This is a genomic window from Mucilaginibacter sediminis (assembly GCF_051903035.1).
Classification (GTDB): domain Bacteria; phylum Bacteroidota; class Bacteroidia; order Sphingobacteriales; family Sphingobacteriaceae; genus Mucilaginibacter.
Genome location: NZ_CP170602.1, coordinates 4,437,781 through 4,553,123 on the forward strand (window position 1 = coordinate 4,437,781; position 115,343 = coordinate 4,553,123).

The following is a 115,343-nucleotide window of genomic DNA, read 5'->3' on the forward strand; positions in this document are numbered from 1 at the left end:
GAAGTTCATCGCGCTGCCGATAAAAAGGAAGAAGAGAAGCCTGTGCACCGCATGGAAGATAAAAAGGAGGATAAGGAAGTGCACCGGGCGACGGATAAGAAAGAGGAAGATAAAACTGTTCACCGGATGGAAGATAAAAAAGAAGATAAAGGTGTGCATCGCAAAGAAGATAAAAAAGAAGACGAAAAAATGGCGCACCGTATGGAGGATAAAAAGGAGGAGAAGGACGTGCACCGTAAAGCTGACGCTGCAAGTTCACCGGCTACCACATCAGCATCTTCTTATATTTCAAACTTAGGCGGTAAGGGCAACGAACTGCCTGCGTCGTCAAAACACTTTTTTCAAACGACAATGGGTGCCGATTTCAGCGACGTCAAGATACACACAGGTACGGAGGCAGAGCAGTCGGCAGCTGCCATAAACGCTAAAGCTTATACTGTGGATAATCATATAGTTTTTGCTGCTAACCAGTTTAATACCGAAACGCACGAAGGCAAAAAACTATTAGCACATGAACTTACACATGTTATGCAACAATCGGATGGCATAAACCGGAAAGCTACCATACCTTCAACCACATTGCCGGAAGCAGAGCTGGAAGGCGGCATAGGCAATGTTACAGGAAAAGGCACTTCTACATCAAACCAGATTGCTCATGGCGGGGATGTTAAGGTTGAGGGGCTTACCACTGCAAATTATGATCATGGTACTTTTGCCACCACCGATATTACAGCCGAACGGACTAAAGGCTGTAAACCTTGCGGCAAAGCTCCTTGTGTTTCGCTGAAAGGTACACTGGTATCTGAGTTTCATGCCGACCCTAAAGTGAAACTCCCTACAGTTCCGCCAGGGCACACCCCTTGCGAAACAGAAAAGATCCAAACCTTTATTGATACCAAGCTAACCAACCACGAACAGGAGCACGTTAACGCGTTTAATACTTATAATGGTACAGTTAATACGCCATTTACCTTTACAGGTTGCTATACAGAGGCCGAGTTGAAAAAATTTGTGCAGCCCATTCACGATAAAATTGAAAAAGACCGCGAAACTGCAGCCAATTTGCTCAGTAAAAAGCTGGATCCGTTTTTAGAGAAAATAGGCACAGAGGAATGCACCGACAGACCGGCCACCACTACGACCAAACACGCCGCACCACCGCCGCATCATTAATCAATTTATGTTAATTCTCTTAAAATCGATACCTTTATTTTGATGATCCATCAGCTAAAAAAGATTACGCCGCCGGGCCTTGAAACAGCCATAAAACTATGTCGCGACCTGGTATCAGAACGGGTACAAGCACATTTTAACAACATCCCATTTGATGTAGTAAAATGGTATGATCAGCATGGTTACCAGTTAAGCAATGATCCTTTAGCAATTATCCCTGATATTAATGACCATGAAGCCTGGGTAACTGTAATGATCACACTGATTCCGCATGTGCAGCCCAACTTTTTCGAGTCTGTTATTTTGGAGCACCTCCCCAACGGTGGCGATTTTCCGGAAATTGGCGGGGTAAAAGCCACTAATCACCGCAGCATGTTGCCAACCGGCGAAACCCTGCAGTTCATCCTGGCCGGCACCAATGTTACTCAACGGGTGCGGCTTCAGCAACTATTTAGCCAGGACCATTTTTTTCATCGCCAGGGTATAATATGGCTGGAAAATGTTAAGGAAGGCGAGCCGATGATGAGCGGCCGCATCATATTAAACCCCGAATGGGTTGACAAGATTTTATTGGGGAAGGAAAGCCCACCCAGGTTCGGTCCCGATTTTCCGGCTAAGAAAATTGAAACCGGAATCCAGTGGGATGATGTTGTGCTTCACCCACGCACCATGAACCAGATAAATGATATTCGGGTTTGGTTATTGCATCACGACAAATTCAATAGCGATGCAAATCTTAAAGTTAAAATAAAACCAGGTTACAGGGTGTTGTTTTATGGGCCGCCAGGTACCGGAAAAACCCTGACCGCCGCACTTTTGGGAAAAGAATATGATAAAGACGTTTACCGGATAGACCTCTCACAAATTGTAAGCAAATACATAGGCGAAACAGAAAAAAACCTGGAAAACGTATTCAGAAAGGCCGAGACGAAAGACTGGATATTGTTTTTTGATGAGGCCGACGCACTATTTGGCAAGCGTACCAATGTGCAGAGCGCCCACGATAAATATGCCAACCAGGAAGTAAGCTATCTTTTGCAGCGCGTAGAGGATTTTCCGGGATTAATGATCCTGGCATCAAATTTTAAAAACAATTTGGATGACGCGTTTCTGCGCAGGTTTCATAGCGTGGTGCATTTTCCTATGCCAAATGCCACCGAAAGGCAAAACCTTTGGAACAAAACTTTACCTGCCGGGTTAAAATTAGATGCATCAATAAACCTTAAAGAACTGGCCGAGCAATTTGAACTAACCGGCGCATCTATACTCAGTGCGGTTCATTACGCCACGCTGCAGAGTTATGAGCGGGAGGATGGTATTTTATTCCATACAGATTTGATAGACGGCATAAGGAAAGAGTTTTTGAAAGAAGAAAAGTCGATAGATAATTGATTTAATGGTAAGTTTTACCAATGAAACGATTTTTAAGTTTTTTGGCGGTAATCATTTTATCATTGGCCGCCATCAAGCCTTGGAATCCCGGAGTTTTGGCGTTGCAAGATGCCAGAACAGGCGCTTAGTCTGTGATTCTCGCAAATCGCTCCGTTTGTACCTCCCAAACCGGGCGGTTCCAATTTCGTGTTCAATCCGAATAAATAACAAGCTAAACAAAAAGCTGTTATTTACCCTTTAACTGCGTCATCACTCTAATCGTTTTTAAGATTACGCCAATTTCACTATTTAAATTTATGTTATTAAGATAAAGTAAATCATAACGAATACGGTTGCACATTTGGTCAACATTTTCAGCATAGCCATAATTCACCTGCCCCATTGAAGTCAAACCCGGTTTCAAGCGTAACAACTTTTTATAATTAGGAGATCTTTCTATGAGCTGCTCTATAAAAAACTGGCGTTCGGGCCTTGGCCCTACAATGGACATATCACCTTTTAGTACATTCCAAAACTGAGGTAGTTCGTCTAATCGGGACTTTCTTATTACACGCCCCCATTTAGTAATCCGCGGATCGTGATCACTTGATAATTGAGGCCCTAATAATTCAGAGTTAACATACATGCTCCGAAACTTGTAAATTTTAAATGGCTTATTATTCCTTCCAATTCTTTCCTGAGCGTAAAACACCGGTCCTTTTGACGTCAACTTCGTTATTATCATTAACAATATAAATACCGGAAATCCCGGTATCATCACAAACAATGAAAACAGAATGTCAAAACACCGTTTAAAAATAACTATTTTAAGGCTAAGTTCAACAGAATTGGACAACTGAATTACCGGAAAACTTTTGTAATTGATAATAGTTGCACTACTGTTTTCAAGTACTAAATCAGAAACAAACTTAATTTTAATAGCATTCTGGTCGCCAAAATCAACAATGCTTTTAAGCAAACTCTGGTCAAGCGCCCTGTAACATATAAACACTTCTTTTACGTCTGTTTCTATAATTTTATCGAATAACATTTGCCTCGTCATTTTACTAAGCGATTCTTCTGTTATATTACCGACGAAATTATAGCCATATTCCGGCTGCTTCTCAAAAGAGCTTTTTACCCTGCGCGCGATATCTTCATTTCCGATTATAAGAATGTGCTTGATATTAAATCCCTTTTTGCGGATATAATCTAATCCCGCAAAAATCAATGATCGTTCAACAACTATTAAGATAAAAAACAGAAGGTAAGTAAAAAGCATTTCCCAACGGCTTACTTCATAAAACTTGAAAAAGTATACCACGCCAAGTACAGCTACCGAATGGTAAATAAGGGACGACAAAATTCTGTTGATGCTATTACTAAGTACCAACGGCCGTTGGATCACGTAATTTTTGGTTAATGAGGCAATAGAAACCCAAGCCATATTAACCAAAAGTAAAAAAACAGACGAAGTTATCTCATTGGAAAAGTAGTTAAATACCAATAAATGAGCGGATTGTATGCTAATATTTAATATTATTAAATCACTGATAAATGTGATTATGGGTAGGAGTTTTGAGTAACGTATATTCATAAGGGTTAAGGATAAGGATGCGCAAATGTAATACTTTTTCACTTATAATGCACTAATTATGCAAAAATGACAACAACTACTACAAATACGACTACTAACTCATAAACGCTACAACACAACATTAATTATTTATTATTTTGAAAAAAAGTGCAACACGCTAAGTCTTCTTGCTAATGATATAGTCCAGAATCTCCTTTTTAAACCTTTCAGTTGAAAACCCGGCCGCGTGTGTAACAATTTCATTATAATTAAAAAATGATTTATTAACATCAAACCATTCAACCGCTTGTTTGATTGATTCTACCGATTGCTCGTCGAAAAATATTCCTGTTTTGTTTTCGATGACGCTTTCTAAAGCCCCGCCTTTTTTATAGGCGATAACTGGCGTGCCGCAAGCCTGTGCTTCTACCGGTAAAATGCCGAAATCCTCTTCGGCTGCAAAAACAAAAGCCTTTGCTTCTGCCAGGTACCTTTTTAACTCATGAAATGGCTGATGTCCCAATAATATAGTATTTGACTTTGCTAATTTGCTCACTTTTTTAAAATCAGGCCCATCCCCAATAACAAAGAGTTTTTTATCCGGCATTTGGGCAAAAGCCTGAACAATCAGGTCAATTTTTTTATAGGGCACAAACCTCGAGCAAGTGACGTAATAATCACTCTTCTTATAAACAGGCAAAAAATCTTCTGTTGCAACGTTAGGATGAATAACTGTGCTTTCGCGGCCGTAAATCTTCTTGATACGCTTAGCGATATAGTTTGAATTGGCTATAAAATGATCAACACGGTTGGTGCTAATAATATCCCAGGCCCGGATCCGATGAAGCAGGTATTTTGCGACAAATCCCTTTACACCTTTATTCAATCCGGATTCTTTTAAATACTGATGGTGCAAGTCCCAGGCATATCTTATCGGAGAGTGGCAATAACAAATATGCAACTGGTTTGAATTTGTTAACGCCCCCTTGGCCACGGCATGAGAAGATGAAATGACCAGGTCATAACCCGACAAATCAAATTGTTCAACCGCGAGGGGGAACAGTGGTAGGTATGACCTGTATTTTGTTTTCGCGAAAGGCAGCTTCTGAATAAATGATGTTGTTATCTTATGATTGCTAAGATTCAACGCCTTAATAGTTTCATCCCGCGCAACCAATGTAAAAATATCGGCATTCGGATAAAGTGAGGCTATTTCTTTAAAAACATTTTCTGAGCCGCCAATAACGGTAAGCCATTCATGTACTAATGCTACTTTCAAATTTTAATAATTAAAGTTTCTACTGTTTTGGCAATTTGCTTAGCCGACACTTTCCAACTAAATCTGTTACTGTTTTGCTTACCTTTTTTAATGAGACTATTACGCAAATCCCCGTCGTTAAGTAATAAGTCTATCCTTTTCGATATATCGTTTGTATCAAGAGGATCTAAGTATAAACTGGCATCGCCGCAAACTTCCCGCAAGCTGGGAATATCAGAAACAAGGGTAGGGCAGCCATATTGCATAGCCTCGATAGGAGGAAGCCCAAAGCCTTCATATAGGCTTGGATAAACAAACATTTGCGCTTGCATATATAAACCCGCTAACTGAGCGTCATCAACACGCCCCGTAAATATGACGTTTCCATTGGTTCTGAGCATTTCGTTACCCTGGTTATTAAAAATTGAATTAACATCGCCAACAATAACAAGTTTGAGATCTTTGTTAGTTGTTAATTTAAAAGCTTCTATAAGGTTCAGGATATTTTTTCTTTTATCTATCGATCCAACCGTTAAAATATACCTCCCGTAACCTGCCCCGGCGTATTTTGGAGCCGCCAGATCTGATACTCCATTATATATTACTTTTATTTTTCGAGGATCAATCCCAATGTACTTCACAATTTCCGACTTAGAGAAATCACTAACGGTGAAAACAATTTGGGCCTTTTTAGCAATTCGCGGGATTAGAAATTTATAGAAGCGTACGAAGTTTTTGCTAAACCAATCGGGATTGACTAAAAAAGCAACATCATGCAACGTTATGGCCTGATTGTTATAAAAAAGCGGAGCTACGTTACACAAGTTGATCAAAAATGGCGTCTCATTTTTTTTTAAATACCGGGGCAGGTCAATTTGCTCCCAGGCAACACCACTACGCTTACCTATTATGGCTACTTCAAGTTCTGCCGCTAACTGATGGTGAATAATATTTGACGGGGCAACAAATTTAACCGAGGGCGTCAACGCTTTTAAATGCCGGGCAATTTCGATGGCAAAACGTTGTACCCCGGTAAGTTTTTGGGTAAGAAAACGGGCGTTTACTACGATATTCATTCTTACTTCTTCAGGATAAAAATGTAAAAAAAGAGTACAATAAGTGGCGGAAAAAACATGTAAGAGAAAACGTAAAAGCCAGAAAATTGCATTCCAATTAAACTATAAAAAGTAATAGCTACAATATTTTTAGCCATGTTTCGATTTTTCATCCAGTGTTTAAGATATTTGGTAAAATATCCAATTATTAACCCGGATATCAAACTTACCATAATTACACCGGGCCAGGAAAACGACGTATATCCCCATATTGATACCGGTAGCCGTAAGCCCCCCGATGTAATGTCATTTAGATCGGTATCAGGGCTTATAACACTTAGTGCCCAAACCGATGGATTCCATTTATAATGTCCTGGCACCAATCCTCCCAAAAAAGTTTTACCATAGGTGAGTTCGGGATTGAGCAAATACATTTTTAAAAACTGCAACTGATCTGATATATCCGGAGCTCCGGAGGCGATAAGCGTCCATATGGAATCTTCAGCGTACAGATCCGTAAATTGATCTATACCAAAAATGAGCCCTATAATATAATAAGAGATACTGCCAACAATAATGGTTAGGGAATTTATAATAACAAACAGCCATGAATATATTTTACCCTTACTGGCACATACTAAACCAATAACTGTTAATAAGGCAAATGCCGTTGTGCCCCGGTTTAATGTCGATAATAATACGCATGACGCCAATATAATTAATGAAAAATTAAACAGGCTTCTTTTTAGATAAAACAATATAAACCCAAAAGCGATAGCATTAATTAAAATAAGATTAGCAACCCGGTATAAAACCGCAACTCTCATGTAAGGAGCCTGATATGGTCCTCTAAAAAACTTGGCGTTGAGTGGATCACTTGCAAAGGCGGGCACAAAGCCCATCACCAGGTAGCTTAATAACATCCCCACTATGCCAACTATCAAAAATATCTGTGTAAGCTTTATAAATCTTTTTTCGTAAAACTCATCGCTTCTGATCACAAAGCTTAAGGGCATTGTTATAAGAGGCAAAAAGTTACCAAGCAGTATGCCAACCAAATAGCAAAAAGCCCCTAAAACTGTTATTTTATAAAACAGGTCAAAAACTTCGCCGTTGTAATTTTCATTATCGCTTAACATTAACAACGGAACAAAATAAGCTACGAACACAAAACCAACATTTAACCACATGGGGATGTTGTATCTGCTTGGCCAAATTATTAGCGGTCCGATTGCTAAAATTGTTAATGAAATAAAGAGAATGAAATTACCCATTATTCATGTTGTTATTATGATAATCAGTGGCCAAAACTTTAATAACTGCTTTGGCCGTTTTATTTACAAATGCAAATCTACCTTTACAAAGCCTTTTTAATAACGCATAAATAACTCCGGGGGTAACTGTATATAAACAGCTGGGATACCATTTTTTTGTAAACTTGAGCCTATTAACTATCGAATAATAATCAGCAAAAGATTTATCTTTATTTTTGCCGCCGAAAGAAGCTCCTTCAATTGAAGTGCCTTCTTTATGATATACAATCGCGTTGGCCTGTAATGCCGGCTTAAACCCCTTTTGTTTGCTTGCCAAAATCCAATCCAACTCCTCATAGTACAAAAAATAGTCGTCATTCATCAAACCTACTTTTTTCAAAAACGAAAATGGCAAAAACATTGATGCACCAACTATATAATTATCCGGGTTCATTGTAAAATTATCATATTGTCCGTTATCAATTTCGCCTTCGCCAACATGATAGGTGCTGCCTAACCACTTGTTGTATCTGCCTGCCACCGCCTGTAATACTTCTTTTTTATAATAAAAGTTAAGCTTACTACCTAATATGGTGTCGCCTTCCCCATTTTTATAAAATCCAATCAGGTTTTCGAGGCAATCTTTTGCAATAACAGTGTCGTTGTTTAACACCCATATAAAAGAAGATTCATCAGCCTGCCTTAATATGTAGTTAAAAGCTAAATTATTAGCAGCGGCAAAACCCTTATTAGCAGCCCTGACAAATAATAAACGCTCGTTTTTTAAATAAGGCATATCGTTAAGCTGCTCTTCTTTGATATAGCTATAAGGGATAGGCTTTTTAACTAACGGATAAACTAATTCTGGAAATAAAGTCTCTATATCATCTTTGCTTTGGCCGTTAAGCCAGTTATGGATGTTATTTTCAGAAATATCATCAGGAGAATTATCTATAAGAATAACCTGAAAGTCCTGGTAAGACGATTTCAACACGCTTTCAAGACACTCGATGGTGTCCTTATATTTGGTATAATTTACTACTACAATGAAAGCTCTATTCATGTTTTAACTCTGCTTCAATCAGTATTTTTTTACAGGTGAAATACTGTAAAAAAGCCATCTTGTTTAACATTCTTTTTATTGGATGCGTTTCGTCAAAGCTATAGCCAAAAACTTTTTTATATTGCAGATTAAAGGAGTTTAGAAACTTAATTAGCGAAGTTTTAGAATAGAAATTAACCTGCGAACTTTTTGCAAGCGTTAAGCGCCCAAACTTTAAATCGTTTTTCATGAACCCTAAAACAGTTCCTAAGCTCCTGTAATTGGGCACTACAATAATTAGTTTGGTATCCTGCCGCATCAATTTTATAACATTTTGCATATACTCTAAAATATTCTCCTGGTAGGGCAATACGGTATCTAAAATAATCACGTCGGCCGCTGCAGGCATATCATTGTCAGTATAACACTTTACGGCAACTCCATTGGGCCAATTATCATTTAATGCCGATTTGAACATTGAATTGGCATATAAGGTAAAGCTGCTTTTTTTCAAAAACCTTAATTCCTGAACCGATGATAACCCATGGTGAATGATTACCGGTACCGGCGATTTTACTTTATTTATTACCTGGTCAATAAAATCAGCCTTCTGTACCGCATCATCCAGAGGTATTTTGACCGGTTTATTATTTTCTTCCAGCTGGTTATCTGAGGCTACCTTGATAACATAGTCTGCCAAAGCTTCGGTTGTTAAGTTTCTCCGTGTATGATCTAATAACAAATTGACTTGCTGGTTATATGCCTCATCAGAAAAAGAAATTTTACTTTCAATCTTTGTTTTTATATCCAGCAATACATCCTTTGGGAAATTGGTCAATGTGTTAGCAGGACAATCCTTTAAATCTTTAAAGTACGGCAGGCAGCCATTTGCTAATATTTCATAATGCCTAAGACAATCCCAGCCTTCCTTCTTAAACGTAGCTGCAAACTTGGATGTTCGATAGTCGGCGTAATATGATTCTTCTGTTTTGTAAATATACGTATTAAGTTCTCCGGGGTAGTTTATCGCCCAATCCCGGCTTTTATGAGGAACGCTATCGACAATTTTTTCGACCGGAATTGCAAAACTGATTGGGTATACGTTCTTTTGAGTGCTTACTAATTCTCTTTTAAAATAAAGCCCCTTACTTACCAATTGAGGAAGCACAGATGTTCTGTCTTCGCCATCAATAAATATAATTTTATTTGAAGGATAGTTATCAAACACCTCTTTTAAAAACAATTTACACTGTTGTACACCACCATAGATTATGTATCTATAATAATTATTTTCAATTCTACTGGCAATTTCGGTTATTGATGGTACATTTTTAACCTGAGTATTCAAAAGGCCATATAAAGAAAAGCCTTTTCCATATAAATGTTGCTGCTCATCTGGCAACAAGGTGTTGTACATATACCACATGTCATTAACAGATTCTACATCTTTACCATACTTTTCTTTTAAGCCATGGTATAAAGAATCACATAGATAATCTGGCTGACCGGCACCACTAATAAATAATATTTTCATGAAAGTTTCTTTCTGATAATGCCCGAAAGTTTATTATAAACTTTAAACGCCAGGGTTTGATAATACCAAACTTTTACTTTACCTAACTTGTCAATTTCGCCAAATAGCTCATTACATCTGTTTTTGTAATCAACCTTAAGATTGTCGCCCCAGTCAACAATTAAACTCGGTCTTTTTTCAAATTCAACACCTAATTTGTCAAATACCAGTTGCTCAAGGCTATATACAATTGCCTGGGCATTGTACGAACAAGAAATTTTATCAATGGAGTTTTTTCCCATTTCTTTGGCCAATAATGGATTTGAGCTTATTTCGTTAATGGCCTGGGCTATTGTTTCTTTTAAACGATAAGATACAAATCCTGTAACTCCGTTATCAACAACCTCAACCTGGGCGTTATCTTTAGCCGGGGTACTTATAGTTACTACCGGTACCCCCATGCTCATGGCCTCGGCCATAACCATTCCAAAACTTTCACCTATGTTACTTGCGGCCAAAAACACATCCATAGCTTTATAATAGGTTAAAAGCTGCCTCATATCTGATGTATTGTTTAAGATTACCACGCTATCGGTTATTTTTAATTTTTTTATAACCGACTTCATGTTTTTTGTGGCGCCCACAAGTAAAAATTTAGCCTCTCTGTTATATTTAAGATATTCTTTAAATGCGATAAGGGTTATTACATCAAACTTATGATCATCGGCACGACCTACTCTTCCAACCACAAAACAATCAGCAATGTTGTGCATTTGTTTAAACTTAATTACTTCTTGCCCCCCCGGTTCAATATCTTTGCCTTTCAAAAAGTCGATATCAACAGGATAAGGCAATACCTTTCGTTTATAGGCATATTGATCTGCAAAAGCTTTGTCAAGCTTCATACGTCTTACCAAAATCATTTTTGATATATACAGATCAAAATCAATTAAATCATAATAGCGGGATTTTTCAAAATGGCCAAAAACGTTGGTCTGTATAATTAACCGGGGTTTGTTTTTATTTAAAAAAGCAAAAAGTTTGTTGTCAACCTGGCCATAACCGTGCCAATGAAAAACATCAGTTTGCCGTATAAGCGTTTCAAATTTTTCAAAATCACCATTTAACACCACTACGTTTATACCCAGATCGCTAATTAGTTTTTCTCTTTCGCCACCTTTATAAAGACCTACAGCGGTAACGTCAAACCTTTCTTTGTCTAAATATTTACAATATAATTGAAGTGCATATTCTGTTCCACCCAAGCCTAACTGGTCTGCACATTCAATAATTTTTATCTTTTTTCCCATTTAACGAAATCCGTTTATACGATGAATTGAAAAATCTTTTAATTACCATGGCTTCCTCCATATTCAACACCAAAATAAGCCCCAGTTCTGTAAAAAAAATGAATGCTAAAATGACCGAAACCATTATTAAATTATCTTTTAAATACGGTTTAAGATAATCGCGTAAAAAGTAACCGCCAACCGATAGGGCTAAAAATATAAACAATACTAAAAAAGCATCAGTGAGCATCTTTTTCCGAAACTCTTTTAAACCAAAATACATCAATATAAGCCCCATAACAAGGTTAGATAGCATTGAAGAAATTGGAAAAGTATTTAACTCAAAATATTTATTAAAAAACAGGTTAAAACATATTTTTACCAAATAAGTTAAAATTACAACTTTTGAGAAAAAGTAAACCCTTTTTTGCGCTATCAGTAGTTGTGTGTAAACCACATAAAATATCACAGCAAATAACCCCAATCCATACCATCGCAATAATAAACTTGTAGGTTCAACGTACAGTTCAACAAATTTTCCTCTTACCAATATAATTTCAACAATTTCGCGTGGTACAATTATGAGCATAATTGCTATTGGAAGTATTATCAAGGCTGTAAACCGAAAGTATTTCTGAGTTTCCTGCATCAGTTCTTCGCGCGTATTTTTTACAGCATATAATGATAGCAGTGGGGTTAGCACCGTGGTTACCACAGCAATCATAAGGCCTGTTGGTAGTTCTGTAAATTTTCTTGCGTAATCAAGCATCGAGGTGCTTCCAGTTCCCTTGGTTGTTGTTAAGTTCCGCTCAATAATGGTATCGGCCTGAGAAAACAAATAATTGACGTACAACGGCAGCGCAAAAATAAAAAACGGTTTTACCAGCTGCAAACTCGGCATTACAAGCCTAAATTTGTAGTTGAATTTAAACCTAAGCTCCTTGTATAATATTGCAAGTAGCAATATGGAACTTACATAAGCCGATACAATCAATGAATAAATACCTATAGACGGCGATAGCACTATTATTAAAATGATGTTCAGCGTAAGGGAGATAAAAGAAAACAAATCGGGGATAAAATATGATTTATAGGCATTTAAAATTGAACTCCAGATATTAACAACCTCAAGCATGACCAATGAGGGAATTAAAATATTAATCATAGAAACCAGCACATTCTTTTGTGCCGGCGTAAAACCGGGAGCAAATAAATCTGCCAGATTTGGCGAGAAGCAATAAACTAAAATACTGATAATTAACGATATGATAATTATTGTAGAAATTAGCGAGTTGGTTGCGTCATTAACCTTTTGCTCTGATTCCTCTTCGCGGATATGAATATATTTGGTGATAAATGTTTCATTAACCGGGCCAAAAAAAAGTTGTATAAATACCGTTATAATTGACACACCAACCAGCCAGGCATCTCTATCGGATGAAGCACCAAAATATTTTGCCGATAAAATAATGATAACCAACGTTAACACCGCTTTAACAACTTTAAGCGCACCAAGCCCAATAGTAATAGAGATACTTGATTTTTTAAAATACTGATTTAATCTGGACGTAAATTTCAATATGTTTTTAATTAAAGCAGTTTAAGTTAGCGGTTGAATACGTAAGTAAAATTGAATTGATAAAGCAGACTATTTATTAAGCTCAAAAACTTCCACCAATTCGGTTGTACAGCCTTGCCACGATTTTTGATCTAAAATAAATCGATTTCCATTTTTTGCAATTCTCAATCTTTCGGTATCGTTTCTTAATAATTTTAATAATGCACTAATAATTTCATTTGTATTGCCGGATTTAAAAATTATTGCGGTTTCGTTATCCTTTGCATACATGAGATGGCCCTCTGCATCAGAGCAAACAACCGCGCAACCGCAATGCATAGCCTCGATACCCGGTATACCATATCCCTCCCACAGGCTGGGAGTTAAAAATATAGCGCAACTATTCATGATGTGTGCTAAATTGGAAGGCGTTTGATGATAGTGAAAATCTGCAGGTAAAGCTGCAGGCCCGGCCGATGTACCAAACAAATGAACCTTTAACTTTTGATTTTGCAGCTTTAATTGAAGCAGCGCATCCAGGCCGTACTTAGATCCTTTTCGTTCCTCTGTTGAGTACATCATACAAATACTATCCTTATCCCGCGAATCAATGGGCGATATTATTTTAAAAAGGCTCCTGTCAACGCTTATGGATATTTTATGGATTTTTTCACCAAATTCTTCTATATATTTTTTGATGTGATTTGAATAAGTAAGCTTTACTATATTTTTGAATAGATATGAATCGAGAATGTCTTGCTTGTTACCGGTCCAAAATTCGAGGTCCTGTATCAGGTTAAACTTTTGCCCTTTTGCAACATTTAATATTTGAAGGTCATGCGCCAATGACCAACCAGTAAAAAATATCGCATCAGCGTCCCTTATATCCTTGTTACTTACTTTATCTATAATGGCCGATATTATATTACTATTCAATTTAAACCATGCCGGATGTTTGAAGAAAGAAAAGTAGACCTTCCGCAATAGATTACGGGATTTCTTTAGCTTAAAAAACGATGTTTCCATACAATTGTATATGGCAACATCATGCCCTAAAATATTAAGCTGATTAGCAAACTCATACATAATTTTTGTACCTCCACCCGGTTTGCGTATAACGTGAGGTAAAATAACATTGATTTTCATGGAGCCGTTAATTCTAATCTTTTTTTTTATACGCCCTAAAAACCAAAAGCAATATTACTACAGCTACCAACGCCAGCGAAAAACCAGCCAAGAAACCAACTACCTTATTGAATTTGGTTTTCTCAAGCGGCAATACAGGGCTGTCGATCATTTGTATCAAAGGCGTTTCCTGTCTTAAAGCCATCCTTGAAAGCTCAAGATTTTTAACTATTTCTGTATATATAGCTGTACTTGCCTGTACATCAATTTGCTTTTTTTGCGAAGGTACGCGCAATACCTGCAACGCCGGGTTTGCGTTAGGAGACGCATCAATTGCCGAGGCCACGCCACCAATTGAGCCATTTAATGCCTTCCTCACACTATCGGCCTGAAACTGTAGTATGCGAATATTTTGCTCACTTTTTTTTGTTTTGGTTTGGGTATAAAACTCATTAACTTTTTCAACAAGCTTAACGTTAAACTCTTTCGCAAAAAGTTCGTCTTTGTTTGTTACATCAACCCTTATTATACTTAACTTTTTATCGGGTTTACTAACCGAAAGTGACTGTTTATTAAGCGCCTCAACAATTTTAGAGATGATACTATCTTGTTTAATCGTAAACTTACCCGGATCGCCGGAAAATGTTATGTTATCAATACCCTCATCATTTTTCCAAATTTGCCGTAAATGATTAAAACTGATGTATCTATCAATCAGCAATTGTTTTTTACCGGCAAATTCACTTTGGCTTAGTAGCGTTTTTTCTACCATCAGGCGCGACTTATATAACTCAAGAATGTTATCGTTTTGAAATATGCCGCCGCCACCGCCACCACCTATGTCAATACCTGCTATAGATGCAAGACTTGCGTATTGGCTTAATCCACCAGCCTTACTTCCATCATCTAATACAAAAGTAGATGATGCAGTATAAACAGGCTTTTTAATTATTGCGTAAGCTATTCCTAATATGCCTCCTAAAGCCCCACCTATTAGTATGATAAGTAGTTTACTTTTTAAATAATTACTAACTAAACGAAATTTATTTACAAACTCTGTTACCGATATTTCGTCAGGGCTGCTGTTACTTGTATGCGTCATGAATGAGGTTGATACTGCTTTACTACTTATTTAAACTTAAAATCCCCAAAATTATGGCTCCTAACGAAGCCAGCCCCGTAGTAAACCCTAAAATATTCTGAGCTGTATTCCCTTTGCTCTCTGATTTTTTCGGCACATAAATTTCGCTCCCCGGTTTAACAGATGGATGATTATTAAAAAACAAAAATTTCCTGGTGCCTTTTACCGTGCCGTTCGGATACACAACATATGCCCCTCTTCTTAATGCATCAGGACCGTAGCCTCCGGCGTTAGATACAAAATCATTAAATGATTTTGAGCTATCATATACTACCGCGCTTGGATAAAGTACCTGGCCATTAACACGAACAATTTGCTGTTGCTTAGGTACCCTTATAATGTCGCCATCTTCCAGTAATAAATCACTTTTCGACCCTGGTGTTTTTAAAACCGCCCCAAGGTCAATCCCTACATAGTTGTTGCGCTGTTGCGTATCGGCATTGGTTGTAGAATCTTTGTAGGCTCTTTTAAGCCTGTTGGCCTGCGCCATCCTTTCCAGGGTAAAAGCCGTGGTATCTGCTTTATTCTTATCAATGCCCAATATGGCAATGTTTTCTCTTTTTAATGATCCGCCTTCAACATCGGCCGATGCGGTAAGCCCCCCCGCTCGTGCTATCAAATCTGATATTTTTTCGTTTTTAGTTTTAATGGTATATGATCCCGGATACAATACTTCACCTTCAACTTTAACTGTCTTTTGTTTTTCGTACCCTGGCAAACTATATATTGATACTATATCAAATGGTGTTAACACAAAATTGGCTTCATTGGGTTTTAATGGGCCATCAATATTCACGCTAAAAACCTGGGCTACAGAACTGCTTTTAGATGATGGATCGGCATTAGATACCCTTCTGGCCACTTCAATTCGTTTTGTACTGGCCCCCTCGGCAAAGCCACCGGCTTTTAAAATCAAGTCCTCTACTTTCATATTTTCCGAAAAGGCAAATTTCCCAGGCTTCCTTACGCTACCATTAATGGTAACTACGTATTTATCACGTAAATCAAAAATTGATGATATGTTAATAATGTCTTCGCGTTGTAACGGAATATTTACCGTTTTATTCATCACATCTTTTACACTAAAACCTATCATTTCGGTACTATTATCGGGCTTCAGGCGCGTAATGGTGCCCCTTTCTGTAAAAGCATCTTCTTTTAAACCGGCTGCTTTCTCAATCAACTGATATAAAGTTAACCCGTTTTGTAACTCGTAATCGCCAGGCTTAAAAACCGCTCCGTTAATAACCACCCTGTTTTCAAATCTGTTAATAATTGATTCAATAGTGTATTTATCGCCCCTTAAGGGTACATAATTTTTATAATCGGCCTCTAAAACATCCGTAATCTTTCTTTGCTGATCGCTTATTTGCGATACTTTTATGCGGGCAGTATAAGCGCTATCGGTAAAGCCGCCGGCGTAGTTTATAATGTCGTCAAGACTTTCACCTGGCAAAACCTCAAACAGTGCCGGAATTTTTACCTGCCCGGCAAGCTCAACCCTTGTACGGTATGTAGGCACCCGCACAATATCCTGATCCTGTAATCCTATGTTATTTTTTTGATCGCCTTTGACCAAAAAATCATAAACATCAAGATGCCTGATGATCCGGTTATTTCTGATTATTTCTATCTGCCTTAAACTTCCGTTATCTGTTGGGCCGCCCGCCATATAAAGCGCGTTGAAAACCGTAGCAAGCGACGGTAAAGTATAGGTACCCGGCTTAGAAACCTGCCCAATAATAATCACCTTTATACTTCGGATATTTCCTAATGTTACCTGAACGCTTGTGCCGCGCCCAACAGCGTAATTGTTAGCTGCAAGCCTGCTCTTTATGGCTACTGAAGCCTGCTCAATGGTTTTACCACCAACATTTAAAATGCCCACGCCAGGTATATTGATATTGCCCTCCGGAGATACTTCAAGTTTCCAATTTACTAATGAGTTGCCGTAAACATTGATATTAAGCTGGTCATTAGGCCCAACAATATAATTTAAAGGAGTAGCAAGTTTAAGGTTGGGCTCAAATGAGCTGTTCTTGTTTTTAAAAATATCTGCACCAAAAATTTTAGGCTTAAGACTTTCAAATATGTCCTTTTGTGTTGATAACGAATCATTGCTATCTGGCTTGTAATTAAGTTGACGGCCTTGTGTGTTGGTACTGTCAGCTGCATTTGTTGACGACACGCCTGATTTGCTGCGAATGTTTTTTATTCTCGACTGTAATTTTTGGGACTGACTGGCCGACATGCCCCTGCTTTGCGCCTGCTGTATTAAATCAGCATCACTTAACCCTGCATTTTGTGCTTGCTGCAACAGTTGTATTAACTGCTGATCAGAAACATCATCAATGTTTATTGAAGATATATTTTGGAGATTGGCTTGAGCAGAAACGAATTTAATTGAACAACAAAGAATAGTGAAAGCAATCAAAAATATGCGAAAGTGAAATTTATTCATAAGTAACCATTAATGGCATTTAAAACGATATTGGGATAGGCGATATTATTTTTTTGCAAAAGTAATTTAAATTGGGATTATTAAGAACAATGATATTTTTTAATTAAAAGTCAAGTTCATTTTTAAAAACGATAAGTAACCGCGATTGTATCAATTAGTTAAAGTAATAGATAACATTAAGCCGCGCGTGTAAATTGAAGCTTTCGCCATTTTTGTATTCGTAGTTAAGGGTATAAACAGGCGTAATTTCTGCCGAAAGCAGATATTTTTTCAGTTTTACATTGCTGTAAAAGGTGCTTGAAATATCTACCCAATGCAAATTAAAAGTACCTGTACCGGCGTAAGCGCTATAATACAAATCATTATTATGCAATTGCCTTTCAAGTGTAACCCCAAAGGAATTTAGGTTTTTTAGATAGCTAACATCCAGCATAAAACTGCTGCTGCCGGGCCCTATGCCGGCGCCAATATACCTGCCATTGTTTGTATATCCATCCCGTGGGCTTTGAAGGTGTTCATACCAGGTAGGCTCATCTCTTAATAAATAAGTTGGCGACCTTTGTAACGATGTCATTTCGGCTTTTATTTGTAAATAGCTGCCTTTTTTTAAACCAAATAGTTTTCTGCCACCGAGCGTGTAGGCTGCGGAATGACTTGGCTCCTGAATAAAATCATTAAGTCCGGCGCTTCTGTCGTTCCGGGCCCATTCAAAATAAATTTCGGCCTGGTATAGGGGCAAAAGTTGCCTTATATTAAATGCGTATGCAAAATCCTGTCCGTCTCCTCTTGTCGCGTTTGTAATATCATTTGCTTTTGCCGACGACCCTGTAATTACCGGAAATATCTGTCGTACTAAACTCTTTTTGTTATAAACAGAATCTTTATCAAGGTAATCATAACTGGTAACTCCCAAATATAACCCCTTTAGCCATTTAGGTTGCCAATTAATAGTATACGCAGAAAGGTACCGGGTAACTTTAGGCTTGGGATTATACAGATTGCCGCCATAAACCAGTTTGGTTACATCATCTGGCGCAAAGCCCGATTGTTTTAAGTTTCCACCTATTATTTGCCATTCAAACGAGCCAATTATTGTTCTAACCGGTTTTACCGAATTAAATGTCCAGTGTAAAAAACCGGGGGCCGAGTTGCTCATCATGATGGAGTTTTTTATGCCGGGGCCCCACCATATGTTTTCTGTTGAAACCCCGGCTTCGACGCTTTTGTAATTTAACGTTATTTTTGATTGTCCGGGGTAAAGGTGCTTTATTGAATTATTTCCAAATCTTTCGGGCGCATCAATGCCATTTATTGTACCAAAATAAGCATTCATAAGCGCCGGCGAATTATTGATTGCCTGTACATCGGCAAAGGTTGAAAACGCTTTGTTTTGCGCGTAAACCAGTTCGGGCTTTACCTGCACTGTTAAAATGCCTGCATTTAACAAAAAGCCCCCGCTAAGCATGCTTTGATAACCTTTATTTGGATACATCGAACCGTTGTTATAACCGTACGGACGATTTACATTATATTCATTTAGCCAGTTTATTGGAAGCAACCGTATACCAGATGGCATACCCATAACATTAAATTTAGAGTACATTCTGCTTGCTATCAAGTTTCTTAGCAATGTATCGGCTATGTTTTCAAATTGATTTTCTAATGGCCGGATGGTAAACGAGGCCGAATAACCGCTTTGCCCGGAAACCTGGTTTCTCCTTGCAATATCTTCGGCATAGGCTCCCGTGGCAATACTTTGTGATAAAGCACTAACGGGGATTAACAATATAGAGAAAATTAATGGGAAAAACTTTTGCATAACATAAGATTTAGGTAATTTATATTAAGTTATTACTCGTGCGCTATAAATAACAAGCCACCATAAGCCCACGAATAATATTTATTTATTTTAACGTCGATTCAATTACTAAAAGTACACCTTTTAGTGACAATATTTAATAATTTAACACAGATTATATGTTTTTTATGCATTTTTAATAAATATTTTACAATAAACGAATATTGTGGAAATATTTCACCGAACGTTTGAGCAAAAATATAAGCTAATCGCCGGCAACCGGGTTTGGGGGCCTTATTCAACGCCGCCGAAAACGGGCAGTGCAAAAACTTAATTTCTGCCTATCTATTTTTAATTTAACATTTCCTTCATTTTTCCTATGAGTTTTTTTTACGACCTTTGTCGCCGTTAGTACTTTTAGTTATAGGCTATAACCAACATGTTAATATGAATTATACCATCAATAATTTACCCGAACGTACAGCTAAACCCCGAGATAAAGGCATTACCATGGTAATGGACAAGGGTTTAAGTTTAAGGCAGGTTGAAGATTTTATTGAGGTTGGCGGCACACATACCGATATTGTAAAACTGGGTTGGGCAACATCATATGTTACCCCCAACCTGGATGAAAAGATAAAACTATATAAACAAGCCGGTATCCCGGTATACTTTGGTGGCACCTTGTTTGAGGCCTTTATTGTACGTAACCAGTTTGATGATTACTGCCGCCTGCTGGATAAATACCAGCTTGAGCACTGCGAGGTATCAGACGGATCAATTACCATCGAGCACGATATTAAATGCGAATACATCAGCAAGCTGGCCAAACAGGTTACAGTAATATCCGAAGTAGGCTCAAAGGATGTGCAAAAGATTTTTGCTCCTTATAAATGGATTAAGCTCATGAATGCCGAAATTGAAGCCGGTTCATGGAAGGTTATCGCCGAAGCCCGCGAAAGCGGTAACGTAGGTATCTACCGCGATTCGGGCGAAGTAAGGCAGGGCCTGGTTGATGAGATACTTACCCAGATACCCGAAGGCACCATTATTTGGGAAGCCCCGCAAAAAGCTCAGCAGGTTTGGTTTATTAAGCTGATTGGTGCCAACGTAAGCCTGGGCAACATAGCCCCTGCCGATATTATCCCCCTGGAAACGTTACGCCTGGGCATCCGAAGCGATACTTTCGATCATTTTTTGAGTTTATAATTAAAGAGGATAAAATTAAGATAAAAACTCATTGAGTTGCAGCTGTCTTTATTCTGTTCTCTTGATTTTTTTCGCGGTCTGTGTGCTCCCAGGCTGCCATTTCAACGATGGTAATTGTGACTAAAACTCCGCGTTTCCTTATATTGCCCTATTGTTATTTTGGATATGGCAGTTGTCATTTCTGTGTATATCTTTAGGCTTTTATTTTAGGCGATACTAAATAAACTTATACATGAAACACTACGGGCTGATAGGCTTTCCGCTTTCGCATTCTTTTTCGAAGAAATATTTTACCGAGAAATTTAAAACCGAAGGCATTGAAGATGCTGTTTACGATGTGTATCCGCTGGAACATATTAAAGATTTGCAGGACTTGCTGGATGAACATCCTAATCTTGTGGGCTTAAATGTTACCATTCCCCATAAAGTTTCCATTATACCCTATTTGGATTGGATTGAGCATGATGCCCGCACAGCAGGCGCGGTAAACTGCATTTGTATAAGCGCCGAGAGCCCCCTGCAGGCAGCATTTACAGGCGAGGTTGGCATAACCGGGCACGATTTCCGGCTGGAAGGTTATAATACCGATTTATATGGCTTCGAAATGTCGATAAAGCCGCTCATCAACGACACCAACGATGAGGCCCTGGTTTTGGGCGATGGCGGCGCGGCAAAAGCGGTAAGGTGTGTATTGGAAAATATGGGCATCACATACAAAACCGTTACCCGCAAACCACATCCCGATCATTTACTGTTCAGCGAGCTGACGCCGCACCATATAAAACAGCATAAAATCATTATCAATACCACACCTGTAGGTACATCGCCCAATATTCACGAATGCCCGCCAATACCCTACGAGGCTATTACCGATGAGCACTTACTGTACGATTTGATTTACAACCCCGAAGAAACCCTGTTTTTAAAACAAGGCCGCGAACGTGGCGCAACCACCAAAAATGGTTACGAAATGCTGGTATTGCAGGCCGAAAAATCATGGGAGATATGGAATACTAAAGACCTGCGTGTATGAGGTATTTAACATTACTGGTTTTAGCCTTATTTGTTTTAGTTGCCTGCGGCGGCAATCATGATTACTCGCCCAAACCCCGTGGTTACTCCCGCATTGTTTTCCCCAAAAAAGAATACCAGGAATATAATGGCGGTTGCCCCTATAGCTTTACTTACCCTAAATACGCTGTTATTGAGCCAGATAAGAGCAGCAATGCAAAGCCATGTTGGGTAAACATGCAATTTCCCGATTTTCATGCAACGCTGCATTTGAGTTATCAGCCGGTAACCACCAAAAAAGAATTTAATCAGTTAACCGAAGATGCCCGCACCTTCGCTTTCAAGCACACCATAAAGGCAACATCAATTGATGAGGGCATTATTGCTTATCCGGAGCGCAAGGTATATGGCATTTACTATACTATTGATGGCAACGCGGCATCGTCGGCCCAGTTTTTCCTTACAGATAGTACAAAAAATTACCTGCGGGGAGCGCTTTACTTTAACAACGAACCACGTCTTGATTCGATACAACCAGCCTTAAGCTTCATTAAAAAAGACGTGGAGGTTTTGATCAAAAGCTTAAAGTGGAAGTAGGGGAGAGAATCAAGAGGCAAGAATCAAGAATTAACTTTTTTCGGGGTGAAACTTACGAAGTTTTTAAAACTTCGTAAGTTTAGCTTAGCCAATAAACTTCAGCTGTTAATTGTGGCCCATTTGGTTTTCCAATAACAAAGTAATCAATACCCCAGCAATTTCTCCATTATCTTGGCAAGTCTTGCTTTGGCCAAAAACTGGTCTTCCAGTGCTTTATTCATGGGGATGGCCGTATCCAGGCTTCCGCAGCGCATTACCGGGGCATCCAGACATTTAAAGCAATGTTCGGCAATGTGGGCTGCTATTTCGGCGCCGAAGCCGCTGGTGAGGGTATCCTCATGCAGCACCAGGGCCCGGCCGGTTTTCTTTACGCTTTGTTCAACGGCGTTCTTATCCCATGGCAGCAGGCTGCGCAGGTCGATGACCTCTAAGGATAATTCAGGATGTTTGGCCGCGTACTCCAGCGCCCAGTGTACGCCCAAACCAAAGGTGATGATGGTAGCTTTTTCGCCTTGTTGCACAATATTGGCTTTACCAATTTCTATCAGCACATCATTATCCGGCACCTCGCCGCTTATGCTGCGGTACAGATATTTATGCTCAAAGTAAATGACTGGGTTAGGGTCGTCAATTGCTGCCAGCAACAGGCCCTTGGCATCGGCCGGAAAAGCGGGGTAAACTACCTTCAACCCTGGCGTTTTTGTAAACCAGGCCTCGTTGCTTTGCGAGTGGAAAGGCCCGGCACCGGTGCCTGCGCCGGTTGGCATACGTACAACCATATCAACGGCCTGCGCCCAGCGGTAATGGGTTTTGGCCAGGTTATTAATAATCTGGTTAAATCCGCAGGTAACAAAATCGGCAAACTGCATTTCAACAATAGCTTTGTAGCCGTTGAGCGCTAAGCCCATACCCGCGCCAACAATGCCCGATTCGCAGATGGGGGTGTTGCGTACGCGGCCTTTACCAAATTCTTCTACAAAGCCCTGGGTTATTTTAAATGCGCCGCCATATTCGGCAATATCCTGCCCCATAACTACCAGGTTTGGATACTTGCGCATCCCCTGGCGCATGCCGTCGCTTATAGCATCTATATACCGCTTATTGGTTGCCGGGCTTGCCGGTGGTTGGCTTGCCGGGAATTGATAAGGCCGGTACATATCGGCCACTTCGGTTTCAATATCCGGCACAATATCAGCCTCGCTGTAAACCTTTTCAAATTCCGATTCAATAAGCGTGGTAAACTCTTTCCTGATAATAGGAATCCATTCAGGCAGCAGCACGCGTTCATTCAATAAATATTTCTCGAAATTAGCCAGCGGGTCTTTAGCACCCCACCACTCAAATAAGTTTTGCGGTACATATTTAGTACCCGAAGCTTCTTCGTGGCCGCGCATCCTGAAGGTCATGCATTCCAGCAAAACCGGTCTGGGGTTTGCTCCAATGCTGTTTTTTATATCCGTTATGGTATGGTACACCTCTAAAATATTGTTGCCATCAATACGGCGGCCCTCCATGCCGTAGCCTATAGCTTTATCAACCAGCTGGGTGCAATGATATTGCTCGTTTGTAGGGGTTGATAAGCCGTAACCATTGTTCTCGATAAGGAAAATAACAGGCAAATTCCAAACCGCCGCAATATTTAAAGCCTCATGAAAATCCCCTTCGCTGGTAGCTCCTTCGCCGGTATAAACCAGGGTGGTTTTATGCCGGTTAGATAATACATCAGCCAGTGCTATGCCGTCGGCTAAGGCCAACTGTGGCCCCAGGTGCGATATCATCCCAATGATCTTATATTCCTGTGTGCCGAAATGAAAAGACCTATCGCGCCCCTTGGTAAAACCCGATGGCTTGCCCTGCCATTGCGCCATTAACCGCGAAAGCGGGATATTACGCGTTGTAAAAACACCCAGGTTGCGGTGCATAGGCAAAATATACTCATCGTCGGCCATGGCCAGGGTACTGCCAACGGCAATGGCTTCCTGCCCTATGCCCGAAAACCATTTGCCAATGCGGCCCTGCCTTAACAGGATGAGCATTTTCTCCTCGACCATGCGTGGCAGCAACAGTTTTCTGTAAAAAGACAGCAACGTGTCGTTATCAAGGTTTTTACGATCAAAAATCATAAGGTAAAACTACTGAAGTTTTTAAATGGCAAGGCCTTCAACAAGGTCAAAAAATAATTTTTTCGGGTTAAACTTTGTATGTTTGGTAATTCCTAACTAAAAACGATGAAACGATTTGTATATTTAATATTGGCGGTATTGTTGATCATTGGTTTTACGGCCTACGCGCAAGATTTCTTTTTATTGCCCGGCAGTTTCTATATGAAAAAAGGCGATAACATTAACCTGCACTTGTTAAGCGGCAATGAATTTGCAAAGGAGGGGGAGTACAAATACGACGGCGCCAAGATCTCGAAATTTGTATTGTACGAAGGAAAGAAACAGACCGACCTGAGCAAATTGCCAAAAGATACGGCATCAAATATATTAAACTACAAACTGGAAAGCCCTGGTTTAGCTACCATCGAAGTCATCAAAAGTGAGAATGTAGAATCGGAAAGAAACAAGTTTTTAAAATACCTGAGCAGCGAAGGGCTTGACCAAATTGCCGAAGAGGCAAAAGCCAACAATCAGCAATACTTTGTAGAAAAAACAACCCGCTACTTAAAAACACTGGTAACTGTTGATAAACCAACCGACCGGGATTTTGAAAAGCCACTGAACGAGGAATACGAAATTGTTATTAAACAAAACCCCTACAAAGCCGATTACGGCGATGATGTTACTGCCGAGGTTCTTTTTCATGGCAAGCCGTTGAAAGACGCTGTGGTTATTTTGTACGTAAAAACAATTAACGGCAATGTTTATCCCCAGAAATTGAGCGCTGATGCAAGTGGGCTTATATTTTTTAAACTAAGCCGCGAAGGGATATACATGTTAAGCTCGGTACATATTGAAGCATCGAAAGACAAAAATGCCGATTTTGAAAGTTGGGGAACCACCTTCACTTTTGCTTTTACCAATAACGGCAGCATGCCCGATACCTACCGCGAATTTGGCTTCGGCAACAAGCATTAAAGTATAATCGATTTAAATATCCAATACCGAACTTCCAATATCGAATAATGAAGTGAAAATCTCGGTGTTGGATATTCAACATTCATTATTCGATATTATTTGCGCTTATCTTAATCACACTGGGCTTAGGCCCCATGATGCACGCCTTCGGCAATCTCTTCAATGGCTTTTCGGTTAAAGGCATCCAGGTCGGCTGGGGTGCGGCTTGTTACCAGGCCGTTGTCAACCACAACCTCTTCGTCAACCCAATCAGCACCTGCATTTATCAGGTCGGTTTTTAAAGACGGATAGGAAGTAAGGCGGCGGCCATTAATCAATCCTGTTTCAATAAGCACCTGCGGGCCATGGCAAATGGCTGCTACCGGTTTCCCTTCATCTAAAAATGCTGATGCAAAAGCTATCGCATCTTTATTTTGTCTTAACTTATCGGGGTTTAGTACGCCACCAGGCAAAACCAACGCGTCATAATCATCGGGGCTCACTTCGCTCAGTTGTTTATTTACATTAATTTCGATACCCCAGTTGGTTTTGTCCCAGGCTTTTATTTTGCCTGCTTTAGGCGATATCACATGAACAGTTGCCCCTGCTGCTTCCAGGGCTGCTTTTGGGCTTGTTAACTCAACCTGTTCAAATCCTTCTTCAGTAAGGATAGCTACCTTACAATCATTTAAACTTGCCATAACTGTATTTTTAATTATTGCTATAATAAATTAAGTGTAATATAAATACAGGCCAACGATTAGATGGTTTCAGGTATTTTAAAATAACAAAAGTGAACTTTTAAGGTACTATCTATCAGCTATATGCCCCAATGCATAATTGATAAAGTTACTCGTAAGCCCATAATCTTCCGTTCCCTTACGGCGGATAAAAAAGAAATCGCGGGTAATTTTCAGGCCTTCGATGGGTACTTCAACCAGGTCGCCTTCGGCCAACTGGCGGATGATAGAAGGGCGAGGCATAAAACCCAGGCACTGATCGGCCAGTAAGAAGTTTTTAAGCGCTTCGGTCCCACCAAGCCGGATTTTTACCGATAGGTCGGCCGGTTTAATGTGCAGTGCCGATAGTGATTTTAAAACCGCATTTAGCGTACCAGAGCCGCGCTCGCGCACGGCTAACGGCGTCTTAACAAACTGCTTTAACGTTAGCGATTTGCCGGCCAGGGGGCTTTTTGCCGAACATACCGGGATCACCTCGTCGCTCATGAAAGGATTGTAGGATACCGTTGTAAGCTTATTATCAACCTCGATGATGCCGATATCAACCTCATGATTCAGTAATGCATTCAGGATATATTCGGAGTTACGGTTCACCAATTGTACATCCACATTGGCGTACTCGCGCTGAAAACCCGATAGTATTGATGGTAAAATATATAGCGCAATGGTGGTGCTGGCCCCTAAGCGTAAATGGCCTGCAGCTTGTGACAGGTTACTGAGTACCGAGAGATCGTATTCAATTTTGCGTTCAATTTCTGTGGCTTGCTGCAGGTATTCGTTCAGTTTACTGCCCGCTTCGGTAAGCAGTATGCTGTTGCCTTTGCGCTCAAATAAGGGTACTTTATACTGATCTTCCAGGGCCTTAATATGCTTGCTTATAGCGGGCTGCGTTACAAACAGCACCTGTGCAGCTTTTGAGAAACTCAAATTGGCGGCAACTTCCATAAAAACACGGTGGGCGAAGGATATCATACTTTATTTATTATATCCTCTTTGCTGATTTTTAGTTGAGAAGAAACATCGTTTATTATAGACATAAGAGTTCCCAATTTAATAGGATTGTGATTAGGTATGGTAATACTTTTGGCCCCTTCATCCGTTGTGGCCAAAGACATCCTTATATGACTACCAACTTGACGAATAACCTTGTATCCGTATTTGGACAACAACTTTACCAAGTCGCTACCAGACACATCTCTTGGTGCTTTAGGAGACATAATTACTTATAATTAAACGGTAATTATTTCTTCTTTTACGAGGTGTAAGCGGATAATTTTGGGCAGATTGTCATCGTCAAAATGACACTGTACGGCTTCTCGAATGTTTCCTTTAAGTTCGTCCATTGTGTCGCCTTGAGTATAAATAGATTCACCTATGGCTCTGGCGTTGTAACCTCCCTCAATCGCTTCTTCTACTAAGAAAAACACTTCATTCATATTCAAATTTATTGAAAATTTATGATTAATTCTTAACTCTTTACTTTCTCGAAAAACCTTCCGGTAAATTTATAGGTGATAAACTTGCGGGTCATTTTGCCGCTGAAATCAACCAGGGGGGTATGTATTGTTTTTGTAGTATGGTCAAATGTGATGCTCGGGAAAGTATCCCAATCGGCTACCGATTGCAGGTTGTATTCATAATACAGCCGGCTTAATACTGCCGTAGGGGTTTTTACCATAGGTACGCGGCCGTTCAGCACGCCTTTTTCAATGGCATAAGCCCGAATACCCTGCCCGGCTTTACTGGCCGACATTATCGAGTTATAAACTGCCATATACATGGTTTTGTTATTGGCCGTAAACGTATAAATCTTCGGGAACCAGAAAGCTTCCTTGCCCGGTGGGTCCATTTTTAACAGCGATAGCGTTTGGCTGTTAACCTTGTATTGCAGTATGTTATCAAAATCGTACCCGCCATTGCCCCGCCGGGTATCCCAGGAATAGGTACGGAACATGCCATCTGACGAAGTTGCGATAACCATCCTCTCTTTTACCAGCGATGTGAATTTTAAATCGATAGTAAAGGGGTATTTAGCAGTATAATATTTAAGCTTAAAGGCAAAGATGCTATTCATCTTTTTTAAGGAATCAATAGCTTTCCATTCTTTTTTATGCGTGCCATAGTAATTGATGCGCTTAAAAATACGTAATAGGTCATTCTCAATGGCCTGCGGACTGCTGATAGTCTGGGCAAACGTTTGGGCCGTAATAAAACAGATGCAAAAAACAATTATCAGCTTAAATGATCTCATCGGAAACAAGTTAGTAAAAAAGCTTCAATAACGCTAAAATAATAGTTATAATTTATAACTAAACTCGGCCATATGTTTTTTACTTTTTCGAAATATTGGCCATTAAACTAATAGGTAAAGTAATTACGTGTCATATCCCTGCGTTCTGCAATTGCGGTATTCTATCATTTTCGCTGTTTCGTTGCAACTCAATTATTTCAACTAATATTTATGCTCTACCGTAACGTTGCATAATTATAAAACTGCATCGTTCCGTTACCTTGTATCTCAATTGTTTTGGTTTCGGCAACGCCCTGGGCATTTTTTAGGGTTATACTTACTTTGTTAGCCCCCTTTTGCAGCAGGACGCGGGCATAAGAAATAGATGAAGGCAGGGACTGCCAGTTACGCGTATCGGCCTTTTCAGATAACAGGCTGTATAGTTGTACGCCATACCCCAGCCCCTCTAAAACGCCGTTTGTTTTACCATCGCTTGTGGCCGCGGCACGCAAGCCATATTCGGCCATTTTTTTAACAGCAAGCCTCGCAAGCACTTTGCCCAGTTCTTTTAAAGTACGTTGCTGCAGCGTTTTAAAAGCCAGCTCATTAATATCTTCGGCTTTTTCAAAAGGTACTTGTTCATTATTGACACTGATGCTGCCGCTTAAATAATAAGGCGTTTGGGCAATATATTTTGGAAAAGCTACCCGCAAACTTTCAACTGATTTCAGGTTCACCCTGTTCCTGTCGCCGCTATAATTAAAGGGGATCTCTAAACCGGCACCGTTAACAAAAAACAACCCGCCATCGCTATGCCTTATCATGCTAAAAAACAAATCTTCCTGTGTTTTAACCGGCGCAAGGCCGTTTTCCCAAAACAAAATCAGCTCGCCGCCTTCGGTAGGTTTGCCGGGAGTGTATGGTAAACCAAATGTTTTCTCAAACTGATCGGCCTCGGTTGTAAAGCCGTTCAACATGGCGGTCCTGATCACATCCTCCTTTAATCCCATAGGCATAGGCGTACCATAATAGGCTTGATCGGGGTTTTTCAGGTAGATCTCGGCAGCGTTACGGTATGATATAAATGCATTGTTAACATCATTATTACGTTCGTAAAGCATGCCCTGGAACATCAATGCAAAGGCATCGTTTGAGTACCGGTTGTCTTTATTGTTAAATTTATCGCCCTGGTCCTGCGCCTGCAGGGTGATGCGGCGGGCCTCCACAATGGCATCTTCAATATTGTTCAGATAAAGGTAATTCAACGCCTTGTAATAGTGGATCATGAATTTTTCAAAATCCTCGCCTTTATATGTTTGCGACATCGAGTTAACCAATAAACCAACGGCCGCGTCGGCAACACCTGTTAAACCACTATCAAGTAACTGATCGGCATTGTTAAAGTACTTATTGCTTTCCTCGTATTTTCCTCTGAGATGCGTTACCCGCCCTTTCTCCATCAGGTACAGGAGTTTATTGCGCGGCTTTTGAATAAGGCCATTATTATCCAGGTCTTTTTCGGCCTGGGGGTAATTACCTGCGTAAACATTTTTGTAATAGGATGTCAGGCTTTGGTTATAAGTGGTACAACCAAATAAAAAAAGCATCACCCCTATGACAGGTGATGCGAGAAAGATACGCTTACGCAGGTTTATCATTATCAGATACAAGCAATCCTTGAGCAGGGCTTACTTAATTAATTTTTTACGTATTTGGCTATTTTTTTCTCCCCTATCCAAACCACTTCGTTTGTTTGAATATTGGTAAGCTCGAGGTTTACCTGGTAGTAAACTACTTTTTGGCGCTTGTGCGAATCAACAATAGAATTGATAGAGCCTTGCAGGATATAATCGGCACCATTCTCTAACCCAAATTGTTTCATGCTTGACACGGTTGCATTGGTTTGCTGGTCGGCTTTCTCGGCGCGCAATTCTTCACGTTTCTTGCCACCTTGTACCAGGCGTACCTTTTGTGTTTGGATAAATGAGCTTTCAATATCCTTTAAAAACGTTTCGGCATCAATATGCTCGTGGCTTTTGTTTTGCACAAAACCCACAATTACTACCGGCTTTTTGCCCTGATGATCGGCTTGATGAGTTTCGATCCAGCTTGCGCCTAAAATTTTGCCGGTTAGTTCTTCGGCCGCCATCCGGGAGTCGCTGTTATTCCAGTTGCCGCTTACATCTATAGTTTGATCGGTGCTAACACGTGTTACCTGCCTTGAGCATGATGCGGCAAAAAGTGTTGAAACTGCAAGTGCAGCAATGGTTAAAATGTTATTAAATTTCATTGATAGTAGGTTGTTAAATTATGATAATAAGTGATGCGTGGTGCTGTTTAATACCAGCCAAAACCAATTCCGATACCGGAACGGCCTCCGTGGTATCCGCCGCGCCCCCAGCGGCCCCCAAAGCCAAAGTTGATTGATGGTGAATAGTAGTTATCGTAAAGCCCCCATGACGGCGTATAATCGAAATAGCCATTCATACGTTCCTGGTGCCTCCACTCGCGGTTTTGACGGCGGCGCTCCATCTTGGCCTCATACCAGTCATAAGCTTTGTAGGTATCCTGTATGGTTGTGCCTTGTAAACTGGTAAGGCTATCTGCCGCGCGGGCATATTTGGCCTGGCTTTCTTTATATCGCGGATTTTGATCGGCAAGTAAGGCGGTTTGCTGCGCACTAACCACACCACTGTACAAACTACCGAAGACGGCAACGGCTGCTATAATTATCTTAGTTTTCATTGTGAAATAAAATAATGTAATTGAAATACAAATGACGCTATTAAACGTAATAAGTTAACGCAGATGCACAGTTAAATTATGTTAATAAACATCTTTTTACTTAATTATGAGGCAGCAGTTAACTAACAGGCAGGGTTGCCCATGTTAACGGGGAGCTTTTATATAAAAACAGGGATAATCAACCGACTATCCCTGTTATATTTTTAAGTTTTGGGTTGAGTTGATAAGCGACTAAAACCATTCACTTTATCAACCCAATCAACCATTCACTAATAATTACGCCTCAACCGGCGCGCCAATCAAATGCTTGGCCGCTAAGTATTCTGCAATCTGCACTGCGTTGGTAGCAGCGCCTTTGCGCAGGTTATCAGATACTATCCAGCAATTTAAAGTATTGTCCTGGCTTTCGTCGCGGCGTAAGCGGCCAACAAAAACTTCGTCTTTATCGTGCGCGTCAAGCGGCATTGGGTATTTCAGGTTGGCGGTATCATCAACTACTACAATACCTGGCGAATTAGCTAATAGTTCACGTACTTCGCCCAGATCAAAATCATGTAAAAACTCAATGTTCACCGACTCTGAGTGACCGCCCATAACCGGGATCCGAACGGTGGTAGCAGTTACTTTAATGCTGTCATCGCCCATGATCTTTTTGGTTTCCAGGATCATTTTCATTTCCTCTTTGGTGTAACCGTTGTCGGTAAACACATCAATTTGAGGTATTACGTTCAGGTCGATAGTGTAAGGGTAAACCTTTGGCCCATCAATCCCTTTGCGCTCGTTAAACAACTGGTCAACAGCTTTTACGCCGGTACCGGTTACCGATTGATAGGTAGATACTACTACGCGTTTAATTTTATATTTATCGTGCAGCGGCTTTAAGGCCACTACCATTTGTATGGTTGAGCAATTGGGGTTGGCAATAATTTTGTCCTCTGCGGTTAATACATCGGCATTTACTTCGGGCACAACCAGTTTTTTGGTTGGATCCATGCGCCAGGCCGATGAGTTATCAATAACTGTAGTGCCTGCGGCCGCGAAAAGCGGTGCCTGCTCCAATGAAGTACTGCCGCCGGCGCTGAAAATTGCAACGTCCGGCTTCATCTTAATCGCATCCTCAACAGAAACTACCTTAAACTGCTTACCCTTAAAAGTAATTTCTTTACCAATACTTTTTGCGGAAGCTACGGGAATTAATTCTGTAACGGGGAAGTTGCGTTCTGCCAGAACCTGCAACATTTTGGTGCCTACTAAGCCAGTAGCACCTACTACTGCGACTTTCATTGTTTAATTGTTTTTAATTGTAATGAAGCTCCTTTCGGAGGCTTCACTGCGTGTTAATTTGTTAGATAATAAATTTTGAACCCCAAATATGCACATTTTTTTAGATAATCTACCTGATTGGTAGTTAAATAGTGAATGGTGAGGGGTGAATAGTTGATTGGGTGAGCGGTTGCAGGAAAAAGGTGTTGGGAAGACGCGAAAAAAGGGAGGGAAACGTGTGATTACTTCCTTGGGGAGGACAGGGGAAGGAGAAGTAAATTAACCGCAAACTGTGTGTACCGGCACGGGGTGAAACACCCTGAAACACCCTGGTACACCCTGGTACGGGGTGGTACACAACCGGTGGTTAATATTTTTAATTCAGGCGATTGATGGCGTTAAATCATTGAATTAATCCGGCTGCCGGGAATGCGGCGGTTTCGTAATTTCAAAGCTATCTAACAGATCATCACTCGTCATATGAAAAAACAAAGCAATCAGCTATGCCACGCAAACCAACTCCTTGTAATCCTCTTTACCGGCGCCGCAGGTAGGGCATTCAAAACTTTTTAACGCGGTGAAGGGTACCCCAGGCGCAAGTCCGTTTAGTTCGTCGCCATATGCTTCGTCGTAAATAGTAAAGCAGTTTTTACACTGGTGTACTACTTTTTGATTAATTGGCTTGTTCATATCTTCCCTGCCTGCAACCGTGGCCGACTGAACAATATTGCTTTGCTGCTCATAAAACAAATCGCAAAGCGCAATCAAATGGCGGCCTAAGTCGATTTTAGCAACCCCTTGTTTATACACCACAAATTCGCGGGTGTTGTGGTTAAAATCGCGGGTGTGCACAATTTCAAACTCGTCGGGGTTGCGTTCGCGGATCATGATAGAGCCATAGATTCCAGATTTTGGCGACCGTTTAATGGCAAAGCTAAGGCGATATGTGCGCAGATCGGCTTCCTCAAATTCACGAACCAGCTGTTGTTTCAGATCAAGGCATTGACTGCACAGGTCTTCTACCTGCCAATTCAATTCATTTGAAGCATGGCGTACATTTACCCGGTATTTATTGAGCATATTGCCCCAAAGCGGCCTGTGTTTGGCCTCGATATTTTTAACAAGCAACGATTTCCATGGGCTGATATACAGCTGCCCAACCCTGGTTTGCATACACAGGTTGCAAATTTCTTTTAAAAACTCGATATCAAATAATTCATTGCGCCTGTAAATACCCAGCCAATGTTTATTGCCTTGTTTATTAAAGCCCTCATAATAGGGCAATTGAAATTCGGGGATATTTAAGGGCTGATCTATTTGCTGGATAACAAACTGGTTATTGGCAGCAACCAGTTGATACAACAAATCGGCATTAACTTCGGCCTGGTCATAAAACAGCGGCTTATTGGCAAATATTACCTGCTGCACAGCTTTGCTCATGGCCGGGATATCGTCTGAATAAACCAATACAGGCCAGCAATACAGGATATTGGTTTTAGGAAACCTGATATACAAATACCAATAGTTACTTACCGGCGACGAGATAAAATTAAAATTACCGGTAAAAAAGGGGGCAAAAGTTTGGTTGCTATCAACCAGGTTTATTTTTAACTCGGGCTGATAATCAAACAAGTCGAAAATGTCTTTGTAAACCCCTTCCTTCAACCAGTTTTCATGATTAAAAATCCCATCGGCAATATAGGAGCTGGTGATATTAGGGAACTGGTCGGTATTAATTTCATGGTCAATCCCAGCGCCCAGCATATCAAACTCCAGGTCTTCCATCTTTTCAGCAGCTACCTCAAAGTAAAGTTGCTGCCTGTTCCCAAAGCGAATTTGCCCGGCACCTGCATTTTGCGCAATGATAAGCATTTCGTAAAAATCGCCGGCAGAGGCTACCCCACCCGGCAGGTTTATTTTAATCAGTTGCTTTTTTTCCATCTGCTTATACCTTTATTAATTGCTGTTGCAAAACCTCGTCCAACAGGCGTTTTACCTCCGGCCTACATGATCCGCAGCCTGTGCCTGCCCCGGTTTGGCTGCACACATCGGCCAGTTGGGTACAGCCTGAGGCCACTTTATTGCGTATGTTATCGGCACCCACATTATTGCAGCTGCATACCAGTTTACCCAAAACAGGTTCGGCGGTTTTGCCGCTGCGCAACAGTTTGAGGCGTTTATCGCTCAATTCGGTTTTGTTGGCTATCAGTTCCTTAAATTCCTGGAATTCGCCTTTATCGCCAATCAAAATGGTACCTACCAATTTATCCTGGTGAATAATGCATTTTTTATAATAGCGCTTGGCCTTATCAATAAATACAATCTCTTCGTAATCCCTATCATCCGGGCATTCAGATAAGCCAATACTGCATAGGTCAAAACCATGAATTTTAATGATGTTCATGAACAGGCTACCTTTATAGTAGCTGCCAATATCACCATTCATGTAACCGGCAACTACAGCGGCTTGTTGCTCGGCAGCAGCGGTAATGCCATACAGCGTGCCGTTAAATTCGGCAATTTCGCCAATGGCATATATATTAGGGTCGCTGGTGAGCAGCCGCTCGTTTACAATAACTCCGCGTTTAATATCAAGGCCGCAATCTTTGGCAATTTCCAGGTTAGGGGTTGTGCCTATAGCCAATATCATAGCGTCGCAATCAATTTTGCGTCCGCTTTTAAGGCCAATACCAGTTAGTTTATTACGACCGTAAAATAGCTGCACCTCGTCGTCATAAAAAATATCGCAGCCCTGGTCGGCCATTTCCTCATGCAGCAAACGGCTACCTAACTCATCCAGCTGGCGGTTCAAAAACCTGGATGTACGCTGAATAATGGTGATCGTGATCCCCATTTCACGTAGGGAAGCAGCCATCTCCAAACCCAGTAAACCACCTCCCACAATAACCACATGCCCGTTTTTGGGTACATGCTTTTTAAAGTTATCGGCATCGTTACGGCTGCGCATGCTAAAAATACCCTGCAATGCGGGTACGTTTTTAGGGATGGCCGCCCGGCTGCCGGTGGCCAGCAGCAACACATCATAATAGGTTTTTATGCCACGGCTGTCCAGCACATATTTATTGGTGCGGTCTATTTTTTCTACGCTTACACCACGTAATAATCTTATCTTAAATTCGGGCTCCTCCTCATCGGTCATTTTTATCAGCTGCTCCCAGCTTTGCTCGCCGCTGATGTAATCGGGCAGCATTACGCGGTTATAAAAAGGATATTCTTCTTTACTGAAAATAGTAATCTCATCATCCTTATTCAACTCCCGGTATGATCGTACAAAGCCGTGCGCGCCTGCACCCGCGCCTACAACTACTATACGCTGAAAAGGCTTTTTATATTTTTGAACGCTTACCGCGCAATATTTAAAATCCGGCTCTTTCGAGATCGGATCAACTGCATCATTGGTAACGTTATTGATGCGGTGCAAATCATTATTGAGTATTTTGCCCCAGTGCATGGGCACAAAAACAACCCCTTGTTTTATCGCTGCCGAGATTTTTGCCTTCACACTCACCTCGCCCCTGCGCGATTTGATAATGGTAACATCACCATCCTGTATGTTTAACTCAACAGCATCAAGCGGATTTATCTCTATAAACGATTGCTTAATGTGCTGGTTAAGCTTGTTTACCTTACCCGTTTTGCTCATGGTATGCCAATGATCGCGAATACGGCCGGTGGTGAGTATAAATGGAAAATCCTCATCAGGTATTTCACTGGTGAGGGTATCAGGAACAGCGCTGATGCGGGCGTTTCCGCTTTCGGTATAGAATTTTTTATCGGTAAATAAGCGCGGTGTGCCTATAGTTACATTCCGTTTTTTATAAGGCCACTGTACAGATCCTTGTTGTTTGATGATCTCGTAGGTTAGCCCACTGATATCGATATTGGTTTTAGCTGTTAGTTTGGCATGCTCGGCATAAATTTCTGCGGCATTTTTAAAATCAAAGCCTTTATAGCCCATTTTTTTGGCAAAGCGGCAAATGATCTCGCTATCCGGAATGGCTTCACCAGGAGGGTTAAGCACTTTACTCAAATAGCTGATGCGCCTTTCGGAATTGGTCATGGTGCCTTCCTTTTCGGCCCAGGCGGCAGCGGGCAGTATCACATCGGCGTAAGCCAAAGTTTCGGGCTTGTTGCTTATCTCCTGTACCACTACAAATTTTGCTTTTTTCAAGGCTTCTTCGGCCAGGCGAACATTGGGCAAGCTGGTTAGCGGGTTGGTGCACATGATCCAGATGGCTTTTAAACGGCCATCATTCAGGGCTTCAAACATTTCGGTAGCGGTGAGGCCAGGTTTGGCGGCTATTTGGGTACCTCCCCAAAACTTTTGCACCTCTTCCCTGTGCAAAGGATTGGCCAGGTTACGATGCGCAGGCAACAAGTTGGCCAGGCCACCTACCTCACGGCCGCCCATAGCGTTTGGTTGCCCGGTTAATGATAACGGCCCCGAGCCTGGTTTACCAATATGGCCCGTTATTAAATTGAGGTTTATCAGGCTTAAATTTTTATTTACGCCGATAGAACTTTGGTTTAAGCCCATCGTCCACATCGAAATAAAACCTTTGGCTTCGCCGATGTATTTAGCGGCCAGGCGAATATTACTTTCACTTACCCCGCAAATCTGAGCCGATTCGGCCAGTGTGCGTTCAAATACTATTTTGCTATATTGCTCAAAACCATCTGCATGTTTGGTTACAAAATCAACGTCGATGTCTCCGTTCTCTATCAATACCCTGCCAATGGCGTGGTTAAGCGTAATATCCGTACCGGGATTTAGCTGCAGGTGCAAATCGGCAACGCTGCAGGTATCAGTAACCCGCGGATCAACCACTATAATTTTAACATTGGGGTTGGCGGTTTTGTGAGCCTCAACCCTTCGCCATAAAATGGGATGGCACCAGGCCGGGTTGGCGCCGGTAACATAAAAGCAATCGGCCAGTTCAATATCATCATAGCAAAGCGGTACGCTATCTTCTCCCAGCGCCATTTTGTATGCCACTACCGCACTGCTCATGCACAGGCGCGAATTGGTATCAATATTATTACTGCCTATAAAGCCTTTCATCAGCTTGTTCACCACGTAATACTCTTCGGTAAGGCATTGCCCCGAAGCATAAAACGCCACCGAGTCTGGCCCGTATTTATCGATGAAAGTTTTAAAAACAGCTGCTGTACGCTCCAACGCATCATCCCAGCTTACCCTTTGCATGGGCATGCTTTTGTTATAACGCATTTGCGGGTACAACAGCCTGTCTGTTTTATCATTGGCAGTGTAATGCAGGTTAAGCCCTTTACTACACAACATCCCTTTATTTACAGGATAGTCTTTATCTCCCTCTAAAGTTATGCTGCCATTTTTTTCTTTGTTAATAACAACGCCGCAACCCACCCCGCAGTAACAGCAGGTACTTTTTAATGTATTAACAGAGCGTTTATTTATCGACATCTTTTTATAGCTAAAAGCTTAAGGCCAAAGGCCGAAAGCTTTATTTGAGCCGAAAGCAAAAAGCACCAGGCTCAAAGCTTTCTTAAATCTTATTTTTATTGAACTATTTAGAGCTTTAGGCTTTCAGCCTTCCGCTTTTAGCTTACTATGCTACCGCAACAAGCGGCTCTTCAACTTCTTTTGATACTGTTTGTTTTTGAAAACGGGTGATCAATACAATTACAGATACTGCCATAACGGCTATACCGATATAGGTAAATGCCTGTACATAAGTAATGGTAGATGATTTGAATAAAAAGCCAAACAGCATACCACCCAGGTTGCCGCCTGCACCAACTATACCGCTCACCATACCTACATTTTTACTGTTAATAAACGGAACAATGCCATAAGTAGCACCATTTGACATTTTAAGGAACAGCGCGAATGAAAGCATAGAAATAATGGCAGCAGTAAGGTTGCCCGAGCTGGCAAACAGGATAAGCCCCGCTCCTTCTAATAGCAAAACACCCGCAAGCAATAAGCCCTTGCCACGCATGCCGAATTTGCCGCCAACTTTGTCTGATACGATACCGCCTAATGCACGGGCAAAAATATTCATGAACCCAAAAACACCGGCCCAAAAACCCGCCGAACTTTGCGACAAATGAAACGTATCAACAAAGTGCAAGGAGGCTACGTTGTCAAAAGTTATTTCCATACCAAAGCACATGGCGTATGATAAGGTTAAGGCCCAAACGCGCCAGTCACCCAAAATTGACCAGTCTGTTTTTGAAGAATTGGCTTTGGTATGTCCTATTTCGTCATAGTTACCATTAGGTGTATCCTTGGTAAATTTATAGTATATAAATGCCATGATCAGCATCAATGCACCCGGCACTATCATGGCGTAGCGCCATGCTTCGGCTTTGGTATAACCAGCACCAACTATGGCGGCAAATATTAACGGCATTACCATATTAGTTACACCACCACCCAGGTTACCCCAGCCACCTGTTACAGCATTGGCAGTACCCTTTATATTAGGTGCAAACATCATAGATGTATGAAACTGTGTAATTACAAACGACGAACCGATTACGCCAATAGCCAGGCGGAACAACAGGAACGAAGTATAGTCATGCGCCAGGCCCACAAAAAAAACGGGCAACGAACCAATAAGCAATAACCTTACAGCTGTTTTACGTGGCCCCCAGGTATCACAAAGTTTACCAATAATAAGGCGTGCTATAATGGTGGCCGCTACAGATGCTATGATGGTATTACCTACCTGGCCTTTGCTTAAGTGCAGTTCTGCTCGGATGGTTGGCATCAGCGGTGCCAGGCCAAACCAGCCAAAAAAGCACACAAAAAACATGAGCCAGGTGGTATGGAAGGTGCGCATCTGCACGCCCTTTAACGAAAATATATTCAGTTTGGTAAGTTGTTTTGCTGTTGTATTATTCATGCTATCGTTTTTTTGGGGGATTGGTATATTATTAATGTTCGTCATCTATAGAAAACTTATCAATCAGTAAATTCAATAAGCGGTCGTGAATTTCCATATACATAGGGTCGTGTACTATAAATTTTTTATTACGCGGCCTTGCCAATGGTACATCCACAATTTCTTTTATAGTAGCCGCAGGGCCGTTGTTCATAACTACTACCCTGTCTGCCAAAAAAATGGCCTCTTCAATATCATGCGTAACCATTACAATGGTTTTTTCGCGATGATCAAGGTTCCATAATTTTAATAGTTCAACGTGCATGGCACTTTTGGTTAAGGCGTCAAGCGCACCAAAAGGCTCATCAAGTAATAATATTTTTGGATTGATAGCAAAGGCGCGGGCTATAGCCACCCGTTGTTTCATGCCGCCCGAAAGCTGGCCGGGCAACTTATCTTTATGTTCCCAAAGGTTCACCATCCTTAAATTAGTTTCCACTAATTTAAGACGCTCTGCAGCAGGCAGTTCTTTAAGGGCTGCACCAACTGCTACTTCAATATTTTTATAAACTGTAAGCCACGGAAGCAGCGAATAATTTTGAAACACAATTCCTCTGTCGGGCCCGGGCGAGTTTACTTTTTTGCCATTGGCATACACCTCGCCGCTTGTTGGTTTAACCATGCCGCTTATGGTGCTCATCAGGGTTGATTTACCACAGCCGGAATGGCCTATCAATGCAACTATTTCGCCTTTTCTTACTGTCAAATCAATTTCTTTAACAGCGGTATATATTCCTTTGGGCGTTTTAAAACTAACTGTCACATTATTTATCTGGATACTTACCGGCGTATTGACGGCTTGTTCCAAAATAATTTCAGCAGTTGCAGTAATGTCATCCTCAAGTGGTGCAATTATTGACATGTTACTCATAAAATTAAATTTTAAATAAATGATGATTAATTTTTAAACCGCGTACGAGAATCTTTGCTGCAACCAGGTAAAACACCTATCAAGCAATGAGCCTACTACTCCTATAATGATAATAGCTACTAAAATTTTTGCTACGCTACCGCCATTAAATCCTTCTTCCCAAACAAAGTTGCCCAGGCCAATTCCTCCCGAAAGCATTTCGCCGGCAACAATTACCATCCAGGCAATACCTATTGACAGCCTTAGCCCGGTAATAATATGGGGCAGGCTAAATGGCAATAATATTTTGGTAAGATATTTCCACTTTGAAAAGCCAAAAGCCTTACTTACATTTTTGTGATCCTGCGGGATATTTGATGCACCAAACGCTGCATTGATGAGCGTTGGCCACAAACAGCATATAAAAATCATGAATATACTGGCCTTTGGCGAATCCTGGAAAATGGCCAGGCCTAAGGGAAACCACGCCAGGGGCGAAACCGGCTTTAAAATTTGCACCATCGGGTTAATAACCCGCATAGCTATTTTGCTGCTCCCCATAATTAAGCCAATGGGTATTGCAAATAAACTGCCCAAACCAAAACCAATGCTTACCCGGCTAAGCGAGCTCAGCAGTTTGGTGCCTATACCTTTCTGGTCGGCATCGTTTTGAAATGGGTGCTGTATTACCTCCTTAAAAACAGTCCAGGTAGCCGATGGGGCAGGAATCTCGTTTTTAGTGAGCTTAGCTATTAAAGCCCATATACCGCCCATGATGATCATGCCTGCCAGGAAATAGACTACCGACATGGCCGTTTTTACCGAAAATAATTGCTTCATATCATTTTAATGTTTTGGTAAAACCTGCCGGGCCAAATAAGCCCGGCAGGCTTTTTCCATGTTAATTAACTATTCAACCTATTTTTTTGAACCGGCTATATACGGTGCCGGATTTTTTGGATCAAAAACTATAGTTTCCAGGTTTGTTTTAAACGGTTTCATATCCTCCTGTACGGGTACCCCCATACTTTTGGCAACCTCGGCGTATAAATCGTCCAGGATCAACTTCTGCGCTACTGCCGAATAATCCGGAGCCGTGCTTATCATTCCAAAACGCATATACTGGGCCATAAACCAGATACCGTATGATAGTTTTGGTGTATTTACCGCGCCATTATTATAAAACAACATATAATCATCCTTGTATTTTTGTACACCCAGGTCGCAACCAATTTCTGTCGATCCCATTAACCTTGCCTCAATAACCTGTACAGGGGCATTCACATAGTTTGGTTTGCTTAATAAAAGCGCTGCTTTTTTGCGGTTGCTCATTACATCAAGCCATTTACAGGCTTCAATAAGGGCTTTCATCACATTTTTAAGGTCTTCTTTATCGTTTTCTGCAAATGCTTTGTTGGCCACCAGCGCCTTTTCGGGATGGTTTTTCCATATGTCCTGGCTGGATATTTGGGTAAACCCAATTCCCTGGGTTGCCGCTACGCCGTTCCATGGTTCGCCTACACTAAAGCCTTCCATATTATCCACCCTCATGTTGGCTACCATTTGCGGCGGTGGTATGGTAATGATACCTACCGACTTGGCATTTACCCCGCATGCTGCCAGCCAGTTGCGCAGCCATATATCATGCGTTCCGCCCGGAAACGTCATGGCAAAGGTTACTTCCTTACGGGACTTTACATCTTTAATAGCAGCCGCTACCTTTTTCAGATCGCGAAAACCAACCAGCCCGCAAAAATCTTTCGACAGGGTTATAGCCTGGCCATTATTGTTGAGGATCATGGCTATCTTCATTTCCGACCCGGCTTTCCCACCAATCCCTGTGTATACCGAAAATGGCATAGAAAAGAGGCAGTGCGCGGCATCGAGTTCGCCATTTAATATTTTATCGCGGATAACCGCCCATGATGCTTCTTTTGATAGCTGTACATCAACACCATATTTGGCAAAAAAGCCCATTTCTTTTGCAATTACCAGGGGGGCGCAATCTGTTAACGGGATAAAGCCCAGCTTAACAACTTTTTTTGGCTGTTTGGCAACAGCGCCGCTTACCACAAGTAAAGCGCACAAACACCATAATAGCATGGGTTTGTAATATTTTTGTATGTGTATATTCATTGCAGGCATTTTAAGTTTTAATGATTTAGTTATTGTTTAATAGCTACCGGTTTACTGTAAAAAAAGTCGGGGGTAAATTTTAACATCACATAAGCCCAGGTACCTGTTTTGTTAAAGGTTGCGGCAGTAACATCGTTTACGGCTTGTGCTTTGGCAAACGGCATACTGTCTGTAGCTTTCATGAGCGAGTAAGCCAATTCAATATTGGTAAACTTGTTCATGTTGTAGCTAAACTGTAAATCGGCTTCTTTACCCAGGTTTTTACTTATGGTTGTACCATCGGCCTTTTTCATATCCTTATTTAAGGAGAATGAATGCAGATCAAGACCTAAAGAAAAGGTGTTAGCGGTATATTTAAATTTAACGTAAGGGTTGTTTAAACCGCCTTTAGGCGATCCGGTGCCTGCATAAAAATAATCCATATAGCCCCAAAACTTGTGAGGCGTACCATACAATGGATCAAATGAGTTATTTTTTCCTAATGCCTGATCAGCAACAGTTGTACCGGATAATACATCATAACCTGGTGTTACACTGAAAAGATCTTTTTGATAAGTTGCTGCAACAGTATAGTGGTATGCACTCATTGTTTTACCATCCCTGTCGTTACCCGATTGACGGTAATAAGCGGCTTGTATAGCTATTTTCCCAAAACCAGAGGCATTGCCAAAAGTTGGGCTAAGCATTAACCCGTAGGTGTAGCGTTTATTTACACCATAATTATAGGTATCGGTTGCGCCATTTGGCACAAAACGCCTGCCGTAAACATATCCGGCTGTTGCGCTGCCTACAGAATCGAGGCGGTATTTACCGAAGTTATCGTTAAATACCAAAATAGACATCTTGGTTTGATCAAACTTTTTGCTGATATATAAACTGGTGAACGATTTGTAATTTTGCGTAGCTCCATTAGTACCGGCGGGGTTTGTAAATAAGGGGGTGCCCGTTTTTGAACTATTGTTTGCCGCACTTCCTGCCGCAGTTAACGGAACAATACCGGCCGGAAGCGGTACCAGCGTACCTAAACTGTTTTTAATATATGCAGGCAAATTGCCCGGTAAATAATTACTATTGGTTACGCCATTGGCATCGGTATTTTGATTATAAGCAAAACCCAGATCAACCTGCCAGCCGTGGTGCACGGCTTTTAATAATGCCATATCATGCTGGCGTGCCTGTTGTAGCCAATCGAGGTTACCAATAAGGCGCGAATCATCATAAATTAATTCCTGGCGACCTATTTTAAAGGTGAGCAAATCCAATAACTTAAACTTAACGTTAGTATCGGCTTTGTTGGCCAGCGTTAGCTCGGCCCAGCCTTCATGTAGCATCAAACGGTTACCGTCCGCTGCTGATATGGTTGAAGCATCAGCTCCCCATACCCTAATATCCTGAACACTAACGCCAAATGTTAAAAGATCCCATTTATAACCAAAGTTTAAACGGGTACGTTGCGAAATAAAATCGGCGCTTTTTGCGCCTTTTGGCACAAGGTTACCATAGCCATCACGAGCTTCTCCCCGTATACGTAATTGCCCTGCCAGGCTAAACTGGGCCTTTGCAATATTAATTTGTAAGGTGCCTGAAATTAAAATTACGGCGAATATTATGAATTTATAACGTACATTTTTATACATTTGAATTGGTTTTTTATTTGTTAAAGCGATTAAAAACTATACTGGCCCTGCCTGGGAATGCGACCTCCCGACAGGGCTTTTTTTTATATTTTTTTTATTTTCACCATAGGCGACACCTTTTTTTTAATAATTCCTGATTTAATTTAATAAATATATCGTATTTAATGAATAAATGCAAATATTTGCATCTAAAAGTTAATTTTTATGATTAAAATCATGTAATTATTAATTTTTTATCAAAATTTTAAATTTTGACAGCTTAAAAATTGACAAAATATGTTTTTGATAATTTTCAAGTCGATAAAAATTGAATAATCCGCAATTAAATTCAATGAAAATCAATATTCGTTAACCAAAACTGCTTAAATGAAGTAAATTTTAACAGATAACACGATTTTTATCACTATTTTTAATAAAAACACAACAGAAACTACGTACTAAATGAAAAAGAACATCCATTGCGACAATCAAACTTGCACTTTATGCAAAAGCTGCATAAAAGAATGGTTGCCCGCCATTGCCGCGAACAGAAAAAACTTCAAAGTCAAGAAAGGACAGGTTATTTTTAGCGAAGGCGACCCGGTTACCGGAATCTATTTTGTGTACCAGGGAAATGTGAAAGTTCACAAAAAATGGGGCTCAGATAAGGAACTCATTATCCGTTTTGCCAATAATGGAGCCATTTTTGGGCACAGAGTGTTAGGAAAACACGCAACCCATTACCCTATTTCGGCAACAGCACTTGAGAATGGCATTATATGTTATGTTGATATGGAATTTTTTGAGGCAACTTTGAAAGTAAACCCTCAATATACCTACCAACTGATGTTATTTTTTGCCGACGAATTACAGGAAGCAGAAAAAAAGATGCGCAACCTGGCACATATGCCTGTTAAAGGCCGCGTTGCCCATGCTTTGGTATCACTAAAAGATCAGTTTGGCATTAACAAAGATGGCCATATTGATATTGAACTTACCCGCCAGGACCTGGCCTCTTATGCCGGCGCAACTTATGAAACCGTTTTCAGAGTAGTGAACGAGCTAACCCAGGAAGACATTATAAGCACCAACGGCAAAAAGATTAGTATTATTAACGGCGAAAAATTGTTTGCTTTAACACAAGACACCAACCAGTAATATAAAATACCAAACAATGAATAATGAATGTGAAACACCGAAGTTTCTCCTTCATTATTCGATATTGGATATTTAGTGTTCGATATTAAAATCGGCTCGTAATTCCAGAACCTAATGCCATTTAAGGACGACGGGCACCTATTTGTACAAAAAAGGCGGCAACCCTGTTGGATCCCCGCCTGAAATAGCTTTAATTCTTTGCCTGCATCTTCTCAGGCAATACCTACAAATACTTTACCATCAGCAACCTTTACAGGATAGGTTTTAATAACCAACTCCTCTTCGCCAATGCATTCGCCGGTAAGTAGCGAGAATGCTTTTTTATGAAATGGGCAGGCAACTTTCGGCTCACAACTTTCGCCGGTACTACCTATCATTCCCCGCGAAATAGCCATCTGCTGTTTGTGCGGGCAAAGATTTTGGGTTGCATACCACTCGCCCCGGCGGCTAAAATTAAATATAGCAATCTGCTCATCGCCATGCTTTACGCACGATCCGCCATTTTCCGGTACATCATCTACATAACAGGCCAGTATCCATTTAATTTCTATCGCTGTTTCCATTATATTATATTTTATCAGCACAACACGCCCATATTAAACATGCGGCCTTCTTTTTGAATTTTGAATTTTGAATTTTGAATTTTGAAACTTACCACCCCTTGGCTTTCACCTGTTCACGCATTGGTTCAAACTGCGCGGTTGGGTCTTTCTCTTCGGGTGCATTTATAAAGTGGGCAAAACGTTTGCGCATGGCCGGATTTTCAACCACTTCTTTCCATTCACAGTGATAGGTATTTACCAGCGCCTGCATTTCTTCTTCAAGCTGTTCGGCCAGGCCAAGACTATCGTTTACAATTACATTTTTAAGATAGCTCATTCCGCCATCCAGCTTATTAAGCCAGGTTGCAGTACGGGTTAGCGGGTCGGCGGTTTTGATATAAAACATCAGGAACCTATCCAGGTATTTCACCAATGTTTCTTTATCAATATCGGTAGCTAATAACTGGGCGTGCTGCGGTTTTGAACCACCGTTGCCGCAGATATACAGGTTCCAGCCTTTTTCGGTAGCTATAATCCCAAAATCCTTTGATTGCGCTTCGGCACATTCACGTACACAACCGCTTACGCCACCTTTAAGTTTATGCGGTGCACGGATACCTTTATACCTGTCTTCAATCTCAATAGCAAAAGTTACACTATCATGCAAACCAAAGCGGCACCAGGTGCTACCCACGCAGCTTTTTACTGTACGCAGCGCTTTGCCGTATGCATGGCCGCTTTCAAAACCGGCATCTATCAGCTCTTCCCAAATTAATGGCAAATCGCTTAAGTGCGCACCAAACAAATCAATACGCTGACCACCGGTTATTTTGGTATACAATCCGTATCGTTTGGCCACCTGGCCAATTACTATCAGTTTGTCGGGCGTAATTTCTCCTCCTGGAATGCGTGGCACTACAGAATAAGTACCGCCTTTTTGAATGTTGGCCAAAAACCTGTCATTACTATCTTGTATTACTTCCTGTTTTACTATCACATCATTCCACAGGCTCGATAGTATGCTGGCAACAACCGGCTTACAAGTTTCGCAGCCATCGCCTTTACCGTAATGGTCAAGTACCAGGTCGTAATTTTTAAGCTTATTTATTTTTACCAGGTCAAACAACTCCTGGCGCGAGTAGTCAAAATGCTCGCAAATTACATTTTTAACATACTGACCATTTGCCTTCAGGGTACCGGCAATTAAATCTTTCACCAGTGGCACACAACCACCGCAACCGGTACCGGCTTTGGTGCATTTTTTCATACCATCAATACTGGCAACACCGCCATCGGTAACCGCCGAGCAGATTGCGCCCTTGGTTACGGCCTCGCATGAGCAGATAAGCGCATCGTCGGGCAGGTTCATTACGCCGGCGCCCTCATTTGCCGCCCCGCCTCTTGATCCCAGTATCAAATCTTCCGGATCGGGTGGCAATACAATTTTATTATTAACCGTTTGCAGCAGCATATTGTAAGCCTCTGCATCGCCAATTAAAATGCCACCTAACAGGTTCTTCCCATCATTAGTAATATTAATGCGTTTGTATATTCCCTTGTGGGTATCTTCAAACAAAATGGTGCGGCAATCGGGTTCGGTTATAAAGGCATCGCCAAAGCTGGCTACATCAACGCCAATTAATTTTAATTTGGTACTCATATCGTACCCGTAAAAAGACTTGTCGGCCGCGGTTAAATGAGCGGCCGCAATCTCAGCCATCTCATAACCGGGCGCAATCAAACCATAAATCATTCCCTCGTATAGGGCACATTCGCCAATGGCGTAAATATGCTCATCGCTGGTTTGCATTTTTTCGTTCACTACAATGCCGCCGCGGGTACCTACATGCAGGCCGGCCAGTTTTGCCAGCTCGTCGCGCGGGCGGATACCTGCCGATATTACCAGCATATCTACAGCAAGTTGACTATCGTCATTAAACTTTAGTGATTGAATTTTTTTTTCGCCTACAATGGCTGCTGTACTTTTATTTAAATGAATGTGCAAACCCAGCTGGCTTAGTTTCATTTGCAGCATATTACTGCCTGCCGAATCTATTTGCCTTGGCATTAGCCGAGGCGCAAATTCAATAACATGTGTTTCTGTGATACCCAGGTCAATCAACGCCTTGGCAGCCTCCAGGCCCAACAAGCCACCGCCCATAACAGCGCCCGATTTGGCATTGGCCGCGCAGGCTTTTATAAGCTCCAGATCTTCGATGGTACGATATACAAACACACCCTCTTTTTCTATCCCCGGAATATCAGGCACAAAAGCTGATGAACCGGTTGCCAAAACCAGGTAATCGTATTTTAAAGTAACTCCTTTTAATGAGTGGATTTTTTTTTCGGTACGGTTAATCTCCTGGATAGGATCGTCCAAATGCAGCGCAATACCATTGTCGGCATACCACGATAAAGTGGAGAGCGACAGATCATCGGCAGTTTTGCCATTAAAATATTCGCTCAGGTGCACCCTGTCATAAGCGTGACGGGGCTCTTCGCCAAAAACAATTATTTGGAACTGGGCTGATCTGGCTAAAAGCTTCTCGCAAAACTTATAGCCCACCATACCGTTGCCTACAACAATAATGGTTGGTTTTGACATATCGAAATTTTTTAAATGTTAAAGCAATTTTCAAACTTAAATGAATCAAATACGACCCTGATTTCATTTACATCACAATTATAACTCAAAAAAATGGCAAATAAAAATTTTTTTCAAGTTTTTTATTAAATAAATCATGTTTATTGATGTTTTAATTGTTAATTTAGTACTAATGATATAATTTATGTCATTATTTATGTTGATTGTAAATAATGATTTTAACATTTTAACAAAATCATCAAAATAAAATAGCCTAAAAACTTATTTTTTGATGCAAAATTTCAAAATATGCAAAAAACAATTGAAAATCCGGTTCTTTTTGTACTTGGAGCAGGTCCCGGAGACCCGGAATTGATAACAATGAAGGGATATAAGGTATTACAACAGGCAAATGTGGTATTATATGACAACCTGGCGAATAAAGAGCTACTGAATATCTGCCAAGATGATTGCGAAAAGGTATATGTAGGCAAACAACCCTATGGCGATTACACCCCGCAAGAAACTATTCATGAGCTGATAAAGCATTACGCTTTTACCAAAGGCAATGTGGTAAGGCTAAAAGGTGGCGATCCGTTTATATTTGGCCGCGGCTTTGAAGAAATAATTTACGCCCGGCAACATGGCATAGCTACACAGTACATACCGGGTGTTACCAGCATGCAGGCATCCGGCCTTCAGGATATTCCTTTAACCCACCGCCTGGTGAGCGAAAGCGTTTGGATGGTTACCGGAACTAAAAAAGATGGCCGTCTATCTGCCGACCTCGCCTGCGCCATGCAAAGCAATGCTACGGTAGTAATATATATGGGCATGAAAAAGCTGGCCGAAATTGCCCTTGCCTACGTTACATCGGGTAAAGGCCATACACCTGCCGCTATTATTCAGCACGCATCGTTACCCAAACAAAAATCTGCGCGGGGGAAGGTTAAAGACCTGGTTGCTATGGCAGCCGAAAACCAGCTTACCTATCCGGCTATTATAATTATAGGCGATGTGGTTAACGTTAACAATTAAACAAGTATGAAAATCAGGATAAAAGGTAACTCGCTGCGTTATCGCCTCACCAAAACCGATATAGCGAACTTTGACCGGGATGGCTACCTGGAAGAAACGACCAATTTCGGATCCCAGGTATTCAAGTATGCCCTGCAACGTACTATCTGCGAGTGTTTAACGGCAGATTTTACCAACAACACCATTACCTTATATATGCCCGCTGCTTTAGCGCTTGAATGGACCGGCACCGACCGCGTTGGCTATGAAAATAGTAGCAATGAGATGTACTTGCTTGTTGAAAAAGATTTTAAATGCCTGGATAATGTGGCCGAAGACCAAAGCGATAATTATCCAAATCCGCTGGTTGAAAACTTCACGAAGAAAGAACTATAGGCGCTCGTAAAGCAGCATTTGCAAAACACATGCAAATTTGATGTAGCTGCATAGCCGGTCGGCAGTTAAAGTTATTCACCGGGCGCACCTATGATCAATATGGAAAACCGGGCACATAATCCATATTTACTATTTCCACTGATAATCAGGATTAATTTCAACAACTTATTCAATCAATAGGTATTAATATTTACTTATAGTTATAATAAATTTTGAAAACATATTTATAAATTGCACCTTTAGATATCATTGTACCTATAAATCAGTTTGAAAAAGATTGTTGCCTTTTTATTGCTAAGTATTCACCTGCTAAATATTGGCGGGCAACTGGCATTGCATCAATACCTGGTTTATAAAACCAATAAATTTTACAACCAACAGGTAAGCAAAGGCTTATATGATGTTAAAGACCTTACCGAAATAGCCATACCTGTTGATTTGCCCAATATTCACGATTGGAAACGGTTTGAAAACATAGCCGGGCAAATACAATTTGGCAACACCAACTACAACTACGTAAAAATGAAGGTTACGCGCACGGCTATACACCTGATGTGCATTCCTAATTACGAAACGACGCGCCCGGTTGATAAAAATGTACTTAATGCAAAAGGTGTTAAAGATATCCCGGTACCACAAAAAGACCACGTGCCGTATGGCAAAACCATTATGCAGGATAACGTTAGCGTAGCCTTTGCGCACGTTGAGTTTTGCTGCCCTATAAAAAATATTCAAAAAAACATTGTACAGCCCGTACAACCACTGGTGCACTATTACCAGGATATTCCTGAGCAACCGCCTAAGGTTACCTGCTAATTTTCTTCTTGCTTAATCCGTTAAGGATACCATCAACTACTATTTAATGTTGTATTCAGGTTTTTTTTGCCTGTGCTGAGTTGTAGAATTTAGTGAAACTATGCAGGGGAAATGACACTCAAAAACAATAGACTGTCATCCTGAGGAACGAAGGATCTATTCGCGAACTTTTCTGTCGGTCATGCACAGCTGATAGATCCTTCGTTCCTCAGGATGACAGGAAAATGGGATATGTCATGTGTAACATTTCGGGTTTTTACATACACCCAAACAATAGTTAATAGTACCTAATTCGGATTGGCAAACTTGTTTGGCCGTGGCTTTGCCCTGCCCAACTTTATCAGCATATAGTATTCTTTTATTTAACTAAAAGCCGGTGTTTAAAACAATCCCGCTTTTGAGATAATATCATATCAGTCCAAAATGAAAATAAAAATAGCCGCGGCCCTAACGCTTATTGTAGCAATAGGCTTTACCATCATAGCATCCAGCCCCAAATCATCGCACCAGGAAATGATAGAGATGCTTGACCAATTGAATAAAAAAAACACCAACATGGCAAACCCATTTAACCCGGAGGTGAAAATTGCCTACTGCGATTCGTTAGTTAAAATCCCGCCGAATGACCAGGATTCCTACCTGTTGTCGGCGCAGGCATCGTTATTGCTTATGGCAGGGCAGGAAGAAAAATCTGTAAGTATTTATGAAAAAATAATAGACAGGCTGGAGTTTATGCCATCGGACAGGCTCTTGTCTGAAGTGGGTATTGCGTATATGCGCCTTGGCGAACGTAGCAATTGCATGCTTAACCATACCGGTTCGTCATGTATTTTCCCAATCAAAAATGATGGGGTACATAAAATTCAAACAGGATCAAGAAAAGCTATTCAAATTTATAAAACCATTTTAAGGGTTCATCCCGATGATATGGAATCAAGATGGCTGCTCAACATTGCCTACATGACATTGGGCGAATACCCTCAAAAGGTTCCAAAAAATGTTTTAATCCCCGGTTTGAATGCCGATAGTGTGGCCGGACAAAAGCCATTTAAAGACATTGCCAAAAGCCTTGGCCTTAATGTTAATGGCCGCGCTGGCGGGGTTGCCGTTGACGATTTTAACAACGATGGCTACCTGGATATCATCACATCGGCCTGGGACTTGAGCGACCCGATGCATTATTTTGAAAACAACAAAGATGGCACATTTACCGATCGTACCGAGTATAGCGGGCTTAAAGGAATAACCGGCGGCCTTAATATTCAGCAAACAGATTATAATAACGATGGCAATATTGATCTTTTTGTATTAAGGGGCGCCTGGCTCACCAAGGGCTATGGAAACCAACCCAGCTCATTGCTGCGTAATAATGGGGATGGTACTTTTACCGACGTAACCATACCAAGCGGCCTGTTATATTTTCATCCTACGCAGACCGCCACCTGGGCCGATTTTAATAACGACGGATGGCTGGATGTTTTTGTTGGAACCGAGACATCAACACAGGATATGGACGGCAATTCATCAACTTGTATGCTGTACATTAATAACCACGACGGTACATTTACCAATATCACCAAAGAAGCACACTGTGATATTGTATCATTTGTAAAAGGCGTTACATCTGCCGATTATGATAACGATGGCTACCCGGATATTTTTATTTCGACCATGACTGGTGCCAAATACCTGCTCAGGAACAAAGGCATTAAAGGGGGTAAGGTAGATTTTGAAGACGTGACCCAAAAAGCCGGCTTTGCCCAAAATAAAGAACGAACCTTTACAACCTGGTTTTATGATTATGACAATGATGGCTGGCAGGATGTATTGGTGAGCGATTATAACTTTAACCGTCCGCTGGCTTATTACAGCGCCGCTGCAGCTTTAGGCAAAGCCGTGCCGGATGCCGGGAACGTGTTTTTATACCACAACAACCACAATGGTACTTTTACCAATGTAACACGCGAGGTTGGTTTAGATAAGGTGGTGTACAGCATGGGGGGCAACTTTGGCGATATTGATAATGATGGCTACCTGGATATGTATTTTGGAACAGGTAATCCCGATTTTCGCTCACTGGTACCCAATAAAATGTTCAGAAATGATAGCGGGAAAAAATTTATTGACATTACTACCTCATCGCGCATGGGCAACCTGCAAAAGGGGCACGGTATTGCCTTTGCAGATTTAAGAAATACCGGTAACCAGGATATATTTGCCGAAATGGGCGGCGCCTACATTGGCGATTCGTACACCAGCTCGTTATACCTTAACCCGCGCAACAATAATAACAATTGGATAAGCTTAAAACTCGATGGCGTAAAAGCCAATAAGGCTGCAATAGGAAGCCACATTAAATTAACATTTACCGAAAATGGTGTAAAAAGAAATGTTTATAAAGATGTAAACTCCGGCGGAAGCTTTGGCTCATCCCCATTGCGCCAGGAAATTGGCATAGGGCAGGCAAAAATAATTGACGATATAGAAATAAAATGGGCTGGCAGCGGTACCGTTCAGCATTTTACAAACATAACGCCAAACCAGTTTTTGAGGATAACAGAAGGCGTGGACCAATATAAAGTAACACAATTGGCTAAATTAACTTTTATTGATAAACAGGATATGACAATGTGTATGCCTATGGCGGCAAAAACAAATTAAGCTGTAAGTTTGTTTTATAAAATGTGTTGGCAGTTTACCTGTTTTCGAATAAAACCAACTACATTTAAATAAAATAACGAACAATTTTAATCAAACCTAAAAGATGAAAAAATTACTTTTATTATGCTGCCTGTTTATTGGATTAACAACAGCAAGCTTCGCCCAAACTGCAGCCGGCAGTAAGCCGGAAGAAAAGGCGATGGAACTGCAAAAAAAGTTAAAACTTACTGATCCGCAATGCAAAAAAGTTGCTGCTATCTATACCGAATCGTCGGCAAAGTTTGACAAAATTAAAACTGAAACCAAAGGTGATAACACTAAGATGCTGGTTGCTATTGAGCCGCTGCGTACGGCAACAATAAAAAAAATCAAGGCTGTTTTAACCCCTGCACAAAAGCTAAAATATGATGAGCTGGTAAAAAGTTCAAAAGCTGCTGGCGGTACAGGCTGGAGCGACGGCTGGAGTGGAAGTAAATAATACAAAGAAGTTGTTTTAATAGGGGTATTATTAATGCTGCCCATTTTTTTGAGGCAGCATTAGCAATACCCTTTTCTTTTATTCCTCCACCAATTCCACCTCGGCCACCGGGCTAAACAAATACACCCGCTTGGTTTTTATCTCAACGCATTTAAACCGCTTGCGTAATTGCTCTTCCTTTCTGAAAATGCGGTTGCCTTTTATTTTGAATAAGGCTTTAAACGGGACTTTTTCAACCGTCAGCATCGCTTCTTTTGGTGCATCATATTTGCGCAGGGAACGGTACAAGTTCAAATCCGAACAGCTTGAAGCCGCCGGGTTATCCAGGTAACTCACAATGGCGTGTTTAACATCGGGCGGAAAAATGTCCTTTTCAAAAAAAGGCTGCATCATCCGTTTAAAATTCCCTTTCCACTCGGTACCATGTGGCCGGGCTTTTTGCTTATGCTCATTCCAGGTATGCAAATGGGCAAACTCATGCACGGTGGTAACCAAAAAAGCGTACGGGTTAAGATCATAATTAACCGAGATGCGGTGACCTTTACCTGCATAAGGCGAACGGTAATCGCCAAATTTGGTGCCGCGGTTGCGCGAAATTTTAAACTCGCATTTAAAGTAGTCAATCCAGCGGCCAATGAGCGGGGCAGCATCGGGCGGAAGATATTTTTCTAAAACTTTTACTTTATCCAATTTTTACCTCAACACAAATATAACGATTTCGAAGGATTATCATATCCGAGATAAAAGCATTAGTAAAACCGACCAATTCATCAGCGTAATCAAAGAAACAAACCAAAGATTATTTTCCTGGATATTATTAAGATAAGCCCGGGCAATGTAAGTGCGGTTTTATTTATACGCTATTGCCGCGCTGGATGGCCCTGCTAATGAAATAAGTGAGTTTGATTTAAATCCAACAATATTTGCCCACTTGTTAAAGTCGGCAAATGTGTAGTCAAATCCTGTTCCTGTTTCAATGAGCATATTCAAACTCATCATCATACCAAAAACGTTTTGCTTTCTTTCATCATCTATTATACCCTCAATAGCTACAAAGGCACCGCCCGCCGGGAGGGCGTTATAGGCTTTCCTCATTAATGATACTTTATTTTCTTCGTCCCAATCATGCAGGATATTTCCCATTACAACAACGTCGGCATTGGGTATTGGCATAGTGAAGAAATCGCCGCCAACCGCTTTTACACGATCTGATAACCCGAATTGCTGTATGGTAGCATTTGCAATAGGCTCAACCGGCGGCAAATCAAAACTTGTGCAATGCATATGGGGATTATGTTTTGCAACCATAAGTGAAAGCAACCCCGCCGAGCCGCCTACGTCAATCAGCGTTTTATATTTTGTAAAATCAAATTTTTGAGCAAAGGCCATAAAATTACCCATTTGGATACCGCTCATGGCGTTGGTAAATTCTTTTAATTTTCCGGGGTCGCTGTATATCAAACCAAAAAAATCCTCGCTCCTTTTTACTTCGTTTTGTGGCAACCCGGTAAGCAGGCCCTCGCCCAGGTTACCCCAAAACGCATATAGCCTATTGTCCATCATTTCAAGAATACCCCCAATATATGATGGCTTGTTTTTATCCAAAAACGTATCTGCTTCCAAAGTATTTGAATATATAGCCATATCCAAAATACCCTCACGCTTTAAAAAACCAAACACGGTTAAAGCGTCTAAAAAATCATAAACATTCCTGTCTGTGCATTTAAGCCCTAAATTATTTTTCACATCTTTTACCGTCATAGATGTTTTTTCGGCAAGCCGGGTAAATAATTGAAAACTTACTGCAGTTAAAAGAATTTTTGAGGCCCAAAAGCCTGTGCCAACTTTCATAATGTTTTCAAGCGACGGCTGATTAGTTTGCTGTTCCATTTTTTTCTGATTAATTATCTTTTTTTAATAATTGGTGGTGCTGTACAAAAAATTCTGCCCGGGGCCGGTAAGAATTGGGTTACCTAAAAATACGGCGAATTAATTTGATATAAGAATAAAAGTATTTGATAATCTGTCGATTACACCATAAAAAAGACAACTCTTGTATGGCCGCTTTGAGTAGCACGGCTAAACTATATGCAATTGGTTTATAATTTGCAGCTGTTAAGGTATAAACCTCCTCAAACAGCTCAAAACACGCACAGCTTCTGCATCCTAAGAAAAATCTTTTTGAACATCAACGGATTGCTTTTTTCAATTTTCGGCATGTCTCAACCTTCCATTTTCTGCCAACTATTTTTAAAATAGTTCTACATTTGCTTTTAAATACCTTAACACAATTTATAACACAGTTTATGAAACAACCTAAACTCTTATCCCTTGTATTGCTCTTCACATTGTTTATCACAAGCCTGGCACGCGCCGATGAAGGCATGTGGATACCGATGCTTATTGGTAAAAATTATGACCAAATGAAGAAGCAGGGCTTTAAACTAACCCCGGAAGATTTGTACAGCATCAACAAGGCCAGCATTAAGGATGCTATAGTTTCCCTGGGCGGCGGCTTTTGTACCGGCGAGGTTGTATCCGGCAAAGGCCTCGTATTTACCAATCACCATTGCGGTTTTGAATCTATCTCGGCAAACTCAACGCCGCAAAACAATATCCTTGATAACGGCTTTTACGCAAAAAGTTATGCCGAAGAAAAGCCGGTAGCGGGCTTATACGTAGAATTCCTGGTAAGTATTGCCGATGTTACCCCCCAGGTAATGGCTGCACTTAAAGGGGCCGACGATGCAGAAAGGGGCGAAAAGCTTGAAAAGATCAGCAACAAACTGATTGAGCAGGCAACCAAGGGTACCAAATATCGGGGCGCGGTAAGCTCGTTTTTCAAAGGCAACCAATATTTCCTTTACCTGTACAATAAATTTAGTGATGTGCGTTTGGTAGGCGCTCCGCCACAGTCGATAGGTAAATTTGGCGGCGATACCGACAACTGGGAGTGGCCCCGCCATACCGGCGATTTCTCTATATTCCGGATTTATGCAGATAAAGACGGCAACCCCGCCAGCTACGCGGCCGGCAATGTACCTTACACGCCTAAAAAATTCCTGCCCATATCGTTAAAGGGTGTAAAAAACGGCGATTTTGCTATGGTATACGGCTATCCCGGAAGTACCGACCGTTACCTGACTTCAAATGGGGTACGTTTGGCTGCCGAACAAACCAACCCGGTTATTGTGAAATTGCGCGATATCCGCCTGAAGGCCTGGAAAGAAGAAATGAACAAAAGTGTAGACACCCGGCTCAGGCTTTCGTCCGAGTACAATAAAGTATCAAACTATTGGAAATATTTTATCGGGCAAACTGAGCAACTGAAAAACCTTAACATTTATGGCCAAAAACAGCAGGAAGAAGCCGACTTTACCAAATGGGCTGCCGACAAACCGCAGTATGCCAACCTGATGAGTGATTATCAGAACCTATATGCCACTTATGAGCCCTACGCCATCCACAAAACATACATTAACGAAGGGTTACTGGCTCCGGGTTTTGTAGATGAAGCGCTTAACAACTGCTTTGGGCAATTGGCGCTTGAAAATTCAAAGCGCAGCGCTAAGGAAAAAGCAGAGATAAAGGATGAGCTAAAAAAGGTTAATGACGATTACATCAAAAGCTACAATCTTATTGCCGACAAAAAAATATTTACCCAACTCATGACCTCATGGTATACCGATATACCTAAAGACCAGCACCCGGCTTTTATAGAGGATATGGTGACCAGGATTGCTCCAGGCGATCCATCGCTGGCTTTTTCTAAGTTCGCGGATGTTTTATGGCAAACCAGCGACCTGATAGATACCGCCAAACTGAAAGAGTTTTTGCCACATCGTTCGGTAGACAAACTTCGTGAAGATCCGTTGGTGCCATTTGTGATTAACCTTAACCCAGGCGCTTACAAAAAGAGTGTTTTTGGCACTAAGCTGAGCGATTTTGACGAGCAGAAAGAAAAGCTCGACCGCATTTACCTGCAGGCTTTGCTGGAGAAAAACGAGGGCAAGCTGATGTCGCCCGATGCCAACTCTACCATGCGTATCACTTACGGCAATGTGCAGGATTATACCGCTAAGGATGGCAAGCATTTCGATATCCAGACAGATATGGATGGCGCTATGAAAAAGTACAAGGCCGGTGATGACGAATTTGACCTGCCGAAAACCTGGCTGGATGCCTACAAACAAAAGAACTTTGGCCAGTATGCCGATCATGGTACCATCCCGATCGACTTTATTACCAACAATGATATCACAGGCGGTAACTCCGGATCGCCGGTGATTAACGGTGAGGGCGAACTGATAGGCCTGGCATTTGACAGCAACTGGGAAGCCATGAGCGGCGAAATTGCTTTTAACAAAGATTATAAACGGACTATTTGTGTAGATGTGCGCTACGTACTCTGGTGTATGGATATTTTAGGGCACGCTGATAACCTCATTAGCGAATTGGAGATTCATAAAAACTGACCATTGGGATTTCACCGACAGGTGGATAAGATGTATGATTCAGCTTGTGGCTGATGTTATCGCTACACCGCCTCAACCAAAAGCCTTTAGTATAACAACTGAAGGCTTTTAACTTTATTTGAGGTCCCAATAAGAATATTTCGACATTTATATAACCACCACGACTTTAGTATTTGCTGTGCCGGCTAATACCCACCGAAGCACACGCCGCATTTTGATACAGTTGATTGCAAAACTTCAACATACATGTAGCCATTTCGAAAATATTTTCCAGGGATTAATGTTGCCTTTGCAAATTAAGCACAATGGCATAAATTTCCGGAAACTCCAAAACGGTCTGATAGCATCCTTTCATGCCCCTGCCATAATTCTATGTCTTTCCATTATCTTTGCGCACAATTCAATATTCCCATACTGTGATTAATGTTAACAATATCTCCGTTTCATTTGGCGGAACCACCTTATTCAGCGACGTAACCTTCTCCATAAACGAGAACGATAAGATTGCCCTGATGGGCAAAAACGGCGCAGGCAAATCCACCATGCTCAAAATCATTGCCGGCGCGGCCAAACCTACTTCTGGCAACGTAACAGGCCCGAAAGACGCCGTGATAGCATATTTGCCGCAGCATTTGCTCACTCACGATAATGTTACCGTTTTTGAAGAAACGATGAAAGCCTTTGAAGAGGCCAACCAGATGCAAAAAGAGCTCGACGAATTGAACGAGCAGCTCACTATCCGTACCGATTATGATAGCGATGATTACATGAAGCTGATTGAACGGGTATCGGAACTGAGCGAGAAATTTTACTCGCAGGAGGAGGTCAATTATGATGCGGAAGTAGAGAAGGTGTTAAAGGGCTTAGGTTTTGAACGTAAAGACTTTACCCGCCAAACTTCCGAGTTTTCGGGTGGTTGGCGCATGCGTATCGAGCTGGCCAAAATTCTTTTAAAGAAACCGGACCTGATCTTGCTTGATGAGCCTACAAACCATATGGATATCGACAGTATACAATGGTTGGAAGATTTCCTGATCAACTCGGCAAAGGCGGTTATGGTGATATCTCACGACCGTGCTTTTGTGGATAATGTTTCCAACCGTACCATCGAGGTAACGATGGGCAGAATATACGATTATAAGGCCAAATACAGTCATTATCTGCAGTTACGTGCCGACCGCCGCATCCATCAATTGAAGGCCTACGAGGAACAACAGCGTTTTATAGCCGATAACCAGGAATTTATAGACCGGTTCAGAGGGACTTACTCTAAAACATTGCAGGTGCAATCGCGCGTAAAGATGCTCGAAAAGCTGGAGATCATCGAGATTGATGAGGTAGATACTTCGGCCTTACGGTTGAAATTTCCACCATCGCCACGTTCTGGTCAGTATCCGGTAATGGTTGAAGAGCTTACAAAAACCTATGGCGATCATGTTGTATTCGAAAAGGCGGCTATGGTTATTGAGCGAGGCGAAAAAGTGGCCTTTGTTGGTAAAAATGGCGAAGGCAAATCGACCATGATCAAAGCCATTATGGGCGAGATTGATTTTGAAGGAACATTAAAAGTAGGCCACAATGCAAAGATCGGGTACTTTGCCCAAAACCAGGCGTCGCTGTTAGACGAAAGTTTAACCGTATTTGAAACCATCGACCAGATTCCGCTAAGTGATGGCACAATAAAGATTAAAGATTTGTTGGGAGCATTTATGTTTAGTGGCGACGATACCACAAAAAAGGTAAAAGTACTTTCGGGCGGCGAGAAAACGCGCCTGGCCATGATCAAACTGCTGCTGGAGCCTGTAAATGTACTGATACTGGATGAGCCAACTAACCACTTGGATATGAAGACCAAGGACATTATCAAGGACGCTCTGAGGGATTTTGATGGAACACTGATTTTGGTATCACATGACAGGGATTTCCTGGACGGGCTGGTAAAAAAAGTATTCGAGTTTGGTAATAAACGCGTCCGCGAACATTTTGAGGACATCAAGGGATTTTTAGCTTACAAGAAAATGGATAGCTTAAAACAAATAGAACAAAGCTAAATGAATAACGGAGAAGATTAGGCATTTTTAGTTAAAACCGCTCCCCTTTTTGCCACTTTAACAGTAAAACAAAAGCCCGCGACCGTTCAACTTGCGGGCTTTTAAAGAATCTTAATAGTCCTTAAACTACAAAATCCAAACTCTTTTATGAATGAGTTATTTTTTGTGGCTGTGTTTATGAAAATAAAAATGGCATGATGATAACACCTGCCATAGGCTGAATTGCGTTCATAAATTAAAAATATATTTTTATTTAGGATTAATTGAGATACCCTTGTCCTCGCGAATAAGCTGAAAAAGGTGATCTGGGCGCACGATGACATAATCTTCATTAAGTGAATTAGCCACGTTTTTAAAACTTGTTGGCGTTACACCCTGCCAGGGTTGCGCCTGTATAATCATGAAACGCGGCGAGGTTTTGTCCCAACCGGCGGCAGCCCGGGCTATATGATCTTTCATTGCCTGTTCATTTGTGCAGTAGTTACAGGTAAGTGCCATTCCTGGTAGGCTGTCGTTATAAATAGTAAGCCCGCCTCCTGTGTTCTGGGCAGTTACGCCAAGCAACGATTTTGCCTGGCTGGCATAGGCATTCCCGACATTAGGATTAATACCACCTGTAATCGTATTCCAAATGGTGATTACCCTTAAACCGGCACGGGCGTTATAATCCTCCGTTTTAGCAACAAACTGCTTTAGCAAGTTTTCATCTGTCCAGGTATTAGGGTAAGTATAACCATAGCCCGAAGGGCCCGAAATCAGGTTATCATTGCTGGTGGAAGTTTGCCAATAATAATTAAGAGCCCCAGGCATTGCATCCAGCATAGCAGGCGACACCGTCCATCCCATTGGAACAGCGCCCCGGTCTGGATTATTCCAAAGTTTGCGCATCAAATGCTCTGTAAATTGTAAATTGTCTCCATCACTCAATATAAATGCTACATATATCTTGTTTTTGAGCGTCGGTTTGGGAGGGATTGGTTTTATTTTTACATTTCTGGAAGTACCGCTATGTACCGTTAGGTTAGCACACCAATCACTTGCAACGGTTGAAATACCATACTTCGAGGCCCTTTGCACCCCTGGTCCTTCCTGTGGCCACCAGCCCATAAAGATAGCCCCGGGAGACATTGAGGATAGAAATTTGTTTAGCAATTCACTTTCGCCGGCTACCTCAGGATCGAGCCATATTACGGCAGCGCCCAAGGCCGCCGCATATTCGCGAAGGGCGGCTTTATGCGCATTAGGGTTTAGTCCGATTAACAAACGGTGATCCATATTTGGCCAATAAGTATCATATAGCGATTGATAAACTTCCAGCTTACTGCTGAATTTGCCCTGCAAATCAAGTAACACCGGCAAATTATAAGGAGCGGCAGTTAATTTGGCCAGCAACAACGGCGAGGCAATCAGCGCGCCTTTGCTTTTTGCGAGTACCGTGGCCAGGTTAATTGTATGTTCCTGCGCGGGATCATAAACAATCACACCTGAAATTTCGCTCCGGTATTTAGCAATCAAATCCCATTTGTCTGCAGGTTCAGACCAGCTTAAACCCAGGGACTGTAGCCAGGTATACGGCCCTTCGGCGAAAGCATCACCCTCATAGGAGAATATTCGTGGTTTTGCCCTGTTTACGATGCCCTTTAACGAAGCAAACAGGTACATTTCTGCTGAAGAGTAAGGAGAATTTTCACGAAGCGTAATAAAATCCTGAACCTTTGCAGGCGCCGGGAAAGACGGAAGCAGCTGATTAGCCGGCCATTTGACCTGGCCTATGGATGGCGTACTAAACAAATAAAACAACAGAAAGCATACTACTTTAATTCTAAGCATTTTGATCGGTCTTTTCATGTGTTAAATATCGTATTAACGTTAATCATTCCTGCCGAAATTAAAACATATTGAAGGCATTTACAACCACCCTCATTTACGCAAAAAGCCCGGTAATTATGGTTAATTACCGGGCTCTAAGTGGTCCCGACGAGAATCGAACTCATATCTAGAGTTTAGGAAACTCCTATTCTATCCGTTGAACTACGGGACCTGCTGTGGCTGATAAAAGGCACATCCTTTAATCAGCTTGCAAAGGTGCAAATTATACCTGAAAAATCACATGCCTAAGCAGCAAATTTTTATCGGGTTAAAAAAACAACTATCTGCACATCCAAAATCTACCTGATCACTGCCCCGGTATGAAAATCCTCCACCGGTGCAACAAAGCTTAGTTTACCTTCGCTGTTTTCGGCCATCAGGATCATCCCCTGCGATACGATGCCTTTTATTTCACGCGGCTCTAAATTTACCAGGATGCTCACTTTTTGGCCTATGATGGCTTCCGGCTCGTAATATTCGGCTATGCCGGATACCACTGTCCGTTGGTCGATGCCTGTATCTATGGTTAGTTTGAGCAGTTTTTTGGTTTTGGCCACTTTTTCGGCAGCCAGGATAGTCCCCGTGCGGATGTCCATTGCCGCGAAGCTTTCAAAACTAACATTCTCTTTCGCGGGCTGCACGTTTATAGTTTTTTCCGGCGCGGCGGCTTCTTTTTTATCTTGTAACTTTTTTAGTTGGTAGTCAATCGCGTCGTCCTCAATTTTATTAAACAATAACGCGGCCGGGTTTAGCTGATGGCCGTTATCAAAAGTGATCTCCTGATCGTAAGTAATAACCTGGTTGGGCAGGTTTAACATACCTATGATCTTTTTTGCTGTTGCCGGCAAAAATGGCTGCGCGGCAGTAGCCAAATGACCAATAATGAGCAAACAGTTGTGCAAGGCTTCCTTTGCACCTTCCGGATCGGTTTTAATAGCTTTCCATGGTTCCTTTTCGGTAAGGTAGCGGTTACCCAGGCGGGCAATATCCATTACAGCCTGCAAGGCCTGGCGATAACGGTAAGCTTCCAGGTTTTTTTCTATCTCGTCATAACAAATACCAATCTCGGTATTCAGGTACTCATCCTGTAATTCGAGTTTATCAGACGCGCTTATAACTTTACCATCGTAAAATTTGTGCATCAGTATCATTACCCGGTTTACAAAATTACCCAGTATAGCCACCAATTCGTTATTGATGCGGGCCTGGTAATCTTTCCAGGTAAACTCGCTGTCGCTGGTTTCAGGCAAAATCGAGGTTAATACATAGCGCAGCTCATCCTGCCTGCCCGGAAATTCCTGCAGGTATTCATGCAGCCAAACGGCGTGATTGCGCGAGGTTGATAGTTTGTCGCCCTCTAAGTTTAAAAACTCGTTGGCGGGTACATTTTGCGGTAAAATGTACTCGCCATGAGCGTGCAGTATGGATGGGAAAATAATACAGTGAAACACAATATTATCTTTACCAATAAAATGCAGCAAACAGGCATTATCCTGCTCATCGGCTTGCTTTTTCCAGTATAATTTCCAGTCTTTATTATTATCAATGGCCCATTGTTTGGTGGCAGAGATATAGCCTATCGGCGCATCCATCCATACATATAGCTTTTTGCCCTTAGCTTCTTCCAGTGGCACATCAATACCCCAGTCCAAGTCGCGGGTCATAGAGCGTGGTTGCAGTCCCGATTTTAGCCACGATTTACATTGGCCAAATACGTTGGTTTTCCAATCGCCTTCTTTGGTATCTATCCATTGCTCCAGCCAGGGCTGATATTTATCCAAAGGCAGATACCAATGTTTGGTTGGTTTCAATATAGGCGTTTTGCCGCTTAGGGTTGATACCGGGTTTATCAGGTCGGTTGGGTTTAATGACGTGCCACAACGCTCGCACTGATCGCCGTAGGCATTTTCATTGTGGCAGTTTGGGCAGGTGCCGGTAATGTACCTGTCTGCTAAAAATTGCTGGTAATCCTCGTCATAATATTGCTCGCTGAATTTTTCGATAAACTCGTCCTTTTCGTAAAGGTTCAGAAAAAATTCCTGCGATAAATCATGATGTATAGGCGACGACGTACGGTGGTAAATATCAAATGCTATTCCAAATTCTTCAAAACTTTCTTTTATCTGGGTATGGTATTTATCAATAATAGCCTGGGGCGTAGTACCCTCCTTTTTCGCCTTGATGGTTATGGCGGCGCCATGTTCGTCAGATCCGCAAACGTATAACACATCCTTTTTTTTGAGCCTCAGGTGCCTTACAAAAATATCGGCCGGCAGGTAAGCACCCGCCAGGTGGCCAATGTGTAAAGGACCATTGGCGTAAGGCAATGCAGAAGTAACCGTATATCTTTTATATTTGTTGAGTTGTGACATGAATAAGCGACGTTATAAATAATTTGCAAAGATAGGTTTTTAGTCGGGAAAGTCAGAAAGACGGGGAAGTCAGAAAGTCCGAAAGTCAGGAAAGTCCGAAAGATAGAAAGCCTTTATTACATAAACATGAGTGAATCACTAACTAATTCTGAACATGCGAACCTGCCGACTTCGGATCTTTCAAACTCACCGACTTCCGGGCTTCCCGACTTCCCAACTTTCCAACTTCCTCCTTACTTAAAAAAAGGTGATAAAATTGCCATTGTATGCCCGGCAAAAAAACTGCCCAATCCAATGACAGACGCGGTTACCCTGTTACAATCATGGGGATTGGAAGTTATATTGGGTGAAACCGTAACAGCATCCTACCATCAATTTGCCGGCGATGATGAATTGCGAGCGAAAGACCTGCAACGTTTTATTGACGATAACAGCATTAAAGCCATCATAGCAGCGCGGGGCGGCTATGGCACCGTCCGAATGATTGACAAGGTTGATTTTAGCCGGTTTGCCCAACACCCTAAATGGATAATCGGTTTTAGCGATATTACCGTATTACACACCCACCTTTTTGCCAATTACCACGCACAAACCATTCATGGGCAAATGCCGGTAAATATCCCGGATGCATCGGCACGATCGTTAGATACGCTGAGAAAATCTTTATTTGGCGAACCATTGACTTACGAATTTACATCGCATACCGCCAATCGCACCGGCGATAGCAGCGGCCTGCTTGTCGGTGGCAATCTGTCGTTACTTGTTGCGGTATCGGGCTCGGTATCTGATATTGATTACACAGGAAAAGTGTTATTCATTGAAGATGTAGGCGAATATCTTTACAGCATCGACCGCATGCTGCGCTGCCTTGACAGGGCGGGCAAACTCAAAAGCCTGGCCGGCCTGGTGGTTGGCGGGTTTACCGATGTAAAAGATAACGAGATTCCCTTTGGCCAAACCGTACCCGAAATTATTATGGATATTGTACAGCGCTACAATTATCCTGTTTGTTTTGATTTCCCGGCAGGACATATACCCGATAACTGCAGCCTTATATTTGGCCGCAACGTAACCCTAAGTGTAGGGAAGCAATACAGCCATTTGAAATTTGTTTAACACCCGCGGATCATAAATTAAGACATCGGGCAATCAAAACTAAAACACCATTTTAATCATTAGTACATGGCATTATTTAGCAATTTAGGCAATTACAAAAACTTCGGACTTTTAATTATCCGCGTGGGTTTGGGCGTTATGTTTATTTACCACGGCTACCCTAAGCTGATGGGAGGCCCTAAGGAATGGACCGAGCTTGGCGGATCAATGAAATATATTGGCATTCACTTTTTACCCATGGTGTGGGGCTTACTGGCAGCCGTTACCGAACTGCTGGGCGGGTTCCTGCTTATTATCGGGCTTGCATTCCGCCCGGTATGTATTTTATTGTTTATCAACCTGGTTATAGCTGCGCTAATGCATTTGCGCACCGGCGGCGGCCTGGGCGATGCGGCTCATGCTATTGAAGATGCCATAGTATTTGCCGGCTTAATATTTATAGGCCCGGGTAAATATAGTGTGGATAAAAAGTAGCCCCGAATTAGCAAGCAGGCCGCAAACAACGTCGTGCTTACTAATTTACTGATTCAGATAGTTGCCGAGGGCCACTAAGAATGCTTCGTCAATATTGTCGTCTTTGTGCTCAGTAAAAAATGCTTTTACTTTATCCGCATCTGTTGCAAAAACTTGCTTAATGGCTTTATTTTTTAAGCTTATTTTTTGTGGTGCTGGTGTTTTAGCATCAACTACATAATAAGCAGGTTCATCAACATACTCATCATATTTGTTGCCGCTTGATGATATACCATCGTTCTTATAATCGGCTTTTATAAACCTGGTTTTGGTAAGCTTATATATTTTATACTTGCTCCCGGTTGCCAATACTTCGCAATAGTGCGTGGCATCAATTGCAGGCACGTATTCAAAAGCCATAGCCTTATCTTCCTTATTGTAAACCACAAAGTTTTTCACATGTTCTTTATCAACGGCAATGGCGGTTTGTTTATCCTGGCTCAGTAGTAATGCGCCCCCTATTTTATCATAATTAAATGTATAATTTTCGCTGTTAACTGTATTTCCTTTGTTGTCGGTAACGTAACCTTTAACCCAGGTGTCAAATAAATACCTGCTGCCCTTGGTACCTTCATTGTTAACCAGGTTATAGGCCATCCCTGTACCAGACATTATCCCCGTAGATGAAATGCTGTTTGTGCCTGTCTGCGCTTTTAAAACGTCGCATGTTATCATGAACAACACGAGCGCTGCTATATGTTTTATTTTCATTTTAAACCGGTAAAATTTTCATTTAAATTACAATAAAAAAGACCATTAGGTTTTATGCTAACGGTCTTTTTAAAAATATATTCTTTCCCAATTTGCTAATTCAATGAATCGGCAAGGTTGCTCAGGAAGGTATCGTTAATATCATCATCAGCATGATCGCTGAAATACGCTTTTACTTTATCCGCATCGGCAGCGAAAACCTGTTTGATAGCTTTTGCTTTTAGAGATATTTTTTGCAAAGCCGAAGTTTTAACGTTAAGTACGTAATAAGTTGGCTCATCAACGTATTCATCGTAACGGTTACCTGTTGAAGTCATACCATTAGTTTGAAAATTCGCTTTAACAAATGTTGTTTTTGTATATTTATATACTTTGTATTTGCCGCCATTAGACAAAAGCTGGCTATAATGAGTTGGGTCTATGCTGGTAACAAGTTCATAGGTTTGAGGTTGGTCCAGTTTATCATAAATAGTAAAACTCTTAATCTGGTCACGATCCACATCAACAGCGGCGCGTTTGTCCTGGGTTAACAGTAACGATCCGTTTATCTTGTCGTAATTGTAGCTAAAATTATCGTTTTTAATGGAAGCCCCATTCTTATCAACAACATATCCTTTAGCCCAGCCATCACCAACTAAGTAACGGCTGCCTTTGGTATCTTCTTTTGTGCTAACGTTAAATAGGTTACCGCCGCTTCTCGACGCAGATACGTTAAAAAAAGAATATCCCTGTGTACTATTTAAAGGGGCGTCACTTGTTTTCGTCTTAGCAGGATCATCTAATGATAGCGCCTTCAGCGATGATTTACCAGGTTTCAAAACCACAACCAGGTTATCTTTGGCACTAACTTTTTCATCTTTATAACCTTTGGCAATAACCAAAAGGGCTGTATTGCTTTTTAAAGGCAGGCTAAAAAAGCCAAGTGAATCTGTATAAGTAGCTGTTTTAGTATCTGCCTCCTCCTGGATCAAAGCCGAACGTACAGCCTCGCCCTTTTCGTTTTTTACTGTACCGGATGCGGTTACAATTTGTGCCTTCGCAAAATAGGCGGCCCCAATGCACAAAACCGAGGTTAAAACATATTTTTTCATATTAAATATTTAATCCTTAAAGCTAAGAATAAACACATTCAAAATCAACCCTTTAATTATAATTTCTACACAAAAAAAGGACCACCATTAAGGTGGTCCTAAATAAATAAAACTTTATGCTTATTTATTTTGTGTAAGTATCAATTATAAATCGAGGGAAACTTGCACCCGTTGTATGGCCTACTTTAAATACCTTCGCATCAGCATTTGTTGCAGGTGGGGTTAATATAAAGTGAGGCGCAACAGAAGTTGTTAAACCCTCGTCGGTATATATTGCTACATTCGCTGCATTAAATTTAATTGTCCAGTTTGTATAGCTTATTACCGACCCGCTAACAGTGCGGGTAAATGTTACATCGTACATTGCTTCTCCATTTACATACCCTGTTTTCATCGCAAATTCTGTCGCTGATACCGGCAAAATAGCTCCACTGGTTGTACTGTTGGTATTCGGACTTCCTACACCTATCCCATCATTCCATCTGCTGTAGTTCCAGGTATAGGCTCCTGCAAAATCATTACCTATAAAGTGATAATATTTAACATTATAGTTGGCACTCAATGTAACGCCGCTTGCGCTCTTGATTACAATAGGCAACATATAACTTTTTGACGGATCGAGGTTGCTTTTAACAAAGGTAACAGTAAATGTCGCCAACCTTGTTCCAGCCTTAATAGTAGCCGTCGTCACCGGCAAGCTGTATGAATTAGCAGGGATAGCCTGGTATACATTTGCGTTATCATAGGCATTGTATGCAGCTATTAAGGAATTATCCACTGCAATAACTACATTAACATCAGACGTTGGCGCATATTGCCCTGTTATATTAATCTGGAAGGTCTTTGTAATTTTACCGTTAGCATCAGGGTCGTCAGTAACCGCATCGCTGCTAAAATACGCTTTACCGGCATGCACAAGTTCTGCAAACGCTCCGATATTTGAAAAATCCACGTTTGGCTTATCTTTTAAGCAAGACGTAAGCGAGACGGTAAGGACTCCTAATAGTATGATTAATTTTTTCATTTCTTTATATTTTTAATTATTTCATCATTATAAGCAGGAAGCTTATTTCATCCAGAATATTTTAGATGTGAATAAGTCTGTACCTTTACCACCCGCCGGCACATTGGCACCATTCAAAGTAGTTTCATTGACCGGATAAGGCAAACGATATGGAATGTGCGTTACTGATACGCCCGGATATGCTGAAACTGGGAGACTAAGTGGATATCCTGTTCTTCTCCAATCGCTATATGACTCCAAAGCATCAATAGAGTTCATTGCAGCCCATTTTTGAGTTACAATAAGCTCAATTTTGTTTGTTGCTGTAGCATAATTGGTCCTTATGTCAGCCTGAGCGGTATACGTTGTTGCGGCGGCAGATGTTAAACCCAAGAATTTAAAATCAGCTTCAACTGCAGTAAAATAAGCCGCCGATGCATTTCCAGCAATAAATCCACGTTCTGTAGCCTCTGCTATTAAAAACGCTGTTTCAAAATATGGAAGTAATAAAGCTGGTTGCGCAGGGCCTTTTTGAGCACCGGCTGCTGTAAAACCAGTCCCTAAAATCCCAGAAATCACTGTATTAGATTCACCGTTGCCATTATTGCTGCCGTATGCCCTACCTTTTACTTTGGTGATATCGCTTATTGGAGAAGTATATTTTACAGCTTCTTGTCCAGATGGCGCGTAAATATAATTTACACGTGGATCATTGTGGTCTTGATAAAATTTAACTGCATAGCTGTTGGCTCGATAATAAACAGTGTTCAATCCATTTAAACCAGTGTTGTTAGCAACGATATCATAATAAAATGGGTTCAATTCACCATTAGTATTTGCTGAGTAACCCGGAGTAACAGCAGCATCAACCGTCAAATAATCAGCAGCGGTAGTAGTGCCCAAGGCCGCCTTTACTGCAGCAGATGAGGCGGCAGGGGTTGTACCAAGGCCATTTTCTGTTTCGCGCATTAAAAGTTTCAGCTTCATTGTTTTAGCAAACTTTTTCCAGTTGTCCATGTTTCCCTGGAAAAGAACATCAAAATTACTGGCCGGAACTAAAGCACCGCTTGGCGCGCCGTCAATGATCGCTGCAGCCGAATCGCATTTTGCAACAAGGCTTTTGTAAATTGTAGCAGGATCATCATACTTATATGAGAATGTAGAATTTGCACTTAGTGCTGCACTGTATGGTACACTATTATACAAATCCACCAATCGCTGGTACATAAAAACCTGCATTATAGTGGCAATTGCCTTATAATTTGCAAGGTTTGGAGCGGCATTTGCCGTTTTAAGCAACAAGTTATAGTTTGCCAGGTTAAGATAAACCGCGTCAAAGTTACCTGTATAATCACTGCTTGTTATTTGGTACAATACATAAGTTGTACTTGGTGTAAAGCCACCACTCTGAGTCCAGTAACCCATCCAGTTGTTTAATACGTCACCAGTACCACCCTGCACAATAGCAGCCGTTGTTACTAATGACGATTTTAATGAATATTGAGGCGGCACCGAGGTGGGGCTATTAGGATTGTCTTTATTGACATCAAAAGTACCCTTCTGACACCCTACAATCGCCGTTAACATCACAGCCGAGAAAAGTAAACCGAGGTTAACTCTCCTCTTAAATATTGTTTTCGTTTTCATTTTTTCTATCAATTTCTTTGTTAAAAAGTTACAGCTAATGTTCCGCTGAAGAATCTTGTCGGAGGAGACTGGTTCAAAGTGGTTCTACCAACCGCGTTGCTGGTATCATCGTTGAATTCAGGATCGGTAAATTTGTTGGTTGACGGACGGAACATTAACAGGTTACGACCAGATACTGCAATGTTAACGTTTTTAACAAATTTAACATCTCTCAACCATGCTTTTGGTAAGTTGTAGTTAAAGGAAACTTCACGTAATTTCCAGGCGGCTGCGCTGATTACGTAGTTGGCGTCAACGCCTCTCCAGGTAGTTGGGAAAAAGTTAAAGTTACCATCTTGGGTAAGAATATTGGTGTTATCAACATAATTTCCGTTTGCGTCTTTGTAAACAGAGTTCGGGAACACAAAGCGCTGACGACCTGTAAGTGTGGTAGTTACGCCATTACCAGCGTGGTCAAGCGTATTTCCAATAGCATTAAATATTTTGTAACCACTTCTGTAATCAATAGTAACATTCATAGTAATTCCCTTGAAGGTTAATGAAGACGTGAAGCCTAAAAGATCGGTTGGGTTAACATTGCCCAGTGAGGTAGTTGCTGAAGCCCTGGTTGGCAAACCAGTGTTGGCATCAACTATAACTTTGCCTGTAGCCGGGTCCCTGTTCCAGTCATAACCTTTGATCTGGGCATAAGGCAATCCTACAACACCATAAGTGTTGCCGCCGATTATCACCTCATTTACACCAGATACGATGCTAATTACTTTACTTTTTTGTTTAGTGTAGTTAACACCTAAACTCCATTTAACGGCAGTTGAGTTAACTACTGTACCGTGTAAATCTAACTCTAAACCTTTGTTTTCAGAGTTTGCGGCATTTAATAATGCCGATGTAGAACCTGAAGCACGGGAAATCTGAGCAAATACGATACCGTCCTTGGTGGTTGATTTGTAAGCAGATGCGGTTAAGGTCAGCCTGTCCTTCAGGAAGCCTAAATCCAAACCAACTTCGTCTTCAGTAACTTTTTCAGGTTTAATGTCAGGGTTGGCAATAGTAGTATTAAGGTAATAGCCAGGGATGCCGCCACCCGAAACAATAGTAGGGGTAGTTAGGTAAGCACCGTAAGCCATGTAAGGAGAACCGCCGGCCAATGCCGAAGCGTTACCTGTTAATGAATGCGCGTAACGAACTTTAACAAAGTTAAGGTAATCATTATCGGCTATACCTTTAAATATCTCGCTCAATACAACAGTACCATCAATATCGTAGTATGGAATGTATTTATTCTTATCAGACAGTCTCGAGTCTAAGTCGGTACGATATGATCCATGTAAGAAAGCGTAGCTCTTATAACCCAAAGTGGCAGTACCAAAGTACCCTATTTTACGGGCAAGGTATTGAACCTGGCCAATTGTGCTGGTTGAAATACCTGTAAAGTTTGATACGGCGTATGGTAAAAAGTTAATTGAAGTTTGACCGATATTGGTTGTATTAATTCTGTTTTCAAGATATGCTACACCAAGGGTACCGTCTATCTTAAAATCATAAGGAAGTTTTACATTAAAGTTAGCCAGGAAATCTGAGCTATATAGTAAAACGCCTGAGTTACCTGTTCCGTAAGATGGTAACACATCGTTGGCAGAATATTTGTGACCGGCACCATCATCCAATACTTTATCGGTACCGCCATTATTATTTGGATAAATCATAACAGCGTTTGTTTTGCTAAAATCACTGTAAGTTCTGCCGGCATCTTTGTTTTCGTAACGGGTTAACGAATTATCTATCGAGGTACGGTATGATAAGCTTAAAAACTTTGTCAACTTTAGATTAGCCTGTAAGTTAGCTTGGATATGGTTTTCTGTATTTAAAAACCTAGTTTGCTTAATAATCTGGCCCGGGCTAATGTAATAATCGTTGTAATAAGCATCAACACCTCCATATTTACTGTTAGGGTCTTTCAAATCTACAACGGGAATATTAACCGGCGATTCGATCAAGTCGTTGTAAACATCACCTGTACTAGTCCTGTTTGTGGTTTTATAAGTGTATGCCGCCGAATAAGTAACTGAAAAATTACCATACTTTTTGTCACCTCCTATACGGAACACATCCCTGCGACCTTCATCTTTGGGCATGGTAGATTTCGTTTTGATATCCTGACCAGACATATAGAAACTACCTGTTTCATCACCAGAGTTGAAGTTAAAGTTGTGCTGGGTAGTAATACCTGTATCAAAAAAATCCTTCTTTTGGTTTTTAACAGCAGCATAAGGTACCATTTCAGATGTGCCATCAGGCAACGGACGGCCAATTGGCACTAACTGACCATTGAATTCCGGGCCATAGCTCTGGTTTTCATAAGGGTAGTAAGTATAAGTTCCGTCTGGATTCACAAATTTTGTAAAATCAAATACTTCACCCTCACCACCGTTTGCACCAAAACGGGTTTGGTATTCCGGAATGTAAGCAACTTTCTCAATCTGATAAGTTGAAGACACTGTTAATGCAGACGTACCCTTAGTACCGTGTTTAGTAGTGATTACAATAACACCATTTGACGCATCAGAACCGTAAACCGCAGATGCACTTGATCCTTTCAATACAGTTGTTTCGGCAATATCCTCTGGATTCAGCGTGCTGATATCGCTATAGAAGATAGATCCGTCAACAACGTAAAGCGGCTGGTTGTTACCAAGCAAAGACCTGTTACCACGTAAGGTTACGCGTGTAGGAGCAAACAAACCATTGTTAGTACTTGTAACCTGCAAACCCGATACTTTACCGGTTAAGCCATTGGTTACGCTAATCGGTTTTGCCTGCGTAATGTCCTTGCCAGATACTTTAGATGTAGAGTAACCTACCGAAATAGCCTGTCTCTGGATACCCAATGCGGTTACAACAACCTCGTTCAACTGACTATTTGAGCTTAGCAGCACAACATCAAATGAGCTTTTTGAGCCTACTGCAACCTCTTGGGCAGCGTATCCAATAAAAGAGAAGGATAACACCGCGCCCGGAGATACGCTTAGAGAGAATTTACCGGCAGCGTTGGTTTGCGTACCGCTTGAAGTCCCCTTGATTTTCACTGATACTCCCGGAATGGGTAAGCCATCGTCTTTGGCCGTAACCGTACCAGTAACTGTACGGTTTTGTGCGTGCACCTGTGTTAGGCATAACAACAGAAAGCACAAACTTGCTAGTAGAAGTTTTTTCATTTTGTTAATAATAAGATCAGTTAATAGTTAATTAATGTTAAAAGTAATGTTACATTATCAAAAAGTCAAGTAAAATCTTTAAAAAGATGACTTTTTTTTAAAAAAAGCATCTTTAATAATAAATATTAATAATTTTAGTACTATGTATTGCATAATACAATCTTAAACATATATCTTTGTATTATGATCGTCGAAAACACACAAACCCAAATGAGGAAGGGCATACTGGAGTACTGCATCCTATCCATCATAGCCAAGGGCGAAACATATGCTTCAGACATAATTGCTGAGCTAAAGAAAGCCCAACTGCTTGTAGTTGAGGGTACTCTGTACCCGCTATTAACCCGTTTAAAGAACAATGGACTGCTCACTTACAACTGGGTCGAGTCGATTTCAGGACCGCCCCGAAAGTATTATGTACTGTCAGACGAGGGCCGGAATGTGCTGGAACAGCTGGATAAAACCTGGCAGGAATTGGTTTATGCTGTGCAAACGGCCATTGGAGACAGAAAATAAAAAAACCTGAAATTATTACCCATCATGAACAAAACTATCATCATCAACATAAATGGCATCGTTTTTCACATCGAAGAGGATGCTTATGACGTACTTAAACTTTACATGACAGATGTAAAACGTCATTTTTCAACCTCGGCCGATAGCCTGGAGATAACAACCGACATCGAAAACCGCATTGCCGAAATGTTTAACGAAATTTTAGCAAGCCAAAGCAAGCAAGTCATTGTTGAGCAGGACGTAAAGCTTGTAATTGAGCAAATGGGCTCGGTTGAGGACTTTGAATCGGCCGAAAACGATGCAAAAGCGCCCGGAAACACCTCCTATGCCTATAACACCGAACGTCGCCGGCTTTTTCGCGATCCGGATGATCACCTGGTGAGCGGTGTTGCCGCAGGCATTGCCAATTATTTTGATATCCCGGCCGTTTGGATCAGGCTGGCCTTTGTAATTTTCCTTTGTGTGGCAGGCAGCGGCTTCTTCTTGTATGTTATATTGTGGATGGTGATCCCGAAAGCCGTTAGCCGTGCCGACAGGATGGCTATGAAAGGCGAGAAACAAGACCTGAAAGGTTTTAAAAAGAGCTTCGAAGAAGAACTGAGTTCGGTTAAAGAAAACCTGCACAACTTTCAGCACGAGGCCAGGCCATTTGTTTACAAAACCCGCGATTTCATCGGCGATTTTTTTGACCACCTTGGCGTGTTTTTACGGGGTGCCGGCAGCTTGCTTGGTAAAATAATAGCCGGTGGTATATTATTGGGCTGTTTTGGCCTTGCTATTGCACTTATTGTGGTTGTTATTATGTTTTTAGCGTTCGGCAAAACAGATATCTACCATATATTTCCGTTCAATATAGTTAACCATAATACCAATCTTGTATTTATAGCAGGCGGCTTTTTATTGCTGGCTATCCCTTTAACCGCAATTATATTACTCATTATCGGCTTTCTGTTCCGTAACGCATCATTCAACCGCTCGGTTGGCACCACTTTATTATGTGTATGGCTGGCCGCGCTTGGCGCGGTAGTATATTACGGTGTAAGGGCATCTGTTGATTTTAGGGAAGGCGCAAGGCTAAACACCACCATTAACATTAAAGCCCCGGCAAACAACACCTATTACCTGCAGCTTAACGATGCCAAATACCTGAGCAACGAGGATAGCACCCGCCTGCGCATAAAAGAGCGTTTTAACGGCATGGTTATTTTAGATGACGACTTTAATGGCAACGAAGAGATGGACGGCCCGAACCGCGTAAGCATCGACATTGAAAAAAGCGATGTAGCACAACCTGTTTTGGTTGAATCATTCACCGCCCGCGGCCGCGATTATGAGGATGCGCTTACCAATACAAAAAATATTACCTACCGCTTTATCCAAAAAGACTCGGTGTTGAAATTTGATCGTCACCTGGAAAGGACCGCCGGTACGCTGTGGCGCGGGCAGGAGCTGCACCTTACCTTAAAGGTACCCTTGAACTCCAAGCTGGTTATTGATACCAGGCTGGATGTTAACATCGGTTTTAATCCTTATGATTGCCAGCAAAGCAACAAACCGATTAATCCGCTTGGCGCAAAATTTATCATGAAAGAAAACGGCATCGAATGCGATATCCCGCCGGTACCGCAGGCCACTATCGACAGCCTGAGAAGGCAGGAGGTAGCCGATAGTCTTAAAAATGCAAATCAGCAATAAAACCACATCGTTGTATAGCGTAAAATGCGATCAGTTGTAAAATATATAAGCCTGCTATTATTTAGCGGGCTTATTATTGCTTTTTATTGCGTTACATTTACCCCAAGCCCGCCACCTGCCGTTAAACCAAATCCATTTGTTACTGCGCCAACCCAACCCGGTAGCAGCCAGCCAATAGGCCAGGCCATTATCATAAATATTGCTAAAAATTTATTCCCTGCGTTAAAAAGTTTAATTTCTCTGTAACCAAAGTACCCTATTGTGCATCTTAATACAAAAAGACACAAAAATTACAGATCAGGTCCCGGCGAAGGCACTTGCCCCTTGGCCAGCCTTAAACTGACATACACTATGAATAAAAAGCTTATATCAAATAACTACTAAACACACTTAAGGCCACCGCCAAAACAGCTAAAAACTTATTTACAAATTTTAAAAGGAGCTATTTTCCTTAACGGCATTGTATTGCCCAAACTTTTTAACAACACAATAATGAAAACTAAAATCAACCATATATTATACACACTCCTGCTTGTAGTTATCAGCTGGAGCGCGTCCTTTGCCCAAACCGGCAATACGGGTGCCGCCAAAGTATCAGGCTCGCTGGTAAATGACCAGGGCAAACCGCTTGACTACGCCAGCGTAAGCATCATAAAAGCAACCGACTCCACCATAGTTAAAGGCGCTTTAAGTAACGATAATGGCGTTTACTCCTTTGATAAAATACCCGCGGGTAAATACCTGGTAAAAGCCACCGTTGTAGGTTATGTTAAAGCGGTGAGCAAACCTTTTACCGTTACCGAAGGCTCAACTAAGGTTGAAGTGCCCGTTTTAAACATGCAGCCCGGCAATACCACTTTAAAAACGGTTACCGTTACCGCCGCCAAACCGCTTGTTGAACGCAAAATTGACCGCACCGTAATGAATGTAGAAGGCAGCGTACTCGCCGCCGGCAACACCGCTATGGAAATACTGGCACGGGCCCCCGGCGTAACCGTTGATAAAGACGATAACATCAGCCTTAAAGGCAAACAGGGTGTAACCGTAATGATTAATGATAAGCTTACCTACCTTACCGCCGCGCAACTGGCTACCCTGTTACGCTCAACGGATGGCAATACCATTAAATCTATCGAAATTATTACCAACCCATCGGCCAAATATGATGCCGCGGGTAACTCGGGTATCATCAACATTAAATTAAAAAAGAATGCCCAGTCGGGTACCAATGGCAGTATTACGGCCGGCGTGGCCAAAGGCAGGTATTGGAGAGATAACAGCAGCCTTAACCTTAACCATAAGGATGGCAACCTGAATGTGTTTGGCACTTTTAGCCGCGGCGACAGCAAACGCGCGCACGACTTACTGCTCGACCGCGTGGTGAGCAACGCCCAGGGGGTTACCAACTATTTTAACCAGCAGTCATTTATGCCCGATGCCAATCATTATAATAATTACCGCATTGGCGCCGACTACGACCTTACCCCCAAACATACCATTGGCTTTGTGGTAAGCGGCTATTCAAATACCGAAAACAACCACAACAGCACATCTACCATAATAGGCACCAAATATGGCGCTGCCGATTCATCGCTGCGCACCAATTCAATTTTTGAGCAGGCCTACAAAAACATAGCCGTTAACCTTAACGACAGGCTTAAAATTGACACCAGCGGCCAGGAACTAAGCTTCGACCTTGATTACTCTAAATTTAACAACAGCAACAACGCGCAATACACTACCGATTATTTTTTAGCCGATGGCAGCCCGCAGCGCCCGTCGCAGTTATTGCGTAACCAAAGCCCGTCAACCATTACCATATATACTGCCAAGGTTGATTATACCAAACCGCTTACCAAAACCATAAAACTGGAAGCCGGCGCCAAATACAGTAACGTTAAAACCGATAACGATTTAAGGGCCCAGATTGACAGCAGCGGCGTATATATTAACGATAAAGGCCGCAGCAACCACTTTATTTACGACGAGAAAATTGAAGCCGGCTACCTTAACCTGAACAAGCAGTTCAAAAAAACATCTATACAGGTGGGCCTGCGTGCCGAGCATACCCAATCAAACGGCAACCTTATTGGCAGCACGCCGGTAAACCGCAGCTACCTTAACTTTTTCCCAAGCGCGTTTATTAACCACACCATCAATGATAAAAACGAGGTAAGCCTGTCGTACAGCCGCCGTATTGATAGGCCTGGTTATGATGCGCTTAACCCCTTCATTTTTTATCTCGATCCGTATACCTTTCAAAAAGGTAATGCCTTCCTTAACCCGCAGTATACCCAAAACTTCGAGTTTAACTACACCTATAATAAAACCATTAATGTTAGCCTGGGCTACAGCCGCACCACCGATGCCATTACCGAGCTGATTTTAACCGAAGGCGAAAAAACATTTCAAACCAATAAAAACCTGCAAACGCAAACAGGCTACAATGCCAACATCAACACCCCCTTCACCATTACCAAATGGTGGGAAGGCAATATCAACGTAACAGCCTTTTACCTCGGCTTTAAATCCGATTCGCTTGCAGGCTTCAACTTTAACAATGGCCAGTGGGCGTACCAGGCACGTACAACCCAAACCTTTAAGTTTGCCGGCGCCCGGTTAGAGGTTATGGGCGATTACCAATCCAGGTTAACCTACGGTATTTATAAAATAAGGCCCCGTTACTCGGTCGATCTTGGCCTCAGCAAATCCTTCTATAATAAAAAGCTGAATGTCAAAGTGGCTTGCGACGATGTATTTAACATCCGCCGCAATAACCTAAGCAGCAACGAGCTTGGCAACAACTTCGATATCAGGCAACGAAACGACTCGAGGGTAGGCCGGCTTACCCTTACCTACAACTTTGGCAACAACTCCATCAAAGTACGCCAGCACCGCAGCGGCGCCGACGATGAAAAAGGCAGGGTGAAAGGCAATAATTAAGTGGGCGGTTTGCAGTGGGCAGTGGGCAGTGGGTAGTGGGCAAATCCAAATAAAAAAGGTTCGGTTGAATTAGGCAACCGAACCTTTTTTATGAAGCGCCGCGCCGTTGTTGGGGGTTATAACACAGGTGTCCGGAAGAAATAAATTGAGGGAATGCGCCATTCCTTTCACGGAGGAAGGGGCCGTGCTGTTAAGTTAAGAAAAACAGGAGGACAAATAATATCGAACACCGAATTTCGAATGTCCAACGCCGAAGATTCTCCTTCATTATTCGATATCGGGCATTCGGTATTCCGTATTAAATCAATCTTAATTCCTTATGAATAGCATTGGCAGGAGGCAGAAGCAACGGATTCCGGTTCCGCCGGCATACAACTCCCCCACCATCCACCAATAAACTAATGAACCAGTAAATCAACAAGCCTACTCCTAACCCACCATCCCACCAATGAACTAATGAACCAGTGAACCAATGAACTAATGACCGATTCCCTTTTTTGACTTTTGAATTTTAACTTTTGAATTTAAAATGTCGTTGCCTGCGGCCCGTGCTGTACGTTCATACGCACACATGGCATTAGGCGCGAGGCCGGTATCCACTGCCATCACTAACGTGGGTTGCGGGATAGATTTTTGATTTATGCTGCAAATGAGCGTTGCGATTTGCATGAAGGCCACAAGGGAGACCCTTGCGGCAGCGGCGGAAGCGGACTTTGCCATGGCCGCCCTATGCTTCACCACAAGTTTCATTTATAACGAATTAAAAATATCTCAGGTACTTACTATCATTTAACTTCACTTGGAACGATGTTGGAAAATTATCTTTTTCCCGCCCATTATTGTAAACGTTAATATACGTATCAGGGTTAAAATTTTCTATTTCAATAACATCATTACCTGCAAGCCTCTCTAAAGAAAAAACAAATTCGTCTTTTGAATAATCGGGTAAATAAGATATTTCCTGAAAGCCTTCATTTTGATTGGTGCATAAGTTTTCCAAAATTTTCACATCCAACTTATCCAACGGTTCCAATTTTTCTAATATCAAATTATTTGAAGTCCCAATTGCAAAGTCGATGGTACCACCTATAAATCTTAGGTGGAAAATTATTGGTTGACTTCTATAAGGATACTCTTTTATAACTTCAAAATAGGTATGCCTAACTACGGCTTTACTGATATCTTTTAATGTTAATGCATGATTTGTATCAGTGCTGCCACCCTTAATATCGATATATATTTTAGATTGTTGTAAGTAAACGTTACCAGCAATTTGTAATGACACATTTAAATCTTCGGCAATCTCCCTTCTATATGATATACCCTCTATAACTTCATCTTCATATATAATCTTTAGGAGGTACCCATCGTTTTTATCATCATCAATTCGTTTAATCATTTCAAGGATTTCAACTTCCTTATTTTTACGATCATCTTTATAAGGAACTTTTACATACAGGTAAACACCTTTATAGGATAATTCATAGTCTTTACCTAATTCTGTTTGTAGTTTTTCAACAAGTATTTTTAGTTGGGTTGCGGTTGGCATATCAATATTATTTAATCAAAGTTACTTTAACCAAATATATATTTTCAACATTCATACTATTTATTAGAAACGATTAGTGAACATGATGGATAAACTACCCACCAGCTACGCAGAGACAAACAATGAAACTGCCATCAACATATTGCACTTTTTAGCGAAAGTATTGAGCAATACATTTTGCGCGATGGCCGACTTTTGCTTTGTGAAAGGTTTCGGATATAAGTCACAAGTTACCTAACCTGCAGGCAATCACAGGAGACTTGCACTAAGAACGGCAACGATTTAATTCTTTGCCAAACCACCGTTAATACAAATATAGAACTATTTGATAAACAAAATTTTATCAGTACATTCATCAGCCTAATAATGAAGGGCCTAAACCCAAACATGATAGAAATAGCAAAGCCCTTTTTAAGATGGGCTGGTGGAAAATCGTGGCTTATTAAATATTTAGCCGAAGTCAAGAGATCCAGTTTTAACAACTACCACGAACCTTTTCTCGGTGGAGGATCTACATATTTTTATTTATCGCCGCAATGTCATTCTTTTCTTTCAGATTTAAATGGTGAATTAATCGAGACATACCAAACAATAAAAACCGACGTCGATGGCGTTATCGAAAAATTAAAGTCGTTTAAAAATGAAGAAAAATACTATTATAAAATAAGGGAAACTATTTATGATGACCAATTAGATCGTGCGGCACAATTTATATACCTCAATCAAACATCTTATAATGGAATCTATCGTGTTAATTTAAAAGGGAAATATAACGTTCCATATGGATTTCGGGAAAAAGATTATTTCTTAAATAGCAACGGGTTACGAATAGCGAGTTTGGCTCTATCCAACACGACGATTTTCCGGGACGACTTTCATTCAATTTTAACAAATGTAAAACCTGGAGATTTGGTATTTCTTGATCCACCCTACACTGTATCTCACAACAATAATGGATTTATTAAATATAACGAAAAAATATTTTCTCTTGATGACCAATATAGATTAAGTAGCATGATTGATGAAATTAAAAATATGGGGGCTTTCTATATTTTAACTAATGCAGATCACGCAACCATAAATGAAATATTTGAAAAAGGAGACAAAAAAACGGAGTTATCCAGAGGAAATTCCATAGGTGGAAGGAAAGCTACACGGGGACAAACAACGGAATTATTTTTTACAAACATTAAGTTATGACAGAACAGATACGGGATTCAATTTTTAGTAATATTATATCTGACGAAGAGGAAATACAGAAATTGCTGAGAACTAAAAAACTCGACTTTTATAAGGAAAGTTTTAACAACGGCTCTTCCGCTCTTCAAGAAAAACTCGAAGATGGTTGGGAGGTTGACGCCATACTAAAATCAAAAACAAAAATTTCAAAACCCAAAACCAATGAAACGTTATTTAAAGATAAGGTCTGGGCTCTTTTTGCCCAATTAGATTTTAAAACTTTGAATAGAGAGAGTTTTGATTTTCCCTATGATAAAAAGGATTTGTCATTAGTACATAGGATTGATGTGTTTGCCAAAGATGAAGAAACAGTACTTATTATTGATTGTCGATCTTCTTTAAAGAATACACAATGCACTTTTACGAAAGAACTGGAAGATTTAAAATATAAAAAAGCGGGTATTATTAATTCCATTCTTGCCCTGTATCCCCATACAAAGCCAAAATTCAAATATATTTTAGCCACACGAAATATTGGGATTTCTACGGATGATGAGGCCATTTTGGCTAAAATAGATGCAGCCCACTTTTCAGAAGAAGTAATTGATTACTACTACTCCCTTCATTCCCAATTAGGGATTGCGGCAAGATACCAACTTTTAGGTTCATTGTTCTCTGGACAAGAAATTCCAGATTTAGAAAATAGGATCCCTGCGATAGAAGGCAAGATGGGGGGGCATATTTATTATTCATTTTCAATTGAACCGGAAAAACTGTTAAAAATTGGATATGTTTTACATAGAAATAAGGCCAACGAAAATATGATGCCCACCTATCAAAGGCTAATAAAAAAAACTCGACTAAAAGAAATACACAAATTTATCGAAGATGAAGGAGGGTATTTCCCAAATTCTGTGATAATAAATATTGTCCTTGATAAAAACAAAGAACTAGTTTTTGAAAGGAGTAGTAATCAAGTATTGGAGGCAATATCAAGGATAGGCATACTTCATCTTCCCAAAAAATATCGAGCAGCGTATATAATAGATGGCCAACATCGTCTATATGGCTATTCAAACTCACGATATAAAAATACAAATACAATACCAGTTGTTGCTTTGGTGAACTTAGAACGCTCTGAACAGGTAAGATTATTCATGCAAATTAATGAAAATCAAAAACCGGTATCTAAAGATTTAAGAAATACTCTAGACGCAGATCTACTGTGGGATTCTGAAAGTTACATAGATCAAATCAGGGCGCTAAAATCAAGAATAGCCATAAAATTAGGTGAGGATCGAAATTCACCGTTCTTTAATAAAATATCTATTGGCGAAGATAAAAAGGCCATTTCAACCCAACAGATTGGAATAGCATTATCAAAGAGTGACTTTTTAGGAAAAGTAAAAGCTAAAGAAGTTGAAAAGACAGGTACTTTTTACACAGGAAACCTTAACAGGGCCTATCATAATATTTCGGATTTTTTAATAACCTGTTTTGGTTACTTAAAAGATGAACTCGAAGAGTTATGGAGTCAAGAAGGAAACATAATAGTAATAAATAAAGGTTTTTATGGCTTGACTATGCTTCTAAATGATTGCATCAATCATTTGTTAAATCATGATATTATTGATAAGAATACATCTGTTAAAGAAATATTTGAAGAGACTAGGATTTATTTAAATACAATAGTTCAATTTTATAAAAGAATTGATGAGATAAAAATAAATGAACTAAAATCTGCATACGGGACGCCTGGCGATGCCAAATATTGGAGAACACTGCAAATCGCCTTAAGGGAAGATTTTCCTGAAATACATTTTGAAGGCCTAAATGAGTACATAAAGAAGGAGGAAAAAGAAAACAATGAAGCTGCATTTAAATATATCAGAGAAATAGAAAATACTTATCTAAAAGGAGTTGTACAACAAAAATTAGAGGAAGAGTTTGGCAAAAATTGGTTCAAAAAAGGCGTTCCAGAAAAGACCTATTCTGAAGCTATAGCCTTAGCTGCGAAAAAAAATCGTGAAATAGACGATGAAGAAGATGAAAAAGAACCTTGGGATCAATTACATTTAATTGATTATAGAGAGATCATTTTAAAAAACTGGCAAAAACTATTCGAGCACACGTTTACTAAACCAGGTGAGGAAAAAATATCGGGTGGGAAAGAGGCGAAAACAAAATGGATAGTCGAGTTAAATAGAATTAGGAACGAAAATTCTCATACATATTACGTAACGGGTGACGAACTTTCTTATATAGAGGAGATTTATGATTGGCTTATGAAAACGCCATTTTCAAAAGCATAACTGCCGCAGGCGCACATGTGTCGCATGTGCGCCTGCGGCCGCAAGGGTCTCCCTTGTGGCCTATCACGATGTCTATATGTCAGTATGTCTTCTTTCAGTTCGGCATTAGGTAATTGGAAAACAACACACGCGACACGTGTGCACTAGCAGACGGTTGACTTAATTCTTTTTAGTTAGTACAAAATATAAATCGACAGTATTGTTGATATTGGCTAAAATAATATGAGTAAGTAAAAACGCATCAATCCCAAAAAATATTTTCCCAAGCTTAGTACTCGATTCAAAAAAGAAAGGATATAATAAGTTAAACAGTAACAATATACTTTCTATAAGAATAATGTAAACCATTTTGATCAATAACATCTTGTATATGCTAACCCTTTCGTCGTATAAAATATAATCGGTCGGTGTGGATTTAATTTCATCAATGTTAGGATTAGATGCAGTAATTAATAATGTAAACATCGCCACTGTAAAACCAACTAATAAACTCAAAACACTTGTAGAATTATTAATAAATTGTTCTATGAGCTTGATTAAGCTGTCGGGGTTAGGTAGCCAAAATACTCCAAAACAAATCAATGCCGCTATTGCCAAATTTAGCAATAACGCTTTGGTATTGGTTGTTCTAAAATATTCTATAAAAACTAATAACCACATAGCTATTTCAAATCCTTTGTAAATGCTTTTAAAGCTGATAAAATTTCAGTGCTTTCTACCTCTCCGGTTGTGACGTTTACTGAAACGTTTACACTGTCAAGCTTTTCCATAAATGAAGTATCTAACGCAACCTCTGTTCCATTACTGTCTTTGCCCTCTATCCTTACTTTTGAAACGCTGGTTTTAATACTGTCCGTAAAAGAGTTATAAAAATCAATGGCCGTTTCAGAAATATCGTTTCCTTTATCGGCTTTAACAGTAAGTTCCAAATCTCGTTGCAGATTGCTCGTCCTGTTTGAGAACGCCAAACAACTACTCCCCAAAAGTTTTTTGTCAAAATATATTTTTGCTAGTTTAATTCTTTTCATCGATTTGATTTCTGCTAAGAAATCCGGCCTTCCCATTTTGAAAAATTTAACGGTGAAGTTTTTTGGCAATTGCTTCGATGTAAGGTATTTTTTAGTAAAAACGCTGAAATATTCGACGATTTGATTAGACGACACACCATTCCCATTTATTTCGACAACTAAGAATACTTCATCTACTATTATTTTTATAGCGAAATGTGTTTTTTCAATATCACCTTCAGATAGCCTTTTTGGACTAGGTCTTTCGTCTCCTGTAGTTCGATCTAAAAGATTTGGCCTAAACGTATGTCTCGCACTTTTAAAGAACCCAGTTATAACTGTACCGTTGGCAACTTTCTCAGTTTTTGCAGTTTGTAAAAGACAAAATTTGTCGTCTTTCATTTCGAACTGTTTTTCTTTTTTGCCAAGCGTTAAAACATACTTGACTATTTCTGCCATTTCAAAATATGGGCTTTCATCGCCAGAGCCCCATTTCCTTTTTATAATTGTGTTAAATGCGATTTTTCGAGTTTTTGTGATTGACATAGGTTTAGAATTTGGTTAAGCAAGGTATAAAAATAAACACCAATAAAATCATTAGTTGACTAATTTTTGAATGCCCGGTTTGTTTTCCTCGTTACGGCAATGCCCATCCACAGGGGTACGCGTCTCGTGGCTGTTGCACAACCAAGGGCATAAATTACAAGGCTTGAAATCTTGCCGATCAACCATCTGAGATTTAAATATTCAACAATTGATAGAAACAAGTTTGCCAGTATTCAAATCTCAGCATGTCAAACGACTACAAAACGTATATTTTTTTCGCGGCTAAGTTGTGCAACGGCCACGACGTGCGTGTACCAGCAAAGGGCACCAAATAGGATGTCAAAAAATAGAATTGTCACCGCCTTCCAACCAAGCTTGGCCAGAGGTTACAATTCTTATTTGTGCCGGTAGCCTTACAACGTTAAAAAGGAATTACAGCTTAACAAAAAGTGCAGGTAAATTGCTGTTCGAGATGATCCGAATAAGGGTTAAAAGAACTTCCTCAAAAATTTGGATCTTATTTATAATACTATCCCATATTAATCGGTCAAATATTTATTTGCCAAGTATTGTTTATACACCCATGCTTTAAATAACTCATCGAAATTCTGTAATTTAGTGGTGTATTTGTTTACTATGTTTTCGTAATCGGTAACTGGATCAATCACAATGTTCATATACGAATAGGAAGATGCTTCCTTAAAAAATGGAACAAGGGTTCCCATTTGCTGTAAGTAAAGCATCAGGTAACGACTGTAAGCGTAATTCAGGCTTTGATTAGACCAGTGTTTTTCATCTGTTTTGTTAAATGTTTGCCAATTTTTTGAAAGAAGCTCATTCAATCTCATTGTTTTAAATTGAACACTCAAATGATGGTAGGCCAGAAATTGAAGCCGCCAGCTATTGGATCCCGAAATAGTACTGTCAGATTTAATTTCTGATACTTCATAAAGGGAAGCCATCCCTTCTTCCAACCAAGGCGGTAAACTCCGAAATGAATTGTGGGATAAGATGTGGAATAACTCATGACAAGTACTACCCATTAAAGGCTTCCCGGCAACATAAGCAATAGATGCAATACAATTATCTTCAAAGCTTGAGTAACCCAGACTATACGAGGGCGAACGGAACCCGTGTACCTTGGAAGAGAATTTGTTTAGTTCTTTTGCGTCGGCCGCCAGAAATATCTGAATATAATTGTGAGAAGCCTGCATTCCGTACTGATTAATATAAAACTTATAGTACGTATTTAGTTTCGCTACGATACTGTTAAACTCATCTTTAGATATATGCAGCCCAATTGTTGTAATAACAAAGCTACCGGATATGTTTAACTCATAATTTTTAAATTTAAACGAATCATACAATCTACTATAAAAAAGCTTCGCACTGTCCGTTTTGTTTGTATCTACCATTAAGCATCGGGCACCTAGTTCAGCATAAGTTATAGGATGTATTATTTTCACGGTGTCTCCGGCTTTCGCCAAACTAAATTGATGTGTAGTTCTACCCAGCTTTCCGGAGATTCCTGGAAGTTTGACACTTGCACTCGGCGTCGCAGCAGTAATATTATGCAGATTTTCAATTGTTTGTCCGTCGCAACTCGATTTCATTTGATTAATCAGTAGTTCGTCATTCCCAGACAAACGATAGGCATGAATTATGTAATCATATGCCTCGTTAGAAGAGGTTGACTTACCCAACAAACAAAGGCTGCTAATTTTCATCAGATCTAAATTGAGCGTCGGTAAATGATGTTTGAGGTATATATCAATTTCATCAACAACCATCTGATAATGCCCTGCTTTAAAATTAGTATCTATTCTTGAAATTGTCTGGCAATTTACATTCGCAAGGGTTGTGGAAAAAACAACGAAAACGAGTATTAATTTCTTCATGGTATATTCGGTTAAAAACCAGGTGGCCGTTTAACTTCCGGATTCGGGTGTTGGTTTAAAGTACCCTTTCCTATTTGTTCCTTGAATTTTGTTAGTATTACGGTATCGTGAACAATGACCGATGTATTTACATCACTATTAAGATAAATATTGCCATCCGTTTTTTCTATGTTTTGATGAGTTATAATTGAAGTTACGATAAGTATTGTACCCAAAGCAGCCATAATAAGCCCTGGCGAATTCGATTTTATACTGACCTGTGCTTGGCTAACAGTGGCCGTGCCAGAGGTTGGATTTTTATCGCTTAGCTTGCCCAAAATAAACGTACATCCGACGACGCACAATATCATTCCAGTGATAAAACCTAGATACTTTATCCAGGTGCGGCTCATTAAAAGAACCTCTAAATTTTGCTGCCTAGCTTGCACCGTATAGGCCTCAAAAGTTGCCTGAATCATCATTTTTTTATCCGCAGAAGTAATTGCATTGTTCGTCATTTTGCCCAATGTGTAGACATCCGTTATCTTGCTCAAATCTGCTGAAATTGGCTTCTGGATTTTTTCTGTAACTGCATTAAATTGCAAATACGAGGCGACGAGATAAAAAACAGTTAATAAAACAATGGCAATCTGCATAAATGGTAGCAGCGATTTTTGCCATTTTTGAATATTTGACATTGTAGTGATTTATAGGTTAAAGGCAACATATAAATATATAAAAACAAATTGATTATAAAAACAACGCGACTATTTACACCCCTCCCCCTTAGCGCAAGTGTTGTGCGGCTGCGTGTGGGAGGATCACTTGTGACTTCCTTTAAACAAATACAGATCAAAGCACAGGTGAGCCAACGCTCAAACCTTTACTCAACACCTGTGCTAAAACGTATTAGCATCTTCCGCCTTTACTCATTTTAATGTTCGCGCTAAACCGTTTCAGCATTTATACCAAAGGTGCCGTACTTGGGTTTGTTTCCCCGCGTTCGCGTTAGGGATGGCAGCGGATACAGGCCCATGAGCGTAATGCCTGCAGGCGTATGAGCGCACAGCCCGGCCCGCAGGGAACGCCCATTTAGTATCAAGTAGTAAGTAGCAAGATTTTTTTGGCTTATGCGGGGCTTTTAGTATCAGGTAGTAAGTATCGGGTAGCAAGACTTTTTTTGGCTGATCTGCGCGGAGGTGAGGGGTAAATTCTAAACGCTAACTCCGAAATCCGAAAATAAAAAAATCTGAAATCGAACATCCGAATTCCGAAATCGCATTTGAGTTTAAAGCGCGTTAAATTGCTAATAATTATAGCTAACTTTAAAACGACTAACAAAATATGGTTTTGAATATGGGTGAATTTTCGCAATCAAATGATATTATTTTTTATAGCACCCCCGCAGGCAATATAAAAGTTGAAGTGATTTTTAACGCCGAAACATTTTGGCTTACGCAAAAGCGTATGGCCGAACTTTTTGGGGTAGAAGTACCGGCAATAAGTAAGCATTTGAAAAACATTTTTGAAAGCAATGAACTCGTGGAGGCTTCAGTTGTTTCCAAAATGGAAACAACTGCCAGTGATGGTAAAAATTATTCTACGGCATTTTATAACCTCGACGCTATAATAGCGGTTGGGTACCGGGTAAACAGTTTTGAAGCCACGCAATTCAGGATCTGGGCTACCAAAACCCTGCGCGAATATATCATCAAAGGCTTTGTGCTTGACGATGAACGCTTAAAACAAGGTAAACCCCTGGGTAAAGATTATTTTGATGAGTTACTGGACAGGATTAGGGAGATACGTGCCAGTGAAAGGCGCTTTTACCTGAAAATAACCGACATATATGAACAATGCAGTATAGACTATAACAAAGACGCCGACATAACCCAGAAGTTTTTTAAAACGGTGCAAAACTATGTCCCCTCGGGGTCTCTTTGAAAAAGGACCCTGAGGGCGCGTGCCTGGCGATGAGCTATTTGGATACAACAGGCACCGTCCCCTCAGGTTCCTCGTTGAGAGAACCCGAGGGGACAAAAAATCTGCACATCCGAAATCCGCACATCTGAAATCCGCACATCTGCACATCTGAAATCTGCACATCTGCACATCTAATCCCTCGCCCATCCTATCATTTTATTAACCGTGGCGAGGCCGAGTTTGAGGCGGGCGGCTATCTGGCGCTGACTTAGGCCCTGGGCGTGAAGCTGGGCCACCTGGTTGGCGTTACGGTCGCGCAGTTGCTGGGTGCTGGTAAGCAGGTGGTCGAGCTCGTGGCAGGTGCCCTCGAAGTTGAATTGCAGGAAACTGTCGCGCCGCACCAGTTTGCATTGAACCACGTTTTCGGCGCCGTAGGTTTCCTGGGTGCTGCGCTGTTTTATTTGTTTAAGGTATCGGTAGCCGGTCCACTTATTGCTTTCGCCGATGGCAAAGGCGCTGTCGGCAAAGTTGATGAGCATTTTGCTGCCCTGCAAATCGTTGCGGCTAATGGGCATGGCGGGGTTGCGCTTGGGGGTATGGGCCAGCACCAGGATGCTGAGGCCGTGGCGGGTTTTGAGGTATTTAAGCTGTTTCATGAGGGGCAGGGCCTCGTTGGCGCGTTCGGTACCCTTGCGCATGCAGGTAATGTTATCGATAATCAGCACGGTGGCGCCGGTGGTTTTAATGCCGCGGGTGAGGGCCTCGATCACATCATCATTAAAGCGGGTGGTGGGGCTGTAGTGTTTGTATAGCTGGTTGTATTCGCCGCGCATAAAATTGTCGCTGAAGCGGAAGGTGCCGCGCTCGTCGGTATAGCGTTGTTCAAACTGTTTGCCGGCCAGTTCAAAATCGATGTACAGCACCGGGGCGGGCTCGGCATTCATCTCGAACCCGGGGATGGCCTTGCCCGCGGCAATGCTTTGGCCCAGCTGCACCGCCAGGATGCTTTTGCCCATATTGGTATCGGCAAACAGGATGCACAGCTCGCCCTGCAGCCAAAACCGGCCGAACAGCATTTGCGGCGTTTCGGCCTCCTGCTCCATAGCCATCCACTGGTTGGCCTTATAAATGTGGAAGAGCGCGTTGGGGTTATACGGGTCGGCCTCCACGTGGTCGAAGGCCAGCTGATCGGCCGAGGGGCCTTTCGGGGTTTTGTTTTTTTCGGTGAATTGTAGGCTAAGCATGGTGGTTGGGGATTGAGGGTTGGGAGGTTCGGGTTACGGGGGGGAGTTGGGGTGTAGTTGGCAGATGGTAACGGAAGGCGCGATGCTATAAACCCCACCAATCATCTACAAACACCGCAACCCGCCCCCCGAACCCGACCCTCACAAATTTACCACGCCCCACCAACAAAAATGGTGACACAACTTTGTCAGTAACCTAACAATACCAGCGCCCCAAACTTTTGCCCCCTTTTTTTCTGATAACCCATGATGGACTTTCCCACTCAGCACCTGCCAAAAACAGCCCACACCCAAACCCCGGTACCCGAAGGGTGCATATTGGCAGCATCAAGGGTGACCGATAGTGGCCTCATGGTGGCAGATAAGGAGCTGACAAGGTGCCGGCAGGGATACCCTATTCCGCTGTGCTATTCTGAAGATTAATGGATTATAACATGGCTATGCCTGCGAACGGAGGCGTTGATCAGCCTGTGAATTGCATGTTCTATGATTGCCCAAACACTTAACCTACTGATTGCAAACAATATAAGTGTTCGCCCCCGAACACCCGAACGGTATAGTATCTAACCGAACACCAATGACTAATGAACCAGTGAACCAATGGAACGCAAAAAAGCCCTTGACTGTTTCCAGCAAGGGCTTGATTTAAGATTTGGCACCGACCTACTCTCCCACGTTTTACCGCAGTACCATCGGCTCTGGCGGGCTTGACTTCTCTGTTCGGAATGGGAAGAGGTAGACACCGCCGATATAGGCACCTGAATATTTTTAATGTCGAGGTGAAAGCTTAAAGGTGAAGGGTGAAAGGTTTTTAATACCTTTTGCCTTTATCCTTTGGCCTTTCTGCCTTAACAATGACATATTATTGAAAGAAGTAATTAATCAGAGAAAACAACAATATTAGTCTGTTCATGGTTGATAGTTCATGGTTCATCGTACATATTACTATGAACTATGATCCATTTGCCATCAACCACTATTATTACCTGCTATGAGAAAGCTTCGGGCAATTAGTATCACTCGGCTATGATGTCACCACCTTTATACCTATGACCTATCAACGTAGTAGTCTGCTACGACCCTCAATGGAAGTCTCATCTTGTGGCTAGTTTCGCACTTAGATGCTTTCAGCGCTTATCTATTCCCAACGTAGCTACTCTGCAATACAGCTGGCGCCATAACAGATTCACCAGAGGTTAGTCCAACCCGGTCCTCTCGTACTAAGGTCAGCCCCACTCAAACTTCCAACGCCCACAACAGATAGGGACCGAACTGTCTCGCGACGTTCTGAACCCAGCTCGCGTGCCACTTTAATGAGCGAACAGCTCAACCCTTGGGACCTTCTCCAGCCCCAGGATGTGACGAGCCGACATCGAGGTGCCAAACCTCCCCGTCGATATGAGCTCTTGGGGGAGATCAGCCTGTTATCCCCAGCGTACCTTTTATCCTTTGAGCGATGGCCCTTCCATGCAGAACCACCGGATCACTATATCCGTCTTTCGACCCTGCTCGGCTTGTCTGCCTCACAGTCAAGCAAGCTTATGCTATTGCACTCCACGTACGGTTACCAAGCGTACTGAGCTTACCTTTGAAAGCCTCCGTTACCTTTTTGGAGGCGACCACCCCAGTCAAACTACCCGCCAAACAATGTCCTCCGCTGTGCAGAGTTAGACACCAAATACAGAAAGGGTGGTATTTCAACGTTGACTAACCAACTCCTAGCGAAGCTGGATCACAGTCTCCCACCTATCCTACACATCCTGTATCCGATATCAATGTTAAGTTGTAGTGAAGGTGCATGGGGTCTTTCCGTCCCGTTGCGGGTAACCGGCGTCTTCACCGATACCACAATTTCACCGAGCTCATGGCTGAGACAGCGCCCAGATCGTTACACCATTCGTGCAGGTCGGAACTTACCCGACAAGGAATTTCGCTACCTTAGGACCGTTATAGTTACGGCCGCCGTTTACCGGGGCTTCGATTCAATGCTTCGCCTTGCGACTAACATCCCCTCTTAACCTTCCGGCACCGGGCAGGTGTCAGGCCATATACGTCATCTTTCGATTTTGCATAGCCATGTGTTTTTGTTAAACAGTCGCCTGGGCCTTTTCACTGCGGCTTCCATTGCTGAAAGCGCCCCTTCTCCCGAAGTTACAGGGCCATTTTGCCGAGTTCCTTAGCCATGATTCACTCGAGCACCTTAGGATTCTCTCCTCGACTACCTGTGTCGGTTTACGGTACGGGTTTTTATAACCTGAAGCTTAGCGGGTTTTCTTGGAAGTCTGATTACCTGAACTATTACCGCCTCCGAAGATTTGGTATACTATCAGCTTTCAGCATGGTCTGCGTACTTAACTACAGTCCATATACCTACGGCCTTTAACGAACTATTCCGTCAGTTCGCGTCAGTGTCACTACTCCGTCACCGCATCGCAGTTATAAAAAGTACTGGAATATTAACCAGTTGTCCATCGGCTACGCCCTTCGGCTTCACCTTAGGCCCCGACTAACCCTGATCCGATTAGCGTTGATCAGGAAACCTTAGTCTTTCGGTGGGCGGGTTTCTCTCCCGCCTTATCGTTACTTATGCCTACATTTGCTTTTCTATTCCCTCCACAGTCGGTTGTCCCTCCTGCTTCGCCGGATAATAGAATGCTCCCCTACCAGATGCATTGCTGCAAATCCATAGCTTCGGTATACTGCTTGATGCCCGTTTATTATCCATGCCCGATCGCTCGACTAGTGAGCTGTTACGCACTCTTTAAATGAATGGCTGCTTCCAAGCCAACATCCTAGCTGTCTGTGCAATCGGACCTCGTTAGTTCAACTTAGCAGTAATTTGGGGACCTTAGCTGATGGTCTGGGTTCTTTCCCTCTCGGCCCTGGACCTTAGCACCCAGAGCCTCACTCCAGCGTATATTAATAAGCATTCGGAGTTTATCTGGATTTGGTAGGATTTGACTCCCCCGCACCCAATTAGTAGCTCTACCTCTTATTAACTCAACCGCCAGGCTGTTCCTAAAAACATTTCGGGGAGTACGAGCTATTTCCCAGTTTGATTAGCCTTTCACCCCTACCCACAAATCATCCGGAAACTTTTCAACGTTTATCGGTTCGGTCCTCCAGTACCTGTTACGGCACCTTCAACCTGTCCATGGGTAGATCACAAGGTTTCGCGTCTACCTCCCCTGACTATACGCCCTATTCAGACTCGCTTTCGCTTCGGATCCGTGTCTTAAACACTTAACCTTGCCAGGAAAGAGTAACTCGTAGGCTCATTATGCAAAAGGCACGCCGTCACAGATTGCTCTGCTCCGACCGCTTGTAAGTACACGGTTTCAGGTTCTATTTCACTCCCCTGTTCGGGGTTCTTTTCACCTTTCCCTCACGGTACTGGTTCACTATCGGTCTCTCAGGAGTATTTAGCCTTACCGGATGGTGCCGGCAGATTCCCACAAGGCGTCTCCGACCTCGCGGTACTCAGGATACCACTATCCAATCATTCATTACCCGTACGCAGCTATCATGCTCTATGGCCGGGTTTCCCACCCCGTTCCGGTTTTGTTTGATTTTCATGTTGTGGTCCTACAACCCCAATTATGCCGTAACATAATTGGTTTGGGCTTCTTCCCTTTCGCTCGCCACTACTCAGGAAATCATTATTATTTTCTCTTCCTCTGCTTACTTAGATGTTTCAGTTCAGCAGGTTTGCGCATTTATGCAATTAGTCTTCAACTAATTAGGTTTCCCCATTCAGAAATCTACGGATCAAATCTTATTTGCAAATCCCCGTAGCTTATCGCAGCTTATCACGTCTTTCATCGCCTCTGAGAGCCAAGGCATCCCCCGTGTACCCTTTCTTACTTTCTTCTACTTATACGCCTTTTGCTCGTATAGTATGCTTTTTGATTCTTGTTGCCGTTTTTAGTATCAAGTACTTAGTATCAAGTAGCAAGACCGAAGCCTTTCTCCTTTTTTACTTTTCCGCAATATTCAAAAGCCTGCAACAGTCCTCTATACTGTTGTCTTCTCTTTTTTATTACTTCTTCCAATATGTCAAAGAACGTTTTGTCAGTTTGCAGTCTGCCGTTCTCAGTTTGCAGTTATTTTAACTGCCCACTGTAAACTGCCTTCTGCTAACTGGCATGGTGGAGAATAACGGATTCGAACCGTTGACCCCCTGCGTGCAAGGCAGGTGCTCTAGCCAGCTGAGCTAATCCCCCTTAAGATGAGTTTGCAGTTTTGAGTTTGCAGTTTGCAGCCTTTTTTTACTGCCTACTGTGAACTGTTTACTGCCCACTCGCAGCTTCGCTGCGCTTGTAGTCCCGAGCAGATTTGAACTGCTGACCCCTACATTATCAGTGTAGTGCTCTAACCAAGCTGAGCTACAGGACTATATTTCAGTTTGCAGTCTTTAGTTTGCAGTTTGCAGCTTGTACTGCTTTGTAGTTAGCTCTTGTTGCCAACTGCTAACTGCTCTTTACTGCCCACTGTGAACTGCCAACTGTGTCCCAGCTCACCTTTCGGCTTCGCTCCACATAGATGGCTTCATCTTTTGGGTTTCCTTTTTGTGTTTAATTATTGAATGACTGAATTAGTGAATTACTGATTTGTTGTTTTGTATTATATATAGCATATAACCTATCAACTTAATCTAACTCAATAAACCAATCAACCAATTTTAAGAAATAATCATGTAGGTAACTTGTTACAATAACTGATGTATCGATACTGCTCCAGAAAGGAGGTATTCCAGCCACACCTTCCGGTACGGCTACCTTGTTACGACTTAGCCCCAGTTACCGACTTTACCCTAGGACGCTCCTTGCGGTTACGCACTTCAGGCACTTCCAGCTTCCATGGCTTGACGGGCGGTGTGTACAAGGCCCGGGAACGTATTCACCGCGTCATTGCTGATACGCGATTACTAGCGAATCCAACTTCACGGGGTCGAGTTGCAGACCCCGATCCGAACTGTGAACAGCTTTTGGAGATTGGCATCCTGTTGCCAGGTAGCTGCCCTCTGTACTGCCCATTGTAGCACGTGTGTAGCCCCGGACGTAAGGGCCATGATGACTTGACGTCGTCCCCTCCTTCCTCTCTATTTGCATAGGCAGTCTGTTTAGAGTCCCCACCTTAACGTGCTGGCAACTAAACATAGGGGTTGCGCTCGTTGCGGGACTTAACCCAACACCTCACGGCACGAGCTGACGACAGCCATGCAGCACCTAGTTTCGTGTCCCGAAGGACTTGAGCGTCTCTGCTCAATTCACTAACTTTCAAGCCCGGGTAAGGTTCCTCGCGTATCATCGAATTAAACCACATGCTCCTCCGCTTGTGCGGGCCCCCGTCAATTCCTTTGAGTTTCACCCTTGCGGGCGTACTCCCCAGGTGGAATACTTAACGCTTTCGCTTAGACGCTGACCGTATATCGCCAACATCGAGTATTCATCGTTTAGGGCGTGGACTACCAGGGTATCTAATCCTGTTTGATCCCCACGCTTTCGTGCCTCAGTGTCAATCTAACCATAGTAAGCTGCCTTCGCAATTGGTGTTCTGTGACATATCTATGCATTTCACCGCTACTTGTCACATTCCGCCTACCTCTAGTTCATTCAAGCTCATCAGTATCAAAGGCACTGCGATAGTTAAGCTACCGTCTTTCACCCCTGACTTAATAAGCCACCTACGCACCCTTTAAACCCAATAAATCCGGATAACGCTTGGATCCTCCGTATTACCGCGGCTGCTGGCACGGAGTTAGCCGATCCTTATTCTTACAGTACATTCAGCTTTGGTCACGACCAAAGGTTTATTCCCGTACAAAAGCAGTTTACAACCCGTAGGGCCGTCTTCCTGCACGCGGCATGGCTGGTTCAGGCTTCCGCCCATTGACCAATATTCCTTACTGCTGCCTCCCGTAGGAGTCTGGTCCGTGTCTCAGTACCAGTGTGGGGGGTCATCCTCTCAGATCCCCTAAACATCGTAGCCTTGGTAAGCCGTTACCTTACCAACTAGCTAATGTTCCGCATGCCCATCTTGTTCCTATAAATATTTGATTATAATACGATGCCATATCATAATGTTATGCGGTCTTAATCTCTCTTTCGAGAGGCTATCCCCCTGAACAAGGTAGGTTACATACGTGTTACGCACCCGTGCGCCACTCTCAAGAAAAGCAAGCTCTTCTATCCCGTCCGACTTGCATGTATTAGGCCTGCCGCTAGCGTTCATCCTGAGCCAGGATCAAACTCTCCATTGTAAAATGTCTCGTTTGTTCACTGACCCTATTATTAATAATAGAATCTGTATAATTATGTATCTTTATACAGTATCTAACATTTGTTTGTTATCATAACTCCTCTTACTCTTTTCCGCCTTGCAGCTTCTTTTTGTTTGAGTTGTTACTCTACATGATTTTCTATTTCTTAAAAGAACTTTCCCGCTTCATCATCCGAATCCGCTATATAATCTTTACAAGTTGCCTTGTCTGATTTGTCATTTCTATTACCGGAATCGCTCCGGCTTTTTAACTTCTTTTGCTCCTCAAAGCAACCCTCCGTTTGGGTCTGCAAAGGTAGAAAACCTTTTTACTTTTCCAAAACTTATTTTTTCTTTTTTTTGGAGACCCGAAACCGATCATTTTCACTTGATCTTCCTCTTCGATTGCGGGTTGCAAAAGTGCGAATTTTAATTTGATTTAACAAGTGATAATTTCACTCTTTTTGATCTTTTTTATATTCGCTAACTCTTCAAAAAACAACGCCCTTTTTCTGGAGCGGCCACAAATGTACACAGAAAACCACTTACCAACCAAGAGAAATTTTCAAATAATTAAAACAATTCTACAAGTAACTGTAAACTAACGTTAAATAAAACCCAACAGCGCCCGAATATCTTATAAACAATAGCATATACCTAATTTGTATATTTACAAAGTATATGAATGAGCAACAGTTCCCCGATAATTTCCTGCAAACATTAAGCGCAGAAAATGGATTTGACGAAGAAAATTTTATCAAAGCACATCAAATTACTGATGCGCCTACCTCAATAAGGCTTAATCCTTTTAAGCATCCATCATTAAAAACAGATGAACAAGTAGCCTGGTGTAGCGATGGATTTTATTTAAACACCCGCCCATCCTTCACATTCGACCCACTTTTTCATGCCGGGTGCTATTATGTACAGGAGGCATCGTCGATGTTTATTGACAATATATTAAAACATATCCGCCCAAATATAAATGGCACAATAAAAGTACTTGACCTTTGCGCTGCTCCGGGTGGCAAAAGTACACTCCTTAACTCGGCCATTAATGCCGATGATTTGTTGGTTGCCAATGAAATTATTAAAACACGCGTACCTGTATTAACAGATAACCTTAGCCGTTGGGGACAGGCAAACGTAATAGTGAGCAATAACGATCCGAAAGACATTGGGCGGTTAAAAAGCTTTTTCGATATTATCCTGGTTGATGCACCATGTTCGGGCTCGGGCATGTTTCGTAAAGATCCGCAGGCAATGAACGAGTGGTCGGAGGCCAATGTGGAATTGTGCCACCAGCGACAGGAACGGATCCTGGCCGATATACTCCCTGCCTTAAAAGAAGACGGATACCTTATATATAGTACCTGCTCTTACTCGCATCAGGAAAACGAAGATATACTGGATTGGCTTTGCCTTGAATTTGATTTGGAAAGCGTACGTATACCTATATATAAGGAGTGGGGTATTGTAGAAACGCAATCGCCCGATAAAGAGGCATGGGGATACCGCTTTTATCCGGGCAAGGTTAAGGGTGAGGGGCTATTTGCATCGTGCCTTAAAAAGAGAACCAACACCGGCGAACTGGGCACCTTTAAAAACAACATGCATCAAAAAATAAGCAGTAAGGAAATTGACCAGGTGAAAGCATACGTTAACAACCCGGACGACTACTATTATTTTAAAGTGAACGAAGATTGGCTGGCGATTAACCGCGCGCATAAAGAAAGCCTGAACATATTACAAAGACATCTGTACCTTAAAAAATCCGGTGTGCGCGTGGGTAAATTAATGGGGAAAGATTTGATACCCGACCATGAGCTGGCTTTAAGTACTATTATTAATAAGGACGCGGTCTTGCAAACTGAACTTACCTCCGACCAGGCTATTCAATACCTTCGCCGAGACAACATCGACCTAAACCCTACCGAAAAGGGCTGGAGCCTGATGAACTACGAGGGACAAGCCTTAGGATGGGCTAAGCTATTGCCAAACAGGATCAATAATTATTATCCTAAAGAGATAAGAATATTGGCGAGCCCCCCAGCCCCCTGAAGGGGGAGTTTTTTATTGGCATAGCTGTACTTTTGTAATTTTTTGTTCCCCCTTCAGGGGGTTAGGGGGCTTTTAATACTGCCCTATTGATAATAGCACCAGTGTACATGCATACTCGGTTTCAATTCCTTTTTCAGTGGCCATGCGCCTGAGTTCAGAATTTTCGGTACCAGGATTAAATATAATACGTTTGGGGTGTGTATTCAAAATATAATCGTACAGTGGTGGCTGGTTTTGAGGGCCAACATACAAAGTAACCGTATCTATATCATTATGAATGGCTTCGGGCTTCTCGATAGGCACACCGGCAACCTCGCCTGTTTTTATGCCTACATTAACTATACTGTGCCCATGACCAACCAACCTGTTGGCTGCAAGATTTGCGTACCGGCCGGTATCGGGCGTTGCTCCTAATATAAGTGTCTTTTTATCAGCCATTGATTATCCTGTTTAATAAAGCAATTTGGCCGGAGTGGTAAATATGATGCTGAATAAGTCCGTTAATCAATTCTTCATAGCTCACACCTGTTCCCATCTCGCGGTTCCGTTCGTCTTTTATCGGCTCATCCCATTGTTCCTGCGGGAAGTTCTGGATAACGCCAATCAAATTTACGTTCACCAGCTTTAAATCATCAACATAGTTTTGCCATTTTTGTTCGTCAGGCGCACCGGTTTCGGGCCAGTCGCCACTGGTGGGTATGCCAGCCGTAAGCCCATTCATCCTATCCATTACTTCTTCTGTCCAGGCTATCATGTGTAAAACAATTTCGGCTATGTTATGGACAGATCCAGGCGGCTTTTCGTAGGCGGTCTCGAAGCCGATGCTTTCTACTATATCATAAACAGGCGAACCATACCAGGCATCGCCAGATAGTATCTTTTGTAATTCGGCACTCAGTTTTTCAGAAATTGTCATACTAATATTTTTAAAGCGGCCAGCGCGCAGTTAACACCATCAATAGCAGCAGAAATAATGCCACCCGCATAACCGGCCCCCTCGCCACACGGAAATAATCCTTTAACCTGGGGGTGCTGCAAAGTTTCTTTATCCCTGGGAATTTTTACCGGCGATGACGTGCGCGACTCTACCCCCACCAAAATCGCCTCGTTGGTATAATAGCCCTTCATCTTCCTGCCAAAAGCTGGCAACGCTTTTTGCAGACGTTTGTGAATCCAACCGGGTAACACCTCCTTCAGTTCGGTACTCTTTGTGCCCGGCAGGTAGGAGTTTACGGGCAGATCATTTGACAAACGACCTTCCACAAAATCGACCATACGCTGACCCGGTGCAACCAGGCTGCCGCCGCCAGCTTTAAAGGCGGCGCGTTCCACCTCGTGCTGAAAGTTGAGCATTTTGAATGGATCGGTGTCATTGCCGGCCACATCTTCCATATTAATCTGTACTACTGTACCTGAATTGGCAAATGGGTTATTCCGTTTTGAAGGGCTCCAGCCGTTTACCACAATTTCATTTTCGGCGGTTGCACAGGGCGCTATAATACCGCCGGGACACATACAAAACGAAAATACGCCCCTATCCTCTACCTGCTCAACCAAATTATAATAGGATGGCGGCAAATCCGGACCACGGTTTTCGCAATGGTACTGGGCGCGGTCAATTATTTCCTGCGGATGCTCTATGCGTACACCTAAAGCAAATGGCTTGGCCTCTATCAGTATATTTTGATGATGCAGCATTTCAAACACATCCCTTGCCGAGTGGCCCGTTGCCAGGATTACGGCATCAGCGGTCATTTTTTCGCCGCTGGCCAGTTTTACGCCTTTTATCTTGCCAAACTCAACCAGTAAGGCTGTCACTTTGCTATCAAACAAAAACTCGCCGCCTGCATTTAATATCGTTTCGCGCATGGCGGTAATAATCTGGGGGAGCTTGTTGGTACCAATATGCGGGCGGGCATCTATTAATATATCTTCATCTGCCCCATGGGCAACAAACATTTTCAGCACCTGGTTTACATCGCCGCGCTTGGTAGATCGGGTGTACAGCTTACCATCTGAGTAGGTACCGGCCCCACCCTCGCCAAAGCAATAATTTGATTCGGGGTTAACCAGGCCCTGTTTGTTAATATTGGCCAAATCGCGCCTGCGTTGTTTAACATCTTTGCCCCGTTCCAGTATCACGGGTTTTAATCCCAGCTCAATGCATTGCAATGCGGCAAAGATACCTGCCGGGCCTGCGCCTACTATAATAACCGGGCGACCAAACTGTACGTCGGGATAATTTACAGTAAAAATTTCGGGATTGTACGGCTCATCAATAAACACCTGCACCACCATGCGGTAAACCACTTTACGGCCACGGGCATCTATAGATCGTTTTAACACTTTAACAGCCGATAATTTTTGAGGCTGCATATTTAAAGCCGCAGCCGCAAGGCGTTTAATCACTGCCTCATCTTCATGCTGCCCGGGAGGGCATACTATTTCAATTTCTTTTGTCATACTATCGCCGGGTTTTTATCCCGGATTAAGGCAAAGGTAAGAAGCCCCCTCTAAATAGCAAAGCTTTCGTGAGTGCCTCAAAACAATAAAACGCGAATAATCTCCCCCTGAAGGGAGAGACTTTTTAATATTTCTTTTTAGAGCCTAATTTATTTTACTCACCCAACCAAAGACAAGGGCTTTAAATATAAAGGTTGGGACGCACGCGAAATTATCTCGACAAGATGCCGGGGCAAACGCATCTGATTGGGTTAACATAACTTAACACATTTCAAATATATTTTTTATAAATATTTAATAATCAGTAGTTTATATTTTATCATGGTTAACACTAAACTGATTGCGCAATTTAGCCGCATCCAAATATTTGTGTATGGTGTTGGCCAATACAAGTCACTTGGGTACCTCCATCATTTAACCGGGATCAGCCGATAAAAACAAGGTATCGTTTGATACTTATATCTTCCCGACGCTATAAGCTTATTCCGTTAGCTATTATTTAAATAACAGCTTATCGCCGTTAGCTATTTAGATGCGTTTACTCTGCGCTGAAGCTACTGTATGTACACATCTTTTTAAAATCGTATCACTAAACAAAACTGATGTCATTTCGAACGAATCAGAGGTGGATTTAAGTGGTGGGGTGAGGAAAAATCTTATACGTCCTACATTCCGATAGGCTTTTTGGGGATGTAAATTGTCTAAGATTTCTCTTTCGCACCCTCACTCTTGCCCCCACTGCTCTATCGAAATGACATTTTCTTTTATTAAAAAGATGTGTACACACAGTAGGCCCTGAAGGGTGAGACTTTTATAAGCGGTAAAATAACTTTAACACATATTAAAACCATCGTTCCCCCTTCAGGGGGTTAGGGGGCTTTGTGTTCGCCTGTGCGTATCAACCGTCCGTTAACGAACGGTTTTAAAATAGCCTAAATTTATATCTATCTAAAAATCAACAAATTACAAAATGGCACTTGGATTGGCATAGGCTTCACAAATAAACACACAATACAATGACTACTGCCGACGAACGTTTACAGACAATTTGGGAAGGATGCTTACGCAACGAACGTAAAAGCCAGGAACAATTTTACAAACTATTTGCATCGCGGATGCTGGCTGTTTGCATGCGCTATGCTACCGATAAAGACGAAGCGCAGGATATACTGCAAGAAGGTTTTATAAAAATATTCAGGAACATGCAAAACTACCGTGGCGATGGCAGCCTGGAAGGTTGGGTGCGCCGTATTATGGTGCACGCGGCTATTTCGCGCTACCGCAAATTACGCCCGGTTGTGTTGGTTGAGGATTTTGCTGCCGATAGTGATATGCCTATCAGCAAAGCTTATAATGATAATGAACTTGAGGCAAAAGATTTGATGAAACTGATTCAAAAACTGCCTAAAACTTATCGCTCGGTATTTAATATGTACGCCATTGAAGGATACTCGCACCAGGAAATTGGCACATCGCTGGGGATGAGTGAATTGCTGTCGCGCACAACTTTACACCGTGCACGCACCGCCTTAAAAGAAATGATTGGTAAACTTACTACCCGCGAGGAGCATTGCTACGCGTAAAGCCTCCAGCCTCACCCTGCCCTCTCCAAAGGAGAGGGTTCTGATTAGCGGGGTGGTTGGCCCTTATTTTGAATTTGAATTCGATTTTAGTTTCCTGTACCCCATTCTGAACTACCATAACCATCGCGGGCTTTCCAGTTGTATTTAATATCTAAAGTTTTCCAGGTTTCAGCTTTCCGGGTGGCTATCATCACAATCTTCTCGGCTGCCAGGGCATCGTCATTCGTAATGGTGTCTATAGCAGTTATTTCATAATCGCCCGAATCCAGTTTTCTTGAAGTGATATTTAATCGTGGCCTCGCGTCGGTTTCACTGTAATACTGCCGGTACTGGTAATAAGCTTTAATCAGTTCGTCGGATGTTTTAATATCCTTTCGTTTCGCTATCGTATCATTAAACTTATCCGGCGGAATCTGCTTAAACGATTCAGCGCATGAACCAAAGAGTATCAGCAGAAACAACATCAAGCCCCCTCTAAATAGCGAAGCTTTCATGAGCACCTTAGAAAAACAATAAACCGCAAATAATCTCCCCCTGAAGGGGGAGACTTTAATTACACTTGTTCTATCTAAATTCATCTGCACATCTGAAATATGTGTTTTGTCTTCATTTTCAAATTCGCTTCATCTGCACATCTGAAATTTGGAATCTGCACATCCGTGTTTTCATTTTCAAATCTTCAAATACTCAAATTTTCAAATTCGCTTCATCTGCACATCTGAAATTTGAAATCTGCACATCTGTGTTTTCATCTTCAAATACTCAAATTTTCAAATTCGCTTCATCTGCACATCTGAAATTTGGAATCTGCACATCTATTTATGTTTGCTGCTCATATAGTAAGTGATCTCGCTGCCATTCATAATATCGGCATGGCCAATGAATAAACCATCCAGGGGTTTACCATTCAGCGTTATCTTTTGTACATACACGTTTTTGGCACCCTGGTTTTTTACGTTGATGGTGAATTTTTTTCCGTTATCCAGGTTGATAACGCCACCATTCACGGCCGGGCTGCCTATGGAATACTGATCAGATCCAGGCGCTACCGGGTAAAAGCCCAACGTGCTGAAAATATACCAGGCACTCATCTGTCCGGTATCATCGTTACCGCCCAAACCATCCGGGGTTGGTTTGTACATACGTGGCAATATCATCCGGATACGTTCCTGTGTTTTCCAGGGTTTATCTGTCCAGTTGTATAAATAAGCTACGTGGTGCGATGGCTCGTTGCCATGTACATAGTTGCCGATGATGCCATCGCGGGTTATATCTTCCGTTTCGGCAAAATATTTGTCGGGCAGGTTCATGGTGAACAACGAATCGAGGTAACCTACAAACCGCTTGTTACCCCCCATGAGCGTAATCAGGCCTTTAGGATCTTGTGGAGCAAACAGGGTATAGTTCCAGCTATTGCCCTCAATAAACCCTTCGTTGATGGTGCTCAAGGGATCAAACTTTTGGCGGAAGCTGCCATCGGCCAACCTGGGGCGCATAAAGCCTGCGGCCTTATCATATACATTTTTGTAATTTTCCGATCGTTTGATGAATTCGTTATAAACATCCATCCGGTTTAGCTTTTTGGCCATCTGGGCAATGGCCCAGTCGTCAAAGGCATACTCCAGGGTTGATGATACCGATACGCCGCTTTTTTCGTCGGGGATGTAACCTTTATCCATGTAGTCGCCTATACCCTCATAATCGCGGTGCTTTGCAGTGGCTACGCAGGCATCCAGCGCTTTGTTGGCATCAAAGTTTACATTTCCCTTTACAACGGCGTCGGCCAGTACGGCTACACTGTGGTACCCGCTCATACACCAGTTCTCGTTACCCGAGTTTGACCAGATGGGCAGCATATGCTCCGGACTTTGGTCAAAATGGGCCAGCATGCTTTGTACCATATCCGCATTCCTTTTGGGTTCAATAATATTAAACAGCGGGTGCAGCGCCCTGTAGGTATCCCAAAGCGAAAAAGTGGTATAATTGGTAAACCCTTCGGCCTTGTGTACATTTTGATCAAGGCCTTTATATTGCCCATCGGCATCCATATATACCGTAGGGTTAATCATAGCATGGTACATAGCGGTATAAAAGTTCTCTTTTATCTCTTTGTTACCGGCTATCTCTATTTTATGCAGTTCGGTTTCCCATAATTGCTGGCCGTCGGCTTTTACTTTTTCAAAATCCCAGCCAGGTATCTCGGTTTGCATATTATTTAAGGCACCGGCCATGCTCACCGGTGATAATGCAAACTTGATTTTTATTTTTTCGCCCTCTTCGGTTTTAAAATCAAAGTAAGCCCTTATTTGCTTGCCGGCAATTTCGGGAAAGTTTTTTACCCGGTTAAATTTGCCCCAAAAGCCACCATATACTTCGCGCTGATCGTACTTTTTGTAGCCATGCTGAAAGAATGCTTTTGAAAAACTCATGGCAAAGTATAACGAGCGGGTGCGTGCCCAGCCATTGGTTTGGCGGAAACCAACAACGGTGCTATCATTAACAACCCTTAAATAAGTCCATACGTTTTTATCAGGGTAGTTGTAAATCCCGGCCATCAGATCTAATATAATATGCGACTGATCGGACTTAGGGAACGTATACTGGTGAAAACCAACACGTGCGCTGGTGGTCATCTCGGCCAAAATATTACTTTCGTCCAGTTTTACTTTGTAGTAGTTGGCCTGGCTCACTTCGTTCTGGTGCGAAAATGCCGAGCGGTAGCCGCTGCCAGGTTTATCGGCGGTGCCTGGGTTAAGTTTTAATGCCCCAACTGTTGGCATAATTAAAAAGTCGCCCAGGTCTGAGTGGCCGGTACCGCTAAAATGGGTATGGCTAAAGCCAACTATGGTTTTATCATCGTACTGGTAACCGGCGCAGTATTTATATACATCGGGATTGTATTTGCCGTTCAGTTCGTAGCTGGGAGTATCAGTCTCCGGACTCAATTGTACCATTCCAAAAGGAACTGTAGCGCCCGGGTATACATGTCCCATACGCTGGGTACCTATAATAGGGTTTACATATTGTACTAAATTTTCGGCAGTTTTAGTCTGTGCGGCTGCGCCAAGCGAAATAGCAGTAAAAAAAAGGCAGAGTGTCTTCTTCATTTTGTGGGTCGATGTCAACATTAAGCTTCAAATATAGGCTATAACAGTTAAATGTTTCGCTTAACGTGATAAATTCTGTACCTTGACATAATGTCACTAAACCATACCAGTTGTAACAACGGTATGCGTTTTGTAATCTAAATCAAAAACACACCTGTAAAACAACTTCAACCTATGAAAAAGTTACTTTCAGTAATATTAATTGCAGTAGCAGCCGTGAGCTTAAGCTCATGTAGTTATAACAGCATGGTTAAGCTCGACGAAACTGTTAAAGCTAAATGGGGCGCCGTCCAAAGTGATTACCAGCGCCGCAGCGATCTGATACCCAATCTTGTAAATACGGTTAAAGGTGCCGCTAACTTTGAAAAAAGCACGTTGACCGCCGTAATAGAAGCCCGCGCAAAAGCAACATCGGTGCAGGTTGACCCTACAAAACTTACACCCGAATCTATCAAAGCTTTCCAGTCATCGCAGGGCGAGTTAAGCTCGGCCATTGGCAGGCTGCTGGTTGTATCAGAAAAATATCCGGATTTAAAAGCGAACGAAAACTTTCGCGACCTATCCGTTCAACTGGAAGGAACCGAAAACAGGATCAACGTATCCCGCAAGGATTTTAACGATGCCGTAATGGAGTACAATTCCAAAATCCGCTCGTTCCCGGCTAATATCACTGCAAAAATGTTTGGCTTCTCCGAAAAAGGATATTTCACCGCCGAACCCGGAAGCGAGAAAGCACCGAAGGTTGAGTTCAATTAATGAATTATTGAAGGACTGAATTATTGATTTGAGCAGTTTAATTATTGAATGACTGAATTAGTGACTTGAACTACAGGGTAATTAGCGGTTTGAGCTATCGATTCGGATTGATCATTTTGTACTTAAAGAAATAATAATTCAGTCATTCATTAAATCACCCATTCACTAAATCACTAATTCAGTCATTCACTAAATCACTAATCAAAAAAATGGTATTTAACGAAGAAGAGCAGCAACGCATCCGTAAAGCTATTGAGCAGGCCGAGAGCCGCAGCAGTGGCGAGATACGGGTTTGTATAGAAAAGAAATGCACCGAGGATGTGCTTGACCGGGCAGCTAAATATTTTTTTCAGCTTAATATGCACAAAACAGCCCTCAGACATGGGGTGTTGATTTATGTGGCCACTGTTGACCGGAAGTTTGCCATTATTGGCGATGCCGGGATTAACCAGGTTGTGCCTGCCGATTTTTGGGATACAACCAAGGAGGATATGCTGCAGCATTTTAAATACGGCGATATTGTTGAAGGTATTGTAACCGGCCTGCAAATTGCCGGCGAACAACTCCAAAAATACTTCCCGCACCATGCCGGCGACGTTAACGAACTACCCGATGATATCGCTTTTATGGATGGCGAATAACCTATAAAACTTATGTTTAAAAAACTCACGATATTTTTTAGCCTGCTGCTTTGCTCCGCGATGGCGTTTGCACAGGATTTTCCGGAACGGTCGGCCACGCTGGTTACCGATTATACCAATACTTTATCGGCCGATGATAAGCAAAAGCTGGAAAGCAAGCTGGTTGCGTTCAACGATTCTACATCCACCCAGATAGCTGTGGTGATCATGAAATCAACCGGCAGCTATGATATTAACGACTATGGCCAGCAACTGCTGCGCAAATGGGGTATTGGGCAAAAAGAAAAGAATAATGGCATCCTGGTAATTGTTGCTATAAGCGACCGTAAAATGGCTATCCAAACCGGTTACGGCGCCGAAGGGCCATTGCCTGATATACTTACCCAGCGCATTATCCAAAACGACATGAAACCCCATTTTAAAGCTGGCGATTATTATGGCGGGCTGGATGCTGCAACCACCGATATTATAAAAGCCACCAAAGGCGAATTTAAGGCCGAAGCGCAGGAAAACGACCAAAGCAGCGGCGGAGATGGTGCAGGTATCATTATCCTGATTGTGATAGTAGTTGTTATATTAATTATCATATTTCGTAACCGCGGCGGTGGTGGCGGCCGGCAAATTATCGACCGCAGGGGTGGCGCAAGCCCTTTCTGGTGGTTTTTGGCCGGCAGCATGCTTGGCGGCAGCGGCCGCAGCAGTGGCAGCGACTGGGGCGGTTTCTCCGGAGGAAGCGGAGGCGGTGGCGGTGGAGGCTTTGGCGGTTTCGGCGGCGGCAGCGGCGGTGGCGGCGGATCAAGCGGTAGCTGGTAGGTTTTAATTATTGATTTAGTGAATGACTGAATTATTGATTTGAGTTGCAATTTATTTATTGATTTATTAAACTCATGTATAGGAAAGATTATATACTCACCGAATTAGAAAAAATGGCTTTGGTTATTGCCCGGCTGTTGGGGCTTAAGGAGGCTGGTAAAGCCGATGAGTTTATAAAACTTGCCGATAGCACACTTTTAAATGAGTACAAAATTAAGCTTGATGAAATACTTGAGCTTGACATTGATGCTTTTAAGTTATTGCTTGAACATGAAAATTACAGTGCCGACAAGCTGGATGCCTTAGCGCAATTACTATACATTTATAGCCTGCCTTTTACAGCAAATGCCGAACTTTTGCTGTCATTTAAAAAGATTTTGTTAGTTTACGATGTGCTGGAGCAACAATATCACCGGCAATCGTTTGAAAACATTAACAAGCGCAATACCATCTATCAATTTCTACAAACAAACTATGAGTAAAGATCTTACCTGGAAACTACTATCATCTACTTACATACATAAAGGCCCTTGGGCTACATTACGCGTTGATCGCTGCGAGATGCCCGATAAACGAATTGTTGAAGACTACTATGTTTTAGAATACCCAAGCTGGGTTAATGCCGTAGCGGTAACCGAAGACAATAAAATATTAATGGTAACGCAATACCGCCACGCAGCCGATATTATTTCGCTCGAAATTCCGGGAGGCGTGGTTGATCCCGGGGAAGAACCCATTCATGCCATCCGCCGCGAACTGCTGGAAGAAACGGGTTACCAGTTTGATGAATTTGAGCTGATTTGCACCGTATACGGCAACCCATCAACCGCCAATAACCAAACCTTTACCTATTTTACCAAAGGCGGCAAAAAAGTACAAGGCCAGGAGCTGGATGATCATGAAGAGCTAATTGTAGAAGAGTACACTGCCGAGGAAATAAAACAATTGCTGCTTGATAATAAAATAAAACAAGCCATGCATTGCTCAGGCTTGTTTTATGGCATGTTAAAACTGGGGGCGCTGTAATCATTCCGGGCAATTGCCTTTACGGCGGGTATCAACAACATAAATAATTTTCCAGCCCGCCGCAGTGCGCATCAGCTGGAAAACATCAACCCCGCAATGGCTAAAGGTTTTGCCCAGGTAAAATTTATAGGGTGTCCAAACGCTGGCCAGGTCGCCATCTATTTTTATGTCGTTAAAGGTTATCTGCTCGTCCCACATTTCTTTATGCGGCATGCCTACGGCTTTTATAAAATCATTGGGGTTTTCCATCTCCAGCTCAACCGTGCCATCCTTTTTATTGGCAACTCCTTCAAAAACAATGTTTTTATGAAAAGCCGACCGCAGCATGGTACTATCGCCTTTGCGCATGGCATCAAACATGGTGTTAATGGTTTGCTTTACAGCCTCCTTATCGGTTTGCTGGGCAAATGTTTTGAAGGATACAAAAAGGATGGCGCTTAAAAAGAATATCTTTTTCATGTGATGGGATTTGACGACAATTTAGTTAAATTTGTATATGCAGCCAATTGATTATAAAGAATATCTTGAATTTAACCCCGAAATAAGGTTTGGTAAACCGGTTATTAAGGGTACGCGGATTTCTGTATATGACGTTTTGCAATGGCTGGCATCCGGCTTGAGTCATGAAGAAATTCTAAGCGATTTCCCACAACTAACATCCGAAGCTATATTTGCATGCCTTGCCTATGCGGCTAACAAAGAACGGATAATTAAAGTGGCATGATACGGCTCATCGCTGACGAAAATATTTCATGGCGTATAAAAAAACTCCTTTTAGATTGGGATATTCTCCCTACAAATGAAATTCGGGCAAACGAACGTTTAAGCGATTTTATGATCTGGCAATTCGCCAAAACAAACAACTACACAATTTTAACTTTTGACGAGGATTTTTGCGAATTACAAAATCTTTACTCCTATCCACCTAAAATAATTTGGTTGCGCACCGGCAACGTCGGCACTCAAAAGATCGCTCACTTATTAATTTCTCTAAAAAAAGAGATTAATCAATTTTTGTCCACTGATGATTTGGGCATTTTTGAGATATATCTTTAACCGGATAGTTAACTTCGAGTTACCACGCTTTAGCTTAAAGATGACATACCCTTAAACGAAAAACATGTCACATCAAACCCCCATTTGCTTTACAGCCCGCCTATGCGCCACCCTTTTCCCATTTTTTGACTTACCTTTTTTACGCTTACCCAGCCATATGATGAATCCGGTTATGGGTAACGAGGCGCAAATCAGACTGGCTAAAAAGGCAATGATTTTACCTGTAAGGCCCAGCACCTGGCCAACGTGTAAATCGTAATTCATGTTATTCATTTTCATGCCGGGGCTTTTTTGGGCATGGGTAGTTTTTTTGAGCATTTTGCCGGTATACTTTTCAAAAGTATACTCATCACTTTTATAATAATGCAGGCTTTGGGCGTAAGCGCTTATACCGATAGTTGCCGAAGCGGATGCGTCATCAAAAAGCAAAAACATTTCGGCCCGGGGCGACCCTGCCTGGGCGGATTCAAACGCTTTATCGATAACAAAACGCGAATCGGTTTTGCCTTTTAAAAGCGAATCGGATTTTAACACTGCTTTTTCTTCGGGATAGGCCTTGCCAAGGTTAGCTGTAGTATATATGCCTTCCCTCACCCAGTTGAAGGCTATAGCTAAACCGGTTATAGCTAAAATTATGGCAACGCCGGTAACATAAAAACCCAGTACGTTATGCAAATCGTAATTAACCCTGCGCCAGCGGCCGTTCCATTTTATGGTGAAGCTGCGCTTGCGGTCGGTTTTACGTTTAGGCCACCACAGGATGATGCCGGTTATCATGAGTACCACAAATATAATAACCGAAATACCCACCACCAGACCGCCTATTTTAGGTGGCAATAACAGGTATAAATGAATGTATTCAACAATAATGAAAAAATTACTTTCCGGGTTTTCGGTGTGGGTAACCCGCCCTGTATAAGGGTTAAGGTATACATACAACATTCCCTTATCTTTTGGCAAATTCACCAGTACACCGGCCGGCCTGTCGGCCCCATAATAAAACATGTAGCTGGCCGTGGCGCCGGGATGTTCTTTTAAACCTTCGGCTTTCAGTACCGATGGCGGCAGGTAGGGTTTATATTCGTTTTTTACGTGGCGATAGTTGTGGATAGCATCCTGGATCTCGTCCTGGAAACAAAAGATACAACCGGTAATACTCACCAAAAACACCACCAGCCCGGATATAAAGCCGAGCCAGCGGTGTATAAATAACATGACTTTCTTGAACGTCATATTTAAAATTTATAGGTAAATGTAAGGGCGTAGTTTCTTAATTTTTGCGGGTTAACGGTGGTATAACCTATCCAGTATTTTTGGTTGGTCAGGTTATCCATCTTGGCGCCTATACGGTAATGCTTAAGGTCGTAAAATGCAGATGCATTAAAAATAGTGTAAGCGGGCAAAGTAAATACACCCTGGCTTACGCTATTAATAATTTTGTTATCGCTGGCGTAGTTGCCGCCAAACCCAAATCCTAAACCTTTAACGGTGCCTTTTTGTAAACGATAGCTTACCCAAAAGTTGGCCAGGTAGGGCGATGACGCCGTACCCGGCCGACGGTTGGCCACATCGGCATTGGTAGTAGCATCGTATTTAGAATCGTTGTATGAGAAGCCCAATACCGCGTTCAGGCCGGCAACAGGGTTGGCAATCACCTCGGCTTCGATGCCTTTACTCAACTGGGTACCATCCTGGATAACCCTGTTTGGCGTAGCCGATGGGCGGGTAATATCTTTAACTTTGATATCATAATAGCTAACGGTACTACTCAGTTTACCTTCAAACAAATCTAACTTAACACCACCTTCAATTTGATTGGCGTGCTCGGGTTTAAGTGGTTTATTATCTTCGGTAATGCCGGTTTGGTTGCGGAAACTGTTTTGGTAATTGGCAAATAATGATACATGATCTTTAACAGGCTGATAAACCAGGCCAAATTTTGGAGAGAAAGCGGTTTGCTGATATGCGCCATACCTGGTTTTAGTTGTAGGATCGTAGTTGCCGATATTGACAAAACGATCTACCCGCAGGGCTGCCGATGCAAGTAACTGATCGGTAATGTTAAATACATCAGATACATATGCACTATAAGTGTTACGGATATAGATGGCCGGGTAGGTAAAGCCATAGGTGCCGGTTGCATACATGGCATCCATCGCGGCTTTATTAAAGTTGCCATAATTTTGGTTCCCTTTTAATGATATGGTATCAAGCGTACTTCCGAAGAAAAACTGGTTGGAGTTGTCCCTGAAAAAATCAAGCCCGCCCACAAACCTGTTCCTGAACTTCCCGATCTTGAAATCGCCATTGAAATTCTGCTGAATTTCGATCATATCATCTTTGCTTTTGCGGGTCGACTGATCATTGCGGGAAATAGAATCGCCGGGGAGCAGGTAATAGTAAGGCCCAAAACCATCAGAATAACTATGGGTTGATGCGATGTTGGCGCGCGAGGTCCACGAATTGGAGATCTTATATTTTACTTCGCCATAAAAATTGGTGCTTCTTGATGTTTCGGTTAAATCATTTCCCATGTACGATTGCTTGTAATCGATAGGAAGCTCATCAGCCCGATCATGTCCAAACTGGGCTATGGATACACCATACGGGAAAAAGAAGATGGGCTTACCAATACTTTTCCCGTAAAACAACTCTGCATCTACCGAGATACTTAACCTCTCCGTAGCGTTATAAACCAGGCTTGGCGCCACAGCTATAGTGCGGTTAAAGCCTGTGTTTTGAAAGCTACCCTCATGATTATAAGCTGTGTTTAAGCGTAACAATACCTTTTTCCCGGCGTCGAGCGGGGCGTTGATATCGGCACTCACACGCTGAAAATCAAAGTTGCCTAAGGAGCCGGAAATCTCGCCGCCAAATGAATCATAGGGCTTTTTGGTTACGCGATTAATTAAGCCTCCATATGAAGTAAGACTGCTCCCGAACAAAGTGGCCGATGGGCCTTTAATAATCTCGATGCGATCGATATTGGATGCATCAATCGAGCTGGTAACATTACCGGCGATACCGTTACGTAATGCAGATTGCACTACAAAACCACGACTGGCATAATAGGCGCCGCCATCGCCGCCGCGGCCGGTTGCCTCCCACATTTTTTGGATTCCCGATGCGTTACGTATGGCGTCATCAACGGAAAATACCTGTTGCTCCTGCAATAACTGGCTGCTTATACTATTATAAACCGAAGCGTTTTCCAGGTTGCTCAAAGGCATTTTAGATACATCAACGCTTTTTTTGTGTTTAAACTTATTGGTTTTATTGGCGTTGATATTTACTTCCTGTAAACCGTGGGTAGCATCAGACACGGTGAACTGGGGTATAACAATGGTTTTACCAGCAATAACCTCAACGGCAGCCTCCTGGCTCTGGCTACCAACCTGCGAAACTACCAGCGTGTATTTACCCTGTGGCGCCCTGAAGCTAAAATCCCCGTCATCATTTGTAACAGCGCCATATTTGGTACCTTTTAACATCACCGAAACATTGTCGGCCGGCTTATTGGTATTGGTAATTACATGCCCGCTAACGGTACCGCGATTTTGCTGGGCAAATATTGGTGTAACCATTAAAAGTAACACAGCAGCTAAAAAAACAGTAGAAAATAATTTGTAAAGGTAGGGTTGAAGTCGATTCATTTTTATTTAGACTAATTATAAATAATGGCCAAAAGTAATCCATTATAACAATTCATCCAAATTTATTTAGAAAGATTCCAAAGAAGCAGTAAGTATCAAGTGGTAAGTATCAAGACCTGTCTATAAAATTCACTTTGCACATCTGTAATTTGAAATCTGCACATTCAAAAATCCGAAATCGAACATCCAAGATCCCAAATCCCTATATATCCATTACCTCTTTTTTCTTTTTGCTTTTCATTCGTTTGGGTACAAACTCAAGGATTTCATTTTTGAGGGCTTCAATCAGGCGGCGTTTCAAAAAGTTGCGCTGGATAACTATGCTTACTTCACGGGCCGGTTCGGGCGTTTTAAAGTATCGGACCTTGTCGAGCTGTTTATCGGTTAAATCGGTGAGGGCAAGTTCGGGTAATATCGTGGCGCCGTTGTTTTGGTCAACCATGCGTTTAAGGGTTTCAACACTACCTGTATTGTATTCAAAATGCTGGAAGCCTTTGGTGGCCTTGCGGCGCTGGCAAATATTTAATACCTGTTCGCGCATGCAGTGCCCCTCGTTCAGGATCCAGATTTCCTCCATATCAATATCGTCGGGCGTGATACTTTTCTTTTTGGATAGTTTGCTATTTTTAGACACGTAGGCCACGAAGTTTTCGTAAAAAACAGGTATCTCGGTTAAGTTACTTTCATGTAGCGGCGTTGATAATATACCACAATCAATCATTCCCAATTTCAATTGCTGAACGATCTCCTCGGTGGTTTGTTCCCATACAATAAGCTTTACCTGCGGGTATTTTTCGATAAAACCGTGAATGATCTTCGGCAATATATAGGGCGATACAGTAGGGATAATGCCAACCCTTAACTCGCCTGATAACTCTTTTTGCCTGTCGGTAATAATTTCTTTGATCTTTTCACTTTCAGACAACATAATGCGTGCCTGGGTAATTATTTCTATACCAATTTCGGTTGGTGTTACGGGTTGTTTGCTGCGGTCAAATATTTTTACGCCAAGGGTATCCTCCAGTTTCTGTACCTGCATACTTAGGGTTGGCTGGGTAATAAAACATTTTTCGGCGGCTAAAACAAAGCTGCGGTAAGTATCAACTGCTACAATGTATTCAAGCTGGGTTATGGTCATTTTTATATAGATAAATACTATGCAAATATAAAATTTTATTAGTTTTATCTATTTTGGATTTGGGATATTAGAGTTGAGATGTGAGACACTTTGCAAAAGGCAAAAAAATAAGATTTCCAACCCCAGTGAAGCCGCCTCAAATCTCACATCTAATATCTCACATCTAAATCCCCCCTACTCCACCGTTACCGATTTTGCCAAATTTCGTGGCTGATCTACATTACAACCGCGCATTACGGCTATGTGGTAAGCTAATAGTT

Annotated in this window: 89 protein-coding genes, 3 tRNA genes and 3 rRNA genes (2 of these 95 only partly in view); 32 read left to right on the plus strand and 63 right to left on the minus strand. The window is 41.8% G+C overall.

What is annotated here, in order from left to right; genetic code table 11:
• Window positions 1-1,173, plus strand: partial view of an eCIS core domain-containing protein gene (locus ACFGVS_RS18080; protein ID WP_439695040.1) — the 3' portion only. 183 nt of this gene lie to the left of the window's left edge; the window shows 1,173 of its 1,356 coding nt (coding positions 184-1,356); its start codon lies beyond the left edge, outside the window; it ends in the stop codon at window positions 1,171-1,173.
• 42 nt (window positions 1,174-1,215) lie between these two features.
• Window positions 1,216-2,565 (plus strand): ATP-binding protein, encoded by a 1,350-nt coding sequence (locus ACFGVS_RS18085; RefSeq protein WP_439695041.1) that lies wholly within the window; start codon window positions 1,216-1,218, stop codon window positions 2,563-2,565.
• Window positions 2,566-2,791: 226 nt separating this feature from the next.
• On the opposite strand, the gene ACFGVS_RS18090 is transcribed toward ACFGVS_RS18085, so the two are convergent.
• The 12 genes from ACFGVS_RS18090 to ACFGVS_RS18145 all read right to left on the minus strand — a co-directional run bounded on the left by ACFGVS_RS18090 (window position 2,792) and on the right by ACFGVS_RS18145 (window position 19,634).
• Window positions 2,792-4,141 carry an exopolysaccharide biosynthesis polyprenyl glycosylphosphotransferase gene (locus tag ACFGVS_RS18090; protein ID WP_439695042.1) on the minus strand — a complete coding sequence of 450 codons (1,350 nt, stop codon included), beginning with the start codon at window positions 4,139-4,141 and terminating at the stop codon, window positions 2,792-2,794.
• A 157-nt stretch (window positions 4,142-4,298) separates the two neighbouring features.
• Entirely contained in the window at window positions 4,299-5,399 is a 1,101-nt protein-coding gene (locus ACFGVS_RS18095; RefSeq protein WP_439695043.1) for a glycosyltransferase family 4 protein, read from the minus strand.
• Window positions 5,396-6,454 carry a glycosyltransferase family 4 protein gene (locus tag ACFGVS_RS18100; protein WP_439695044.1) on the minus strand — a complete coding sequence of 353 codons (1,059 nt, stop codon included), beginning with the start codon at window positions 6,452-6,454 and terminating at the stop codon, window positions 5,396-5,398. The genes ACFGVS_RS18095 and ACFGVS_RS18100 overlap by 4 nt, the downstream gene beginning before the upstream one ends.
• Window positions 6,455-6,456: 2 nt before the next feature.
• Window positions 6,457-7,623, minus strand: a complete 1,167-nt coding sequence (locus ACFGVS_RS18105; protein ID WP_274210525.1) for an O-antigen polymerase — start codon at window positions 7,621-7,623, stop codon at window positions 6,457-6,459.
• Window positions 7,624-7,699: 76 nt separating this feature from the next.
• A complete protein-coding gene (locus ACFGVS_RS18110; RefSeq protein ID WP_274210526.1) occupies window positions 7,700-8,749 on the minus strand; it encodes a glycosyltransferase family 2 protein in 1,050 nt (349 codons plus the stop codon).
• The gene (locus ACFGVS_RS18115) at window positions 8,742-10,262 is read right to left on the minus strand and encodes a hypothetical protein (protein WP_439695045.1); all 1,521 of its coding nucleotides are present in this window, start codon (window positions 10,260-10,262) and stop codon (window positions 8,742-8,744) included. Before ACFGVS_RS18115 ends, ACFGVS_RS18110 begins: the two co-directional genes overlap by 8 nt.
• A complete protein-coding gene (locus tag ACFGVS_RS18120) occupies window positions 10,259-11,551 on the minus strand; it encodes a glycosyltransferase family 4 protein (RefSeq protein ID WP_439695046.1) in 1,293 nt (430 codons plus the stop codon). Before ACFGVS_RS18120 ends, ACFGVS_RS18115 begins: the two co-directional genes overlap by 4 nt.
• Window positions 11,526-13,109 (minus strand): murein biosynthesis integral membrane protein MurJ, encoded by a 1,584-nt coding sequence (gene murJ, locus ACFGVS_RS18125; RefSeq protein WP_274210529.1) that lies wholly within the window; start codon window positions 13,107-13,109, stop codon window positions 11,526-11,528. The genes ACFGVS_RS18120 and murJ overlap by 26 nt, the downstream gene beginning before the upstream one ends.
• 69 nt (window positions 13,110-13,178) lie before the next feature.
• Window positions 13,179-14,234: a glycosyltransferase family 4 protein gene (locus tag ACFGVS_RS18130; protein WP_274210530.1), complete on the minus strand. Its 1,056-nt coding sequence runs from the start codon at window positions 14,232-14,234 to the stop codon at window positions 13,179-13,181.
• Window positions 14,235-14,247: 13 nt separating this feature from the next.
• Window positions 14,248-15,315: a lipopolysaccharide biosynthesis protein gene (locus tag ACFGVS_RS18135; RefSeq protein ID WP_274210531.1), complete on the minus strand. Its 1,068-nt coding sequence runs from the start codon at window positions 15,313-15,315 to the stop codon at window positions 14,248-14,250.
• 22 nt (window positions 15,316-15,337) lie between these two features.
• Window positions 15,338-17,671 carry an SLBB domain-containing protein gene (locus ACFGVS_RS18140; RefSeq protein ID WP_439695047.1) on the minus strand — a complete coding sequence of 778 codons (2,334 nt, stop codon included), beginning with the start codon at window positions 17,669-17,671 and terminating at the stop codon, window positions 15,338-15,340.
• Window positions 17,672-17,969: 298 nt separating this feature from the next.
• Window positions 17,970-19,634 (minus strand): capsule assembly Wzi family protein, encoded by a 1,665-nt coding sequence (locus tag ACFGVS_RS18145; protein WP_439695048.1) that lies wholly within the window; start codon window positions 19,632-19,634, stop codon window positions 17,970-17,972.
• 426 nt (window positions 19,635-20,060) lie between these two features.
• Here ACFGVS_RS18145 and ACFGVS_RS18150 point away from each other — a divergent pair, with 426 nt between their 5' ends.
• The 3 genes from ACFGVS_RS18150 to gldD all read left to right on the plus strand — a co-directional run bounded on the left by ACFGVS_RS18150 (window position 20,061) and on the right by gldD (window position 22,430).
• Complete coding sequence (locus ACFGVS_RS18150; RefSeq protein ID WP_090641609.1) at window positions 20,061-20,822, plus strand: phosphosulfolactate synthase; 762 nt, start codon at window positions 20,061-20,063, stop codon at window positions 20,820-20,822.
• A gap of 232 nt (window positions 20,823-21,054) precedes the next feature.
• Window positions 21,055-21,855 carry a shikimate dehydrogenase family protein gene (locus ACFGVS_RS18155; protein ID WP_274210534.1) on the plus strand — a complete coding sequence of 267 codons (801 nt, stop codon included), beginning with the start codon at window positions 21,055-21,057 and terminating at the stop codon, window positions 21,853-21,855.
• Window positions 21,852-22,430 (plus strand): gliding motility lipoprotein GldD, encoded by a 579-nt coding sequence (gene gldD, locus ACFGVS_RS18160; RefSeq protein WP_274210535.1) that lies wholly within the window; start codon window positions 21,852-21,854, stop codon window positions 22,428-22,430. Before ACFGVS_RS18155 ends, gldD begins: the two co-directional genes overlap by 4 nt.
• A gap of 143 nt (window positions 22,431-22,573) precedes the next feature.
• Here gldD and ACFGVS_RS18165 read toward each other — a convergent pair whose 3' ends face one another.
• Window positions 22,574-24,553: an alpha-ketoacid dehydrogenase subunit alpha/beta gene (locus ACFGVS_RS18165; RefSeq protein WP_439695049.1), complete on the minus strand. Its 1,980-nt coding sequence runs from the start codon at window positions 24,551-24,553 to the stop codon at window positions 22,574-22,576.
• Between the two features lie 105 nt (window positions 24,554-24,658).
• Between ACFGVS_RS18165 and ACFGVS_RS18170 the strand changes: the two genes are divergently transcribed.
• A complete protein-coding gene (locus tag ACFGVS_RS18170) occupies window positions 24,659-25,510 on the plus strand; it encodes a DUF4198 domain-containing protein (protein WP_090639653.1) in 852 nt (283 codons plus the stop codon).
• Between the two features lie 125 nt (window positions 25,511-25,635).
• On the opposite strand, the gene ACFGVS_RS18175 is transcribed toward ACFGVS_RS18170, so the two are convergent.
• The 16 genes from ACFGVS_RS18175 to ACFGVS_RS18250 all read right to left on the minus strand — a co-directional run bounded on the left by ACFGVS_RS18175 (window position 25,636) and on the right by ACFGVS_RS18250 (window position 44,040).
• Window positions 25,636-26,190: a type 1 glutamine amidotransferase domain-containing protein gene (locus ACFGVS_RS18175; protein WP_439695050.1), complete on the minus strand. Its 555-nt coding sequence runs from the start codon at window positions 26,188-26,190 to the stop codon at window positions 25,636-25,638.
• 108 nt (window positions 26,191-26,298) lie between these two features.
• Window positions 26,299-27,201 carry a LysR substrate-binding domain-containing protein gene (locus tag ACFGVS_RS18180; RefSeq protein ID WP_090639647.1) on the minus strand — a complete coding sequence of 301 codons (903 nt, stop codon included), beginning with the start codon at window positions 27,199-27,201 and terminating at the stop codon, window positions 26,299-26,301.
• Window positions 27,198-27,446 carry a type II toxin-antitoxin system HicA family toxin gene (locus tag ACFGVS_RS18185; protein ID WP_439695051.1) on the minus strand — a complete coding sequence of 83 codons (249 nt, stop codon included), beginning with the start codon at window positions 27,444-27,446 and terminating at the stop codon, window positions 27,198-27,200. Before ACFGVS_RS18185 ends, ACFGVS_RS18180 begins: the two co-directional genes overlap by 4 nt.
• A gap of 12 nt (window positions 27,447-27,458) precedes the next feature.
• Window positions 27,459-27,665 carry a 2-oxoisovalerate dehydrogenase gene (locus tag ACFGVS_RS18190; protein ID WP_090639641.1) on the minus strand — a complete coding sequence of 69 codons (207 nt, stop codon included), beginning with the start codon at window positions 27,663-27,665 and terminating at the stop codon, window positions 27,459-27,461.
• A 32-nt stretch (window positions 27,666-27,697) separates the two neighbouring features.
• The gene (locus ACFGVS_RS18195) at window positions 27,698-28,480 is read right to left on the minus strand and encodes a hypothetical protein (protein WP_439695052.1); all 783 of its coding nucleotides are present in this window, start codon (window positions 28,478-28,480) and stop codon (window positions 27,698-27,700) included.
• A 215-nt stretch (window positions 28,481-28,695) separates the two neighbouring features.
• Entirely contained in the window at window positions 28,696-30,117 is a 1,422-nt protein-coding gene (locus tag ACFGVS_RS18200; RefSeq protein ID WP_439695053.1) for a COG3014 family protein, read from the minus strand.
• 38 nt (window positions 30,118-30,155) lie between these two features.
• A complete protein-coding gene (locus ACFGVS_RS18205; RefSeq protein WP_439695054.1) occupies window positions 30,156-30,749 on the minus strand; it encodes a penicillin-binding protein activator LpoB in 594 nt (197 codons plus the stop codon).
• 47 nt (window positions 30,750-30,796) lie between these two features.
• The gene (locus ACFGVS_RS18210; protein WP_439695055.1) at window positions 30,797-31,204 is read right to left on the minus strand and encodes a hypothetical protein; all 408 of its coding nucleotides are present in this window, start codon (window positions 31,202-31,204) and stop codon (window positions 30,797-30,799) included.
• Between the two features lie 276 nt (window positions 31,205-31,480).
• Entirely contained in the window at window positions 31,481-32,488 is a 1,008-nt protein-coding gene (locus ACFGVS_RS18215) for an aspartate-semialdehyde dehydrogenase (protein ID WP_090639618.1), read from the minus strand.
• A 480-nt stretch (window positions 32,489-32,968) separates the two neighbouring features.
• A complete protein-coding gene (locus tag ACFGVS_RS18220; protein WP_439695056.1) occupies window positions 32,969-34,408 on the minus strand; it encodes a rubredoxin in 1,440 nt (479 codons plus the stop codon).
• Window positions 34,409-34,412: 4 nt separating this feature from the next.
• Window positions 34,413-37,931, minus strand: a complete 3,519-nt coding sequence (locus tag ACFGVS_RS18225; protein ID WP_439695057.1) for a molybdopterin-dependent oxidoreductase — start codon at window positions 37,929-37,931, stop codon at window positions 34,413-34,415.
• Between the two features lie 145 nt (window positions 37,932-38,076).
• Window positions 38,077-39,378 (minus strand): MFS transporter, encoded by a 1,302-nt coding sequence (locus ACFGVS_RS18230; RefSeq protein WP_090641607.1) that lies wholly within the window; start codon window positions 39,376-39,378, stop codon window positions 38,077-38,079.
• Window positions 39,379-39,409: 31 nt separating this feature from the next.
• Window positions 39,410-40,288, minus strand: a complete 879-nt coding sequence (locus ACFGVS_RS18235; protein ID WP_274210545.1) for an ABC transporter ATP-binding protein — start codon at window positions 40,286-40,288, stop codon at window positions 39,410-39,412.
• 33 nt (window positions 40,289-40,321) lie between these two features.
• Complete coding sequence (locus tag ACFGVS_RS18240; protein WP_274210546.1) at window positions 40,322-41,107, minus strand: ABC transporter permease; 786 nt, start codon at window positions 41,105-41,107, stop codon at window positions 40,322-40,324.
• A gap of 78 nt (window positions 41,108-41,185) precedes the next feature.
• A complete protein-coding gene (locus tag ACFGVS_RS18245; protein ID WP_274210547.1) occupies window positions 41,186-42,403 on the minus strand; it encodes a CmpA/NrtA family ABC transporter substrate-binding protein in 1,218 nt (405 codons plus the stop codon).
• Window positions 42,404-42,432: 29 nt separating this feature from the next.
• Window positions 42,433-44,040 carry an alginate export family protein gene (locus ACFGVS_RS18250; protein ID WP_439695058.1) on the minus strand — a complete coding sequence of 536 codons (1,608 nt, stop codon included), beginning with the start codon at window positions 44,038-44,040 and terminating at the stop codon, window positions 42,433-42,435.
• A gap of 441 nt (window positions 44,041-44,481) precedes the next feature.
• On the opposite strand from ACFGVS_RS18250, the gene ACFGVS_RS18255 reads away from it, so the two are divergent.
• Window positions 44,482-45,177 (plus strand): Crp/Fnr family transcriptional regulator, encoded by a 696-nt coding sequence (locus ACFGVS_RS18255; RefSeq protein ID WP_274210549.1) that lies wholly within the window; start codon window positions 44,482-44,484, stop codon window positions 45,175-45,177.
• Between the two features lie 212 nt (window positions 45,178-45,389).
• On the opposite strand, the gene nirD is transcribed toward ACFGVS_RS18255, so the two are convergent.
• Complete coding sequence (gene nirD / locus ACFGVS_RS18260) at window positions 45,390-45,740, minus strand: nitrite reductase small subunit NirD (protein ID WP_090639551.1); 351 nt, start codon at window positions 45,738-45,740, stop codon at window positions 45,390-45,392.
• Between the two features lie 88 nt (window positions 45,741-45,828).
• Window positions 45,829-48,324: a nitrite reductase large subunit NirB gene (gene nirB, locus ACFGVS_RS18265; RefSeq protein ID WP_439695059.1), complete on the minus strand. Its 2,496-nt coding sequence runs from the start codon at window positions 48,322-48,324 to the stop codon at window positions 45,829-45,831.
• Between the two features lie 288 nt (window positions 48,325-48,612).
• On the opposite strand from nirB, the gene cobA reads away from it, so the two are divergent.
• The 5 genes from cobA (at window position 48,613) to ACFGVS_RS18290 (ending at window position 53,671) form a co-directional block, all read left to right on the plus strand.
• Window positions 48,613-49,341 (plus strand): uroporphyrinogen-III C-methyltransferase, encoded by a 729-nt coding sequence (cobA, locus tag ACFGVS_RS18270; RefSeq protein ID WP_439695060.1) that lies wholly within the window; start codon window positions 48,613-48,615, stop codon window positions 49,339-49,341.
• Window positions 49,342-49,347: 6 nt separating this feature from the next.
• Window positions 49,348-49,716, plus strand: coding sequence for a DUF7009 family protein (locus ACFGVS_RS18275; protein WP_439695061.1), 369 nt, complete (start codon window positions 49,348-49,350; stop codon window positions 49,714-49,716).
• Between the two features lie 267 nt (window positions 49,717-49,983).
• Window positions 49,984-50,532, plus strand: coding sequence for a hypothetical protein (locus tag ACFGVS_RS18280; protein WP_090639519.1), 549 nt, complete (start codon window positions 49,984-49,986; stop codon window positions 50,530-50,532).
• Window positions 50,533-50,955: 423 nt separating this feature from the next.
• Complete coding sequence (locus ACFGVS_RS18285; RefSeq protein ID WP_439695062.1) at window positions 50,956-53,193, plus strand: FG-GAP-like repeat-containing protein; 2,238 nt, start codon at window positions 50,956-50,958, stop codon at window positions 53,191-53,193.
• 103 nt (window positions 53,194-53,296) lie between these two features.
• Window positions 53,297-53,671, plus strand: coding sequence for a hypothetical protein (locus ACFGVS_RS18290; protein WP_090639509.1), 375 nt, complete (start codon window positions 53,297-53,299; stop codon window positions 53,669-53,671).
• A gap of 78 nt (window positions 53,672-53,749) precedes the next feature.
• On the opposite strand, the gene ACFGVS_RS18295 is transcribed toward ACFGVS_RS18290, so the two are convergent.
• Window positions 53,750-54,361, minus strand: a complete 612-nt coding sequence (locus ACFGVS_RS18295; protein WP_439695063.1) for a SprT-like domain-containing protein — start codon at window positions 54,359-54,361, stop codon at window positions 53,750-53,752.
• 159 nt (window positions 54,362-54,520) lie between these two features.
• Window positions 54,521-55,561, minus strand: a complete 1,041-nt coding sequence (locus tag ACFGVS_RS18300; RefSeq protein WP_439695064.1) for a methyltransferase — start codon at window positions 55,559-55,561, stop codon at window positions 54,521-54,523.
• 416 nt (window positions 55,562-55,977) lie between these two features.
• On the opposite strand from ACFGVS_RS18300, the gene ACFGVS_RS18305 reads away from it, so the two are divergent.
• Window positions 55,978-58,146 carry a S46 family peptidase gene (locus ACFGVS_RS18305; RefSeq protein WP_439695065.1) on the plus strand — a complete coding sequence of 723 codons (2,169 nt, stop codon included), beginning with the start codon at window positions 55,978-55,980 and terminating at the stop codon, window positions 58,144-58,146.
• A 416-nt stretch (window positions 58,147-58,562) separates the two neighbouring features.
• Complete coding sequence (locus ACFGVS_RS18310) at window positions 58,563-60,197, plus strand: ABC-F family ATP-binding cassette domain-containing protein (RefSeq protein ID WP_439695066.1); 1,635 nt, start codon at window positions 58,563-58,565, stop codon at window positions 60,195-60,197.
• Window positions 60,198-60,446: 249 nt separating this feature from the next.
• On the opposite strand, the gene ACFGVS_RS18315 is transcribed toward ACFGVS_RS18310, so the two are convergent.
• The 3 genes from ACFGVS_RS18315 to metG form a co-directional block, all read right to left on the minus strand.
• The gene (locus tag ACFGVS_RS18315; RefSeq protein ID WP_439695067.1) at window positions 60,447-62,045 is read right to left on the minus strand and encodes a hypothetical protein; all 1,599 of its coding nucleotides are present in this window, start codon (window positions 62,043-62,045) and stop codon (window positions 60,447-60,449) included.
• 121 nt (window positions 62,046-62,166) lie between these two features.
• Window positions 62,167-62,238, minus strand: a tRNA-Arg gene (locus ACFGVS_RS18320).
• Between the two features lie 127 nt (window positions 62,239-62,365).
• Window positions 62,366-64,438 (minus strand): methionine--tRNA ligase, encoded by a 2,073-nt coding sequence (gene metG, locus ACFGVS_RS18325; protein WP_274210591.1) that lies wholly within the window; start codon window positions 64,436-64,438, stop codon window positions 62,366-62,368.
• A 126-nt stretch (window positions 64,439-64,564) separates the two neighbouring features.
• Between metG and ACFGVS_RS18330 the strand changes: the two genes are divergently transcribed.
• On the plus strand, window positions 64,565-65,554 hold the full coding sequence (locus tag ACFGVS_RS18330) for a S66 peptidase family protein (protein ID WP_439695068.1): 990 nt from the start codon (window positions 64,565-64,567) through the stop codon (window positions 65,552-65,554).
• Between the two features lie 66 nt (window positions 65,555-65,620).
• Window positions 65,621-66,028, plus strand: coding sequence for a DoxX family protein (locus tag ACFGVS_RS18335; RefSeq protein ID WP_439695069.1), 408 nt, complete (start codon window positions 65,621-65,623; stop codon window positions 66,026-66,028).
• A gap of 45 nt (window positions 66,029-66,073) precedes the next feature.
• Here ACFGVS_RS18335 and ACFGVS_RS18340 read toward each other — a convergent pair whose 3' ends face one another.
• The 5 genes from ACFGVS_RS18340 to ACFGVS_RS18360 form a co-directional block, all read right to left on the minus strand.
• Window positions 66,074-66,778: a hypothetical protein gene (locus tag ACFGVS_RS18340; RefSeq protein WP_439695070.1), complete on the minus strand. Its 705-nt coding sequence runs from the start codon at window positions 66,776-66,778 to the stop codon at window positions 66,074-66,076.
• Window positions 66,779-66,873: 95 nt separating this feature from the next.
• The gene (locus ACFGVS_RS18345; protein ID WP_439695071.1) at window positions 66,874-67,869 is read right to left on the minus strand and encodes a hypothetical protein; all 996 of its coding nucleotides are present in this window, start codon (window positions 67,867-67,869) and stop codon (window positions 66,874-66,876) included.
• 124 nt (window positions 67,870-67,993) lie between these two features.
• Complete coding sequence (locus ACFGVS_RS18350) at window positions 67,994-68,893, minus strand: DUF1735 domain-containing protein (protein ID WP_439695072.1); 900 nt, start codon at window positions 68,891-68,893, stop codon at window positions 67,994-67,996.
• Window positions 68,894-68,935: 42 nt separating this feature from the next.
• On the minus strand, window positions 68,936-70,519 hold the full coding sequence (locus ACFGVS_RS18355; protein WP_439695073.1) for a SusD/RagB family nutrient-binding outer membrane lipoprotein: 1,584 nt from the start codon (window positions 70,517-70,519) through the stop codon (window positions 68,936-68,938).
• Between the two features lie 20 nt (window positions 70,520-70,539).
• Window positions 70,540-73,734 (minus strand): SusC/RagA family TonB-linked outer membrane protein, encoded by a 3,195-nt coding sequence (locus ACFGVS_RS18360; RefSeq protein WP_439695074.1) that lies wholly within the window; start codon window positions 73,732-73,734, stop codon window positions 70,540-70,542.
• A gap of 183 nt (window positions 73,735-73,917) precedes the next feature.
• Between ACFGVS_RS18360 and ACFGVS_RS18365 the strand changes: the two genes are divergently transcribed.
• The 3 genes from ACFGVS_RS18365 (at window position 73,918) to ACFGVS_RS18375 (ending at window position 78,888) form a co-directional block, all read left to right on the plus strand.
• Window positions 73,918-74,250, plus strand: coding sequence for a PadR family transcriptional regulator (locus ACFGVS_RS18365; RefSeq protein WP_090639171.1), 333 nt, complete (start codon window positions 73,918-73,920; stop codon window positions 74,248-74,250).
• A 24-nt stretch (window positions 74,251-74,274) separates the two neighbouring features.
• The gene (locus ACFGVS_RS18370; RefSeq protein WP_439695075.1) at window positions 74,275-75,945 is read left to right on the plus strand and encodes a PspC domain-containing protein; all 1,671 of its coding nucleotides are present in this window, start codon (window positions 74,275-74,277) and stop codon (window positions 75,943-75,945) included.
• Between the two features lie 492 nt (window positions 75,946-76,437).
• Window positions 76,438-78,888 (plus strand): outer membrane beta-barrel family protein, encoded by a 2,451-nt coding sequence (locus ACFGVS_RS18375; protein WP_274210601.1) that lies wholly within the window; start codon window positions 76,438-76,440, stop codon window positions 78,886-78,888.
• 477 nt (window positions 78,889-79,365) lie between these two features.
• Here the strand turns inward: ACFGVS_RS18375 and ACFGVS_RS18380 are convergent, their stop codons facing one another.
• Both ACFGVS_RS18380 and ACFGVS_RS18385 read right to left on the minus strand, forming a co-directional pair.
• Window positions 79,366-79,638, minus strand: coding sequence for a hypothetical protein (locus ACFGVS_RS18380; protein ID WP_439695076.1), 273 nt, complete (start codon window positions 79,636-79,638; stop codon window positions 79,366-79,368).
• 10 nt (window positions 79,639-79,648) lie between these two features.
• Window positions 79,649-80,437: a hypothetical protein gene (locus tag ACFGVS_RS18385; protein WP_439695077.1), complete on the minus strand. Its 789-nt coding sequence runs from the start codon at window positions 80,435-80,437 to the stop codon at window positions 79,649-79,651.
• A 387-nt stretch (window positions 80,438-80,824) separates the two neighbouring features.
• Between ACFGVS_RS18385 and ACFGVS_RS18390 the strand changes: the two genes are divergently transcribed.
• Window positions 80,825-81,637, plus strand: coding sequence for a DNA adenine methylase (locus tag ACFGVS_RS18390; protein WP_439695078.1), 813 nt, complete (start codon window positions 80,825-80,827; stop codon window positions 81,635-81,637).
• Window positions 81,634-83,928, plus strand: a complete 2,295-nt coding sequence (locus ACFGVS_RS18395) for a DGQHR domain-containing protein (protein ID WP_439695079.1) — start codon at window positions 81,634-81,636, stop codon at window positions 83,926-83,928. The genes ACFGVS_RS18390 and ACFGVS_RS18395 overlap by 4 nt, the downstream gene beginning before the upstream one ends.
• Before the next feature lie 159 nt (window positions 83,929-84,087).
• On the opposite strand, the gene ACFGVS_RS18400 is transcribed toward ACFGVS_RS18395, so the two are convergent.
• The 4 genes from ACFGVS_RS18400 to ACFGVS_RS18415 form a co-directional block, all read right to left on the minus strand.
• The gene (locus tag ACFGVS_RS18400) at window positions 84,088-84,588 is read right to left on the minus strand and encodes a hypothetical protein (RefSeq protein WP_439695080.1); all 501 of its coding nucleotides are present in this window, start codon (window positions 84,586-84,588) and stop codon (window positions 84,088-84,090) included.
• Between the two features lie 2 nt (window positions 84,589-84,590).
• On the minus strand, window positions 84,591-85,481 hold the full coding sequence (locus ACFGVS_RS18405; RefSeq protein ID WP_439695081.1) for a hypothetical protein: 891 nt from the start codon (window positions 85,479-85,481) through the stop codon (window positions 84,591-84,593).
• A gap of 539 nt (window positions 85,482-86,020) precedes the next feature.
• A complete protein-coding gene (locus ACFGVS_RS18410; protein WP_439695082.1) occupies window positions 86,021-87,379 on the minus strand; it encodes a hypothetical protein in 1,359 nt (452 codons plus the stop codon).
• Between the two features lie 11 nt (window positions 87,380-87,390).
• Window positions 87,391-88,056, minus strand: a complete 666-nt coding sequence (locus ACFGVS_RS18415) for a hypothetical protein (RefSeq protein ID WP_439695083.1) — start codon at window positions 88,054-88,056, stop codon at window positions 87,391-87,393.
• A 646-nt stretch (window positions 88,057-88,702) separates the two neighbouring features.
• Here ACFGVS_RS18415 and rhuM point away from each other — a divergent pair.
• Entirely contained in the window at window positions 88,703-89,302 is a 600-nt protein-coding gene (gene rhuM / locus ACFGVS_RS18420) for a RhuM family protein (RefSeq protein ID WP_274210607.1), read from the plus strand.
• 170 nt (window positions 89,303-89,472) lie between these two features.
• Here rhuM and ACFGVS_RS18425 read toward each other — a convergent pair whose 3' ends face one another.
• Window positions 89,473-90,525, minus strand: coding sequence for an AAA family ATPase (locus tag ACFGVS_RS18425; protein ID WP_439695084.1), 1,053 nt, complete (start codon window positions 90,523-90,525; stop codon window positions 89,473-89,475).
• Window positions 90,526-90,771: 246 nt separating this feature from the next.
• Between ACFGVS_RS18425 and ACFGVS_RS18430 the strand changes: the two genes are divergently transcribed.
• Window positions 90,772-90,948 (plus strand): hypothetical protein, encoded by a 177-nt coding sequence (locus ACFGVS_RS18430; RefSeq protein ID WP_439695085.1) that lies wholly within the window; start codon window positions 90,772-90,774, stop codon window positions 90,946-90,948.
• A gap of 227 nt (window positions 90,949-91,175) precedes the next feature.
• Here ACFGVS_RS18430 and rrf read toward each other — a convergent pair.
• The 5 genes from rrf to ACFGVS_RS18455 form a co-directional block, all read right to left on the minus strand.
• A 5S ribosomal RNA gene (gene rrf, locus ACFGVS_RS18435) occupies window positions 91,176-91,287 on the minus strand.
• Window positions 91,288-91,516: 229 nt separating this feature from the next.
• Window positions 91,517-94,395, minus strand: a 23S ribosomal RNA gene (locus ACFGVS_RS18440).
• A 276-nt stretch (window positions 94,396-94,671) separates the two neighbouring features.
• Window positions 94,672-94,748: transfer RNA gene (locus tag ACFGVS_RS18445), tRNA-Ala, on the minus strand.
• A gap of 97 nt (window positions 94,749-94,845) precedes the next feature.
• Window positions 94,846-94,920: transfer RNA gene (locus tag ACFGVS_RS18450), tRNA-Ile, on the minus strand.
• A 345-nt stretch (window positions 94,921-95,265) separates the two neighbouring features.
• Window positions 95,266-96,787 (minus strand): 16S ribosomal RNA (locus ACFGVS_RS18455).
• The 16S, 23S and 5S rRNA genes sit together here with 2 tRNA genes alongside, the layout of an rRNA operon.
• A gap of 680 nt (window positions 96,788-97,467) precedes the next feature.
• Between ACFGVS_RS18455 and ACFGVS_RS18460 the strand changes: the two genes are divergently transcribed.
• Entirely contained in the window at window positions 97,468-98,847 is a 1,380-nt protein-coding gene (locus ACFGVS_RS18460; RefSeq protein ID WP_439695086.1) for a methyltransferase RsmF C-terminal domain-like protein, read from the plus strand.
• Window positions 98,848-98,919: 72 nt separating this feature from the next.
• Here the strand turns inward: ACFGVS_RS18460 and ACFGVS_RS18465 are convergent, their stop codons facing one another.
• Genes ACFGVS_RS18465 through ACFGVS_RS18475 form a run of 3 tightly spaced genes read right to left on the minus strand, consistent with a single transcriptional unit; the run spans window position 98,920 to window position 101,310 of the window.
• The gene (locus ACFGVS_RS18465; RefSeq protein ID WP_439695087.1) at window positions 98,920-99,285 is read right to left on the minus strand and encodes a CoA-binding protein; all 366 of its coding nucleotides are present in this window, start codon (window positions 99,283-99,285) and stop codon (window positions 98,920-98,922) included.
• Window positions 99,278-99,763 (minus strand): DinB family protein, encoded by a 486-nt coding sequence (locus ACFGVS_RS18470; protein ID WP_274210612.1) that lies wholly within the window; start codon window positions 99,761-99,763, stop codon window positions 99,278-99,280. Before ACFGVS_RS18470 ends, ACFGVS_RS18465 begins: the two co-directional genes overlap by 8 nt.
• Window positions 99,760-101,310 (minus strand): NAD(P)/FAD-dependent oxidoreductase, encoded by a 1,551-nt coding sequence (locus tag ACFGVS_RS18475; protein WP_439695088.1) that lies wholly within the window; start codon window positions 101,308-101,310, stop codon window positions 99,760-99,762. Before ACFGVS_RS18475 ends, ACFGVS_RS18470 begins: the two co-directional genes overlap by 4 nt.
• A 1,016-nt stretch (window positions 101,311-102,326) precedes the next feature.
• Here ACFGVS_RS18475 and ACFGVS_RS18480 point away from each other — a divergent pair.
• The gene (locus ACFGVS_RS18480) at window positions 102,327-102,893 is read left to right on the plus strand and encodes an RNA polymerase sigma factor (RefSeq protein ID WP_090651624.1); all 567 of its coding nucleotides are present in this window, start codon (window positions 102,327-102,329) and stop codon (window positions 102,891-102,893) included.
• An 86-nt stretch (window positions 102,894-102,979) separates the two neighbouring features.
• Here the strand turns inward: ACFGVS_RS18480 and ACFGVS_RS18485 are convergent, their stop codons facing one another.
• On the minus strand, window positions 102,980-103,387 hold the full coding sequence (locus ACFGVS_RS18485; protein ID WP_439695089.1) for a hypothetical protein: 408 nt from the start codon (window positions 103,385-103,387) through the stop codon (window positions 102,980-102,982).
• Window positions 103,388-103,708: 321 nt separating this feature from the next.
• A complete protein-coding gene (locus ACFGVS_RS18490) occupies window positions 103,709-106,000 on the minus strand; it encodes a GH92 family glycosyl hydrolase (protein WP_439695090.1) in 2,292 nt (763 codons plus the stop codon).
• Window positions 106,001-106,174: 174 nt separating this feature from the next.
• Here ACFGVS_RS18490 and ACFGVS_RS18495 point away from each other — a divergent pair, with 174 nt between their 5' ends.
• The 5 genes from ACFGVS_RS18495 to ACFGVS_RS18515 all read left to right on the plus strand — a co-directional run bounded on the left by ACFGVS_RS18495 (window position 106,175) and on the right by ACFGVS_RS18515 (window position 109,236).
• Window positions 106,175-106,756, plus strand: a complete 582-nt coding sequence (locus tag ACFGVS_RS18495) for a LemA family protein (protein WP_090651621.1) — start codon at window positions 106,175-106,177, stop codon at window positions 106,754-106,756.
• Between the two features lie 209 nt (window positions 106,757-106,965).
• Window positions 106,966-107,397, plus strand: coding sequence for a TPM domain-containing protein (locus ACFGVS_RS18500; RefSeq protein WP_439695091.1), 432 nt, complete (start codon window positions 106,966-106,968; stop codon window positions 107,395-107,397).
• A 12-nt stretch (window positions 107,398-107,409) separates the two neighbouring features.
• Window positions 107,410-108,210: a TPM domain-containing protein gene (locus tag ACFGVS_RS18505; protein ID WP_439695092.1), complete on the plus strand. Its 801-nt coding sequence runs from the start codon at window positions 107,410-107,412 to the stop codon at window positions 108,208-108,210.
• 74 nt (window positions 108,211-108,284) lie between these two features.
• Complete coding sequence (locus ACFGVS_RS18510) at window positions 108,285-108,692, plus strand: hypothetical protein (RefSeq protein ID WP_439695093.1); 408 nt, start codon at window positions 108,285-108,287, stop codon at window positions 108,690-108,692.
• Window positions 108,685-109,236 carry an NUDIX hydrolase gene (locus ACFGVS_RS18515; protein WP_439695094.1) on the plus strand — a complete coding sequence of 184 codons (552 nt, stop codon included), beginning with the start codon at window positions 108,685-108,687 and terminating at the stop codon, window positions 109,234-109,236. Before ACFGVS_RS18510 ends, ACFGVS_RS18515 begins: the two co-directional genes overlap by 8 nt.
• On the opposite strand, the gene ACFGVS_RS18520 is transcribed toward ACFGVS_RS18515, so the two are convergent.
• On the minus strand, window positions 109,237-109,695 hold the full coding sequence (locus tag ACFGVS_RS18520) for a nuclear transport factor 2 family protein (protein ID WP_439695095.1): 459 nt from the start codon (window positions 109,693-109,695) through the stop codon (window positions 109,237-109,239). It lies immediately after the preceding gene.
• 37 nt (window positions 109,696-109,732) lie between these two features.
• On the opposite strand from ACFGVS_RS18520, the gene ACFGVS_RS18525 reads away from it, so the two are divergent.
• Together ACFGVS_RS18525 and ACFGVS_RS18530 are read left to right on the plus strand one after the other, a co-directional pair.
• A complete protein-coding gene (locus ACFGVS_RS18525; RefSeq protein WP_218152463.1) occupies window positions 109,733-109,960 on the plus strand; it encodes a DUF433 domain-containing protein in 228 nt (75 codons plus the stop codon).
• The gene (locus ACFGVS_RS18530; protein ID WP_090651615.1) at window positions 109,957-110,292 is read left to right on the plus strand and encodes a DUF5615 family PIN-like protein; all 336 of its coding nucleotides are present in this window, start codon (window positions 109,957-109,959) and stop codon (window positions 110,290-110,292) included. The genes ACFGVS_RS18525 and ACFGVS_RS18530 overlap by 4 nt, the downstream gene beginning before the upstream one ends.
• Window positions 110,293-110,364: 72 nt before the next feature.
• Here the strand turns inward: ACFGVS_RS18530 and ACFGVS_RS18535 are convergent, their stop codons facing one another.
• The 4 genes from ACFGVS_RS18535 to glmS form a co-directional block, all read right to left on the minus strand.
• The gene (locus ACFGVS_RS18535; RefSeq protein WP_439695096.1) at window positions 110,365-111,525 is read right to left on the minus strand and encodes a PepSY-associated TM helix domain-containing protein; all 1,161 of its coding nucleotides are present in this window, start codon (window positions 111,523-111,525) and stop codon (window positions 110,365-110,367) included.
• A 2-nt stretch (window positions 111,526-111,527) separates the two neighbouring features.
• Window positions 111,528-113,945, minus strand: coding sequence for a TonB-dependent receptor domain-containing protein (locus tag ACFGVS_RS18540; protein WP_439695097.1), 2,418 nt, complete (start codon window positions 113,943-113,945; stop codon window positions 111,528-111,530).
• 202 nt (window positions 113,946-114,147) lie between these two features.
• Entirely contained in the window at window positions 114,148-115,083 is a 936-nt protein-coding gene (locus tag ACFGVS_RS18545) for a hydrogen peroxide-inducible genes activator (RefSeq protein WP_090651612.1), read from the minus strand.
• A gap of 174 nt (window positions 115,084-115,257) precedes the next feature.
• Window positions 115,258-115,343 carry the 3' end of a glutamine--fructose-6-phosphate transaminase (isomerizing) gene (glmS, locus tag ACFGVS_RS18550; protein WP_439695098.1) on the minus strand. Its footprint extends 1,750 nt past the window's final position, so 86 of the gene's 1,836 nt are visible here — the last part of the coding sequence; its start codon lies beyond the right edge, outside the window; its stop codon occupies window positions 115,258-115,260.

What these genes read in the sequence shown, in the direction of transcription:
- ACFGVS_RS18350 (WP_439695072.1), bottom strand. Translation starts at nt 68,893, where the DNA reads ATGAAAAAATTAATCATACTATTAGGAGTCCTTACCGTCTCGCTTACG.
- ACFGVS_RS18145 (WP_439695048.1), bottom strand. Translation starts at nt 19,634, where the DNA reads ATGCAAAAGTTTTTCCCATTAATTTTCTCTATATTGTTAATCCCCGTT.
- ACFGVS_RS18235 (WP_274210545.1), bottom strand. Translation starts at nt 40,288, where the DNA reads ATGAGTAACATGTCAATAATTGCACCACTTGAGGATGACATTACTGCA.
- ACFGVS_RS18100 (WP_439695044.1), bottom strand. Translation starts at nt 6,454, where the DNA reads ATGAATATCGTAGTAAACGCCCGTTTTCTTACCCAAAAACTTACCGGG.
- ACFGVS_RS18505 (WP_439695092.1), top strand. Translation starts at nt 107,410, where the DNA reads ATGTTTAAAAAACTCACGATATTTTTTAGCCTGCTGCTTTGCTCCGCG.
- ACFGVS_RS18545 (WP_090651612.1), bottom strand. Translation starts at nt 115,083, where the DNA reads ATGACCATAACCCAGCTTGAATACATTGTAGCAGTTGATACTTACCGC.
- ACFGVS_RS18290 (WP_090639509.1), top strand. Translation starts at nt 53,297, where the DNA reads ATGAAAAAATTACTTTTATTATGCTGCCTGTTTATTGGATTAACAACA.
- rhuM (WP_274210607.1), top strand. Translation starts at nt 88,703, where the DNA reads ATGGTTTTGAATATGGGTGAATTTTCGCAATCAAATGATATTATTTTT.
- ACFGVS_RS18220 (WP_439695056.1), bottom strand. Translation starts at nt 34,408, where the DNA reads ATGGAAAAAAAGCAACTGATTAAAATAAACCTGCCGGGTGGGGTAGCC.
- ACFGVS_RS18345 (WP_439695071.1), bottom strand. Translation starts at nt 67,869, where the DNA reads ATGAAAAAATATGTTTTAACCTCGGTTTTGTGCATTGGGGCCGCCTAT.
- ACFGVS_RS18365 (WP_090639171.1), top strand. Translation starts at nt 73,918, where the DNA reads ATGATCGTCGAAAACACACAAACCCAAATGAGGAAGGGCATACTGGAG.
- ACFGVS_RS18300 (WP_439695064.1), bottom strand. Translation starts at nt 55,561, where the DNA reads ATGGAACAGCAAACTAATCAGCCGTCGCTTGAAAACATTATGAAAGTT.
- ACFGVS_RS18200 (WP_439695053.1), bottom strand. Translation starts at nt 30,117, where the DNA reads ATGATAAACCTGCGTAAGCGTATCTTTCTCGCATCACCTGTCATAGGG.
- ACFGVS_RS18415 (WP_439695083.1), bottom strand. Translation starts at nt 88,056, where the DNA reads ATGTCAAATATTCAAAAATGGCAAAAATCGCTGCTACCATTTATGCAG.
- ACFGVS_RS18130 (WP_274210530.1), bottom strand. Translation starts at nt 14,234, where the DNA reads ATGAAAATCAATGTTATTTTACCTCACGTTATACGCAAACCGGGTGGA.
- ACFGVS_RS18390 (WP_439695078.1), top strand. Translation starts at nt 80,825, where the DNA reads ATGATAGAAATAGCAAAGCCCTTTTTAAGATGGGCTGGTGGAAAATCG.
- ACFGVS_RS18180 (WP_090639647.1), bottom strand. Translation starts at nt 27,201, where the DNA reads ATGATATCCTTCGCCCACCGTGTTTTTATGGAAGTTGCCGCCAATTTG.
- ACFGVS_RS18380 (WP_439695076.1), bottom strand. Translation starts at nt 79,638, where the DNA reads ATGAAACTTGTGGTGAAGCATAGGGCGGCCATGGCAAAGTCCGCTTCC.
- ACFGVS_RS18135 (WP_274210531.1), bottom strand. Translation starts at nt 15,315, where the DNA reads ATGACGCATACAAGTAACAGCAGCCCTGACGAAATATCGGTAACAGAG.
- ACFGVS_RS18155 (WP_274210534.1), top strand. Translation starts at nt 21,055, where the DNA reads ATGAAACACTACGGGCTGATAGGCTTTCCGCTTTCGCATTCTTTTTCG.
- ACFGVS_RS18120 (WP_439695046.1), bottom strand. Translation starts at nt 11,551, where the DNA reads ATGGGAAAAAAGATAAAAATTATTGAATGTGCAGACCAGTTAGGCTTG.
- ACFGVS_RS18385 (WP_439695077.1), bottom strand. Translation starts at nt 80,437, where the DNA reads ATGCCAACCGCAACCCAACTAAAAATACTTGTTGAAAAACTACAAACA.
- ACFGVS_RS18530 (WP_090651615.1), top strand. Translation starts at nt 109,957, where the DNA reads ATGATACGGCTCATCGCTGACGAAAATATTTCATGGCGTATAAAAAAA.
- ACFGVS_RS18510 (WP_439695093.1), top strand. Translation starts at nt 108,285, where the DNA reads ATGTATAGGAAAGATTATATACTCACCGAATTAGAAAAAATGGCTTTG.
- cobA (WP_439695060.1), top strand. Translation starts at nt 48,613, where the DNA reads ATGCAAAAAACAATTGAAAATCCGGTTCTTTTTGTACTTGGAGCAGGT.
- ACFGVS_RS18525 (WP_218152463.1), top strand. Translation starts at nt 109,733, where the DNA reads ATGCAGCCAATTGATTATAAAGAATATCTTGAATTTAACCCCGAAATA.
- ACFGVS_RS18115 (WP_439695045.1), bottom strand. Translation starts at nt 10,262, where the DNA reads ATGAAAATATTATTTATTAGTGGTGCCGGTCAGCCAGATTATCTATGT.
- ACFGVS_RS18535 (WP_439695096.1), bottom strand. Translation starts at nt 111,525, where the DNA reads ATGACGTTCAAGAAAGTCATGTTATTTATACACCGCTGGCTCGGCTTT.
- ACFGVS_RS18150 (WP_090641609.1), top strand. Translation starts at nt 20,061, where the DNA reads ATGAATTATACCATCAATAATTTACCCGAACGTACAGCTAAACCCCGA.
- ACFGVS_RS18490 (WP_439695090.1), bottom strand. Translation starts at nt 106,000, where the DNA reads ATGAAGAAGACACTCTGCCTTTTTTTTACTGCTATTTCGCTTGGCGCA.
- ACFGVS_RS18250 (WP_439695058.1), bottom strand. Translation starts at nt 44,040, where the DNA reads ATGTATAAAAATGTACGTTATAAATTCATAATATTCGCCGTAATTTTA.
- ACFGVS_RS18175 (WP_439695050.1), bottom strand. Translation starts at nt 26,190, where the DNA reads ATGGCAAGTTTAAATGATTGTAAGGTAGCTATCCTTACTGAAGAAGGA.
- metG (WP_274210591.1), bottom strand. Translation starts at nt 64,438, where the DNA reads ATGTCACAACTCAACAAATATAAAAGATATACGGTTACTTCTGCATTG.
- ACFGVS_RS18245 (WP_274210547.1), bottom strand. Translation starts at nt 42,403, where the DNA reads ATGAATATACACATACAAAAATATTACAAACCCATGCTATTATGGTGT.
- ACFGVS_RS18225 (WP_439695057.1), bottom strand. Translation starts at nt 37,931, where the DNA reads ATGTCGATAAATAAACGCTCTGTTAATACATTAAAAAGTACCTGCTGT.
- ACFGVS_RS18355 (WP_439695073.1), bottom strand. Translation starts at nt 70,519, where the DNA reads ATGAAAACGAAAACAATATTTAAGAGGAGAGTTAACCTCGGTTTACTT.
- ACFGVS_RS18275 (WP_439695061.1), top strand. Translation starts at nt 49,348, where the DNA reads ATGAAAATCAGGATAAAAGGTAACTCGCTGCGTTATCGCCTCACCAAA.
- nirB (WP_439695059.1), bottom strand. Translation starts at nt 48,324, where the DNA reads ATGTCAAAACCAACCATTATTGTTGTAGGCAACGGTATGGTGGGCTAT.
- ACFGVS_RS18190 (WP_090639641.1), bottom strand. Translation starts at nt 27,665, where the DNA reads ATGAATGAAGTGTTTTTCTTAGTAGAAGAAGCGATTGAGGGAGGTTAC.
- ACFGVS_RS18110 (WP_274210526.1), bottom strand. Translation starts at nt 8,749, where the DNA reads ATGAATAGAGCTTTCATTGTAGTAGTAAATTATACCAAATATAAGGAC.
- ACFGVS_RS18485 (WP_439695089.1), bottom strand. Translation starts at nt 103,387, where the DNA reads ATGAAAGCTTCGCTATTTAGAGGGGGCTTGATGTTGTTTCTGCTGATA.
- ACFGVS_RS18090 (WP_439695042.1), bottom strand. Translation starts at nt 4,141, where the DNA reads ATGAATATACGTTACTCAAAACTCCTACCCATAATCACATTTATCAGT.
- ACFGVS_RS18330 (WP_439695068.1), top strand. Translation starts at nt 64,565, where the DNA reads ATGAGTGAATCACTAACTAATTCTGAACATGCGAACCTGCCGACTTCG.
- ACFGVS_RS18340 (WP_439695070.1), bottom strand. Translation starts at nt 66,778, where the DNA reads ATGAAAATAAAACATATAGCAGCGCTCGTGTTGTTCATGATAACATGC.
- ACFGVS_RS18465 (WP_439695087.1), bottom strand. Translation starts at nt 99,285, where the DNA reads ATGGCTGATAAAAAGACACTTATATTAGGAGCAACGCCCGATACCGGC.
- ACFGVS_RS18500 (WP_439695091.1), top strand. Translation starts at nt 106,966, where the DNA reads ATGGTATTTAACGAAGAAGAGCAGCAACGCATCCGTAAAGCTATTGAG.
- ACFGVS_RS18540 (WP_439695097.1), bottom strand. Translation starts at nt 113,945, where the DNA reads ATGAATCGACTTCAACCCTACCTTTACAAATTATTTTCTACTGTTTTT.
- ACFGVS_RS18360 (WP_439695074.1), bottom strand. Translation starts at nt 73,734, where the DNA reads ATGAAAAAACTTCTACTAGCAAGTTTGTGCTTTCTGTTGTTATGCCTA.
- ACFGVS_RS18240 (WP_274210546.1), bottom strand. Translation starts at nt 41,107, where the DNA reads ATGAAGCAATTATTTTCGGTAAAAACGGCCATGTCGGTAGTCTATTTC.
- ACFGVS_RS18375 (WP_274210601.1), top strand. Translation starts at nt 76,438, where the DNA reads ATGAAAACTAAAATCAACCATATATTATACACACTCCTGCTTGTAGTT.
- ACFGVS_RS18425 (WP_439695084.1), bottom strand. Translation starts at nt 90,525, where the DNA reads ATGCTTAGCCTACAATTCACCGAAAAAAACAAAACCCCGAAAGGCCCC.
- ACFGVS_RS18165 (WP_439695049.1), bottom strand. Translation starts at nt 24,553, where the DNA reads ATGATTTTTGATCGTAAAAACCTTGATAACGACACGTTGCTGTCTTTT.
- ACFGVS_RS18335 (WP_439695069.1), top strand. Translation starts at nt 65,621, where the DNA reads ATGGCATTATTTAGCAATTTAGGCAATTACAAAAACTTCGGACTTTTA.
- nirD (WP_090639551.1), bottom strand. Translation starts at nt 45,740, where the DNA reads ATGGAAACAGCGATAGAAATTAAATGGATACTGGCCTGTTATGTAGAT.
- ACFGVS_RS18195 (WP_439695052.1), bottom strand. Translation starts at nt 28,480, where the DNA reads ATGAGATCATTTAAGCTGATAATTGTTTTTTGCATCTGTTTTATTACG.
- ACFGVS_RS18475 (WP_439695088.1), bottom strand. Translation starts at nt 101,310, where the DNA reads ATGACAAAAGAAATTGAAATAGTATGCCCTCCCGGGCAGCATGAAGAT.
- ACFGVS_RS18495 (WP_090651621.1), top strand. Translation starts at nt 106,175, where the DNA reads ATGAAAAAGTTACTTTCAGTAATATTAATTGCAGTAGCAGCCGTGAGC.
- ACFGVS_RS18515 (WP_439695094.1), top strand. Translation starts at nt 108,685, where the DNA reads ATGAGTAAAGATCTTACCTGGAAACTACTATCATCTACTTACATACAT.
- ACFGVS_RS18210 (WP_439695055.1), bottom strand. Translation starts at nt 31,204, where the DNA reads ATGAAAACTAAGATAATTATAGCAGCCGTTGCCGTCTTCGGTAGTTTG.
- ACFGVS_RS18085 (WP_439695041.1), top strand. Translation starts at nt 1,216, where the DNA reads ATGATCCATCAGCTAAAAAAGATTACGCCGCCGGGCCTTGAAACAGCC.
- ACFGVS_RS18405 (WP_439695081.1), bottom strand. Translation starts at nt 85,481, where the DNA reads ATGTCAATCACAAAAACTCGAAAAATCGCATTTAACACAATTATAAAA.
- ACFGVS_RS18305 (WP_439695065.1), top strand. Translation starts at nt 55,978, where the DNA reads ATGAAACAACCTAAACTCTTATCCCTTGTATTGCTCTTCACATTGTTT.
- ACFGVS_RS18410 (WP_439695082.1), bottom strand. Translation starts at nt 87,379, where the DNA reads ATGAAGAAATTAATACTCGTTTTCGTTGTTTTTTCCACAACCCTTGCG.
- gldD (WP_274210535.1), top strand. Translation starts at nt 21,852, where the DNA reads ATGAGGTATTTAACATTACTGGTTTTAGCCTTATTTGTTTTAGTTGCC.
- ACFGVS_RS18255 (WP_274210549.1), top strand. Translation starts at nt 44,482, where the DNA reads ATGAAAAAGAACATCCATTGCGACAATCAAACTTGCACTTTATGCAAA.
- ACFGVS_RS18460 (WP_439695086.1), top strand. Translation starts at nt 97,468, where the DNA reads ATGAATGAGCAACAGTTCCCCGATAATTTCCTGCAAACATTAAGCGCA.
- ACFGVS_RS18185 (WP_439695051.1), bottom strand. Translation starts at nt 27,446, where the DNA reads ATGTCTCCTAAAGCACCAAGAGATGTGTCTGGTAGCGACTTGGTAAAG.
- ACFGVS_RS18520 (WP_439695095.1), bottom strand. Translation starts at nt 109,695, where the DNA reads ATGAAAAAGATATTCTTTTTAAGCGCCATCCTTTTTGTATCCTTCAAA.
- ACFGVS_RS18105 (WP_274210525.1), bottom strand. Translation starts at nt 7,623, where the DNA reads ATGTGGTTAAATGTTGGTTTTGTGTTCGTAGCTTATTTTGTTCCGTTG.
- ACFGVS_RS18395 (WP_439695079.1), top strand. Translation starts at nt 81,634, where the DNA reads ATGACAGAACAGATACGGGATTCAATTTTTAGTAATATTATATCTGAC.
- ACFGVS_RS18470 (WP_274210612.1), bottom strand. Translation starts at nt 99,763, where the DNA reads ATGACAATTTCTGAAAAACTGAGTGCCGAATTACAAAAGATACTATCT.
- ACFGVS_RS18205 (WP_439695054.1), bottom strand. Translation starts at nt 30,749, where the DNA reads ATGAAATTTAATAACATTTTAACCATTGCTGCACTTGCAGTTTCAACA.
- ACFGVS_RS18170 (WP_090639653.1), top strand. Translation starts at nt 24,659, where the DNA reads ATGAAACGATTTGTATATTTAATATTGGCGGTATTGTTGATCATTGGT.
- ACFGVS_RS18480 (WP_090651624.1), top strand. Translation starts at nt 102,327, where the DNA reads ATGACTACTGCCGACGAACGTTTACAGACAATTTGGGAAGGATGCTTA.
- ACFGVS_RS18400 (WP_439695080.1), bottom strand. Translation starts at nt 84,588, where the DNA reads ATGTGGTTATTAGTTTTTATAGAATATTTTAGAACAACCAATACCAAA.
- ACFGVS_RS18230 (WP_090641607.1), bottom strand. Translation starts at nt 39,378, where the DNA reads ATGAATAATACAACAGCAAAACAACTTACCAAACTGAATATATTTTCG.
- ACFGVS_RS18370 (WP_439695075.1), top strand. Translation starts at nt 74,275, where the DNA reads ATGAACAAAACTATCATCATCAACATAAATGGCATCGTTTTTCACATC.
- ACFGVS_RS18430 (WP_439695085.1), top strand. Translation starts at nt 90,772, where the DNA reads ATGATGGACTTTCCCACTCAGCACCTGCCAAAAACAGCCCACACCCAA.
- ACFGVS_RS18215 (WP_090639618.1), bottom strand. Translation starts at nt 32,488, where the DNA reads ATGAAAGTCGCAGTAGTAGGTGCTACTGGCTTAGTAGGCACCAAAATG.
- ACFGVS_RS18315 (WP_439695067.1), bottom strand. Translation starts at nt 62,045, where the DNA reads ATGAAAAGACCGATCAAAATGCTTAGAATTAAAGTAGTATGCTTTCTG.
- ACFGVS_RS18285 (WP_439695062.1), top strand. Translation starts at nt 50,956, where the DNA reads ATGAAAATAAAAATAGCCGCGGCCCTAACGCTTATTGTAGCAATAGGC.